The organism is Nitratireductor aestuarii (genome assembly GCF_014641695.1).
In the GTDB taxonomy this organism is placed as follows: Bacteria; Pseudomonadota; Alphaproteobacteria; order Rhizobiales; family Rhizobiaceae; genus Chelativorans; species Chelativorans aestuarii.
Genome location: NZ_BMIF01000005.1, coordinates 171459 through 286801, shown reverse-complemented (window position 1 = coordinate 286801; position 115343 = coordinate 171459). Strand labels below are relative to the sequence as shown.

The window sequence follows — 115343 nt, the reverse complement described above, 5'->3', positions numbered from 1 at the left end:
AAGAAATGCGAGCAGCTTCGACCGCTGCAACTGCTAGTCGATAATTCGAACACGGGAGAATGAAATGAGCCAAACACCGACCCAGGAACGCGTCACCATCGATGGCAAGAACGTTGTGATTCAGCGCGACGTGTCGCCGATGATCAACGGCGGCATCCTCGCGAACGCCGAAATGTTCCGCATGTTCAACATCTTCGACGACAAGTTCACGCCGTCCAACAAGGAAACTGCCGACGGAACCCCGCTGCGCCTCTACAACGGCAAGATCACCAAGGTTGACGTTTCCAAGCGTTCCAAGGTCGACATGGGCTTCTGGCACCGCAACATCGATGCTCACGAGATCATCTTCTGCGTCAAGGGCGCGCTGCGCTGGGAGACGGAGATGGGCACCAAGACCATGCACCCGGGCGACATGCTGTTCATCCCGCGTGGCATCGCGCACCGCTCCATGCTCTGCGAAGATTCCGCCGAGGAGAACGTTCTGATCGAGCTGAAGATCGCCGAAGAACTCCCCTACGTCGGCGAAAACTCGTAAGGGTCGTGGTATCATGATCATCGAAACGAATGGCGTGGCCTTCAACGTCGCGATCGACGGCAAGGAAGGCGCACCCTGGATCGTGTGCTCCCACGCACTCGCCAACAATCTCACGCTCTGGGACGATCTGGTTGCAGAGCTGAAGGATGACTATCGCATCCTGCGTTACGATCATCGCGGTCACGGCAAGAGCCAGGCCGTGCCTGGACCCTACACGTTCCCGATGCTCATCGAGGACGCAATCGGCCTGATGGACGGGGCTGGCATCGACAAGGCTCACTGGATCGGTCTGTCGATCGGCGGCATGATCGGTTACGGCCTTGCGATCGAGCATGGTGACCGTCTGCGCTCGTTGGTCGCCTGCGACTCCCGCCCGGATGCACCGCCAGATTACGCCGCCTACTTCCAGGGCCGTATCGACAAGGCGCGCGCCTACGGAATGGCCGGTCTGGTGGATTCCACCATCGAACGCTGGTTTACGGCGCAGTCGGTCGCTTCCGGTCTGCCCATCATCGAGAAGGTGAAGGCGATGATCGCTTCCACCGATCCGGTAGGTCATGAAGGTTGCTGCGAAGCGCTGAAGACACTTTCCTACGGTCCTCGCTTGCACGAGATCCGCACGCCGACGCTCATCATCGGCGGTGCGATGGACAAGGGTGCGCCCCCGGAAAAGCTCGCCGAAGCGGCTGCCAAGATCGAAGGCGCGGAGCATGTGATCGTGCCCGACGCAGGGCACATCAGCGCTCTCGAAAACCCGCCCGCGTTCACCGCAGCAGTCAAATCGTTCCTGGCGAGGCACTGATGCGCGAGCCGTTGGCACCACTGGAAACCCATGTCGCAGTCATGACCGATGGCGCGGAAATCATTCTGCGCCGTCATGGGAATGTCGACAAACCCCGCCTGATGATCACCAACGGCAATGGCTTCGCCGTTGACGGATATCGGGTGTTCTGGGAGCCGCTGCTCGAAGACTACGAAGTCGTGGCCTTCGACATGCGCAACCACGGGCAGAACAAGCCTGCCGGGGGCGACGGCCATAACTACCTTCAGTTTGCTCGCGACGTGGGCTCCGTTTTCGAGGCGGCAACCAACCGCTGGGGCAAGAAGAAGACCGCCGGCATCTTCCACTCCATGTCCGCGCGCTCCGCGTTGAAGCACGCCGTGCAGATGGGATGGGTCTGGGATGCGCTGGTCCTGTTCGATCCGCCAAGTGTTCCGCCGCGTGGTCACGAGCTCTACGAACCGATGCGGACGTTCGAGCACAAGCTCATCGAGTTTGCCTGCAATCGACCCGACCGCTTCAGCTCGGAAGAAGAGATGCTTGCCCTTTATCGGGAAGGCCGAGCCTCGCAGCACTGGCTACCGGAAGCGCAGGAAGACATGGCGCGAGCCGTGCTGCGCAAGACCGACGAGGGATATGAGCTCAGCTGCCAGCGTGAGCTGGAAGCCACGATCTACCTCGGCGCATTGACGCTGAACCTCTGGCCGCCGGCATCAGAGGCGGGCGGTCCGGTGAAGCTGATCGGTGCTGATCCTGAAATGAAGGGCGGCATCACCGGTCGAGCAAACCAGGCGCTTGGCCTGGAGCAGGGTTACGACTTCGACTACGTGCCAGGCACGGGTCACCTGCTGCAGATCGAGAAGCCCGCGGAATGCCGCGAGGTCATGCTCAGCTTCCTGCACAAGTCACGGGATCGCCTGATCGCGGACCCTAGTTCCTTGCAACATCTGCGCTGCCCATGATGATCTCAGGGCAGCGCAAATCTTTTGTGGTTCTGCTTGATCGGCCGGCGAAGGAGCAGAACTGACTTGTCCAGCCGGCACAGAATGTTTCATATGTGAATTGTTACCACGTATGATTCGAGTCCCTCATGCGAAGCCTTGTATGGCTGGCCTGTACCAGCACAATTTCGCTTTCCAGCGCCATGGCATGGGGTCAGCAGTTGCAGGGCGAACCTGCGCCGTTCCAGATCCTTGCATCTGATATTCAGCCTGCAGCCGTCACGGAAACCGTCTTTGATGGCGATGCTTCCGCAGGATCAGCTCAACTTGAAACCGCACCGGGCGACGCGATCATCTTCAGAGACAACGCCACGGCGTCGTCTGCCAGCATCATCAACAACGGCGGCGAGACGCGTTTCGAGGACAGTTCCACCGCCTCCGTTTCCTCGCTCGTCGCGAACGAGGCCGGCCGCATCGACTTCTCCGGCAGTTCAACGGCACACGATGCCGATATTGTCGTCAACGGAGGCGGAAGTCTTTCGTTTGCTGACGATGCAGATGCAGGCACGTCGCAGGTAGCGATCAACGGGACAGGCCGCTTTGCCGGGCGATCCAATGCCGCACTTGCGGTCATCGTGGTCAACACGTCCGGGGCGCTGGAATTTGACGAAAGCGCAAATGCGGGCAACGCGCAGATCACCAACAATGGCCAGACGACCTTTGCCGGCGCGTCTTCGCTCGATGGCGCACTGATCACGAACAACGAACGCGGCAGCCTTGTCTTTCGGGACGATGCCCAGGGCGGCACTACCAGCCTGATCCAGAACAACGGCACAGTGCTTTTCAGGGACCGTGCATCTCTGGGAGGCGCAAATCTTGTCGTCAACGAGGGCGCCAGCGCCCGGTTTGATGACAGTTCCGACGCCGGCACAAATCTGGTGACGGTCAGTGGCGATCTTGAGTTCGCCGGAAGCAGCTCCGCGAATGAGGCGGAGATCGTCGGCAATGCTGGCGGGTCGATCAATTTCGTCGACGATGCCTCCGCCGGGGACGCCCAGATCACGAGCGCAGCAGATCTGCGCTTTGCAGGCAGGGCCGTGGCTGCCAATGCTTCCATCACGATGGGGGAAGGCGCGACGATCAGCTTCAGCGATGAGGCGGATGGAGGCTCTGCTCAGCTTCATCTTGATGCGGGTTCTGAGCTAAATATCGCGGGGGCGAACGGACAGGTCGGTCTCGGATCTCTTGATGGCGCTGGCGATGTCCAGCTCGGACGCAATGTGCTGGCGGTCGGCAACGACAGCGAGCGCGAGGTTTTCGCGGGCACCATCAACGATGGCGGAAATGGTGGCGGAGTAGTCAAGCGTGGGTCGGGCATCTGGAACCTTGCGGGTAGCAGCAACTACTCCGGCCCGTCCATTGTTGAGAGCGGCACGCTCGAAGGCGGGCGTGAAAATGCCTTCGCGGCAGAATCCGCGTTCGCGATAGAAGATGGCGCCACGCTTGCGCTCGGCGACTTTGACCAACAGATCAGGTCGCTCGCGGGGAGCGGGTCGGTGGACCTTGCCACCGCCACGCTGACGGCTGGCGGAAATGGCGGCTCAACCGAATTTTCAGGCACGATTGACGGGACCGGTTCGCTTGTGAAGACGGGTAGCGGCGAGCTTGCCCTGACGGGAACCAATACCTACTCGGGTGACACCCATGTTGATGAGGGGCGTCTTCGGGTTGATGGCGACATTGGCTCGTCTGCGGTATTTGTGGGTACTCAAGGGACGCTTCTGGGCAGTGGCCGCGTCGGGGCAACGACGGTTGAGGGCCAATTGTTGGCTCGCGCCGAGGGGAGCCCGCTCACGATCGGTGGCGACCTCACCCTGGGCGAAGATGCCGTTACCACTGTTGAAGTTGCGGAGAACCAATCCGGAAGGTTCATCGTTGAAGGTTCAGCACTTCTGGGCGGCGTGTTGATCGTGAACCCTGTTGAAGCGATCTCGGTCGGCACGCCTTACGAGCTTCTCACTGCAACGATGATCGATGGCGAGTTCGCGTCGATTGATGCGTCGTTCGCATTTGTCGATCCGAGCCTCAACTACGGTCAAGCGGCGCTCACCCTCACATTCCTGCGAAACGACACCAGTTTCGAGAGTGTCGCCAACACGCCGAACCAGCGGGCGACGGCCGGGGCAGTCGAAACACTCGGATCAGGAAACGCGGTGTTTAATGCGGTCCTGCCGCTTTCGGCGGACGCCGCGCGGGATGCCTTTGACAACCTTTCGGGCGAGGGGCATGCCAACGCGCTTGAAGCCATGGCGCTGGCAGATGATGGTGCCCGCAGGTCCGTGCTCAGGCGGCTTCGCCCCGACTCCACCGGAGTGGGCGTCTGGACTGACATCAAGACGTCGACGACCGATCGGGACACGGATGGCAATGGAGCTGCAGCTCGCTACAGGGCGCATTCTGCAATTGCGGGCGTCGACTTCCGGCCTGCGGAAAGTGTGCGGGTCGGCCTTGCGGGTCACTACACTCAGACAAACCTCTCGAACGCTGCGCGTGCCACGGAGGGTGACGTGACCAGCATCGGCGCTCTTGCCTATGGCGCCTGGTCTTCAGGATCATGGCGAGCCCGGGCGGGGGCGGGTGTCACATCGCACACGGTGGAACTCGATCGCGCCATTTCCGTGGGCGCGTTGCAGGCAAGAGCCAGCAGCCAGTATTCCGCTCTGTCGGCCAACGTCTTCGGTGAGGTTGGTTATGCATTCGACTACGGCCAGATCAGGATTGAGCCCTTTGCAGGTCTGTCGCACCTCTACCTGCGCACGGACGGTTTCAACGAGACGGGTGCGGGCGACGCCAACCTTTCGTCGAACGGCAATCGGCTATCGAGGACCGACGCAGAGATCGGCGTTCGCGCCTCCACCAACTATGCCCTTGGCAATGGCGTCACCGTGCGACCCAGCATTGCAGTTGGCTATAGACGCAACCTCGACGGTAACATGGCAGAGAGCCAGCATCGGTTCGCCCAGTCCGGCCCGTTCCGGGTCGCGGCTTCCGCGTCTGCAGGGCATGCGGCTACGGTGGAGATGCGCGTGGATGCGCAGATCAATCGCGATATAGACGCCGGACTATTCTATTTCGGATCGTTCAGCGAAAGCGGCAACGCCCATACCATCGGCGCCGCAGTCCGCGTACGTTTCTGAGCACGAATGTGCGCTGATCAGCCACGCGCTCGAAAGCAGCCTTTGTAGTTTTACTTAACATAATACTATTGCAGAACAGTTATATCTCTTCCTACTGTCACAGTTGAAGGTGATTCGGCTGAGGCGGCTTAGGCAGGGATGGTCACAACCAGCTCTACAATTCCCACTGACGTTATGCAATCCGCGGTTTCTCGCATGAGATTCCCGGCGATTGTCGTCGTGGGCGTGCTCCTGGCCGCATGTGGGCAGACCACGAACGTTCAGCGTTCAGCTGTTAACGAGGTGAGGGAACCGACGCAGGCGATGGCGCTGCCGCCGCCCGGAGGCCCCGCTGTCATCAGCGTGATCGAGCGACGTTACTCCAACGCCGTCCAGCAGGACATCATCCTCTCCACCTCGGCAGCAACGCCAGGACATAACACGTTGCGCATCCAGATCTTCGGTTCTGTCGGAGAGGATGGCGGCGACACGGCATTGGTCGAACGGCACCTCTCCAATTCCGAAGTCGCGCGCGAGATGCGCGAGCTGCTGCCCGGCGTTCCCATGCGCCGATCCGATCTCTACGCGCAGAACAGCTATGGTCCCTTCGGTTATGCGATAGGCCGTTCCAGCGCGAACGATCTTTGCATCTTTGCCTGGCAGCGGATCAGGGCGACGCGATCTGATGCAACCTTCATCAACCGTGGGGCGATACAGGTAAGGCTTCGGCTTTGCGAGGCGAAAGCAAGCGAGCAGGACCTGCTTGCCGTGATGTACGGCTATACGATCAACGCATCGATCGGGGGCATCAGCTGGAATCCCTACGGCGTTGTTCCGCCCGCTGACCCACGTCTCGGGAATACCGGGCAACCGATCCACCCACTCACGGCGAGCGGGCCGGCGATGATCACCTCGACAGTACCCGTCGAGGAGGCGCCACGCCCCGCAGTTCGGCCACGCCCAAGAGCAGCGGCGGAACCTGCGCCGGCGGCTCCGACGGTTGTACCGCAGCCTTTGCCTGACAATGCTCCGATCGTCCCGCCGCCGCCATCAGCAGGATTTCCGCCAGCACCGGCAGCAGGCCCAGCGCCGATCGTTCCGTTACCGCCGGCGGAAGCAAACTAGGTGAGTGGAGCCATGCAGAGCGCTCCGTTTCTCAAGAACAACAACAAGAAAAGTCGAGATCCGGCATGGACAGGCCGCGAGGAATTCGCATGACAAATGTAGTGGTCGGCTTGCTTTGGGCTATCCTTGCGGCGGGCATGATGTTTGTCGTTTCGCTCCCCATCAACCTCCAGACCCATCTTGTCGTGGGCGGGGTTGTCCTTGCGCTGATGATCATCATCAAGCTGCTGGGTCTGGGTGGCACCTGGCGCCTCATTGCTCTCGGCCTGGGCACAGCACTTGTGCTGCGTTACGTCTACTGGCGCACGACCAATACCATCCCGCCCATCAACCAGCCCGAGAACTTTATTCCCGGCGTGCTGCTTTATCTGGCCGAAATGTACAGCGTGTTCATGCTGGCGCTCAGCCTTTTCATCGTTGCCAAGCCGTTGCCGTCGCGAAAACCTCCGCTCCTCGACGATGCCGACCTCCCGACAGTTGATGTGTTCATTCCGTCCTATAACGAGGAACCTTCGTTGCTGGCCGATACGATCGCTGCAGCGAAGGCCATGGACTATCCGCAGGACCGCGTGAAGGTCTGGCTGCTTGACGACGGCGGCACGCTTCAGAAAAGGAACTCCGACGACGTGATCGCGGCTCAGGCCGCGCAGAAGCGTCATGTCGAGTTGCAGAAGCTCTGCGAGGACCTCGGCGCGAACTATCTCACCCGCGAGCGCAACGAGCAGGCCAAGGCCGGCAACCTCAACAACGGGCTGGCGCACTCAACGGGCGAATTGGTCGCCGTCTTCGATGCTGACCATGCTCCGACGCGGAACTTCCTGCGCGAGACGGTGGGCTTCTTCCGTCAGGAGCGGAAGCTCTTCCTTGTCCAGACGCCGCACTTCTTCCTCAACCCGGATCCGCTCGAACGCAACCTCAGGACCTTCGAAAAGATGCCGTCCGAGAATGAAATGTTCTACGGCATCATTCAGCGCGGTCTCGATAAATGGGATGCCGCCTTCTTCTGCGGCTCGGCTGCGGTGCTGAGCCGCGCAGCGCTCCAGGAGACCAACGGCTTCTCGGGCGTGTCCATCACCGAAGACTGTGAAACCGCGGTGGAACTGCATTCACGCGGCTGGAGCAGCGTCTATGTCGACAAGCCGCTCATCGCCGGCTTGCAGCCCGCCACCTTTGCCAGCTTCATCGGTCAGCGCAGCCGCTGGGCGCAGGGCATGATGCAGATCCTGCGCTTCCGCTTCCCGCCCCTGAAGCGTGGCCTGAGCATCCCGCAGCGGCTCTGCTACATGTCTTCGACCTTGTTCTGGCTGTTCCCGTTCCCGCGGACGATGTTCCTCATTGCACCGTTGTTCTACCTGTTCTTGGACCTTCAGGTGTTCACGGCTTCGGGCGGCGAATTTCTGGCCTACACCATGAGCTATGTCATGGTGAACCTCATGATGCAGAACTACCTCTACGGCAGATTCCGCTGGCCCTGGATCTCCGAGCTCTACGAATACATTCAGTCCATACACCTGCTGCCCGCCGTGATTTCCGTGATGCTCAATCCGCGCAAGCCAACGTTCAAGGTGACGGCAAAGGACGAGTCGGTGACGGTTGCACGGCTATCCGAGCTCAGTAGCCCGTTCTTCATCATCTTTGGCGTGCTGCTTTTTGCCGTCGGCGTCACCGCCTGGCGTCTATACGCAGAGCCCTGGAAGGCCGATGTGACGTTGGTGGTGGGTGGCTGGAACATCCTCAACCTTATCTTCGCTGGCTGTGCGCTGGGCGTCGTTTCGGAACGGCGCGAATGGACCAGCACCAGGCGCATCAAGGTTCATCGCCGATGCGAATTTGGGGATGGCGAAACATGGCTGCCGGCAACGATCGAAGACGTGTCGGTCAACGGGGCGAGGCTGCGCGTCCATGGGCAGGAGGCTGAAAGGCTGATTGCTGAGGGCAGGAGCGGTTTGCGTTTCAAGCTCCTGTCCAGTGATGCGACGGGAACCCTGCCTGTCGTCATCCGCAACCATGCGAAGGAAGGCGGCATCTATGTCATCGGATGCCAGTATGAGCGTTCCGAACCTGAGCACCACCGCCTGGTGGCTGACCTCGTTTTTGCGAATGAGGAACAGTGGACGAAGTTCCAGACCGCCCGTCGTCGGAACCCCGGTGTCGTGATCGGCACCGTCTGGTTCCTGCGCCTTGCCCTGTTCCAGACCTGGCGTGGGCTCACCTATTTCTTCCGGCAGATGCGCGCCCCCGCAGAGAGTGCCCGGTCATGAGACGGTACGGGCTCGCATTTCTGCTTGCATGCAGTACGGCCGCGGTGGCTCATGCGCAGGTTCCCTTCGACATGTCGCCTGAACGACCGGTGCAGGAAGATCAGACAACCGCACCTGAGCTTCCGACGCCCCCTTCAGCAACGCCGAGGCAACCGTCGTCGCCACGCGCCATGGCGCCGCGCGAATACCGCCGCCTGCTGTTGCCGACCGGCGACCTTACGCTGCGTGGGGAAATGGCCTCGCGCAGCTGGGTTGTTCATCTGACAGAGGCTCAAGCCCAAGCCCCGGCAACCTTCCACCTTGCCTATAGCAATGCGGTTGTGGTTGCCCCGGAGTCTTCCCAGCTTCAATTCCTCATCAACGACGTGGTGGTTGCGGAAACCCCCATTCGGGGATCCGAGGGAGGGGCGCAGCTCACGGCCGACGTCCCCGCTGACTTGCTACGGACAGGGCGCAATCAGGTAACGGTGCGCATTTCGCAACGTCACCGCACCGACTGCACCATTGAATCCACCTATGAGTTGTGGACAGGGATAAGCTCCGAAGGAACGTATCTGTCCTTCGCGGATGAGGCGGCTACACGGCTCTCAGGCCTTGAGGATCTGCGGAGCATTGCTCCCGATGCTTCGGGCAAGGTGAAGATCGCAGTCATCGCGCCGGGGATGGCGCGAGGCGATTTCAGCGCCGACATCATGAAGCTGACGCAGGCGATCGCGCTCTATGCGGCTTTGCCGAACCTGGAGTACGTCATCGATAGCAGCCCGACCGCGGAACAAGAGGACGCCGCGCTGAGGGTGCTGCTTGGAACGAATGCCGAGCTCTCGTCGGTGGCCCAGGAACTCCCCGCAGCAGCAGCTGCCGGACCCTTCACTGCATTTGCCCCGACCGCGGATGGAACTCCGACCCTTGTCGTGAGCGGACGTGATCGGGCCGAGTGGTTGGCGGCGCTTGAGCAACTGGCAGCGCCAGTCAATCGCGAAGCCGGACGTCAGCGGGAATCCATTGTCACCGAGTCATGGCGGCTCCCCAACGCGCCCATGATCTATGGCCGCCGTGACATTCCCTTCAGCGAACTCGGAGTACGCTCCGAACAGTTTTCGGGAAGGGTATTCTCGACCAGCTTCCAGTTTGCCGTTCCGGCTGATTTCTACGCAGCTTCCTACGGAGAGGCCAGGATCCTCCTCGACGCCATCTATAGCGAAGATGTCCTGCCCGGCAGCCTCATCAATATCTACGTCAATGGATCGATTGCCGTATCCATTCCGCTCAGTACGCAAGGCGGCGCGATCATGGAGCAGCTCCCTGTCCCGCTGACCATGCGCCACTTCAAGCCGGGTCTCAACAATGTGGATGTCGTGGCAAACCTGCTGACTGCCGAGGATCAGGCTTGCCCCGTCGTGACCCGCGTCGACGCCAAGCCAAGGTTTGCGCTGTATGGCACCTCGCGGCTCGTGGTGCCTGACTTTGCGCGCATCGCGCAGCGACCCAATCTGAGAGCGCTGGCGGGTACCGGCTATCCGTATGGTCTCAAGAGCGATCCGACACCTATCTTCCTGGAGCGGTCTGACGCTCCCATGCTTTCCGTCGCCGCAGATCTGCTGGGGCGCATGGCGCAGACCGCTGGGCGAACCGTGCCGGTTTCCTTCACCACATCGGTGGACGCCACGGCCCAGCAGGACGCGATCTTCATTGGCGCCATCAACTCCATTCCGCCAAGTGTCCTGTCGCAGGTAAATGTAGCTGAGGAGAGCCGACGGTCCTGGATCCCGGCCAATTCAAACGCTCCCTCAGGAGCCAACCCTGTCCAGGCAGATGCGGAGTCCTGGCGGCAGCAGATGGAGCAGCAGACCTGGTTGAGCCGTCTGGAGGACTGGTTCATCCGCTCGTTTGACCTGAGCTTCAGCGCGCTTCGTTTTACGCCTGAGGAGGAGGCTGCCTACATGCCGCGGCAGTCATCCACGATACTTCTGGCGCAGGGGCAAAATCCGGCCGACAACGGCGTGTGGACACTCGTCAGTGCATCCGATATTGAATCCTTGAGACAAGGAGCGACCGCGCTCACGGCAGTTTCAAACTGGGATCGGATCGCTGGACGGCTTGTGACACTCGAGAGCGACTTGGAAACCATCGACACCATACCGGCGACATCCGTCAGCTTGGTGCAGACCAAAGCCCCATCCTTGAGCAATTTCCGTCTCATCGTGGCCAATTGGCTGTCGAGCAACATCCTTTCCTATGCGCTTCTTCTGGTGGCTGCCTGCGTTGCACTGGGTGTCGTAACCACGGCGCTGCTCTCCCGATTGGGAAGACGGCAATGAGCTGGCGCGGCCTTCTTGCCGGTCTGGCATCCCTGTGCATGGTATCATCCATGGCCAATGCGGCTATTACCCAGCAAGAATGGGCCGAATACTCCGCCCGCTTTGTGTCCGCCGAAGGCCGTGTGGTTGATGACGGAAATGGCGGCATTTCCCACAGCGAGGGGCAGGGCTATGGCTTGCTCCTGTCCTTCCTGGGGGGCAACCGGCCGGATTTCGAACGCATATGGTCGTTCACGCAGCGCGAGCTCCTGCTTCGCGATGACAATCTTGCCGCATGGAGATGGGATCCCAACGAGAAGCCTCACATCACCGACCTGAACAACGCTTCCGACGGTGACATTCTCATCGCCTACTCGCTCGCCCTCGCCGGGGCAGCGTGGAAGGAGGAGCGGTTTACTACCAGCGCAAAATCGATCGCTACCGCGCTGGGGCGCAGTTCTGTGTTCGCGCATCAGGACAAGCTCCTGATCCTGCCCGGCGTCGCTGGGTTCGGAAAGGACGCGCGCCCCGATGGTCCGGTGGTCAATCTGTCCTACTGGGTTTTCGAGGCCTTTCCTGTTCTGGACCAGCTCGGCACAGGCACGGACTGGACGGACCTCTCCCGGAGCGGTGTGAGCTTGCTGGAGGAAGCTTCCTTCGGGAGCAGAAAGCTCCCGGCCGACTGGATATCGGCGGAGGCTTCGCCGCGACCGGCAACGGGCTTTCCGGCCGAGTTCGGCTACAATGCGGTGCGCATCCCGCTCTACCTGATCCGTGCGAACACTGGAGATAAAGAGCTCCTCCGGCGCTTGCGCGACGGGATGACCAAGGAAGACGGATCGATCGTGCTGGTTGATTTCTCCAGTGGGAAGGAAACGGCCGTCTTAAGGGACCCGGGCTACCGCATCATTTCCGGCCTCGCAGCCTGCGTTCTCGATGGCACGCGCTTGCCCAAGGATCTGCAGACTTTTGCGCCAACCCTCTACTATCCTTCGACCCTTCAACTGCTGGCCCTGGCCTACATACGGGAGGAGCGGCGGGAATGTCTGTGAGTTTCGCCAAGTCTGTCAGTGTGATCGCCATGTCGCTGGTGCTTGCAGCACCTATGTCGCTTGGAAGCGATCCTAAGGTCGCAACGGATGACGCGGGGGACTTGATCCTCGCGCAGGCTGAACCTTCGGCACCAGCAGCAACACCGGAGGTCGATGAATCCGCCTTGCGCTATTTCGCCCGGCAAGGCGACACCCGGCGCCTGGAAATCGAAATCGCCCGGTTGCGCGCACTCTATCCCGATTGGGTTCCGCCTACTGACCTCCTGAGTGCCCCACCTCAGACGGATCCGGAACTGGATGCAATCTGGGATCTCTATTCGCAAGGCAGGCTGGCAGAGGTGCGCCAGAAGATTGCCGAGCGTCAATCCGCTGACAGTGGGTGGAGCCCGCCGGCGGATCTCATCGACCGGCTGGAGCTTGCGGAAGCGCGCGAACGCCTGATCAATGCTTCGGATCTCAAGCAGTATGACACCGTCATCAAGGTTGCATCCGAGAAGTCGGAATTGCTCACGTGCAGTGAAGTCGATGTGCTCTGGCGTGTTGCGGAAGCCTTTGCGCAAACCAACCGGGAACAGCGCTCGTTCGACACGTATCGATATGTTCTGACGAATTGCGAGAACCCGAACGAGCGGCTTGCTACAATCCAGAACGCCTCCAAGAACCTCTCCAGGTCCCACATTGACGAACTGCTGAAGCTCGAGCGGAAGACAGCAGGAATCGGCGAGTTTGAACCGTTCCGCGACGATCTGGCGCGTGCCGTCGTGGCGGAGGCGGGTGAAGACGAGAAGGTTGTCGTGCCGGCTGAACAGCTCACCAGGCTCGAGCAGCTGGCTGAACGCGAAAAGAAGGCCTCGGACGCACTGCTTCTTGGCTGGTACTACCTGCGGCGTGAGAATATCGACCCGGCGGAAAAATGGTTCCGTCAGGCGTTCGAAGCCGAACAGACGGCTTCGGCCGCGAGAGGTATCGCGCTCGTCCTGATTGAACGCGAAAAGTTCGCAGACGCCGAAGGCATCATGTACCGGTGGCGCGCTGATGATGACGACAGTCGAAGCGTCTATCTTGCCGCAGTGGCAAACCTTCTTGGCACCGAGCCCCGTCCGGCTCTGAGCCCCGATGTTCTGAGCAGCATCGTGACTGAAGTCGCGGCGGCGAAAGATGTCATCGCCGCCAATCAGCTGGGCTGGTATGCCCGGGCATGGCAGCAGCACGAAACCGCCAAGGCATGGTTCAACCTCGCTCTGCAATGGAAGAGCGATGATGAGGAAGCCGCCTATGGTCTTGGCGTCAGCTATTTCCAGCTGGGTCAGACGGCCGAGCTGGCTGCGATGAAGCAGCGGTGGCAGGGTCGGTCCGAACGCATCCAATTGATCGGAACCGAGGCACAGGCTCCGGCGACCACCGCTCCCATGGTGACGCCGCCGCAGACGGCTACCGCTGCCCCACAAACAGCCGCCCCAGCGCCACAGACGGTTCAAACTGCACCCGATGTCAGGGTTCGAGATACGAGCGCGGCGCCCCCGCGCCCAAGCACAAGTGCACCGCAAGTTGCCACCAGAGCTCCGCAAACGCGCTCTTCTTCGACCTCCTATCGCCGCGGTTGTTCGGATTTCGTCCATCCTGAAACACTAGCGCCCGAAGCTGCTCTTGCGCGCGGCTGGTGCCTGATGGACCTGAACCGTCCGCTGGAAGCCGCCCAGGCTTTTGAAGTGGCGCTCCGCAGCCGGACTGACCGTGTGCGAAGCGATGCGTCCTATGGTCAAAGTCTCGCCTATCTGCGGGCCGGGCTGGTGAACGAGGCGGCAGTCGCTGCAACCAAGGCGCGTCAGGAACCCTCCCGTACGATCGAGTTGCAGACGAGCATACTTGCCGAACGTGCCCTTGGCGCGTTCGAACGCGGACGCTATGCGGAAGCGCTCCTCGCGCTTGACCAGCGCGCGCAGATCGCACCGGAACGAGTGGACCTCATGGTTCTCCGGGGATATGCGTATATGAAGCTCAATCGGCTGGGGGATGCGAGCCGTGTGCTGGAAGCCGCTGCCGGAACCGGCAATCGTGATGCCATCCGAGCGTTGGCCGATCTACGCAACCAGTTGAACGGGCAGTGAGCGTCAAACCTGTTCGACATCTGGTGGTAGCCAGCTTATGGCAGCTAGCATTGAAAGTCTGGTTTCAGTAGATTGACCTTGGCTATGTTTGCGCAGCGTTTAAAGTAGTAGAACGACGTGCCGGCAATGGCTACGCAAGAACCCTGCCAGAGTGTAGCCGCTTGATGTTCAGTCTTTACGAGATCGTAGCCATAGACCACGATTTCCGGTTCGTAGCGCTGGCTATCGGTATCTGTGCTCTGGCGAGCCTGACTGGCGTTGCAATTGCTCAGCACAGCATGAAGCCGCACCCCAGGGCAAGCCGCTTGTTCTGGCTGGTGCTTGCCGGTTCGATCATTGGCCTTGGCATATGGGCTACGGACTTTACAGCGCTCCTCGGGTTCAGAACTGATCTCAACCCCCGCTTTGATCTACTCTTCACGGCACTTTCCTTAGTGATATCCGCCAGTCTGATAATGATCGGTGGCGTTACCGTTCTTTCAAGACGCGACAGGGGGACGTTGGCCGGAGCTTGGGTTGGCGCAGGCATAGCCGTCACGCATTTCATGAACATGAACGCGTTGCGGGTGCCTGGAAGCATCGTTGAGACCAATCTGGTGGTCGTCGTCGTGGCAGCGGCGTGCGGAATAGTGCTGGCCGGATGTGGCGGCAATCTTCTGGTCAGGTTCAGAGATGAGGTCTTTGCCTGGCCTGCCGCCGTGATGCTGTTCTTCGCAGTCCTCGTAACCTATCTCGTGGCCATGAGCGGTGTCACCGTCCTGCCCGGCGATCCTTCGCCGGATCTGGACTGGACCGCGTCCGGTGCGCAGTTGGCCTGGGCGGTGGTTACGGCGTTCCTCATCCTTCTTGCGGCGGTGATCGTCTATACGCTGCAAGCAGAACGGGCGGCTCGCAGGATAGCGAAAGAGCACGCTCAGCTTCAGAAAGCGCTTGCCGAGCTCAAGGAGAGCCAGAGGCACCATCGCGCCTATGTCGAGCTAAGCCCACAAATCGCTTGGGTGGCGGATCCCGATGGGAACATCACCGAGGTTGCTCCCAGATGGGGCGATCTGGTGGGGCAGTCGCCGGAAAGTGCCATAGGCTACCACTGGATGACCTATCTCCATCCTGATGATCTTCCTTCGACAACGCTGATCTGGAGAAGGGCTCTCTTGAGGGGAGGGGATGAGGGCCTCGACGTCCGTTATCGCGTTCGCCTTGCCGAAGGCAATTATCGCTGGTTCCGGGCCAGAGCCCGCCCACGGCGTGATGGGAGCGGAAAGATTCTGGCATGGTACGGCAGTCTGGAAGACGTGCACGACCAGGTCGTTGCCGAGCTTGCTCTGCGCGACAGCGAGGAGCGCTACCGCCTTGCAGCGCTTGCCACCAACGAAGTCATTTGGGAGTGGTCGTTCGATCTCCAGCAAGCCACCTGGAGCGGGGCTTACATGGATGTTCTGGGTTATCCGGAACTTGCCCAACAAACTGGCCTGGAGTGGTGGCTTGAACACATCCATCCGGACGATCTGCCGCGCGTGCTGGCAAGCCAGGAACATGCGCTCAAAAATGGTGCCGATTCCTGGAGCGAGGAATACCGCTTTCTGATTGCATCCGGAGACTGGATCGACGTCCGCACCCGCTGTGTCATCGTCCGCAGTGGTAGCGGAGAGCCGACACGCCTTGTCGGATCCATGCTGGATATAACGCAGCAGAAAAGGGCTGAAGCCGAGCTCAACTGGGCAGCCTTCCATGATCCGCTGACCAAGCTGCCCAATCGCACCCTGTTTCGCATCAGAAAGAAGGCGGCGATTGACGCCGCCCGGGACACGGGCAAGTTCGTTGCACTCATTGTGCTTGATCTCAACGATTTCAAGCAGGTCAATGACACGCTCGGTCATTCTGCAGGCGACTATATTCTTGAGGAAACCGCAAAGCGCCTGCGGGCCTGTGTGGCGCCTGACGTCACCATTGCCCGACTTGGAGGAGACGAATTTGCGATCATCCTCCCCAATCTTTCATCCCCCCAGGACTACACCGAACCCATGGCCAGGATCGGCGCTATCCTGGGGAAGCCAATCTCCTTCCAGAACATGCATGTCCAGATCCGCCACTGCGCTGGGGTGGCCTTTTGGCCACGCGACGGCGAGGAGATTGCCGACCTGCTGATTGCTGCCGACCTTGCGCTCTACGCCGCCAAGAGCGGCGTACCGGGAACGGTGGTCGAATTCGATCCTTCGCTGAGGGACGCTTCGGAACGGCGAGCCGGCATGTTGGCTGCCGCAAAGCTGGCGCTGGAAGAGGATCGGGTGGTTCCCTATTACCAGCCGAAGATCGATCTCCAGACAGGCCACATCATCGGGTGGGAGGCGCTCCTGCGCATTCGCAAGGAGAGCATCCACATATTGCCTCCCTCGGAAATCGCGGCTGCATTTTCCGACGCGGAAATCGGTGTGCAGCTAACCGACAGGATGTTTTCGAAGGTTCTGTCGGACCTTGCAAGTTGGCACGCGCAAGGCATCGACGTCGGGCGGATCGCCATCAACCTGTCGGGCGGCGACTTCAGGCAGCAGGGACTGAGTGAAAGAGTGCGGTCACTGGCGGAGCAGAGCGGGGTGACGCTCGATCACATCGAACTTGAAGTGACCGAAACAGTGCTGATCGGCGACTTCGGACACGAAGTATCACGCGAGCTTCAGGCGCTGCGGGACTGGGGTGCGCTTGTGGCGCTGGATGACTTCGGAACGGGCTATGCTTCCTTGACCCACCTTCAGCAATTGCCTGTAGACGTGATCAAGATCGACAGGTCCTTCATCGAAAAAATCGACTCCACGGACCTCAAGGCCACAACCGTGATCGACGCTGTCGTTCAGATGGCAAAGCGACTTGGGATCCAGACAGTGGCCGAGGGCGTCGAAACCTGGGAACAGGTGCGTTACCTGAAAGCCAGCGGTTGCAGCATTGTTCAGGGGTATCTCTTCAGTCCCCCGATATCGGCAACCAAGGTTCCGGATTTTCTGACATCGACTGAACCAAGGCGAGCTCTGGCTCACTGAGCACGCAAACTTGCAGCCGATCTATTCGCCGCTGATCAAGTTTACTCGCACTGAACACGCGGTCCGCCGCCATAAGGCTGGTACGTGTTGTCTTCAGCGCGGTACGAGTTGTACCGAGCAAAGCACGATGAGACGTGGTCTGCGCTCATGGCGAAAGCTGAAGCATCGTTCCGATAGGGTTCCGCCACGGAAGCTTCCTGGTAGGGGGCATCAGCCTCTACAGACACAATCACGGGCTTCGTATCATAGGGAGATACGCATTCTCTGCTGCGACCGCTGTAGGATCTGTAACTATTGGTTTCCGGACGGTAGGAGCGATAGCGCTTGCTGCACCAGGCCACATGTTCGCGGCTCAACGAAACCTTGGGTGCTTCCTCACGTGTCGTGGAAGCGGTGGTCATCTGATCAGTCACGTCATCTTGCACGAGTTCAGCCACCTGGCTGGCGGACAGAGTATCAGGCGGCAAGATGCTTGCAATCCGTTCGTAATTCTGATCGGCCGGGTTGATCTTTCGCGGAGTGGTCGAGAAGGCCACGGACGATGCCGAACTCAGATTTTGCTCCGCGACCGGTTCAGCGGACAAGTAGGCCACCGCAAATGCTACGCCACCCGCGAACACACCCAGTGTGGCTGCTAATCCGGTCAACATTGCCAAAAAGTATCGCATCTTGAGCCTCCTGCCTGCTGTTTAGGGGCAAACTTCAATCGAGGCGCAGGGTTCCGAAATGTGATCAATCTATGGCTGCAAATGGAAAATGAAATCGAAGCCAGATGGCAAGGCTGGCCTTCTAGGGTGGATCTTTGTATGGCGTGGCTTCGAATTTAACCCTCACCGAAAGAACCAGCACGGCAGCAACCGTGACAGGCTTTCATTCTTGCGACCACGGTGGCGAAAGATGAAAAAGCCTTTTGTATCGCTGCGACCCGAGATCACCCGGACGCATGCCCAGATCCTGATGAACTGGTTGGAAGATGAACGCGTCACTCGCTTCCTGAGCGACTCCCGCAGTGTATCCCGGTTCATCGCGCAGGCTATCGACCGATCTCCAATGCCGATCCTCACCCATCTGTTCAATCAGGGTGGCCGCTTCTTCATGGCCTACGACCGCAATGACGTCCCGGTGGGCTTTGTCCGCCTGGTCAAGGCTGGCGGTCAGTGCGAGATCGTCCTGGTCATTGGCGATCATGACACCTGGGGTCGGGGGCTTGGCGCCAGTACCATCCGCGAAGGTCTGAAATTTGCCTTCCTGGATATGAGAGCCGAGTGCGTCATTGCCAAGATTCACCCCTGCAATGCGCGCTCGCTGAAGAGTTTTCAGCGCTGCGGCTTTATTCTTGGGCCGGAAACGCCAACGCTCAATTCCCTTTCCATGCCGGCCGGCCGGTATCTGCAGCTCCTGCGCGAAGGTGCAATGGCAGATCGTGGGGACATCTACGTGACGGAGATCGATAAGGTCCGGCTTCAAAGCCTGATGGGGCTTGAAGTTGTCACCAGCATGGAACTCGAACACGAAATCGAGAGAGCCATTGTTGTCGGCCCCCGGCAGGTTGCCGAAAATGTTGTGACGATGAACTCGGAGGTCATGCTGCGCCTGGATGATGAGCGGGAGCAGGTGGCACTGGTCTATCCGCAGGATGCCGACGAGCGTTCCGGGAAACTCTCCGTCCTTTCCGATGTCGGCACCGCAATTCTGGGATACCAGGAGGGCGAGGCCATCGAGTGTATGGTTGCCGAGCGTACGCGACGCGTGGTGATCGAGAAGGTGATCTACCAGCCGGAGTCCTCCGGTGATTTTCATCTTTAGGCGCGTTGGACGTAGGCGTCGTCGAAGTGGCAGATTGCATCCAGTGCAACCCGCCACTTTCGATCCCTGGTTCCGCGGATTATTTGGTAACGCGATAATCCAGAGGCGGCTCGCGATCTCCGAGCAGGGCTGAGTAGGAGAAGTTGGCTCCCCGTGCTTCATCGAACTCGGCTTTCGCCTTCTCGATCAGCTCAGGTGACTGCAGGAGTTCCGCCGCGGTATATGCCAGTGTTTCCGCAGCCAGCCGTGTTCCCTTGTATCCAATCGACATGCCGCCGGCTGCAACGGCCTGCCAGCTGTGCGTGGCAGTACCCGGCACCCAGGTGGCCGTCCCAAGACCCACGGTGGGTGCGACCCAGCTCACGTCGCCGACATCTGTCGAGTAAAAGCCTTGTTCGCCAAAGGAATATTCCTCAACCTCTCCGACCTTGCTGAGGGGCGGGGTTGCGCGCAACGTCTTCTGCAGCTCCGTTGCGAACCCGATTTCCTCATCGTTCCATTCGATCTGCCGTGCTGTACGCAGATTGCTGTCCAGGACGCGGCCGAGTGTGTCGTTCGGGAGAACCGAATAGACACCGCTCATGCGTTCGACTGAAAACTCGGTCCCGGTTCCGAGTGCTGCTCCTTCGGCCGCCTTCTCGATGCGTTCCATTACATCCTGCACGACAGCCGGGTTCGGATGACGGACGTAGAGGTAGCTTTCGGCAAAATCCGGCACCACGTTGGGCGCTGCTCCACCGTTCGAGACGATGTAGTGGACGCGGGTCTCCTGAGGGATGTGCTCGCGCATCAGGTTGATCATGTGATGCATGGCTTCGACGCCATCGAGGGCGGAACGTCCTCGCTCGGGATACATTGCCGCGTGAGCCGATTCACCGCGGAACCGGATCTTGGCGCTGACATTCGCCAACGAACGGCCCTGGCTGGCCGAGTTCTGGTCTGAGGGATGCCAATGCAGGACGACGTCGACGTCATCGAACAAACCTTGGCGGACCATGTAGACCTTACCGGATCCGCCTTCCTCAGCCGGGGTTCCGTAGAGACGGACCTGACCCTCGACGTTGTTCTCCTGCATCCATTTGGAGATAGCGATTGCCGCAGCGACGGATCCTGCGCCAAAAAGGTGATGGCCACATGCATGGCCGCTTTCGATACCTTCAACTGCCTGCTGAACCGGAATGGAATCCTGCGAGAAGCCGGGAAGTGCGTCCATCTCTGCAAGGATTGCTATGACCGGGCCGCTCTTTGAGCCAGCCGTGGCGACGAATGCCGTTGGAATATTGCCGACGCCGCGCTCGATCTCAAAGCCGTTCTGCTCGAGTTCGCCGGTAAGTGCATCTACCGTAGCGGTTTCGAGATAGCCGAGCTCGGGGTTGCTCCAGATCTGGTGGGCAACCTCCGTCATTCGCGGCTCATATTTGGCGATGTGACCGGCAAGTTGCGAGCGGGTTCCCTCGGAAAGTCCGGACGCTAGCGCCAGGGACGAACTCGAGATCACGACAGCAGATACAATGGCACCAAACGAGAAAAATTTCATTGCTCTCCCTTTTCAAAACCAGAGGGCAGTGTTGCAGAGAAAAACTGCAGGAACAATGCGCCAAGCGCCTGCCTCGGTCGGATGCGAAAAGTATCGTCTGTGTGCCTGATTTCAGGGCCAATGGAACGGGATCGTGGTCGAACCGTTGTCCACGCAGTCTCAACAACCCCGAAGCAACATGCTGTCTGATCCACAAAGTGCCCTGGAAGAGTTTATCCGGGACCCATCCTATCCTTGCGTCGGCGCCAAGTCCGCGTTGGGAAAGGGACAACTGACCACCTATGTTGCCCGCAGCATCGATAGCGCGTGGAATGATGTCGACATCCATGACCAGCTGCTGCAATTCGCGTGGCGCTATCAACAAGACCCCATGCTTTTCACGAGCTTTGCGGTGATCTTCGAGGGACCAGAAGATCTCGAAGAACCACGTTTCGAACAGCACCTGTGGGATCGGATTCAAAGTTTGACAGAAAAGGACAGTTGGCGTGGACAAACGCCGGACCCGCGCGTCAGCGCTGATCCTGACGATCCGCATTTCTCCCTAAGCTTCGGTGGCGAGGCTTTCTTTGTCGTCGGGCTTCACCCAAAGGCCAGCCGCCCCGCTCGGCGCTTCCTCTATCCGACAATGGTCTTCAACCTCCACGATCAGTTCGAGGCCCTTCGCGCCCAGAACCGATATGAAAAACTGCGTGGTTCGATCCTGCAACGTGATCTCGAATTGGCCGGCAGCATCAACCCGATGCTCGCGCGCCACGGCACGATTTCTGAAGCGCGGCAGTATAGCGGCCGCAAGGTGCCCGATGGCTGGAGCTGTCCCTACCACCGCAAGGACGCACCCACTGCAGCAAATCCGTTGGCACTCGAGGAGCAGCACCCTGATGGGCGATAACATCAAGGAGATACCGCCGCGCTCGGGAACCGCCTTCACGATTGATGCCGGACAGATCCTGACTGTCATCGATCCTTTGGGCGGGCAGGTTGCAGACCTTCTGGCAGTTTCCCGCGTGGATACGGCAGAGATGATATCTTCGGGTCGGACCCTCGACTACGCCGAGAGCATTTATCTCACCACCGGAAATCTGCTCTACTCCAACCGTTCCAACGTGATGCTGGAAATCATCGAGGACACGGTCGGCCGGCATGACTTCTTGCTCACACCCTGCAGCGAGGCGACCTTCCGCCTGTGCTATGATAATGAGCCGCCGCACCAGGGATGCCTCGGCAACCTCCATCATGCTTTGGAGCCCTATGGGATCGCTGAAGATGCAATCCCGGTCGCATTCAACTGTTTCATGAACGTGCCGGTGGATGGCGCGACCGGAAAGCTGAAGGTGCTGCCGCCATTGAGCAAGGCAGGCGACTTCATCCGTTTCCGCGCGCACATGGATCTGATCATCGGCCTCACGGCCTGTTCGGCCCCTGCCAGCAATGGTGGAAGTTTTAAGCCGATCCACTATTCGATCGGTTAGGGTAGGCTTACGTGACGGGCAATTGCTTGAAGGGGTTTGCGAATGGGACACCCAGTGGCTCAAAATGACGTTCGTTGGCCGTCAGTACAGTGAGGCCGTGAGCAGCTGCAGTAGCCGCGATGGCAATGTCTTCGAAGCCCGGATCATGGGCGCGCGCCAAATCAAGCATAACTCCTGCATACCTGGCTTCTTCCACCCCAAATGGCAGGACGCGCCCGGCATAAAAATGCTCTATGGCCATGAGCCATCGGCGTAACCCGGCGGCCTTCGTTGTCGCTGAGATCCTCTCTGCGCGAGCAATCCCCGCTTCGATCTCGGCGATAGTTATAGCGGAAAGATAAAGTCGGTCACTGTTGGCCCGCATCCAGGACGCGAACGTTTCGGCCCCAACCTTGCTCTTGGTGGGCGCGTCTGCCGACACGACATTCGTATCCAGAAGATACAAGATCAGGCACCGCTTTCCCGCAAGGCACGAGCTGGCTTGCGGGAGCGGGCAGGAATATCTGACGCTTCGCCCGGAAAGGCGAGGAGCAAGTCAGCAAACTCTGGCACTTTCGAGATGCGTTGCCATTCCTCGAAGGAAACGAGCACCGCTTCCCTGCGACCATGACGTGTGATCACCGTCGGCTCTCCGGCCACTGCGCGATCAACCACCGCTGACAGCGTGGCTTTGACGTCCTTGAGCTGAATTTCCTTCATGGCGTCGCTCCATATGACTATCGATAGTCATATATGACGCCGCAGTACCGGATCAAGTGTTGTGCGCATATTAGTCGATCTGCGGAACACCTCCGAGGCAAACCTCGGGTGCGTCTCCTGAGTCGTGGATTGTGCCGGGTTCACCGGCACAATCCTTTTCTTAGCCTCTTGTCTGTTCAGTCCATGGCAGCCGCTTTGAAGCGCTCGGGGGTAAACGGCACCTGACGAAGCCGCACACCTGTCGCGTCGAATATGGCGTTGCCGACAGCTGCAGTCACGATGGCCGCCGAAGGCTCGCCACCGCCCATCGGAGGCTCTTCCGGCCTGTCGATCAGCTCGACGATGATCTCCGGCGCCCCCGTCATGGTCAGGACCGGGTAGCTCACCCAGTCCAGACTGGTGATGCTGGAGTTGTCGAACTGTAGCTCCTCATGAAGAGTACGGCTGAGCGTATGGCACACATTGCCTTCGACCTGGTTGATCAGCCCGTCCGGGTTGATCACCTGTCCAAGGTCGTGCGTTACATAGAACCGCGTGGCCTTGATCTCACCGCTTTCCCTGTTCACCTCGACCTCGCAGACTGCGGCCACATAGGCAAACGTGTTGTGATAGTGGCAGTAGGCAACGCCACGACCGCGCGCAATGTTGCCCTCCTGATTGCTGGCAGGAGAGGGCCTAGTCTCCCAGTTAGACAGCTTGCGGAGCCGTTCCATCACTTCACGACCGCGCGGATCTTCCAACATGCTCAGACGCAGATCGAAGGGGTCAACCTTTGCCTCAGCCGCCAGTTCATCGATGAAGCATTCATTTGCAAAGGTGTTCTGCAGCCTTCCAGGCGTTCTGATCCACGAGGCGCGGAACGGGGTGTTCTTCACCCAATGCACGGAGGTTTGGACGTTCGGCAGCTTGTAGCCAAGATCAGCGTTGCCCTGAACGCTGCCGGCACGGCCTCCAGGCTGATGAGACAGTTTCGCCAGGTCGGCCGCGACGAGCGTCACAGCGTTGCCCACGCTTTGGGCGTGATAGAACTGTGAATCCCAGGCGACGATCTTTCCGTCGTCATCGATCGCGCCCTTCAGGTCCGCAAGACTTGGCGGCCCTTTCGGATCCCAACCATGTTCGTCGTGCCGCATCCACTGTACGCGCACCGGCACCTCGAGAAGCTTGGAGAGGAGGGCCGCATCCGCCGTGCAATCCTCAAAACCGTTGCGGCCGTAGCATCCTGCGCCTTCCACATAGACGATGCGAATGTTCTGCGCATCGAGTTGCAGCATCTCCGCCAGCTGCTTTTGCAGCGCATGGTTGCCTTGCGAGGGTGACCAGCAGGTGAGCTTGCCATCCTTGAAGTCAGCCACTGCACAGGAGGGTCCGAGCGAAGCATGGGAGTGGATCGGGAAGGAATAGGTCGCCTCAAGGGTCTTTTTCGCGTTGGCCAAGGCGCCGGCAGCATCGCCCGCAGTGGCGACCACATCGGTCTTGTCGATCTCGCTGTTACGGACATAGTCATAGATTTTCGACTGGTCCGGCAGACCCTTCCAATCGCTCCACTCGACTTCGAGGGCATCGGCAGCCTTGACCGCCGCCCATTCGGTCTTGGCAACGACTGCGAGGAAATTCCCTTCGCGCACGACCTTGATGAGGCCTGGGATATCCTTGACGGAATCTTCATTCACCGAGACGAGATCTGCATGGATTGCCGCTGGCCGTATCACGCGGGCATGCACCATGCCGTCGACGCGGACGTCACCGATGTAGTCGAACGTGCCGGTGACCTTGCCCGGAATGTCGAACCGCTTGATCGACTTGCCAACGAGTTTGTAGGTATCCGGCGACTTGAATTTGGCATCCGGATCGATGGCGAGTTCAAACGTCTTGCCTCCCACCAGCTCTCCGAAGCCAATGCCTTCGCCGCCAGAAGACGGCTTGATGACGCCCGCCTCGATTGTCAGTTCGTCTGCAGCAACGCCCAGCTTTTCACCTGCCATCTTCAAGAGGGCATTGCGAGCGGTGGCCGCCGCCGCACACAGTTGCATGCCGCCCTTCATGATGGAGTTGGAGCCTGAGGTCGTGCCCTGGTCCGGCGTCAGGGCAGTGTCGCCGGTGATCATGTGGATCTGATCCAGGGTCAGATCGAGTTCTTCGGCCACCATCTGTGCAAGTGCCGTTGGAACGCCGGTTCCGAGGTCAACCTTGCCGGAATAAACGGTCACAATTCCGTCTGTGCCGATCGACAGGAAGCCGTCGACGGCTTCGCCCGAGAGACTCTTTCCGGCAGGGCTCAGGCTTTCTGCTGACGCGGCGCTTGCGACGGATGGCATAGCAAAGCTGACAACCAGAGCTCCACCACCACGAAGGATAGAACGGCGGGAAATAAGAATTTGGTTCATGGCAATTCCTCCCTCGGATAATTACGCAGCTTCAGAGGCGCGCTTGACGGCACGGATGATGCGGGTGTGGGTTCCGCACCGGCAGATGTTGTTGTCGAGCGCAGCCCTGATTTCTTCTTCCGTGGGTTTGCTGTTCTCCTTGAGGAAGGATGCCGCCTCCATGATCATGCCGTTGACACAGTAGCCGCATTGCACCGCCTGTTCCTCGATGAAGGCGGCCTGGATCGGATGGGGGTTCTCAGGTGTACCCAAACCTTCGAGGGTGGTGATTTCCGCGGTCGCATCCAGCGCGCCGACGCTGATCGAGCACGAACGGGCCGAACTGCCGTCAATCAGCACCGTGCAGGCGCCGCATTGCCCCATTCCGCAACCGAACCGAGGGCCCTTGAGACCAAGGTCGTTTCTGAGTGCGTATAGAAGGGGCATGTCCGGATCATCGATCTCGATCGAAACGGTTTTCCCATTTACGTTGAGCGTTACTGATTGAGGCATGGCTTCTTCCCTAGAAGTGGCTAAGGCCCCAATGGCAGCAGCTACGATGAATATCGTGCCGGTGCTTGGGGCGCGTTTGAACGCTTTGGCGGCAACCCCACTGCGACAAGCCACCGCACCTAATAGAGGATCAGCTGCAGTCCGTCCTGTAAAGCCGGCTAAGACGGATTATCAAGGATGAGTAGTAAATTTATTTTCAGATTTCACGATGTGAACTCTGGCCTACGCTATGGCTATCGCCTCAGATAGTCGCCCAATCCTGACGCAGGTCTTCGCCCGTCATTGGCGTGATGCCGAGTGTCTTCAACGCGGATGCTGCGGTGGCGACGAGATCGGAATTTCTGGAAGCCGTGCTGCCATCGGGCAGGAACAGGTTGTTCTCGAAGCCGACTCTCAAGCCTCCGCCGAACAGGGCGGCAGCGACCGTGCAGGAGGCTTCGAAGCGACCGAATGCACAGACCATGAAGCGTTTGAATGCAGGCTGTCCGTCGGCGAGAAAGGGCAGGAGGTCTGCAGGCAGTGAGGTTTGGGTTTTCGTATAGCGGCCCAGCACGTAAAGCACCGGCGGTTCATCGAAGGGCACGACCCCGCGCTTGCGCAGATCATCCAGCTTTGTCGCCTCCTCGGGGGAGTAGAGGATAAACTGCGGAACCACATGCTCTGCCTTCAGCCATTGCAGGAATTCAGCGAAAGCGGCTTCACCGGAATCTGATGGCAGGATCTCACGCAGCGCCAGCGACACGGCCTCCGGCCGCACCGCGCGCACAACCTCCATCTGTTCTTCCGGTCCGTACTGCCCCAGGGATTCCGAGGTGATCTGGATCACCATCCGCTGCCCCACTTCGGCGCGGATCGCATCGATTGCCTGCCTGTAGGCATCGGCGTCGAGCAGGTGCTGTTGCTCCTGGTCCCGGACATGGACATGGATCATCGCCGCTCCGGCTTCCAGGCATTCCGCGGCTGTGCGCGCGAGGTCAGCCGGCGTTATGGGAAGAGCCGGATGATCAGCCTTCGTGCGGCGGCCTCCATTGGGCGCTACTGCAATGGGCACCGGGGCAAGTGCGGGGATGATATTCTGCATTGTTATTTCTTCCACGTATCCATTCTCGCAAATTCTTTCTTGTCGAAACAGATGTTGCAATAGCCCAGTCTGAACGCTAGCTTCTACCCTTATGGGAGAATTGGCCATCTACAACAAGCTGATCCCGATTGATGATGGTTCTTGGAGGCTGCAGAGGCAGCCCTCACGTGTTTCGAGCCAACTGTGTGATGCAAGTCGTCCGCACGCATGGACAGGCGAGGGGGACAGCCATTCCTCGACATCTCCTCACGATCCTCTATCTACCAATCCGCTTGAGGCTGTAGCCCGGCTCGAAACTCAACTTTCCCGGCAGCAGCGGGGTCGCTCTGACCCGAACTCCGGGCACAGAAAAATCCTAGGCACACAGAAGGTCTAAGCCGCATGACGCGCTTGATGCATCGTTCTCTTGTTTCCACACCTCCAGTTGCAGCCGCTGCGCGCGGCATAGAGATCTTCGATGCCCAGGGACGTTCCTATATCGATGCTTCCGGTGGAGCTGCCGTCTCCTGCCTCGGTCACGGTCATCCGGCCGTGCTGGAGGCGATGCGCGCGCAGATGGAGACAATTGCCTACGCCCACACCGGCTTCTTCACCACGGACATCGCCGAGAAGCTCGCAGAGATGCTTGTTGAGGATGCGCCGAAGGGGCTGGAGCATGTCTATCTCGTTTCCGGAGGGTCGGAGGCGGTCGAGGCAGCGCTGAAGATGGCGCGCCAGTATTTTGTCGAGATCGGTCAGCCCCAGCGTCGCCACATAATCGCGCGTCGTCAGAGCTATCATGGCAACACCCTCGGCGCGCTGGCAACCGGCGGCAATGAATGGCGGCGCGAGCAGTTCCGCCCGTTGCTCGTCGAGACCCACCACATCGATCCGTGCTTTGCCTATCGCTTCCAGCAGGAAGGTGAGAGCGACGAGGATTATGCAGCCCGCGCGGCCAATGCGCTGGAAGAAAAGCTGCTCGAACTTGGGCCCGAAACCGTCCTCGCATTCGTCGCAGAGACAGTCGTTGGCGCGACAGCAGGAGCGGTGCCCCCGGTGGCGGATTACTTCCGCCGCATCCGCGAAATTTGCGATCGCTATGGCGTTCTGCTCATTCTTGATGAAGTCATGTGCGGCATGGGCCGTACCGGAACGCTTCACGCCTGCGAACAGGAGGGCATCGCGCCCGACCTGATGACCATCGCCAAGGGACTTGGCGGCGGATATCAGCCTATCGGCGCGGTGCTGGTCTCTTCGAAAATTTACGATGCGATGAAGGCCGGTTCCGGATTTTTCCAGCACGGCCACACCTATATGGGCCACCCGATGGCTGCCGCTGCGGCGGTAGCTGTGCAGGAGACCATCCGCCGGGAAAACCTGCTCAGCAACGTGAAGGCCATGGGGTCTCTGCTCGAAGAGCGGCTGAAAGCCCGTTTCGGCAATCATCATCATGTTGGCGACATCCGGGGACGCGGGCTCTTTCAGGCCATTGAACTGGTGGAGGACCGTGCGAGCAAGCGGCCGTTCAATCCCAGCCGCAAGGTCAATGCAGCAATCAAGAAAGAAGCGATGGCGCGTGGTCTGATGGTTTACCCGATGGGCGGCACGATCGATGGCGTTACCGGCGATCATGTGCTCCTCGCACCACCGTTCATCGTTACTCAAGAGGATATCGACCGCATCGTCGACAGGCTCGGTGAAGCAGTCGACGCGGCGGTCGGGTAGCAGGTGATCCGCCGATGCGGGACACTTCTAGTCCGTGATGCTCCACACGTTGGAGCCAACTACCGGAGTTGCCGGGGCGAAGCATGTGAACTGGCAATATCCGGATAATGTTCATGCTAATAAGGGAGAAATACGCATGACAAGACACGTATTCGTCGGAGCAGGACTGGCTGCGGCAATGTTCGGATCTCTGATGACAGGATCCGCTATGGCTCAGGAGCAACGCTTCGTCTCCGTGGGCACAGGCGGTGTAACAGGCGTATACTATCCCGTTGGTGGAGCCATCTGCCGCCTTATGAACCAGACGCGCCGCGAGCACGGCATTCGCTGCTCGGTGGAATCCACCGGCGGTTCCGTGTTCAACGCCAATGCCATCAAGGGCGGCGACCTGGAGTTCGGCATTGTCCAGTCGGACGTCCAGTACAACGCCTATAACGGAGAGGCTGGCTTTGCCGACGGCGGCAAGCACGAGAAGCTTCGCTCGGTCTTCTCGCTTCACGCTGAGCCGCTGACGATCGTCGCTCGCGCAGAAGCCGGCATCACCGACTTCGATACGTTGAAGGGCAAGCGCGTCAACATCGGTAATCCGGGCTCGGGCCAGCGCGCGCTGATGGATCTGCTCATCGCCGAAAAGGGCTGGACGAACTCTGACTTCGCACTGGCTGCCGAGCTGGCGCCGGCCGAGCAGAGCTCGCAGCTTTGCGACAACAACATCGACGCCTTTGCCTATACGGTAGGCCACCCGGCGGGCGCGATCCAGGAAGCAACGACCTCCTGCGATTCCAAGATCATTCCGGTGGAAGGTGACGTCGTCGACAAGCTCGTCGAAGAGCGGCCCTACTACTTCAAGGCAGTGATCCCTGGCGGCATGTACAACGGCAATCCGGATGACGTGAACACCTTCGGTGTTGGTGCTACCGTTGTCACGTCCGCGGACGTGCCCGACGACGTTGTGACCGCATTCGTGGATTCGGTGTTCAAGGACTTCGAGGCGTTCAAGGGTCTTCACCCGGCTCTCGCCAACCTGACGCCGGAAGAAATGGTCAATCAGGGTAATTCCGCGCCGATGCATCCTGCCGCGGAAGCATACTACAAGGAGAAGGGCTGGCTGAAGTAAGCTGCCCCCCTGGTACAGGAGGAGAACCATTGTTGAAGAACAACACAGTGCTTCTGCCTGAACTTCGCTGCGCGGAAAACCGCGCCGCATGACCAATTGAATGGGCATTTCCCATCGGAAGTGCCCATTCATCTTCTGCAGTGTACAAGAAACCGGAGGGGAACCGGCATGGCAGTAGAGAACGGCAAATCGGGCGCCGGGGCGCCACTGAGTGACGCCGAGCTTCAGGATCTTGTGGCAGCAACCGACACCGGGGCAAGAAAGCCTCTCGGGTACGCGGCATGGATCATCTCGGGCATTGCGCTCTGCTGGTCCTTGTTTCAGCTCTACATCGCTTCCCCCTTGCCCTTCACGCTCAGCAGCTTGACCAGATTGCCACTGGTGCTGAACGACACCCAGACGCGCTCCATCCATCTGGCGTTCGGCGTGTTCCTGGCGTTCATGGCCTATCCGGCGTTCTCGAGTAGCCCACGCGACCGTGTGCCGATCCATGACTGGATCTTTGCCCTGCTGGCCGCTGGCACCGCACTCTACATCAGCATTTTCTATCGCGACCTCGCCCGACGTCCCGGTCTCCCGATCACGCAGGATCTCGTCGTTGCCGGCTTGGGTATCGTCTTCCTGCTCGAGGCAACGCGCCGGGCGCTCGGCCCGCCACTTGCGGTCGTCGCCATCATCTTCCTCGGTTACGTCTTCTTTGGGTCATCACCCTGGCTGCCTGACATCATCCGCTGGGGAGGCGCTTCCTTCGGGCGAGCGATGGACCAGATGTGGCTGTCGACGGGTGGCGTGTTCGGCGTGCCGCTCGGCGTTTCAGCCGCCTTCGTGTTCCTCTTCGTGCTGTTTGGCTCGATGCTGGACCGGGCGGGTGCGGGCAATTTCTTCATCAAGCTCGCCTTTGCGCTACTTGGTCATATGCGCGGTGGACCAGCCAAGGCAGCCGTTCTGTCGTCAATGATGACCGGCATGATCTCGGGGTCTTCCATCGCCAACGTCGTGACGACCGGCACCTTCACCATTCCATTGATGAAGCGGGTAGGGTTCACGGCTGAAAAGGCTGGCTCCGTGGAGGTCGCAAGCTCCGTCAATGGGCAGATCATGCCGCCGGTGATGGGCGCCGCAGCCTTCCTCATGGTGGAATACATCGGTATTCCATACATTGAGGTGATCAAGCACGCCTTTCTGCCTGCCGTCATCTCCTACATAGCCCTACTCTACCTGGTGCACCTTGAGGCTGTTCGCGGTGATATGCCGGTGTTGCCCAAGCGCGTGCGCACGACCGGGCTGCGATCGCTTCTGCGCTTTGGTATCTTCGCAGCATCCACCGTAATCCTGGCAGGTGTGATTTATTACATCGTCACTTTCGTGCGCATGCTGTTTCCGGAAGTTTCCGGAACGCTCCTCATCCTGCTGCTGCTGGCCGTTTATGTGGGGCTGATCTGGTATGCCGCTCAGGTGCCTGATCTGGATTTGGACGATCCGAATGCCCCGGTGGTGGAGCTTCCTCTCCTCAAGGACGTCATCAAGACCGGCCTGCATTACCTGCTGCCGCTCTTCGTGCTCGTCTGGTTCCTGATGGTGGAACGCCGCTCACCCGGCCTCTCCGCATTCTACGCGGTGCTGCTGCTGATCGTGGTCGTCATCACCCAGAAGCCGCTGAAGGCAATGTTCCGCAAGGTGCAGTCATCCAATCAGCTGGCATTGTTCCGCGAAGGCTTCGATGATCTGGTGGAGGGCCTGATTTCCGGCGCCCGCAACATGATCGGCATCGCCTGTGCGACCGCTGCGGCCGGTATCATCGTCGGCACCGTCACGCTTACCGGTATCGGCCAGGTGATGGCGGAGTTCGTAGAGTTCCTGTCGGGCGGCAACATCTTCCTGATCCTGGTGTTCACCGCCGTCATCAGCCTCGTGCTGGGAATGGGCCTGCCGACCACGGCGAACTACATCGTGGTGTCATCGCTGATGGCGCCCGTCATCGTCGAGGTGGGAGCGGCCAACGGTGTCCTCATCCCCCTGATCGCCGCCCACATGTTCGTGTTTTACTTCGGCATCATGGCTGACGTTACGCCGCCTGTGGGTCTCGCCTCCTTTGCGGCTGCTGCCGTCTCCGGGGGAGATCCGATCAAGACGGGCTTCGTGGCGTTCTTCTACTCCCTGCGAACCATCCTGCTGCCGTTCATTTTCGTGTTCAACACGGATCTGTTGCTGATCAACGTAGGCTGGCTTGGCGGTATCTGGATCTTCCTGCTGGCGACAGCCGCGATGCTGATCTTTGCCGCGGCAACGCAGGGCTTCTTCATGGCCCGCAACAGGATCTGGGAAACGGCTGCGCTGCTGCTCGTCACCTTCCTCCTGTTGCGCCCGGGCTTCTTCCTGGATCTGGTGCAGCCGCCATTCAATAATGTCGAACCGAGCAGCATTCATGAGGCAATCGAGAGGGAACCGGACGATGCAGAAATCCGCCTGCGGATTGTCGGCCCTTCCTTCGACAATCCCGACCAGATGCGCGAACGGACGATGGCCTTCAATCTCGGCCCGGCGGGTGAACCCGGAGACGTCCGGCTGGAGAAGGCGACCGGGCTGATAGTGCAGATCGACGGCGATGCGGTGGCACTCGAAGAGCCGATGGACATGAACAGTCGCGCCAGTCGCGCGCTTTCAGGTCTCGACTTCTACGCGGACGTTCCGGTGAGAATCGCTGCCGTTGAAGTCACGGCCGAAAGAATGCCGCGCGAGATTTTCTACATACCGGCGCTGCTGCTGTTCGGTCTCGTGTTCTGGTCGCAGAGACGGCGGGGAGGGACCCTCGCCGGCAATCCACAGGCCGCCTAGATCGGTGGGAGCCGGCTCTGCTCGGGAGTCATGGAAAGACAACTTATTGGAGCAGCTCAGCTATCGCTGAACGTCTGAACTGCTCCGAAGGAGCGATGCGATGTACAAGAACATCCTGGTGACCATCGATCTCGGCAAGATGGAGGCCGAAACGAAGGCGATTTCCACGGCCACCGATCTGGCGCGCATGACCGGTGCGAACCTCCATGTGCTCACTGTCGTCCCCGACTTCGGACTCTCTATGGTAGGCGGGTTTTTCCCGAAGGAACACGAGAAGCAGACGATGGAGCGCGCAAACGCCGCGCTCCACGAATTCACGAAAAAGCACATTCCGAAGGAGATCAAGCACCGGCACATCGTCGGGCATGGTTCTATCTACCGGCAGATCCTGCATTACGCCGAAGTGTGCAAGGCGGATCTGATCGTGATGTCCGCCTCAACGCCCGGACCGGAGGACTATTTGCTCGGCCCGAACGCGGCGCGTGTTGCCCGCCACGCCAAGATCTCTGTCCACGTGGTGCGATAGCCTGGCGCCAATGAAGGGCTGGATCCCAGATCATTTCAGTGTTTCCCAGAAACGCTGAGATGATCCAAGCCGTTGTTTTAGCGCAATTCCGGAGGGAAACCGGTTCCCGCTTTTCCTGGAATTGCTCTAGGAGCGTGGCGGATGTGACCGCACGAACGCCTCGTCCACGTCAACGCCCCAACCAGGGCCTTGCGGCACGACGATTTCGCCGCCCTCCACGATCAGCGGCGCCGTCAGGAACTCCGACTTCCAAGGCACGTCCTCGACGTCGAATTCAACGAGCCTGATGTTCGGAATGGCAGCTGCGAAATGGACGCTGATCACGTCGCTCAGGAGACCCCCGCAGAAATTGTGGGTTGAAACGTTCACCTGATGGGTCTCGGCGAGTGCAGCCATCTTGAAAGCCTCAAGGTAGCCGTTCCAGGCGAGGTCTATGATAGCGATGTCCACGGTTCCTTTTTCGAGGAAGGGACGGATGCCGTTCCGCCCGTAAAGCGCCTCCAGCGACGCGATGGGGCAGGGGGCCATCTGTCGGATGTGGGAAAGCGCCTGGCAGTCATAGGTATCGAGTTCCAGCCAATCCAGCCCGAACGGCTCCACCGCCCGCGCCAGCTGCACGTATCCTTCGGTCTTGAAGTGGAAGTTGACGTCGAGCATCAGTGCAACGTCGTCGCCCAAGCCTTCGCGGATTGCTGCAAGCTGTTTTCGCAGGGTGGTGAGCACCGTACGATCAAGATTTAGCTCGGGGTAGCCGGGGGTATAGGCAAAACCGGGGCCGAAATTGGCAAAACCGCCGTTGCCATCTTCCGCAATCAGGCCAGTCTTGACGGCTTTGACGCCGCGTGCGCGGGCTTCTTCACCGAGAGCGGCCCAGGCTTCGTAGCCTTTGAGCGGTGGCACGCCAAGTTGCGCGTGATTGCGCACGCGGTAGGTTCCAAAATGCGACCAGTAGAACGGCACGCGGTCACGCAGCGATCCGCCCAGCAGTGCGTGAACGGGTACGCCGAGCGCCTTTCCCTTGATGTCGAGCAGGGCGTTGAGGATAGCGGCGATGGCGTTCTGGTTGATGCCGCCCTGCGCCTGGATCGTCCGTCCCCTGAGCAGGGCCGCAATGCGCTCGATCTGCAGCGGATCCATGCCGATGACAAGCTCGCCGAGCGCGTGGATCACCCCGGTAACGCCAGCCGTGCCAAAATGCTCGCCATACTCCGACCAGCCGACGATACCCTCATCCGTGACAACCTTGAGGTAGCAGGCAGTCCGCCAGCCAGCATCTGCCATCAGGCTTTCAAGTTTCACTATGCGCATTTTCTACCCGCTTCCTCCCCGTTGTCCTTCCGCATCATGCGAGAGACAGTGCGAAATTCCGACCCGCCCGATGCGGAAGTTTCGATAGACGGAATGATCCAATTCTACGTAGCAAGCCAGATTGACGCGGAACGGCCCACCTGCACACTAGCGATACTGCGTAGCAGACGAAATGCTCTTTAGAGGATGGAGCATTTTCTTGGGAGGAGACTGCATGAGAAAGATGATTTTGACTGCAGCAGCGATCTTACTTGCGGGGATTACTGTAGCCAGTGCGGAATATCCAGAGCGGCCAATCACGATCACTGTCGGAGCCAGCGCCGGCGGCGGCGCGGACATCCAGGCGCGCATTCTGGCCGAAAGGCTGACCGAGAAGCTTGGCCAGCAGGTGCTGGTCGAGAACCAGCCCGGCGCGGGGAGCAACATTGCCTCTCAAAACCTGGCGAAAGCGGCGCCAGACGGCTACACCATAAATGTTGCCGGTGCGGCAATCGCGATCAATCATACGCTCTATGCCGATCCCGGCTTTGACTCCCTGAAAGATTTCATTCCGGTGGCTGGATGGGGAACAACGCCGTTGATCTTCGTCGCGCATCCAAGTGTTGAAGCCAACACGTTGCAGGAGCTCGCGGATCTTTCGAAAGCCAATCCGGGCACGTTGAATTACGGCAATGGCATTGGTTTCCCGAACCATATGGTCATGGAGCTCTTCAAGCTGGAATCCGGTGCGGATATCCAGTTCGTGCCTTACCCGGGCATGGCTCCGGCACGAACTGACGTTATCGGTGGGCAGATCGAGGTGACGGTGGACTCGATCGACAGTGCCGCACCCTTTATCGAGACCGGCCAGCTGAAGGCGCTCGCGGTCACCACGCCGGAACGCCTGGAGAAGTATCCGGATATTCCGACGACGGCTGAGGCGGGTTACCCCAACATCAACAAAGGTGCCTGGTACGCCATCATGGCGCCTGCCGGAACGCCAAAGGAGATCGTTGACAAGTTGGCTTCAGCCATCGCCGACGTTCAGCGCGATCCCGTGGCGGTAGAGAAAATGCAGGCAGGCGGCTCGACGCCCATGATCTCTAGTTCGGAAGAATTCGCGAAGTGGTTCGCTGACCAGGTCAATACCTGGGCGAATGTCATCAACGAGGCAAAGCTCGAAAAGGTGCAGTAACCTCGAGGGGCCCCACTGTGGGCCCCCACTTCTCACTCTCCTGAATAATTCCATCGGGATCGCAAGGGTATCTGCGGGTGAATGTACATATGATCCGTGCGCCGAAGTTTGTTATTGTCGGTTGTATCTTCGTAGCGTTGGCCCTCCTGTTTTTCACGGGTTCGTTGTCGCTGAACCTTGGCACCGCAGGAAGAATGGGGCCGGGATATTTCCCTCTCATGTTGTCAGTTGTGCTGGGCGCGTTGGGCTTGAGCGTTCTGGCTATCGGCTTCTTTCATGACGGTGACCTGCCGAGTGCGCCCAACATCCGCGCCTTGATCTTTGTCGGGCTCGGCGTCGGCTTCTTTGCCTACGCGGTACGTCCGCTGGGGATCGTTCCTGCGGTGGCCGTCAGTTCCCTGCTGTTTTCCCTCGCTGGACGGGAGTTCAAGCTGCTGACAGCGGTGATTGCCGCGCTTGTCCTTTCGCTTGGCTCATGGGCCCTGTTCGTGGTCGGGCTCAGCATGCCCTGGCCAGCGTTCGGGCCTCTTATCTGGTGACGTGAAGATGGAACTGTTCGAGCATCTTGCACTCGGGTTCTCCGTGGCGCTTCAGGGCCAGAACCTGCTATACTGTTTCATCGGCGTACTTCTGGGCACGCTGATCGGCGTCCTTCCGGGGCTCGGGCCGATGGCGACCATCTCGATGTTGCTGCCGGTTACGTTCGGCCTGCCTCCCGCGTCAGCACTCATCATGCTCGCCGGCATCTTTTACGGTTCGCAATATGGTGGATCCACGACCGCGATCCTGCTGAACCTGCCGGGTGAATCTTCTTCGGTGGTTACCGCGCTGGACGGTCACCAGATGGCGAGACAGGGGCGCGCCGGATCAGCTCTCGCCACCGCAGCACTTGGTTCGTTCTTTGCGGGCACGGTGGGAACGATCCTCATCGTGCTGCTGGCGCCGCCGCTGGCGAGCATTGCACTGAAATTCGGTGCAGCGGAATATTTCTCGCTGATGCTTCTTGGCCTCGTCGTCGCCGTCGTGCTGGCTTCCGGGTCGCTCTTGATGGCGCTTGCCATGGTCGTGCTCGGCATATTGCTTGGCCTCGCCGGTCAGGACATGAATACCGGCGCGTTTCGCTTGACCTTCGGCTTTCGCGAACTCGCCAATGGGTTCGACTTCCTGGCACTCTCCATGGGCATTTTCGGACTCGGCGAGATCATCCGCAATCTCGAGTCAACGGGGCCGCGCGTGCTGACGACGAGCAAGGTAGGCAGCCTGATGCCAACGCGGGAGGACTTCAAGCGCATGGCCTGGCCGGTCCTGCGCGGGACAGGGCTTGGCTCGCTCCTCGGCATTCTGCCGGGCGGTGGCGCAGTTCTTGCCTCGTTTGTCTCCTATACGGTGGAGAAGAAGGTTTCATCGACACCTGAGAATTTCGGCAAGGGAATGATTGAAGGCGTTGCCGGGCCTGAGAGCGCCAACAATGCGGGCGCGCAGACCTCCTTCATCCCGATGCTGACCTTGGGAATTCCTTCGAACCCGGTCATGGCGCTCATGATCGCCGCGCTGATCCTGCAGGGAATCCAGCCCGGCCCCAACGTGATGACTGCGCGCCCCGACCTGTTCTGGGGCGTCATAGCCTCAATGTGGATCGGCAACGTTCTGCTGGTCATCCTCAATTTGCCGCTGATCGGCATATGGGTGAAGATCCTGACGATCCCCTATGACTACATCATGCCGGCGATCGGCGTCATCTGCTGCATCGGTGTTTACAGCATCTCGAACAGTCCAACCGATGTCTTGATGATGGGTGTATTCGGCCTCGCAGGTTACGTCTTGCTGAAGCTGGACTGCGAGCCCGCGCCACTCTTGCTTGGTTTCATCATCGGACCTCTGCTGGAGGAAAACCTGCGCCGAGCCATGCTCATAGCGCGAGGGGATTGGACCACTTTCGTAACGCGCCCGATCTCTGCCGTCCTCCTGCTGATATGCGCGCTTGCACTGATGGCGGTGATGATGCCGCACCTTCGAAACAAGCGGGAAGAGGCATTTCAGGAGTGAGCCGGAGGCGGCTGCGCTCTGACACCTTGCGAATTCTTGGAGGATTGAATGAACGTCCTACAGACCAATCGTCCGTCACATCCATTTCTTGACGGCAAACCGAAAGAGCTGCTGATCGATGGCGCGTGGGTGGAGGCAAGCACCGGCAAGACCTTCCCTTCAATTTCGCCGATCGACGGAAGTGTTCTGGCCGAGGTGGCGGAAGGCGATGCCCGGGATATTGATCTCGCCGTAGCTGCTGCTCGCCGAACTTTCGAAGGCCCATGGAGCAAGGTGAAGCCGTTCGAGCGCCAGGCCATGCTGCTGCGGCTGGCCGACCTCCTGGACCGGGATTTCTCCGATATTGCCACCCTCGAGACTTTGGACATGGGTGCGCCGATTACCATGTCGAGCGGCCGAAGGGTGCGCAACGTCAGTCTGATCCGGCATTTTGCCAGCCTGATCATGGCGATGCACGGTGATACGAATGAGAATTCGCTGCCGGGCGATTTCTTCACCTACACGCTGAAGGAGCCGATCGGCGTTGTCGCCGGGATAATACCTTGGAACTCACCGCTTTCTGCGGCCATCTGGAAGATCTGCCCGGCAATCGCGACCGGCTGTACTGTCGTTTTGAAGCCGGCCGAGGAGGCTTCGCTGTCAGTGCTGAAGCTGGGTGAGCTGGTGATGGAGGCCGGCGTACCGGCTGGCGTCGTCAATATCGTCACCGGTATGGGCGAAACGGCGGGTGCCGCACTCGCTGAACATCATGGCGTGGACAAGCTCGCCTTCACCGGCTCAGATGCCACGGGGCGCAGGATCGTGCAGGCATCCGCCGGCAATCTGAAGCGTCTCACGCTGGAACTTGGCGGGAAGTCTCCTGATGTCGTTTTTGCCGATGCCGATCTCGAAGCCGCCGTGGCGGGGGCGGCCATGGGCGTGTTCTTCAATTCGGGCCAGATCTGCAGCGCTGGCTCCCGCCTCTATGTGGAGCGCGCGATCTACGACGAATTCATTGAGAGGGTTGCGGACTTCGCCAGGGCCTTGCGCGTGGGCCAGCCCATGAACCCCGATACGCAGATAGGGCCGATCGTTTCTTCGACACAGCTTGAGCGCGTGACCGGCTATTTCGAGCTTGGCCGAAACGAAGGTGCGCGACCGATCGTCGGCGCTCAGCGTCTGACCGATGGAGATCTCGCCAAGGGTTACTTCGTCAGCCCCACAGTCTTTGTGGACGTGAAGGATGACATGCGCATTGCCCGCGAGGAAATCTTCGGGCCGGTGATCTCGGCCTTCCCCTTCGATGATTTCGATGACCTGGTCCAGCGTGCGAACAATACGATTTTTGGCCTGGGTAGTGGTGTCTGGACGCGCGACCTTGCCAAGGCGCACCGGATGGCGCGGGCACTGCGGGCAGGCAATGTCTGGATAAACAACTACGGCGCAATGGATGCCCAGATGCCTTTCGGTGGCTATAAGATGAGTGGCTATGGCAGGGAATCCGGTCGCGAGGCACTTGAGCCATATCTGCAGACAAAGTCCGTCTACGTGAAGCTCGGCAATTAGGCTGAGAAGCGGACCGGCAACGGAGACCTTATGAGTTCTGACCTCGTCATCGCCTCCGCAGCGGCGTTCCACCTTGCAATACCGTCTGTTTATGGCGGGCCGCAGCCAAGGGACGCGCAGTGGCCGTTCATCAATCTGGTTCTCGTCAAGGTCGAGACCGCCGGGGGCATCGTCGGCTGGGGCGAGGCCTTTGGCCACAATGCCTCCGCTACCAGCAAGGCGGCATTTGATACGATGGTGGCTCCGCTTGTCATCGGAACCGACGCATCGGACATCGCTGGCCTCGGCGCAAAGCTGCGGCGCATGATGTTTACCTATGGTCTTGAAGGCCCGCTGGGTTTCGCCCTGTCTGGGCTCGACATCGCGCTATGGGACATCCGCGGCAAGGCTGAAGGAAAGCCGGTCCACCAGCTGCTGGAACCATCTTCGCAGCCTGGTTCAGTTCCTGCTTACGCCAGCCTGTTGCGCTACGGAGATCCCGGGATGGCGGGTGAGGCGGTAGCCGATGCGGTGGCAAGAGGTCATGGCGCGGTAAAGCTGCACGAGGCGACGGTCGAAGCGGTTGCAGCCGCACGCGAGGCGGTTGGTCCTGACCTGCCGCTGACGCTGGACGTCAATTGCCGCTGGTCCGTGGAAGAATCGATCGCCAATGCAAGGGCCCTGCGGGCGCACAATCTCGATTGGCTCGAGGAGCCGTGCTGGCCTGCGCAGCCCGAACATCTGGCTCGGATTGCCAGGGAAACGGGAGTGCCCATGGCCGCCGGTGAGAATGCCGGGTCGCTCGCAGGTCTGAAGCAGTTGGCATCGGTCGGAAAGGTGGCCTACATCCAGCCGAGTGCCGCCAAGATCGGCGGGCTTTCTGGTCTGCTTGAGGCAAAGAGAATTGCAGAGCGCAATCGTGTCAGGCTTGCCACGCACTCTGCCTATTTCGGCCCGGCGCTCGCTGCCACATTGCAATTCTGCGCCGCGAACCACTCCGAATGTGAGTGGTATGATTGCCGGTTGGAAGCCTGGCCTGCTGGTATCGCGCCCAGCGACGGAATGCTGGAAGTGCCCAACACTCCGGGGTTGGGCGTCGTGATTGATGAGGCCCTCATTCGCACCTATCAGGTGAAATGATCTAGCTCGTCCTCATCCGATCCTGCCGGATCATCTCGGCGCCCTTTTCGGCGATCATGATCACCGGCGCATTGGTGTTGCCCGAGGTAATTGTTGGCATGACCGATGCGTCCACTATTCTCAGTCCCTCAAATCCGCGAACGCGCAGTCGCTCGTCTGTGACGGCCATGGTATCCTGCCCCATGCGGCAGGTGCCCACGGGATGGAAGACGGAGCCGATGTTGTTGCGGGCATAGTCGAGCAACTCTTCGTCGCTCGCCACCCTGGCGGTCGGCATTATTTCTTCCGGCTCATGGGGCTGGAACGCCGGCTGCGACAGGATGCGCCTGACGATGCGCATGCCGGAGAGGGCGATCCGCTGATCTTCCTCGGTTGCGAGATAGTTGTGCAGGATCGCCGGTCGTGCCGTCGGGTCAGGGCTCTGCAACCGCAGCCAGCCGCGGCTGGTAGGCCGCGCGATGCATACGGACGTGCCGATCCCCGGCCAGGGATGTGTCGGTCCGCCCACCTTCTCGTAGCTGGCGATCGAGATCTGGAGCTGGATGTCAGGCGTTTCCACGGCCCGGTCAGACCTGACAAAGCCGGTCAGCAGGGAGACCGGTGCGCCCATGGGGCTCTTCAAGCCCAAGAGATAGCCGGCGCCCATTGCGGCCTTGTGCAATGGCGTCTTCAGGAAGCTGTTAAGGGTGCGCGCGTTCTTCACGCGGTGCAACACCCGCAGCATCCAGTGGTCGTGCAGGTTTTCGCCCACGCCGGGCAAATCGGCCACAACATCGATCCCGACATCTGACAGCAAGCCTGCCGGGCCGACACCGGAAAGCTGGAGCAGGTGAGGCGAGCCATAGGCACCCGCAGAAAGGATAACTTCGCCTCGCGTCTTGGCTTGTTCAGGCTTGCCATCCCGGCGATAGGCGATGCCGCAGGCGCGGCGTCCATCGAAGATGATCCTCTCGACGGTGGCATCCGTCACCACCGTCAGGTTGGAGCGGTGCATCACAGGCTCGAGAAAGGCCCTGTAGGTGGACCAGCGCTTGCCGTTTGCGACCGTCAGTTCGAACAGACCAAAACCTTCGCGCCCGCCGCCGGAATTGTAATCCTGCAAACGCGAATAGCCGGCCTGCTTGGCCGCATCCATGTACACGTCAAGGATCGGCCACCGGTAGGGTGCAACGCCGATCTTCAGTTCGCCGCCAGCTTCGCCCTGTTCTCTGTTCTCGTAGCGCCGGAAATAGGGCAGCACATCGTCCCACCCCCAGCCAACGTTGCCCATCTGCCGCCACTGGTCGAAGTCGGAGGCATGTCCGCGGACATAAACCATGCCGTTGATGGCGGATGATCCACCCAGGCCGCGCCCGCGCGGAAGCGGCAATGTGCGCCCGTTGAGGTGCGGCTCCGGCTGGGATTGATAGCACCAGTCGAAGCGGGGATTGCCGTGGAGGAATGGAATACCAAGCGGAACATCCACCCAGAAGTTCTTGTTGGTTCCGCCAGCTTCTATGAGTAGTACCCGGGTATTTGGATCCGCCGACAGGCGATTGGCCAGCAAACAACCGGCCGATCCTGCACCGACAATGACATAGTCGAACAGGTCGTCCTGAAAATCCTGCATACCCGCATCCTCCGCACCAAAAACCTCAGTTTGAAGCGGTACTTACAAGGACAAGAGATATCGCAGAAGACGCGATCTTCGGGAATTTCGTTTGGCGGAGCGCAGGTGGCAAACAGGCTATTGCATGCGCAGGCGCGAGCCGAAATTCTGCAGGACGAACTGGCCCACATAGGCGGCAATTCCGGCCTTGATCAGGTCTCCCGGCACGAAGATCAGGTCGCCGACCAACGCGTCCCGAGGCGACAGCCCGACATAGGTAATCAGCCATGCGACGCCGAAGACGTGGGTTACGATCACGCCAACCACGGCCGCTGCGAGAAGCCCTGCGAAGGTCTTCCATCCGCCTCCGGCCTTGAGTGCTACCCTCTCCGACAACCATCCGGTTGCCCATGCGGTGGGCAGATAGCCGACCAGGTAGCCTGCCGTCGGGCTCAGGAACACGGCCAGACCGCCACGCCCTCCAGAAAGAACCGGCAGGCCGATGGCCACGAGCACGATCAGGAGCAGGGCAGAAAGCGCACCACCGCGTGCGCCCAGCACTATCCCTGCCATCAGTACGCCCAGGCTCTGGGCGTGAATGGGCACGGGGATGAACGCCACCATGATCGGCGGGATCAATCCCAGAACCACGATGATGGCGGTAAACAGTGCGATCAAGACCAGCGATTTACTATGCATTTTCAGCCCGTTTCTGAGGGTGACTGTTGGTGCGGATGCCGCGTGCGTCAATGGCGTCGGCAATGTCGTCGGCGCTTTTCAACGTTCCGATGACCATGGGTGCGATGAGGGTGGTGGGCCGCAGCGGAAGACCGCGCGCGCGGTGGGCGTCAACGACGGCGAGGTAGCGCTGCCGCACATCCGGCACGAAGCGCATGACAAGGCCGATGGCAAGCCCGATGTCGCGCGCATTGGCGATTCCGAGCCTTTCCAGAGGAATGGCCGCCCTGGTCACCGTCTCGATGAATTCCCCGATGGACGTGGTGACGGTGACCACGGTTGCCACCAGGCTCAGCGTACCCAGGCGCAGGAGCAGCACAAGGGCTTCCTGATAGCCATCGTTGTAGGCTGTCCACAACGCCACGGCGGCGATTGTCAGCAAGAGCGGCCATGCCTTCAGCCATTGCAGAACCGCGAAGCGGCAGAAGAGAAGGCAGAGGACGAGCACCGTTCCGGCGGCGCTACCCAGAAGTGTCAGAGAACCCGTCAGGAACAGCAGCACGCTGATGGAGAAGAGTGCGGCGAGCTTCACCGCCGGTGGAACGCACTCAAGAATGGAGCCGGTCGGCGTTCTCATCCGACAAGCTCCTGATACCTTGCGATGACAACCTCCGCGGGGCCATCCTCGACGATCCGGCCCTCGTGGAACAGCAGAACGCGCTCAAATCCTGACAGCAGCTCCAGGTCGTGGGTAATCACGATGATATCTTCGGGCAGGCTGCGGATTGTTCTGCTGACCATGTTCCTGTTCCGGAGGTCGAGCTGGTTGGTCGGCTCGTCCATGATCACGATCTCGGGCGCGCCGACGAGCACTGATGCGAGCGCCGCAAGCTGGACCTCGCCGCCCGAAAGTTCATGGGCGCGGCGCTCCAGCAGATGGCTGATGCCCAGCCGGGCCGCGACGTCAGAGACCGCACGCTCTTCCTCCTGCCGTGTCAGGCGGAGCCTCTTCAGTCCGAGCGCCATGTCGTCCTTGATAAGGGGCAGAACGATCTGATTTGCCGGGTGCTGGAAGACATATCCTACACGGGCGCGCACCTCATGTGCCTGCTGTCGCGCGTCGAAGCCGTTCGTGGTGACCGTGCCTGTATCGGGCAGGACCAGACCGTTGATCATCTTCGAGAACGTCGACTTTCCCGAGCCGTTCAGACCGATGATGCCGATCCGGCGTTCGGTCAGCCTCAGCGAAAATGGCTGCAGGACCACGCGCCCGGCATAGGTGACCGATACATCGTTGAAAACGACTTGCAAATTACTGTCCCCATTCGACCGGGGTTGCTTCCATGATCAGGAGCGAAAGGTCAAGGGGCAGTTCTGTGAGCCGCGGCCCGAGACATCTGACCAGTATTTCGCACCGACTTCTTCGGAAGATGCGTGCACGCCTTGCACTTCTCGGCGGTTCAGCACATTTCGACGGTTCGTCGAACGTGGCTTCCGTCAGTCCACCACTCGCGCAGCCCCAAAGTTCCCCCGGGAAATAAGCAACTCCCGTTGACAGCACCAAGCAACAGTGCAAGATGAGCAAGCGCTTAGTTAGCGCGTCGGGCTGTAGGAGGCCGGTCATGGCGGAGTCAGGGGAGGTGTACTGATGCTCGCGCAATTGGTGTTCAGTGGGCTGGCCATGGGCAGTCTCTATGCGTTGGTCGCATTGGGATTGGTTCTGGTGTTCAAATCCACCAACCTGATCAACTTTGCCTATGGCCAGATGGCCATGCTTTCCACATTCTTCGGCTACACGTTGCTGGACCGCTTTGGGCTTTCCTATGGCGTCGCCTTCGTGGGAGCGCTGGCCTTCTCGGCGGTTCTTTCCATCGCCGTTCAGCAGATCCTGCGACCGGCCAAGAGCGGATCGGCGGTGATCGTCGCAACGCTTGCCCTCTATATGATTTTCTCGGCAGTCGCGGGGATGATCTGGGGCTGGGATGCGCACTCATTCCCGAGCGTCTTCACGGGTGAGCCGCTGATCGTCTTCGACATCGTGGCAAGCCAGTCGAACCTGTTCAACCTGTCGGTCACCATCGGCCTGATGGTGCTCATGTACGTGTTCTTCCGGTTCACCAAGACCGGCGTGGCCATGCGCGCGCTCTCGCAGAATGATACGGCGGCACGGTTGATGGGCATCAGCGTCGACAGGATGTTCATCCTGACCTGGGCCTTCAGCGGCATCTTGGGTGCCGTTGCAGGCTTCCTCGTCGCGCCCACCACCTTCCTCGACACCAACATGATGTCGGTGCTGCTGCTCAAGGCCTTTGCTGCAGCGGTTCTCGGTGGCTTCACGAGCTATCCGGGTGTGGTGATCGGCGGACTGACGCTGGGCGTCATGGAAAATCTGGTCGCCGGCTACATCTCGATGGACCTGAAGGATACTTTTGCCTTCATCCTGCTGATCGCCGTGCTCTACGTGCGTCCGGAAGGCATTATGGGCAAGCCAATCCGCATTCTCGGACGCAAGCAGCAGGAAGAGCATCTGCCCTTCGATTCCAGCGCACCGGGCCTGTCCAATATCCGCAAGCTGCTTCTGATCGCGGCTGCGATCCTGTTCCCCATCATCTTCAAGGACAATACTTACGTCCTGTACTTCGCCTGCTTGGTCGGCATCTACATGATCGTGGCAATCGGGCTGAATTTCCTGATCGGCTACACCGGCCAGATCTCACTTGGTCATGCCGCACTCTTTGCGATAGGCGCCTATTCTTCCGCACTCCTGACGCTGAACGTTGGAATGCCGTTCTGGTTGGCGCTGGTTGCGTCAGGCTTTATTGCGGGTCTTGCCGGACTTCTTCTTGGACTGGCTGCACTCAGGCTTTCGGGCCTTTATCTGGCGATCGCCACGCTCGGCCTTGGCGAAGCCATGCCCCAGATCCTGCTCAAGTGGGATTCGGTGACGAACGGATATAACGGCCTGAAGCCGGCACGTCCCTCGTTCGGTCCTCTGGTTCTGGATAACGAGTTCAAGTTCTACTTCCTGGTCGCCGCCGTCCTCCTGATCGTCATCATGGTGACGAACAACCTTCTGCGCTCACGCGTCGGAAGAGCTCTCATCGCCACGCGCGACAGCGATGCGGGTGCAGAGGCGATGGGCATTCCGCTCGCCCGCTACCGGACGCTGGCATTCGTTATCAGTGCCTTTTTCACCGGCATTGCAGGCAGCCTCTATGCGCATATCGTGGGCTTCATCAGCCCGTCAGACTTCAACTCCTGGATGTCGTTGATCTTCCTCTGCATGGTTTTCGTAGGCGGCGTCGCCAGCCTGCCGGGTGCCATGCTGGGCGCGGCATTCATGACGGCTGCTCCCCAGCTCTTCGTCGGCAGCAAGAGCATGTCAGGCATCCTGTTCGGCGGCGTGCTGCTCATCATCATCCTTTTCTTCCCGAAGGGACTGGCAGGTATCTACCAGGTCGTCGCTGACGCGCTGGCCCGCCTCTTCCGCGTTCCTTCCGCAAGCAAGCAAGTCAAGGGAGCGCGGACATGAGTACGCCTGCATTGCTTGAAATAGAAAACATGTCGATCAGTTTTGGTGGTGTCAAAGCAGTCGACGGCCTCAGCCTGAAGGTTGAACAGGGCACGATCGCAGGTCTGATCGGTCCGAACGGTGCAGGCAAGACGACGGTCTTCAACTGTGTCGCGCGCTATTACCACCCGCAGGAAGGCAGAATCCGTTTCGACGGCAAGGATCTGCTTGCTGCCCGGCCCCACCAGGTTTTGCCGCACGGCATTGCACGGACGTTCCAGAACATGGAGCTGTTCCGCAGCATGACGGTACAGGACAACCTGCTGATTGGCCAGCACACACAGATCCCGGTCGGGTTCTGGAGTGCCGCCTTCAGCCTGCCGGGCGCCCGCGCCCAGGAAGCGGAAGCGCGCCGCCGGGCAAGCGAGGTCATGGAGCGTTTCGGTCTCGCACAGTTCGCGCACGCCCAGGTCTCCTCTCTGCCCTACGGAACTCAGAAGATGGTCGAGTTTGGCCGCGCGTTGGTCTCCCGGCCGCGCCTGATCCTGCTTGATGAGCCCGCCGCAGGCCTCAATCCCAGTGAGACCAAGGGACTGACGGAACTGATCCGCGACCTGCGCGACAGGGACGGGATCACCGTTCTTCTCGTCGAGCATGACATGGGCCTTGTCCGGCGCACCTGCGATGAAATCTACGTCATGGATTTTGGGCGGCGGATCGCCCACGGCACCCCGGATGAAATCAGCCGCAACCCGCGCGTCATCGAAGCCTATCTCGGGAAGCAGGAGGAAGAGCATGCTGCAGCTTGAGGATGTTCACGCCAGCTACGGCAATGTTCATGCGTTGCGCGGCATTTCCCTGCGGGTCGAGAAGGACAGCGTTGTCTCGCTGCTGGGCGCCAATGGCGCGGGCAAGTCGACTGTCCTCAAGGCCTTGAGCGGTCTGCTGCGCCCCAAGTCCGGCAGCATCGTCTTCGGCGGCGAGCGCATCGACCGCTCCAAGCCCGAACACATCGTTCGCCGCGGCATCGTGATGGTGCCCGAGGGCCGGCAGGTTTTCCCGGAGTTAACGGTTCGCGAGAACCTAATGCTCGGAGCCTATAGCCGTGGTGATCGTGCGCAGATCAAGCAGGATTACGAGGGGGTCCTGGAAACTTTTCCGATCCTCAAAGTAAAGGCAAAGAACTTTGCGGGTACTTTGAGTGGTGGTCAGCAGCAGATGCTTGCAATTGGTCGCGGATTGATGGCGCGACCAAAGCTTCTTCTTCTGGACGAGCCATCGCTCGGGCTGGCGCCCATCATCGTGCAGGAAATCTTCTCGGTCATCCGCGACATCAGCAAACGGGGCACGACAATCCTGCTCGTTGAGCAGAACGCCAACATGGCGCTTGATGTCTCGGACTACGCATATGTCCTCGAGACCGGTCAGATCTCCGGTCAGGGCAATTCTCAACAAATGCGGGAAAACGACGAGGTGCGCCGGGCCTATCTCGGCGGGTGAGTTACGCGCTGGCTTCCGGCGGGAATGCGGCGCCAGCGGATTGTTGCATGGACAAGGAGGAGAACGAATGTCCAATCTGAAAAAGAGGCTTTCAGCGGTCGTTCGGACGCTGGCGGCGACTGTCGTCCTGGGCTTTGCCGCACAGGCATCGGCTGCGGATCTGCCGCAGGGTGTCACCGATAGCGAGATCCTGATTGGCGCCAATGCGCCGCTGACCGGACCGCTCGCTGCTGCCGGTGGCGTTGTTTACCCGACCATCGATGCATACTTCAAGAAAGTGAACGATGAGGGCGGCGTCCACGGGCGCAAGCTCAAGTTCATCTACTATGATGACGCCTATGATCCGTCCAAGACCGTTGGTGTTGCCAAGCGTCTGGTCGAGGGCGACAAGGTGTTCATGATGAATACGCTTGGTGCAGGCACCACGGCGGCCATCGCGGACTACCTCAAGGAACACAATATTCCTGTGATTCCGGCCATGACGGGCAGCAAGCGCCTTCTATCCTACCAGAACATCTTCCAGATGTATCCGGACTACTCGACGGACGGAACGCTGCTTGCGAAGTATGCCGTCGACAAGCTGAACGCCAAGACTGTTGCCATGTGGTACCAGAATGACGACTTCGGCAAGGATGAGCTGGAGGCCGTCCAGAAGGAACTGGAAGACCGCGGCATGAAGCTTGTCGCCGCGCTTCCCTACAACCCGACGGACCTGGATTTCAGCTCTGCTGTCCTTCAGTTGCGCAGCGCAAATCCTGATGTGGTGATCCTGGCTCCGGCTCCGAAGCCGCTCTCGCAGTTCCTCAAGGACGCGATGAACCTTGGCCTCAAGTCCCAGCTTCTGGTGAGCTACGCCGCTGCTGATATTTCCGTGAGCCGCCTGGCGGGACGTGGTGCCGAGGGCGTGATGTTCTCGTCCTACCAGACTTCGCTGACGGCCAGCCCGGAAGATCCGAAGATGAAGGAACTTCTCGACTTCGGTGCCAAGTACATGCCGGGCGTCGAGCCGACCAACTACATGTTCCTGGGCACGTTCATGGCTCAGCTCGCCGTTGAGGCTCTCGAACGCGCTGGTCCTGACCTCACCGCTGAGAAGGTCATCGAGGTCATGGAAAGCATGCAGGACTGGGACGGTGCGTGGGTCGTCGACAACGTCTCCTACGGTCCGGATCAGCACGGCCTTGGTGCAAGCGCCATGTACTTCATGAAGATCGAAGACGGCAAGTTTGTAAGGCTGCAGTGATTGCTGCGTATTTCAGCCAGATTTTCTGAACAGGTGTAAAATGACAAAGCTCGTCAATGGCCAGCTGACGCCCAACAAGTTCGGCTTTACCATGCCGGCAAGTAATCCGCCCATCGACCGGCCGCCGTATCACTTCCGCAATATCGAGTCGATGACCATCACCTACGAAACGCCAACCGAGGCAGCAGCTGCTTTGTTGCCCGAGGGGCTTATGCTGCCGGAGAAGACCAGCCTGGCGCAGGTGACGTTCAACAAGTTCCACTTCAGCACCGTTGGCTGCTACAACGAGGCAATCTTCGGCATCAACTGTTTCTGGGAGGGGGAGCCTGTCGTTTACTACGACACGATCCTCGTCGACAACGAAGTGGGCCTGATCACCGGCCGCGAGCCGTACGGTTTCGCAAAGCTGTTCGGCAACATCACGTTCGAACGCGAAAACAACCTGATTGTGGCCACGGCTGAACGCCCGGCAGGCAAGCGGCTGGTCACGGGCGTTGTGCGCCCGCGTGATGTCATCGAGCCCGGCCCGAGCGTCCCTGCAGTCGCGCTGAAGGTGATCCCGAGCCCGGAAGAGGGTGCGCCGCCAGAGGTATGCGAACTCGTCATGCTGCGCACCATCAAGAACGTGGTGCAGGGCTCGGATGGTCAGTACGAGGCGTTCACGGGTCCGGGCAACATCTCGTTTGACTCCGAGTCCGTTATCAATCCGTGCTTCCGTCTGCCGGTGCTCCGCACGGTGCGCGCTTCATGGGGCTACTACAACTTCACGCTGCCCTACGGAAAGATCCTGAAGCGCTACACGCCCACGGTTGCTGCCGTCACCAATTTCAACGGCGAGCTGGAACCCTCGGCCTAAGGTACTGCAGAAGGCGGGCTCTCATTTCATGGGGACCCGCCAGACCATTTCCCGCGGAGGAGGGGAGCATGATCGATCTGACGGGTCGGACCGCCATCATTACCGGTGGGGCCAACGGAATTGGGTTTGAGGCCGCCAAGACTTTTGCCAAGGCTGGTACGCGTCTCGTCCTGGTGGATATCTCTGCCGATGCAGGGAGTAACGCCGTAAACGAGCTTTCTTCGGTCGGCCACGAGGCAATCTTCGTTCAGGCCGATGTTTCCAACCCGGAAGACGTCAGCAGGTACGTCAGCGCAGCACTGGAAAAATTCGGCAGCATCGACATTCTCGTCAACAACGCCGGATGGGAAGGCGTAGTCCGGCCTCTGCACGAATATCCGGACGATGTGTTCGACAAAGTCCTCGCGATAAACGTCCGTGGCGTTTACCTCGGATTGAAGCACGTTTTGCCTGTCATGTACCGGCAGGGCGGCGGCGTGATCATCAACACCTCCTCGCTTGCGGGTCACATCGGTTCGCCCGGGATTGTTGCCTATACTGCAAGCAAGCACGCAGTTCTGGGCATGACGAAAACCGCCGCCATTGAAGGCGCGAAACATGGCGTGCGGGTAAACGCCGTCTCGCCCGGAGCTGTAGACACCCGCATGTTGCGGTCGCTGGCTCAGCTCAATAATCCGGAAAATTCGGAAGTGGTGATGGAAAAATACACGTCCGATTCACCGAACGGACGCCTCGCGACGGTGCAGGATATTGCCAACGTCATGCTTTTTCTCGCGTCCGATCTTTCAAACCACATTTCGGGCCAGAGCTTCCGCGTCGACGGCGGCCGCATCATGTACTGAGGGTCCGGCCGTGACGGTGCGAATGAGCATATTCCGGAAGCTGCCGCACCTCGACCAGCGGGCTTTCGAGACCTACTGGCGAGACGAGCATGCGCCAATCGCCCTGAAGATCCCGCTTCTTGAGCGGTATGAGCAGAATTGTGCTACAGGTTCGTTCCAGTCCGGTGATCCAGCCCTGTTCCGTACGATCGATGGCGTCTGCAAGCTGTTCTTTGGGAGTGCGGAGGCCATGCAGGGCGTCATGTCCCCCGAGATGGCCCAGATGCTTCGCGAAGACGAAGCCAGGTTCCTGCACGATCTCAAGACCTTTGTCGTGTCGTCCCGGACGGTGGTGCCGCCGAGTGAAGATGCTGGCATCAAATGCATTTCCTTTGTCACCCGCCGCACGGATCTCGACGAGACCGGGTTTGAAGGGGGTTGGACCGGAGCGCACGCGCGTTGGCTTGCCTCGCAGCCTGAAGTCTGCGGCTATGTACAGAACTTCGTAGTTTCCCGCACTGCCGAGCGGGTGCCGGCCGATTACGAAGCCATCCCGATAGATTGCGTCGATGAGATCTGGTTAACGCCTGAGCTGGAGGCGCTGGAGCGCTTTGTCCAGTCGGTGCACGAGCACGCGGCAAGCCATGCGGCGGCGCTCAACACATTTCCCGTAAACGTCAACGTGCCAACGATGCCGGAGCGCTGACCGGCGCGTTCAAAGGAGCATTCATGACAGTTTCCGTTCAGGACCCCAAACGACCACTTTCAGGCAAGACCGCACTGGTAACAGGTGCATCCCGAGGTATTGGGCAGGGCATTGTCCTTGAACTGGCGCGGCTCGGTGCCGACGTTGCCGTCAACTATGCTCGCGATGCGAAAGGTGCGGCTGAAACGGTGGCCGCAGCGGAAGCGCTTGGCGTACGCGCGGCTGCTTTCCAGTGCGATGTTACTTCTCGCGATGAACTCTTCCGCATGGTCGAGCGCATCGACGCCGAGTTGGGCGGACCGGACATCGTGGTGTCGAACTCGGTCGAGCCGATCACCAAGCCTCTCATGGAGGTCTCGCAGACCGAGTGGCTGCGCGCCATGGATATCACCTGTTCGGCCTTCCTCTACCTGGCACAGGCAGCTACGCCGGTCATGCGCAGGCGCGGTGCAGGCTGGCTGATCGGTGTGTCTTCCCTTGGCGCAGAGCGCGTCATCACGGACTACGCCCTGATGGGCGTGCCCAAAGCCGCGCTAGAACACCTCATGCACTATCTGGCTGCTGAACTTCGCCCGCAGGGCATCCGCGTCAATGCCGTCGCGCCGGGAGCGGTTCTGACCTCTGCCATGCGGGCCGTTCGTGGCGACGCGCTCGCGGAAGAACGCATGCAGATGTTCCAATCCATGGCGCCCGCGCGTCAGACGGCCCAGCCCTCCGACGTTGGCAAGCTCGTCGGCTTCCTCTGCTCTCCGGAGGCGGATCTGATCGTTGGTCAGACCCTCACCATCGATGGCGGCATGAGTCTGTACTGAGAGCGTTCCGACGGGGGAAGGCGCACATGAGCAAGAATAGAATGGCCGTGATCAAACAACGGCCGCTTGACGTCCCGAGCCAGGACGACTTTGCCGTCGTTGCCGCACCCATGCCCACGCCTGAACCCGGCCAGGTTCTGCTGGAAACGGTGTATGTCTCAGTCGACCCTTACGTCCGCGTTGCAATCGATGATCGTACCACCACCCTGTTTGGTGCGGCGCAGCCGCTCGATACACCTTTGATGGGAAAGACGATCTCACGTGTCGTGGAGTCACGCAGCGAGCTGTTCCACCCGGGCGAACATGTCATGGCTCTGAGCGGGTGGCAGAAGTTTGCGGTCGCTGACGCTGAGAGCCTTCAGAAACTCGACCCTGACGTCGCACCACTAAGCTGGTGGTTGGGTGTGCTGGGGACGACTGGCTTCGCCGCCTATGTAGGGACTACACAGGTCGCGCCACCGGCCGCGGGACAAACCTATGTCGTAACCTCGGCGGCGGGTGCCACGGGTTCCATCGCGGGTCAGATTGCGGGGCAAAGGGGCGCGCGCGTCATCGGCATCGCCGGCGCCAAAGAGAAATGCGACTATGTAGTCAATGACCTCGGCTTTGCTGGATGCGTCTCGCATCACGCGGAAGACCTTGTGGCAGCCCTGGCTGAGCAGTGCCCTGACGGCGTCGATCATTCATTCGAGAATGTTGGGGGCAAGCCACTGGAGGCGGTGCTCGAACTGATCAAGCCCGGTGGTATCGTCGCGCTTTGTGGGGTGATCGGCAGCTATAACCAAGCCAACCGGACGCCCGGGCCTAATCTTTGGCCGCTGGTCCGTATCGGGGCGAGTATCCGCGGTTTCCGCCTTCCGGATTACCAGCACGTTCGTGAGCAGTTTATCCATGACATGCTGGGGTGGCTGAACGCAGGCAAGATCAAGCACCGGGAAGAGGTCATGACTGGCATCGAATGCGCCGGCGAAGCCTACAACCGGCTCATGACCAGCAACAGTGCCGGAAAGATCGTCGTAAAACTCTGAACGCGCTGCTCGCCTGAACGGCAAGTAGCTGAAGCGGTGGCGCGTCAGATTGCGCTGTAGCCGCCGTCCACCGCGAGGGTCTGGCCGGTAATGTGTGCGCCGGCATCGGAGGCGAAGAGCAGGATCGGGCCGATCAGATCCGTTTCGCCGCCAAGCTTGCCGCGCGGCGTATAGGCGACCAGTGCTTCCTCGTGTTTGTCGATGGTGCCTTGGGTCATCTTTGACGGGAAGTAGCCGGGCGCGATGGCGTTCACGGTAATCCCGCGCGTGCCCCATTCGGCTGCCAGTGCACGCGTCAGGCTGATGACGCCGCCCTTCGACGTGTTGTAGGCCACCGTTCCTTCCATGCCAGGAAGATTTCCGGTGAGACCGGTGATCGATGCGATGTTGATGATGCGGCCATAGCCTTGCGGCAGCATCGCCCGCTTCGCCACTTCGCGAGACAGCTGGAAGACGGCATCGAGGTTGAGATCCATCACCTTGCGCCATGCTGCGTCCGGATAATCCTCGGCAGGCGCGCCCCAGGCCGTGCCCGCATTGTTGACGAGGATGTCGATGCGGCCGTTGATGGCGAGCGCCGCATCAACGATCTGTCCAGCCGCTTCGGGCTGTGATTGATCGCAGACGACGATCTCGGCACGGACTCCCCTGGCTGCCAGCTCGGCCTGCGCGGTCAGAAGTTCTGCCTCCTTGCGGGCGGTGAGCACGAGAATTGCGCCCTGCTCACCCAGCGCTCTCGCCATCTGCAAGCCGATGCCACGCGAGGCGCCGGTGACGATGGCGACCCGTCCGGTCAGGTCAAAGAGAGAAATCGCACTCATCATTGCACCTCGTTCAGGCTCGAGAGAGGCTTTCCTTCTTCTACCAGCTTCACGAGCAGGGGAGCAGCTTCCCATGCCCAGCCCTGATGTCCCTTGGCGAAGTCGTTGATCTTCGCCACGACATCGGGCAGGCCACAGAGGTCAGCGTAAAACATCGGGCCACCGCGGAATTTCGGAAAACCGTAGCCGTTCATCCAGACGGTGTCGACGTCGAGCGGACGGGCGGCAATGCCTTCGGCCAGTAGCTTTGCGCCTTCGTTGACCAGTGCGAAGAGGCAGCGCTCTACGATTTCCTGGTCGGAAATCTCCCGGCGCGTGATGCCAAGGCGGGCCGACTCTTCCAGCACGATCGCCTCGACTTCCGGGTCGACGGCAGGCTTCGCGCCACGCTCACCATAGATGTAATAGCCGCGCCCCGTTTTCTGGCCGAACCAGCCGCGCTCGCAGATGAGGTCCGGAATGCGCGAGTACGGACGGTCCGGCTGTTCCACAGCACGCCGCTTGCGGATGTTCCAGCCGATGTCCTGGCCGGCGAGATCCATAGTCCGGAGTGGTCCCATGGCCATGCCCCAACGCTCCATGGCGCTGTCGACCTGCTGCGGCAGGGCGCCCTCTTCGAGCAGGAAATACGCCTCACGCAGGTATTCCTCGAACATGCGGTTGCCGATGAAACCATCGCAGACGCCGGACACCACGCCAACCTTGCGGATTTTCTTGGCAAAGCTCATCGCGCTGGCAAGGGTCGCGTCCGAGGTCTTGTCGCCGCGGATTACTTCCAGCAGCTTCATGATGTTGGCCGGGCTGAAGAAGTGCAGGCCGACCACATCGTGAGGCCGTGACGTGAACGCCGCGATCTGGTTCAGATCGAGCGTGGACGTGTTGGAGGCGAGGATCGTGCCCTTGTCGGCAATCCAGTCTAGCTGCTCGAATACCTGCTTCTTGACGCCCATATCCTCGAAGACAGCTTCGATGATCAGGTCGTGACCTGCAGCCTTGATGAGTTCGTTGCCGAAGAACAGCCGCGAAAGCAGTTCCTCTGCCTTCGCCTGGTTCAAGCGGCCCTTGTCGACATCGCGCTGGACCGTCGAACGGATCTGTTTCTCAGCCCGCTCGAGCGCTTCCGGCTTCAGGTCGATGACCGTTGCCTTGAGGCCGGCCTGCGCGATGGCAAGAGAAATGCCGATGCCCATCGTGCCCGCGCCAATAACGGCGACCGATCGAATCTCCTTCGGTTCGGTCGCCAGGTTCAGGCCCGGAACACGGCCAACGGCGCGCTCCGAGATGAAGGCATGGCGCAGTGCGCGGGAAACGGGGGACGACAGGAGGCCGTCGAAAAGCGCGTACTCCCTCTCAAGGCCCGCACTGATCCCGTACGTGGCGCCATGTTCGATGGCATCCAGCGCCGCTGACGGCGCTTCGCCGCGCCCATCCTCCGGCAGGCTGGCGCGCAGCTCAGCCAATGTTGCCTCGAGGTCATCGCCAGGTAGCGGAAGATCACGGCTCCGGCGACGATGCTTGGCAGCGATCTCGCGGGCGAAGTCCACAGCTGCCGACAGAAGGTCATCTGAGGCGAGGCGGTCAGCAAGACCTATGTTCAGGGCTCCTTGCGCAGGAATGATGCGACCGGATGCGATCAAGCGTGCAGCCGCGCTACCACCAACGAGGCGCGGCAGGCGCTGTGTGCCGCCGGCTCCGGGGATCACACCGAGCGTTGCTTCCGGCAGGCCAAGACGCGCGTCAGCGGCCACGACGCGATAGTCGCAGCCAAGCGCGACCTCGAGACCGCCGCCGAGCGCGGAACCCTGGATGGCTGCAACCAACGGAACGCGGGCTCCGTCAAGCTTCTCGATCAGCGCGCGGACGGGTGGCCCCACCTCGGACGGATCATTGTTGAACTCGGTGATGTCCGCGCCCGCCGAGAAGGTCTTGCCCTCCGAAGCGAGCACGATCGCCTTGATCGAGGGGTTCGCGCCCAGTTTCTCCAGCTCCGCGGCGATCCCTTGCGGGATACCGGCCGTGTTGGAGATCGTGTTCAGCGGCGGGTTCGAGAAGATGATGACGCCAATGTCATCGCGAACATGGCTGGTAACAGTCATGGCAGGTCCTGCTTGGGGATTTGGGAGCGGGGGTAGTCGAGCGCGTCAGACGCGCTCGAAGATTGCAGCGATACCCTGTCCGCCGCCGATGCACATGGTGACGAGCGCGTAGCGGCCGTTGACACGCTTCAGCTCATGCAGCGCCTTCACGGTGATGATGGCGCCGGTTGCACCAATCGGGTGGCCGAGCGAAATGCCGGAGCCATTCGGGTTGACGCGTTCCGGATCGAAGTTCAGCTCCTTGGCAACGGCGCAGGCCTGAGCAGCGAAGGCTTCGTTGGCTTCGATGACGTCGATGTCGCTGATGCTGAGGCCTGCACGCTCGAGCGCCTTCCGCGAAGCCGGGACCGGGCCGATGCCCATGTACTCCGGGTCAACGCCCGCGTGCGCGTAGGATACGAGGCGAGCCATCGGGGTGAGGTTCCCGGCCTTGATGACCTGCTCCGTCGCCAGAACCACAGCGCCTGCGCCGTCATTGATGCCGGAAGCATTGGCGGCCGTCACCGTGCCGTCCTTCTTGAACACCGGGCGCATGCCGGCCAGCGTCTCGAGGGTGGTGTCCGGGCGAACGTGCTCGTCGACCTTGAATTCGGTTACGCCCTTGCGGGTCTTGAGCTCCACCGGCACGATCTGCTCGGCAAAGCGACCTTCCTCGATGGCGCGGGCCGCGCGGCGGTGGCTTTCCACGGCGAGCGCATCCTGCTGATCACGCGTAATGCTGTAGCGCTCGGCAACGTTCTCGGCGGTCACGCCCATATGGATGTCGTGCAGCGGGTCGTGCAGGGCGGCGAGCATGTAGTCGATCAGCTTGGCCTCGCCCATGCGCTGGCCCCAACGCATCGAGGTGGAGACGAACGGAGCGCGGCTCATGGATTCCGCACCACCGGCAACCGCAGCCTCGCAATCGCCAAGACGAAGGGCTTGGGCTGCCGAGATGATTGCCTGCAGACCGGAACCACAAAGGCGGTTCACGTTGAAGGCCGGCGTCGACTGGGGAAGCCCTGCCTTGAGGCCTGCAACGCGGCTCAGATAGGCGTCCTTCGGTTCGGTCGGAATCACATGGCCCAGGACGACGTGGCCGATTCGCTCAAAGTCGACGCTGGAACGGGACAGCGCGGCGGCAACGGCGGTGTGAGCGAGATCCGACAGCGCAACGTCCTTCAGGGCTCCACCAAAGGAACCGATCGCGGTACGTGCAGCGCCAACAACATAGACTTCTGGTAGCATAGAAAACCTCTCCCACTGCTGTGCCCGCCGGGGACCGTTAGGTCTCCTACCCCGGGGCTCAAGAATGCCTAAAGGCGTAACGGACGTTTTGGTATCGAACAAGAGTGCCAGGCAGCCATGTCTTCACATACGTGCGGAAATGGAGGCTTTACCAGCCTGTTGTGGTCAATGCACGGTTCCCGCCCACAAGGCGGTCGTGTAACGGGGACAGCCGAATACAAACGCAACATCAATAACTTGACCGTTGATGCTTAACATCATAAGCGAAACGGCAAGGTCTCGCGAAACGGATTACACACCGGCTAATTTCACATATGTGAAAGAATATCTCAGATATGAATTCCATCTGGGCTTAAAGGCGTTTCCCCTGCAATGTTCAGGGCAGCGATCGATGCAGTGCCGGTGATGAGGACCGGCACGGGAGAGTTTTCGGTCGACTGAACCACCTTTGGACGTGCGGGAGGAAGCAATGAACCACGTGGCATCTCAGCTCAGGACTGGCGGTGAACCAGACGTTCTGGACGTGATCATCGTCGGCGGTGGCTTTGGTGGCATGTATGCTACCTACAAGTTCCGCGAGATGGGTTTCCGCATCCAGTCCTTCGAAGCCGGTGATGGTCTTGGCGGCGTCTGGTACTGGAACAGATATCCAGGTGCGCGCGTCGATCTTCCGAGTGTGGATTATTCGTTTTCATTCTCGAAAGAAGTCGAACAGGAATGGACCTGGTCCGAAGAATTTGCAGCACAGCCGGAACTGCTGGAATACATTAATTTTGTCGCCGAGCGCCTCGATCTTCGCAAACACTTCAAGTTCAATACACGCATAGTCTCTGCCAAGTGGCATGAGGCGCGGCAGATCTGGGAGTTGAAGACTGACGCAGGCGAGACCTGGTACAGCCGTTACTGCATCATGGCGACCGGTCCGCTTTCGGTTCAGAAGACGCCGGACATCAAGGGCTGGGACACCTTCAAGGGTGAATCCTACATGTCGGGCAAGTGGCCGCATCAGCCTGTTTCCTATGAGGGCAAGCGCGTAGGCGTCATCGGTGTGGGCTCCACCGGGATCCAGATCGTGCAGGAAGTCGGCCCCCAGGCTGGCGAGCTTTACGTCTTCCAGCGCACGCCGAGCTTCACCATGCCCATGCGCAACCAGAAGCTCACGCCGGAATATGTTGCCGAAGTGAAGCGCAACTATGAGGGCCTGCGTGCAGCTGCCCGCGCCTCCCACGTCGGCGGCCTGCGTCCGCAGTCCACCCGTGCATTCTTCTCGGTTACGCCAAGGGTTCGCGATATCCTGCTCGAGGACGCCTACAAGCTCGGCGGCCTGACGATGCTCGGCACCTTCTCCGACCTGCTCACCAACGAGGAAGCGAACGAGTACGTCGCCAACTTCCTGCGCAGCAAGATTGACACGATCGTCAAGGATCCAAAGGTTGCGGAGAAGCTGAAGCCCCAGGGCTACCCGGTCTTTGCGCGGCGTCCGTGCCTCGACTCCAGCTACTACGAGACCTACAATCTGCCGAACGTTCATCTCGTGGACTGCGTTGAAGACCCAATCGTTGAGATCACAGAGAAGGGCGTTCGCGTTGAATCCGGCGAGATCGAGCTCGACATGATCATCTTCGCCACGGGTTATGACGGCCTCACCGGCGCGCTGCTCGCCTTCGATGTGGAGGGCCGCGACGGCCAGAAACTGCGTGAAACCTGGAAGGACGGTCCGCGCTCTTTCCTCGGCGTCGGCGTCGAAGGGTTCCCGAACTTCTTCATGACGGTTGGCCCGAACGGTCCGTCGGCTTTGGCCAACATCATCCGCATCAATGAAAACGATGTCGACTTTATCGCTCGCGCCATTACCTACATGGAAGAAAATGACCTGACCGGTATGGAGCCGACGGAGGAATCCGTCGATCGCTGGATGGAAGAGGTCCAGAGGCTTGCCAGCCGTTCACTGCTGAACAAGGCAAAGACCTGGTACGTTGGCGCCAACGTTGAGGGCAAGGCCAAGGGCCTCACCATGTTTACGGGCGGTTTTGCCAAGTACGCCGAGGCCTGTGAGGCTGCCACCAAGAACAACTTCGCCGCTTTCTCGTTTGAAAAACGCAGGGAAGTAGTTCCGGCATAGACTTCCAAACTACAGCAGCCCTGGCAGGCAGGGCTGCTGTAGATCTGCTTGAATAGTCCGCAGCAGGGGGCTCCGGAAAATTCGGGCAGGCCTGAACCATATCAGGGACCTTAAAGTACAATTCTTGTCGTTCAATCAGAAACGGACCGCCGATCAAAGTAATGATCGCAAAGTGCGGTGCCTAACTCCTGGGGAGGAGAAACAATGTTTGGTTTGATGCAGGACCACGAACTGCTGATCTCGTCCTTGCTGGATCATGCAGAGCGCTATCACCCGAAGACCGAGATTGTCAGCAGGACCTGTGAAGGCGATATTGTCAGGACAGACTATGCCACTCTCGGGCAGCGCGTGCGCAAGCTCGCAGAAGCTCTGCGGGAACTAGGCGTAAAGCAGGGCGACATCGTCGCCACGATGGCGTGGAATACACACCGTCACCTTGAGCTCTACTTCGCTGTTTCTGGCATGGGAGCGATCCTCCACACGGTCAATCCGCGCCTCTACCACGAACAGATCAACTATATCATGAACCATGCCGAAGGCTCGGTTCTGCTGTTCGACATCAGTTTCTCCCAGATCGTAGGCCAGCTGCGTGGCAGCTTCCCCAAGGTAAGGCATTTCATCGCCATGACGGACGAGGCGCACATGCCGACGGACGCAGGCGAGGTTCTCTGCTACGAAACTCTGCTTGAGCAGATGCCGGGCGAGTTCGTCTGGCCGAAGTTGGATGAGCGCACCGCCTCGTCTCTCTGCTACACGTCGGGAACCACCGGTAACCCGAAGGGCGTGCTCTACAGCCACCGCTCCAGCATCCTGCATTCGTTCCTGGTCTGCCAGGCCGACGGCTTTGGCCTGTCGGCGCAGGATTCCACCCTGCTGGTGGTCCCGCTTTTCCATGTCAACGCCTGGGGCGTGCCTTACGCCGCAGCGATGTCCGGCGCGAAGCTCGTGCTGCCGGGCCCGAACCTTGACGGCAAGAGCCTGTTTGAACTCGCCGTGGCGGAAAAGTGCACGATGACGCTGGGTGTGCCGACCGTCTGGCTCGGCCTCCTGCAGTATATCGAAAGCACGCCCGGCCTCAGCGTTTCAGACCTGCCGTTCAACCGCCTCTACATCGGAGGTTCGGCTGCGCCACGCGCCCTGATCCAGAAGCTGGAGAGGGGCGGCGTGCGCGCCATCCATGCCTGGGGCATGACCGAGACGAGCCCGGTTGCAGCAGTTTGCAACTTCCTGCCCCATCACTACGATCTCGAGGAAGAGGCCCGGCTCGACATTCAGGTCAAGCAGGGCAGGGCGGTTTTTGGCGTCGAGTGGCGGATCAAGGACGAGGACGGCAACGTGCTGCCGCATGACGGGCAGGTCTCCGGCAATCTCTATGTGCGCGGCCCCTGGATCGCCTCCGGCTATTTCAAGATGGACAGCGCCGAGAGCCTGGATGAGGAAGGCTGGTTCCCAACCGGCGACGTGGCGAAGATCGACCCCGAAGGCTATGTCCAGCTCACCGATCGTTCCAAGGATGTGATCAAGTCGGGCGGCGAGTGGATCAGCTCGATCGAGCTGGAAAACGCAGCCGTTGGACACCCGGACGTGCAGGAGGCAGCCGTCATCGGTGTCGCGCATCCTAAATGGCAGGAACGTCCTCTGCTGATCGTGGTCCGCAAACCCGGTACCGATCCGAAGCCAGAAGACATCATCGCCTATCTGGCCGAGCGCGTGGTCAAGTGGTGGCTGCCGGACGACGTCATCTTCGTGGATGAGATCCCCCACACTGCAACCGGAAAACTCCACAAGCAGAAGCTGCGCGAGCAGTTCCGCGATTACGTCCTGCCGACCTCTTAGCGGCAGGACACGGATTAGGGCAGGCGAAAGCCTCGCCATTATCGAAGACGAATAGGAAAGACCCCATGCCACAGATGATATTCGACGATACGGATGGCACGCTTGGGCTGCTCCGCGACAGCGTAGCGACCTTCGCCACCAGATTTCCGGGTGCCCAGCGCCTGCGCCAGCGCAGGGCGGCGGGTACAGACCTGGACCGTGAAGTATGGGCAGGCATGGCAGAGGCTGGCTGGCTGGGTCTGACCATCCCTGAAGAGCTGGGCGGCGCTGGCCTGGGTGCGCGTGAACAGTCGGTCCTGAGCGAGGCTCTTGGCCGTGAACTGATCTCCGAGCCGCTGGCTTTCCTCGCCGTCTTCTCCGGGGCGCTGCTCTCCGAAGCTGAAGCGACGGTCGAGCGCGAACGCCTCATCAATGGTCTGATCGACGGATCGCTGATCGTTTCGCCGGCTGTACAGGCTGCCAACGGCTCCATCGCTCCGATCGAGGCTTCCGCTAGCGGCGATGGCATCAAGCTCAGCGGTGAAGCTCACTACGTAAACGCAGCTGCTTCGGCAGACGAGTTCCTGGTGCTGGCGGCGATCAACGATGAGCAGGCGCTCGTCTCCGTTCCGGCTGCCTCCGCTGAGATTTCGCAGCGTCCGACGCTCGATGGTTCGCAGCTTGGCAAGGTTTCCTTCTCCGGTGTTTCCGTTGGCGCAGACCGCGTTCTTGCCAAGGGTGCAGCCGTTGATGCGGCGATCGAGAAGGCCGTTGCATCCACCCGTCTGGCGCTCGCCGCCGAAATGGCAGGTATTGCCTCGCGCGAGCTCGAAATCACCGTCGAATACACGTCGCAGCGCGTGCAGTTCGGCAAGCCGATCGCAAGCTTCCAGGTGCTACAGCACAAGATGGTGGACATGTGGGCGGATGCAGAATTCGCCTGTGCCGCCGTCGTCAATGCCTGCGAGCGACTGGAGGAAGACGATCCGAAGGCCGCAACGCTTGCAATCCTTGCCGCCAAGGCACGCGCCGGCGACGCATCCGTCACCGTTGGCCGCCGCGCCATCCATCTTCATGGCGCCATGGGTTTCACCGATGAATGCGACATCGGCCATTTCATGAAGCGCGCCGTCGCCCTCAACAGTGCACTCGGCCAGCCCGAAGCACTCCGTCTCGAATTTGTCGCGCTTGAGCGCGCAGCCTGAGAGGTCCTTCCCCAATGAAAAACGAACTGATCAAGGTAACGATCGAAAATCACGTGGCGCTTGTCCAGATGGACAGCCCTCCCGTCAACGCGTGGTCGCTGGCCTTCACGGAAGAGTTCCTCGAAGCCTTCGACGAGCTCTATGAAGCCAAGAGTGTCCGCGCGATCGTCATCACCGGCCGCGAGAAGATGTTCTCGGCCGGCGCCGACATCAAGCAGCGCGCGAACGTCAACTCCGTTCCTGGCAACCTGACCCGCCACATGCGCCGCATGCGCGAGGTCGGCAATACGATCATGGAGATGAACAAGCCGGTGATCGCTGCTGTCAACGGCCCGGCGCTCGGCGTCGGCATGGCTCCGATCGTCAACGCTGACATCATCCTCGCTTCCGAGAACGCCTTCTTCGCTATGCCGGAGATCGACATTGGTCTCATGGGCGGCGCCGCCCACACCATGAGCCTGTTCCCGCATTCGCTGGCGCGCCGCATGGTGCTGACCGGCTACAGGCTGCCGGCCGCTGAAGCCTACCGCCGCGGCATCATCGAGGCCTGCCTGCCGCTTGAAGAGCTGCTGCCGGCTGCAATGGAAATCGCCAACAACATTGCTTCGAAGAGCCCCAAGGCCATGTCGCTGGCGAAGCTCGCGATCAATACCGTTCGCACGATGCCGCTGCGCGATGGCTACCGCTTCGAGCAGAATCTCACCAACGAGATGACCCGCCATGATGACTCGAAGGAAGCCATGCGCGCCTTCCTCGAGAAGCGTAAGCCAGTATTCAAGGACATCGACTAATGGCCGTGCAGCAGCGAGATTGGAATGCCATGCCGGATGAGGAATTCCGGCGCTTCTTCCGCAACTGGCTGATTGAAAACTGCCCGCAGGAACTCCTCTTCATGCGCAAGCAGCGGCCGCACTATGAGGAAGTGAAGGTCTTCTATCATAACCTTGCAAGGGATGGATTCCTAGCGCCGCTCTGGCCGCAGGAATATGGCGGCATGGCGCTGAACCCGACCAAGCACATGATCTATGTGGAGGAATGGGCGCGCCTCGGATGCCCCCGCATTCCCGACCACGGCATCGGCCTCACTGGTCCGCTCCTGCTCCACTACGGTACCGAGGAGCAGAAGCAGTACTTCCTGCCGAAGATCATTTCGGGCGAACACGTCTGGTGCCAGGGCTATTCGGAGCCGGGTTCGGGCTCTGACCTTGCGTCGATGCGTACGTCGGCTGTTCGCGACGGTGACGACTATGTCATCAATGGCCAGAAGATCTGGACCACGTTGGCCCACTGCGCCAACTGGATCCTGCTTTTGGTCCGCACCGACAAGGAAGCCAAGAAGCCTCAGCAGGGCATTTCGGTTCTGCTCGTGCCGCTCGAGCTTCCGGGCGTGACCGTGCGGCCGATCCCTAACCTGCGTCAGGAAGCGGACTTCTGCGAAGTCTTCTTCGACAACGTTCGTGTCCCGGTTTCCGCACTCGTTGGCGAGGAAAACCAGGGCTGGACGCTGGCCAAGGCCGTGCTCGGCCACGAGCGCATCTTCCTCGGTGCACCGACGCGCCCGGAATACGCGCTCTCCCGCCTGCAGGTGCTGGCGGAAGCACGCGGCGCGTTCAACGATCCGGCCTTCGTCTCCCGCTTCGCCAAGCTGCGGCTCGACGTCTATGATCTTGGCTCTGCCTTCGAACGCTTCGCCAAGGTGCTGCGTGATGGTGGGGAGCTCGGTCCGGACGTCTCGGTGCTAAAACTGTTCAACACAGAGCTCTATCAGCGGATCACCGAGGAAATGCTTGCGATCGTTGGCGAGGAAGCGCGGTTCAACGACGACCTCGAAGCGGGTGACACCATGATCGATGCGATGAATCTCTATCTCGATTCACGTGCACCGGCGATCTTCGGCGGATCCAACGAGATCCAGCGAAACATCATGGCGAAAGCAGTCCTGCGTCTTCCAGGTTAGAAAAAAAGCCTGCATGGGAGGAAAGATGACCACACTGCACGAAGGGTCCAGCATGCATGCCGGGCCCACCACCACCGGGGATAGCGTGCTAGTTGCGCGGGGGCTGAGCAAGAGGTTTGGCGGCTTCATGGCCGTCAACAACGTCGATCTGTCGATCAGGCGGGGTTCCATCCATGCGCTGATCGGGCCGAACGGTGCCGGCAAGACCACCTGCTTCAATCTGCTGACCAAGACGCTGTCGCCGACGTCGGGAACCATCGATTTCGATGGTCACGACATCACGCAGATGCGGGCGGCAGATGTTGCGCGCATGGGGCTGGTGCGGTCATTCCAGATTTCCGCGACCTTCCCGCACATGACGGCGCTCGAAAATGTGCGGGTGGCGCTCCAGTCCAGTTACGGCAGCACCTACCGGTTCTGGAATTCGCTGAAGCGGGTCGAACCTCTCAACGAACGCGCCATGCACCTGCTTGAGCGCGTCGGGCTCGCCAACATGGCGAAGGTGGAAGCCGCAGACCTTTCCTACGGCAAGAAGCGTGCGCTTGAGATCGCCACCACGCTTGCCATGGAACCGAAGGTCATGCTCCTTGATGAGCCGACCGCCGGCATGGGCCATGAGGACATCGAACCGATCACCGAACTGATCCGCGAAACGGCCAAGGGTCGCACGGTGGTGATCGTCGAGCACAACCTGTCGATCGTCGCCACACTCTGCGATCGCATTACGGTTCTGCAGCACGGCGAAGTGCTCACTGAGGGAACCTACGCGGAAGTCTCGTCCGACGAGCGGGTCATCTCTGCTTACATGGGAGGTGTGGATGAAGATTGACGTCCACCCGAATACCAGCCTGGTCGTCCGCGACCTGCAGGGCTGGTACGCCGAGTCGAAGGTCATCCACGGGATGAACTTCGAGGTTCACGAAGGCGAAATCCTGACGCTGCTCGGCCGCAATGGTGCGGGCAAGACCTCCACGCTGCGCGCCATCATGGGCATCATGCGCAAGCGTACGGGGTCCATCAATTTCAGGAGCGAAGAGCTCATCAACAAGCGGATCTACGAGATCGCACGCAAGGGCATCGCCTACTGCCCGGAAGAGCGTGCGATCTTTGCGTCGCTTGACGTGCGTGAGAACCTGACCCTGCCGCCGGTGCTCCAATCTGGCGGCATGACCGATGCGGAGCTTTTCCAGGCATTCCCCAACCTGCAGCGCCGCGCATCGAGCCGCGGCACCAGGCTTTCGGGCGGCGAGCAGCAGATGCTGGCAATCGCCCGCATCCTGCGCACCGGGTCGCGTTTCCTCCTGCTGGATGAGCCGAGCGAAGGCCTCGCTCCGGTCATCGTCAAGGAGATCGGCGAACTGCTCAAGAAACTGAAGCAGAGGGGCTACACCATCATCCTGGTTGAACAGAACTGGCGTTTTGCCCGCAGCGTTGCGGATCGCCACGTCGTGGTCGAGCACGGGCAGGTGGTCGACACATTCACGGCCGACGTGAGCAACACCGATGTTTCCCGTGTTCAGCGCTATCTGGGGGTCTAAGCCGAATGTTTGACATGATCTCTCCGCAGTTGCTGTTCGGGCAATTGCTCATCGGCCTGATCAACGGGTCCTTCTACGCCATGCTGAGCATGGGGCTTGCCATCATCTTCGGCCTCATGAACGTGGTGAACTTCGCCCACGGCGTTCAGTACATGCTAGGCGCATTCTGTGCCTGGCTCCTGCTTAACTACCTCGGCGTTCCCTACTGGGGTGCGCTGATCATCGCGCCGCTGGCAGTGGGTGCCTTCGGCATGCTTATGGAGCGCCTGGTGCTGCGGCCTCTCCAGCATCTGGACCACCTCTATGCGCTGCTCGCAACTTACGCGATCGCGCTCATCGTTGAAGGTCTTGTTCGCCAGGAATACGGTTCCACGGGTCTGCCCTATGCCGCGCCCATCAGCGGCGGCATAAACCTGGGCTTCATGTTCCTGCCGTACTACCGCCTGTGGGTTGTGGTGTTCTCCATCGTCACCTGCGCCGGCACCTGGTTGCTGATCGAATACTCCAAGCTTGGCGCTTATCTGCGTGCGGCAAACGAGAACCCGAACATCGTCGAAAGCTTCGGCATCAACGTGCCGCGCATGATCACGCTGACCTATGGTCTGGGCGTTGGTCTGGCGGCGTTGAGCGGCGTCCTCGCAGCACCGATCTACCAGGTTTCTCCGTCCATGGGCTCAGGCCTGATGATCACGGTCTTCGCGGTCGTGGTGATCGGCGGCATCGGCTCGATCTCGGGCGCGATCGTCACGGGCTACATCCTCGGCCTTGCCGAGGCGATCACCAAGGTCTTCTACCCGGAAGCTGCGACCACGGTCGCCTTCGTCGTCATGATCGTCGTCCTGCTCCTGAAGCCGAATGGCATCTTTTCCTCGGAGAAAGCGTGATGTCCAAGACTTCCGTTATTGCGATCGCGCTCTTGGCTGTGGCGCTGGTTGCACCGCTCTTCGTCTATCCCGTCACGCTGATGACGATCCTGTGCTTCATCGTCTTCGCCTGTTCCTTCAACCTTCTGCTCGGCTACACGGGACTTCTCTGCTTCGGTCACGCGATGTTCTTCGGTAGTGCGGCCTATGTGGCCGGCTGGCTGATGAAGACCTACGGGCTGACGCCCGAAATGGGCATCCTCGCAGGTGGCCTGTTCTCGGCAGCTTTGGGCTTGCTCGTCGGCATCATTGCGGTGCGCAAAAGCGGCATCACCTTTGCGATGATCACCTTCGCGATTGCGCAGTTCGTCTACTTCATCCTGCTGCGCTCGCCGTTCACCGGGGGTGAGGATGGGCTGCAGAAGATCCCGCGCGAGCCGGTGCTTGGACTGATCGATGTGACCCGCAACTTCAACTACTACTATGTGGTTCTTGCGATCACAGTGCTTGCGGTCTTCTTCTTCTACCGCATCGTTCACTCGCCCTTCGGCGAAATCCTCAAGGCCATCCGTGACAACGACGCCCGCGTGGAATCGCTCGGCATGAAGCCGGAACGCTACAAGCTGATGGCGCTGGTGCTCTCGGCCGGACTGGCAGGTGTTGCGGGTGCAATGAAGGCTTCCGTCTTCCAGTTCGCCACGCTGACCGACGTTTCGTTCCCGATCTCGACGGAAGTCATCATCATGACCCTGCTTGGTGGCCTCGGCACCCTGTTTGGACCGATGGTGGGCGCCGGCTTCATCATCTACCTGAACGAATATCTCGCAAGCTTCGGCGAATGGGCGCTCATCTCGCAGGGGATCATCCTGCTGCTGGTGATCCTGTTTCTGCGCCGCGGTATCGTGGGTGAGTTCAACGCCTGGATGAAGCGCCGTCAGGCAAGCTGAATTTCCTTCCACATCACAAGAAAAGCCGCAGAATCGTCTGCGGCTTTTCTGTTTCTGCGGAAGTTTGTGCTCAGATCTCGATCTTGATTGGCGTGAGGAAGACCTCGGTCTCCCTTATGGAGGCGACGGCGCTCCGCAGCGCATCCAGATAAGCGTCGAAATTGTCGTTGATGCGCTGTGTCACGCCGCCGATGGCAAGGCACGCTGGCTGGCCCTGAATGCGGACGGGAAGGGGGAGGACGATCGTTGCGCCGCCCTCGAGCGGTACGCCCTCGGCATAGGCGTAGCCCTTCTTCTTGATCTCGGCGATTCTCGCTTCCATCTCCTCCAGCGTCACGCGTTCATGTGGCTTGCAGGCGATGTTGGCGCGGCGGACAAGATTCTCCACGCGCTTGCGCGGCAGGTGCGATAGCAACATCCATCCCGCTGCAGATCGCGTCAACGGGACGATGGAGCCCTCATCGATATGGAAACGCAGGGCGTGGATCGATTCGATCGTGCGGGTGTATTGGAGATAGATCTCGCTGATCGTGCCGATGAAGGTGCCTTCACCCGTTGCGTTGTGGACATCGCGCATTGCGTCCAGAACCTTGCCGCTGCCGAACAACGCCATCGGAATCCAGTCGCCCAGTGCCGTCACCTTTGGCGTAGGAAAATAGGCCCGTTCCTGACGATCGTAGCTGAGATAGGACAAAGTAACTAACGTCTTAAGCAACACTGTCGCACTGGACTGCGGATAGCCCAGATCGTTGGCAATCTCGGACATCGAACGCCTCTGCTGATTGAGACGGAAATACTCCAGGATCTCGAGTGCCCGGACAGCTGACTTGACCTGCTGTGACTGCATGAATGGCGGTCCTCCCACGCGATTCTTCACATACGTGAAACTCTTTCACACATAGCAATAAGAGTAGCAGTTCTTTTTTGCACATGACATCTTCGTTTTTGTAACACCTCACGATTTTCGTGACAGAAGATCTACACATCATGGGAGGCAGCCGCATGGGAGGCAGGCTCGAGGGTAAGGTCGCACTGGTGACGGGTGGCGGTCGTGGAATTGGCCGCGCGATATCCGAAGTCTATGCCCGGGAAGGCGCTTTCGTCGGCGTTCTGGATCTCAAGCTTGAGGTTGCAGAAGAGGCTGCCGCAGCGATCCGCGCAGCAGGCGGCCAGGCCATTGCCCTGCAAGGCAATGTCGCCAAGCGCGATGACGTTTTCAATGCCGCCGCGGCTTTGAAGGAAGCTGCCGGTCCGGTGACAATCCTAGTCAACAATGCGATGTGGAACCGCTACGGCCCACTCGAAGATCAGACCGAAGAGATGATCGACCGGATGATCGACGTCGGCTTCAAGGGCGTCATCTGGGGCTATCAGGCAGCCGTTCCGCAGATGCGCGAGGCAGGTGGTGGCGCGATAGTTAACATCGCATCTCCTTCGGCGGTTCTCGCGATGAAGCACGGCATCATGTACAGTGCGATCAAGGGCGCTGTCGCGTCCTCGACGCGGTCGGCAGCTGCGGAATTCGGACCCGACAACATCCGGGTCGCGGCAATCGCACCCGGTTCCACGCGAACCGATGGCGCCAATCTGGTGGTATCCGAAGAGGCATGGGAGCGTCGCCGTCAGCGTGTGCCGCTGCAGCGCCTCGGCGAGCCGCAGGATATCGCCAATGCGGCCCTTTTCCTGGCTTCCGACGAAGCAAGCTGGATCAGTGGCGACATGCTGTTCGTCGACGGAGCGATGACGTTCGCATTTTCGTAAACATATGAATTAATCAGCAGAAAGTATGGATTAGCTGCATTCGGTGGAGCGAGGCAGCATGTTGGGAGGTAGTACCTAGATGGTAAGCAATAATTCCATTCGTTTCGTATCCATGGCTGTACTCAGCTGTGCGACGGCGCTGACCGGTTATGCCGGTGCGGCAAACGCCGCATCCATGACGGACAATGTCATCCGCATCGGCGTCATGAACGACCAGTCGGGCGTCTATTCCGACAACTGCGGCCCCGGCTCGACGGCTGTCGTGAAGCTTGTCGCAGAAGATTTCGGCAACGAGATCGGCGGCGCCAAGATCGAGGTTGTCGTTGCCGACGACCAGAACAAGCCTGACGTCGGTGTTGCCACGGCACGCAAGTGGGTAGAGCAGGAAGGCGTGGACGTCATCGTCGGCTGCTCCGCATCCTCCATCGCTCTGGCCGTGCATGAGATCATGCGCACCAACGAGAAGCCTTATCTCATCGCAGGCACCGCCACGCCGGACCTGACGCGCGAGGCATGCTCGCCCTACACCATCCAGTGGGTGCACGACACCTATGCGCTGCCCAAGGGTACGGTTACCCCGCTTCTGGCTGACGGCAAGGACAGCTGGTACTTCATCACCGTCGACTACACGTTCGGCAAGCAGTACCAGGATGACGCGACCCGCTTCATCGAGGGGGCAGGCGGCAAGGTTGTGGGGTCGGTCCTGCATCCGCTCGGCACCACCGACTTTTCCTCGCAGCTCCTGCAGGCCCAGGCTTCCGGCGCGCAGGTCATCGGCATCGCAAACTCGGGTACCGACTTTGGCAATCTGATCAAGCAGGCGAAGGAATTCGGCATCGCTGAAGCCGGTCAGGTTCTGGCGCCGCTCGGCATCCAGATCAACATGATCCACTCCATCGGTCTCGATGCCGCACAGGGCCTGCGCTTCGGTACGGCCATGTACTGGGACGCCAACGACGAGACCCGCGCCTTCACCAAGCGCTTCCAGGAATCCTTCAAGGCAGACCGAGTGCCCAACGAGGCGCACCTCGGCACCTTCACGGCAGTCAAGCACTACCTGAAGGCCGTTCAGGCTCTGGGTACGGACGACGGCAAGGCCGTGTCGGAATGGATGCATGAAAATCCTGTCGAGGATTTCATCCACAAAGACATCAAGATCCGCGCCGATGGTCAGCTGATGCGCCCGGTCCTCTCCGCCCGCATCAAGTCGCCGGACGAGTCGAAGTATCCGTGGGACTACTACGAAATCACGGGCGAGCTTCCGGGTGAGGAAGCCTGGACTCCGGTTTCGGAGAACAAGTGCCCGGCCCTCAAGGGATAAGTTGATCCCCGGCGTAGCCATCATGGCTACGCCACCTCTTCCTTTGACTACAGGATGTGAACAATGCTGCTCAGCGCGCGGAGAATTTCGCCGCAACCGTCTCTTCTGGGTGAAAGCCCGGTCTGGGATTCCCTCCACGAGTGCCTCTATTGGGTCGACAGCGTTGCCTGCAAGATCCATTGCTACGACACGCGGGCCGAGCGCTTCCAGGAATGGACGCTGCCCTCCATGGTGGGCTCCGTCGGTCTTTCGCAGGGCCGCCGCCTGGTTGCCGGCCTTCAGGATGGAATTTACGAGTTCGATCTCGAGACATCCGAGCTGCGCACGCTCTTCAGGTTCGCCGAACCCGACAAGCTGGTCCGCTTCAACGATGGCAAGGTCGACCGCCAGGGACGCTTCCTGTGCGGAACCATGGGTGTCAATGCAGATCCGCGCGGTGAACTCTACCGTGTGAGCGCGTCCGGAAAGACCGAGATCCTCGCCAACGGGCTGCGCATCACCAATGCCATCTGTTTCAGCCCGGATGGCGGGACGTTCTACTTCGCCGACAGCCTCGACCGAGCGGTGCGCGCTTATAGCTACAGCCCCGAAGAGCGTGGGCTGGAAGCGCCGCGCATCCATGTGGACACCAAGCCCTACAATTCCGGTCCTGACGGCGCGACCGTCGATTCTGAAGGCTATATCTGGGTCGCACTGGTGCAGGTCGGCAAGATCGGCCGCTATGCCCCGGACGGCCAGCTCGACCGCATCATCGATGCGCCCACGGATATGCCATCCTGTCTCGCCTTCGGCGGACCCGACATGTCCACCCTCTATGTTACCTCGATCAAGGATTCCGGCACGGGACGCGCTGTCTCCCGCCATCCTGCAGGCGGCCATGTGTTCGCCATCGAAGGACTTGGAGTTACCGGCATCCCCGAGACCCGTTTTGGGGATCAGCAAGGAAACATTTGATGTCTGAGCATTTTTCAGCCCTGTTCTCACCCCGGTCCGTCGCCATCATTGGGGCGTCGGAAGATGTCACCCGCATCGGCGGCAGACCCCTGCGCTACCTGAATGAAGCGGGCTATGAGGGCACGGTCTATCCCGTCAATCCGAACCGCGAAACAGTTCAGGGATACAAGGCCTACGCATCGGTCGCGGATCTGCCGGAAAGCCCGGACATCGCGCTTCTCGCTGTGCCTGCCAAGGCGACTGTCGAAGCGGTCCGCAGCTGCGCCGAAAAAGGCGTGAAGGCTGCAATCGTGTTTTCTGCCGGTTTCGCGGAAGCCGATGAGGCGGGTGCCGCTGCGCAGAAGGAGATGGTCGCCATCGCCCGTGCGGCAGGCATGCGCCTGCTCGGGCCAAACTGCCTCGGCGTCTTCAACTCCTCTGCCAAGTTCTACGGCACCTTCTCGGTCGTATTGGACGAGGAATTCATCCAGCCCGGACCGGTCGCCATAGTTTCCCAGAGCGGCGCATACGGCGCGGCACTTGCCGATCTTGCCCGCAATCGGGGCATGGGCATCAGCCAGTGGCTGACGTCGGGCAACGAATGCGACATCGACATTGCCGAAGCACTGAAATACGTCGTGCAGCAGCCGGAAACACGTGTGGTGATGGCCTACGCCGAGGGCGTGCGCAACCGCGACAGCTTCATTGAGGCACTCGACACCGCCCGCAAGCTCGGCAAGGCGATCGTCTTCATGAAGACAGGCCGCTCCTCGGTCGGCGCGGAAGCTGCCGCCTCGCACACGGCCGCCCTTGCAGGGTCGGACGCGGTCTTTGATGCGGTGCTCCGCCAGTATGGCGCATACCGCGCCCGTACCACTGCAGAGCAGCTCGACATCGCCTATGCCGCCTCGTTCGGGATTTACCCCAAGGGCAACAAGATCGGCATCTTCACGTTCTCGGGCGGCTTCGGCATCCAGATGGCGGATGACGCCGAGGAGAATGGCCTGAAGGTTGCACCCATGCCAGCCGACGTTCAGGCGGAGCTGAAGGCACTTCTTCCTTATGCGTCGCCCAAGAACCCGGTTGATGCGACGGCTCAGGCCGTCACCGATCTGCCGCTCATGACCCAGTACATGCGCTCCATGATCGAGCGCGGCGGCTATGACATCTTTTCGGCCGTTCTGCAGAGCGGCCCGAACTCGAAAACCTACGGACCGCGTCTTATCGAGGCGCTCGATGCTGCGACCGCTGGCGCGAAGGATCTCGTCAAGGCTGCCACCATGTCGGTGCCACGCGAGGTGGAGAAGCAGTTCGAGGACCGCGGCTTCATCGTCCATGAGGATGGCTCGGCGCTGATGAAGGCTATTGGCGCCCTCAACCAGTTCCGCGAGAGCTTCGAACAGGCCAAGGTGCGCAAGGCGCTTGAGCCCATGCAGAAGATCGCCATTCCGCGCGAAGAGGTGAGCGAGCATGCCGCCAAGAAGCTGCTGTCGCATGCGGGCATCGAGTTTCCGCATGAGGAACTCGTCGCACCTGATGGAGATGTTGGCGCTGCCGCTGCGCGGGTCGGTTTCCCTGTCGTTCTCAAGATTTCGTCGCCGGATATTGCGCACAAGACGGAAGTCGGTGGCGTTGTCGTCAACGTTCGCTCCGAGGATGAGGCGCGTGAGGCTGCCGCCGGCATCCTGGCGCGTGCGCAGGACAAGGTTCCCGGCGCGCGGATCGAAGGCATCGTGGTAACGCCCATGATCGGGCAGGGGGTCGAGACCATTGCGGGTGTGTCACGCGATCCGGTGCTCGGACCAGTGGTCATGTTCGGTCTGGGCGGCGTGTTCGTCGAAGTGCTGAAGGACGTGACCTTCCGTGCTGCGCCCTTTGATGTGGATGAGGCGCACCGCATGATCCGTGAGATCCGCGGTTACTCGATGCTGGAAGGCGTGCGCGGTGCGGAACCTTCCGACGTCAACGCGCTCGCCGAGCTCCTGTCGAAGCTGTCTCGCTTTGCAGCGGCGCACGCTGAAGAAATCGAGGGCATTGACCTGAACCCGGTTCGCGTGATGCCGAAGGGGCAGGGCGTGAAGGTGCTCGACGCACTTATCATTCCGCGCAAGGAGGTGTGAGATGAAAGGATTTCGCAATCCTGACCGTTTGACTGAACTGCTCGACCGTGAGGCTATCCGCGACTGTATTTATACCTACTGTCGCGGTGTGGACCGGTGCGATGAGGCTTCCCTGAGAGCCTCATACTGGCCCGATGCAACCGATCGTCACGGTGCGATGGCGGATGGACCAGTTGAGACGTTCATTTCCAAGTGCGTTGAAGTCTTCAAGACGAACCCGCGCAATATCCATCAGGTCAGCAATATTCTGATCGAGTTTCAAAGTGAAACCCGCGCCGCAGTGGAAACCTATTTCTCTGCGCATCAGAGAGCAGGCCAGACGCAGGTTTACCTTGCCGGACGCTATTGCGACCTGTTCGAGAAGCGTGGCGAGGAGTGGCGTGTACTGGATCGCGTCGTCGTATACGATTGGGTTGCCCCGGGAGAGGCTCCTGCGGAGGATGAAGTTACCCGCTTCGGCCCGCGCTCTCCAATTGGCTGTGCTTATCCGCACGATCCCGTGTATCGGATAGGAACCAAGTAAGAGTTCAAGATTGCTGTCGATCGTCTCCGCTATGGGAGCGTATGGCAATTTGGCCGAGATTGAGAGGAAGGCCTGTTGGATCAGATTGCTGAACACCCGAGCGAAAATGATCATCGAGACGTAGCCAGCGCGGAATTCCGGGCTGCGCTTCAGAAGATTACTTCTGCCGTGATCATCATTGCCTCGGCGAGCGAAGGGAAGAGCTTCGGCCAGACACTGACGTCCTCGGCGATTGCTGTCGCTTCCGCTGAACCGCCGACGCTGGTCATCAGCCTGAATGCGACGGCGCCGATCACGCAGAAGCTTCGAAGCGCCGGCTGTCTTTCCGTCAACTATGTTTCGGAGGATCAGCATGAGATCGTCCGCGAGTTGCTGGACCCGAACCTTACGTCCGCGCGACCGTTCGAGCGAAAGGGGCTCTGGCAACGCCAGGAAACCGGCTCGCCGGTGCTCTCGAACTCAGTGGTTTCGATGGACTGCAGTGTGCTGGATACGCTGGAAAGCGGCGCAAACGTTCTGTTTATCGTGCGCGTCCGCTCGATCATGACGTCGGACCGGGAAAGTCTGCTCTATCGCGATGGGTTACTCAGACGTCTGGATACAGATTTCTAAGTATCGTGGAAGAAGAGGCGCATTTTCCGGCCGCAATAACAAAGACCGAGATGCTGGAGTGGCAGGCGTTTCATTGACGCCGGCACTCTTCGCACCAAAATCCGGGAGGATCCAATGGATCAGCGTAAACTTGCAATCGTAACAGGTGCTGCGGGCGGTATCGGCCAGGCATTGCTGGCGGAGTTTGCTCGCCGTGGCCACCGCCTCTTCGCGGTGGACCTTCCAGGCAGTGACCTAGCGGCCATCGTTGCCCGTTTCGGAGAGGGGCACCTCTGGCACGAGTGCAATCTCGGCAACGAGGGTGAGATCGTTGCCATGTACGAGCGTATCGACCGGGAGGTCGGCCGAGTTGACATCCTTGCCAATAACGCTGCGGTCGGACCAACGATGGCAACGACGGTCAACACCGACCTCGCACAGTTCCGCCTGACAATGCAGGTGAATTTTTACGGCGCATTCGTAATGGCGCGCGAAGCAGCAAAGCGCATGCAGAAGGGTGGTGCAATCGTCAATACGGCCTCGCAGGCAGGCGTGCTCGGTAATCCTACGCGCAATGCCTATGCGGCCTCCAAGGCTGCCGTGATCTCGATGACAAAATCGCTGGCGGCAGAGTGGGCGTCGAAGGGTATCCGCGTCACCGCCGTCGCACCTGGCTATGTACGCACGCCGATGGTGGCTGAGCTTGAGTCGAGCGGCAAGGTGGACATGTCGATCACCCGCCGTCGCATCCCCGTCGGACGCATTGGCCGTCCGGATGAAATCGCATCCGCCATCGGCTTTCTGTCCTCTCCGGAGGCCCGTTACGTCACCGGCTCCTGCCTTGCTGTCGATGGCGCCTGGGCGGCATTCAACCAGCCGGGACATGCACATCCGGAAGTGATCGGAATTCCAGCGGCAGAGCTTGAAGCGCCTGCTGCAACCGAGAGCGGCCGTGTCGTCGTTGTCACCGGTGGCGGTCGTGGCATAGGCGCAGCCATCGTTCGTCAGTTTGCGAGCCAGGGCGACAAGGTTGTCGTGCTCGATCGCGAAGGCGCGGAGGAGGCTGCAGCCGAACTCGGTCCCGACAGCCTCGGCATTGCGCTCGACATCACCGATGACGAAGCCGTATCCGCAGCATTCGAGCAGATCAAACAGCGGTACGGTCACGTCGATGTGCTGGTAAACGACGCCGCCATCGCTGACGTCTTCAAGCCCGCCGTTGAACAAACCTTCGAAGACCTGGCCAGGGTGATGGAAGTCAACGTGACCGGGGCCTTCAACTGCGTGAAGCAGACCCTGGCATTGATGCCGGACGGCGCCGGCGTGATCGTCAATCTTGGATCGATCAACACGTTCCTCCCCTTTGCGCCGCGCCATGCTTATGGTGCTTCAAAGGCCGCCATCGATATCCTGACGCGTTGCCTTGCCGCCGAGCTCGGCCCGCAGGGCAAGCGCGTGGTCACGGTCGCGCCGGGTTACATCCGCACGCCGGGCGTCGAGGATCTGGAGCGCAACAACCGCATCGATACGGGCGCCATCTGCCGTCGCATTCCGATGGGCGACATGGGCAAGCCGCAGGACATAGCGAACGCGGTGTATTTCGTCGCTTCTCCCGCCGCCTCTTACATCAGCGGCTCGATCCTCTATGTGGATGGAGGGTGGACGTCCTTCGGCAATGCCGGAGACGCGAGCACCGGCGACTTCGAGCCGTGAGAGACTAGGCATCGCACAAGGCAGTTGGCGCAATGACGCGCCGGCGTTCCTTCCTCAATCCACCAAGGCGAGGGAAATTCCATGACATCCAATCTCTTGAACCGGCAGGTCGCATTCGCAGCCCGGCCGGACGGTGAGCCGACAGCCGAGACCTTCTTCATCAGGGAAGTTCCCGTTACCGCGCTGGAAAGCGGCCAGATCCTTTGCCGGAACCTGATGGTTTCTGTCGATCCCTATCTCCGTCTCAAGATGTACGATCGTGAGAGCTACACACCTCCACTCGAATTTGGCGAGACGATCCCGGGGCGTTCGGTCGCTCAGGTCGTGGAGAGCGCCGCACCCGAATTCAAGGCTGGCGATCTGGTGGCCATCCAGGGCGGCTGGCAGGAATATGAGATCGTCAAGGCTCGTCACGCCGAACGTGTCGATCCGGCCCTCGCCAATCCCGTGAGCTGGCTCGGAGCCTTGGGCATGACCGGCTTCACCGCCTATGGCGGGCTTCTGAGTGTCGGCCAGCCGAAAGAGGGAGAAACGGTGGTTGTCTCCGCTGCCGCTGGAGCTGTTGGTCTGCTCGTCGGACAGGTTGCGCGCCAGGTGGGTTGTCGCGTCGTCGGCATCGCCGGCGGGTCGGAAAAGTGCGCGCGCGTCGTCTCGGAGTTCGGCTTCGATGCCTGCGTGGATTATCGTGCCGCGGATTTCGAGCAGCAGCTGACGGAAGCCACGCCTGAGGGCGTTGACGTCTACTTTGACAATGTCGGCGGCGAGATCGCGGCGGCTGTCACCAGGCGTCTCAATACCTTCGCCCGCGTGGCGATCTGCGGGCTGATCTCTCAGTACAATGGCCAGAGCGACTCCGATCCGAAGGCCATGGAAGAATATCTGCGCTGGATCCTTGTCCGCCGACTGACGATCCGGGGCTTCATCGTCTATGACCTCCACAAGAATCATCCCGAATTTACGGAGGTCATGTCCGGGTGGCTACGGGAAGGAAAGGTGCGCGAGGTCTTCCAGCGCTATGATGGTTTCGAGCAGATCGTCCCGGCGTTCCTCGGAATGCTGAGCGGAAAGAACTTCGGCAAGAGCATCGTCAGGATCGCGGAACCTTCCTGACCTGTTTATAATGGTATGCCGCGGTGGCGGCAGGCGGATTGGCGTACGGGTTTTTTTTAGGAGTCGGACATGAGCAAGGTCGCTTTGGTATCGGGCGGCACGAGCGGCATTGGCGCAGCCGTCGCGCTGGCACTGCGTGACGCTGGCTATCGCGTAGCTGTGACCCATGTGGATCAGGCCGAAGAGCACCAGGACTTTGCACAGAAGAACGACCTTTCCGCCTTTTGCTGGTCGGTCAATGACTATGAAGCCTGCGTTGCGGGTGTTGCAAAGGTGGAAGCGGAACTTGGTCCCGTCTCGGTGCTCGTGAACAATGCCGGCATCACGCGCGACATGATGTTCCACAAGATGACGCCGTCGGCCTGGGGTGATGTTCTGCAGACAAATCTCACGGGCGTCTTCAACATGACCCATCCCGTATGGCTAGGCATGCGCGAGCGCCGTTATGGCCGCATCGTCAATATCTCGTCCGTCAATGGCCAGAAGGGCCAGGCCGGGCAGGCAAACTACTCTGCGGCGAAGGCCGGAGTTCTGGGCCTCACAAAGGCTCTGGCACAGGAAGGCGCTCGGTTCGGCATCACCGTCAATGCAATCTGCCCAGGCTATATCGGCACTGAAATGGTGAAGGCGATCCCGGACCATGTGCGCGGCAGGATCGTCGAGGAAATCCCTGTCGGACGGCTGGGCGAGCCTGAGGAAATTGCCCGCTGCGTCACCTTCTTGGCGTCGGATGCTGCAGGCTTCATCACCGGCTCCACGCTCTCCGTCAACGGCGGCCAGTATTTCGCTGCTTAGAGCGGTTCCAGGGAAAGTGGAAACCGGTTTTCCGTCCGGAACCGCGAGAAAATAAAGACTTGAGCAGTTCAGAGTAGAGCGTGTCTAACTCCGAAGCATGGCGATGACCAACTGCGCGTATTCTGCACCGAGTTCCTCCGGGGCAGGGGACTTGCCGGGCACATACCATCTTGCCACATCGATGCTGAGCGAAAGGCAGGCGACCGTCCGCATCCGGAGCTTGGAGGTGTCGCTTACCAGATGCCGGAACTCCTCCGCGGCAAAGTCTGCGGTGCGGCGGCGGATGGCGGCGATTTCCTTCAGATGATCAGGCTGCAGCGAATGCAGTTCGTACTGGATGACGCGGGCGAGCAGATGATTGACCGCGTGCCAGGCGGTGAAGGTTCGCACGAACGACAGGACCCGTTCATGGTGGTCCGAAATGCCTTCAACTGCGGCAAGGCTTTCATTGAGAACTGCTTCGTGACCGATCTTCGCGATCGTGAAAAGAAGATCAGCCTTGGACGGGTAGTGGATATAAAGGGCGGCGGGTGACATCCCAATCCGCTCTGCAATGTGCCGCGTCGTGGTGGCGTGGAAACCGCGCTTGCCGAATTCATCAACAGCTGCCTGGGCAAGCGTCCGCCTCGGCCCCTGCTGCAGCATTTCCCAGAGATCAGATATTGCGGTCGTTTCCGAAGTTTCCATTGACAATTCCTGTACGAGTGGCAAGGTAAGCAAGCGCTTAGTTAGCTGTTCCTGTCAAGAGCCGGCGGTACCGTCGCGGCAGATGAGGAGCTGGCAGGCTGAGCAAGCGGTTCGCGGATGCACGGTGCTGGACGGCCTCGTTGATAAAAACAGCAATGAATACCGTCGGCGTTGAACAAGCAAGAGTAAGACGAAGGCAGATATCAGGTAAACAAAAGTTCTGCCGACTGACTTCGAGCACAAGAATATAAGGGAATTGGTCATGCGGGTTGTCAATCGTAGGGAGCTGGATTTTCTCCTGTATGAAATGTTCGATGTGGAGAAGCTGCTCTTCTCCGAACGCTTCGCCGCCTACGACAGAGAGTCCGTCAAGCAATTCCTGGACACTGCGGAAAGCATTGCAGAGGATATTTTCCTGCCGATTGCTGCACTCGTCGACAAGGAGGAGCCGGCATTCGTCGATGGCAGGGCCATCGTTCCGGAGGAAACGAAGACAGCGCTTCAGGCCTTCGCCGATGCCGGATTCTTCGCGTTGACCTTTGATGAGGATGCAGGCGGTCTGCAGGCTCCGTGGTTTCTGTATACCGCCATTTCGGGCATGTTTACATGCGCCAATGTCGGCGTCACCAACTACGCTTTTCTGACGATCGCGGCAGCAAATCTTCTGAATGCGTTCGGGACCGAGGACCTGAAGCGCCGCTTTCTGGCGCAGATGCTGGCGGGATCCTGGTTTGGAACCATGTGCCTATCTGAGCCGCAGGCAGGCTCCTCGCTTGCGGACATCCGCACCACTGCCACGGAAGTGGGCGATGGCATCTACAGCATCCGCGGCAGCAAGATGTGGATCTCCGGCGGCGATCACGAGCTGACCGACAACATCGTGCATATGGTGCTGGCGAAAATTCCGGGCGGTCCTGCGGGCACCAAGGGCATTTCCCTGTTTCTGGTTCCGAAGCGTCGGGTCGATCAGGACGGTAACCTGGGCGAGCTGAACCATGTCCAGCTCGCGGGGCTCAACCACAAGATGGGTCAGCGCGCGACCACCAATTGCCTGCTGAATTTCGGCGAGGGTGGCGAGACGCTGGGCTACCTGATCGGCGAGCCTCACCGTGGCATCGAGTACATGTTCCACATGATGAATGAGGCGCGTCTTGGCGTCGGCCATGCGTCCGTTATGGCGGCGCAGGCGGGATACTTCGCTTCCGCCGAATATGCCGCAACGCGCCCTCAGGGGCGGCCGATCGACCAGCGCGATCCGCAGAGCCCGCAGGTGGCAATCGTGGAGCACGCGGACGTTCGGCGCATGCTGCTTGCCCAGAAGGCTGCCGTGGAAGGTGCACAGGCTCTCTGCTTCTACTGCGCCACGCTGATCGACCAGCTTCGGATCGAGACGGATGCCGAGAAGCGCAGGCAGCTCAGCAATCTGCTCGGGCTGCTCACGCCCGTGGTCAAGTCCTGGCCGTCGGAACATTGTCTCGAAGCCAACAAGTGGGCGATCCAGGTTCTGGGCGGCTATGGCTACACGCGGGATTACCCCGTCGAGCGGCTTTACCGGGACAACCGCCTCAACCACATCCACGAAGGAACCTTCGGCATCCAGGGGATGGACCTGCTCAACCGCAAGGTTGCCGGTGACCGCGGGGCAACCCTCGATCTGCTGATTTCAAAGATGAAGCAGACCGTGGAGGAGGCGAGCACTCTTCCCCGCACCGCAGAGCTCGTCGGCAGCATGCAGGCGGCGCTCGGAGAGCTCGAGCGCGCGGCTGAAACGCTCATCGATTGCCAGGATGTGAAGCTGCGGTCGGCAAACGCAACGGTCTTCCTGGATGCCTTCGGCCACGTGGTGATCGGCTGGTTCTGGCTTCGCCAGTCCATCCTGGCCGAGCGGGCTCTCGATGGCGACGTTCCGGAAACCGACCGAAGCTTCTACCAGGCCAAGGTTGTGGCGGCTCGCTACTTCATCCGGCACGAGCTTCCGCTCGCGGTGACGAAGCTTTCCCTCTGCGCGTCCTTGGATGACACCGCTCTCGTCGCAGATCCTGCATTGTTTGCGGTGGCATAGGCATGGCCGGAGCTCTCAGCTCCGGCATCAAACACCTCAGACTGATCGCATCATGCCTCCGTCGACGCGGATGTTCTGTCTGGTGATGTAGCCCGCACCGTCCGAGACCAGGAAAGCCACGGTCGCGGCAATCTCGGCAGCGGTGCCTTAGCGCTTCATGGGCACGGCTTCCCGACGTTCTTCGAGGGCTGGGAGACTGTCGATCCATCCCGGCAGAACGTTGTTCATCCGGATGTTGTCGGCTGCATAAGTGTCGGCGAAGAGCTTGGTGAAGGAGGCAAGTCCCGCACGCGCAACCGCCGAGGTCGGGAACATGGCCGAGGGTTCGAAGGCCCAGGCGGTCGAGATGTTCACGATGACGCCCGACTTCTGCTTCTGCATGATCGGCGTCACCAGTCTCGTCGGCCGTACGACGTTGAGGAAGTAGACGTCAAAGCCGGTGTGCCAGTCTTCGTCGGTGATCTCCAGGAGCTGCTTGCGAGGACCATGACCCGCGCTGTTCACCAGTGCATCGATCCGCCCCCACCTGTCCACCGTCGCATCGACCAGCCGCTTCAGGTCTTCCGGCGACTGGTTCGAGCCGGTGATGCCTATCCCGCCAAGCTCCTGTGCCAGTGCCTCGCCCTTGCCGGATGACGACAGCAGAGCCACCTTGAAACCGTCGGCCGCAAGGCGGCGAGCTGCTGCTGCACCCATGCCGCTGCCGGCAGCCGTCACGATCGCCACTTTGTCTTCAGCCATTTTTCCTCCCATACGCGCTGCTCGCAATTGTCGAATCCATAGGTACCGAACCAGCCTGCACGTGTACAAGGGGAGCGTTCAAAATTGCGTGGCGCATTGTTGCACCGAGCGCCTTGCCTTGGTCCCGCTCTGCATCTTATGATCGACCGACCGCGCTGAGCAGCGCGGTCATCAAGAGCCGATTTCCTACCGGTCGCCTCAGCTTGTTTCAATTTGAGCCTTTCTGGAGGAGTCGAGCATGCAGCCCGAAAATTTCACTTGCGAACCGCTTGGCCCCAAATGCGCTGTGGGCGAGGGGCCAGTCTGGGATGTTCAATCCCAGCGCCTTGCCTGGGTTGATTGCGATCAGCGCAAGCTGTTCCTTCACACGCCCAGGACGGGGGAGGTTCGGGAACTGTTGCTCCCGGGTCAGCCGGGATCCTATGCCTTCATTCGCGACAATCAGCTCCTGGTCGCCTATCGAACTGAGCTTTGCCTTGTCGACCTCGAAACAGGCGAGCAGACTTCGGTCGACGTCAAGGGGATCGACTTTTCCAGCGCTCGGTTCAACGACGGGGCCTGCGACAGGGCAGGGCGCTTCTGGGTCGGCACCATGCACAAGGCGTTGCGAGAGCCGGTTGGCGGGCTCTACCGCGTCGATCCGGACCTTTCGGTCCACTCAATGGCCGATGGCTATGTCGTGGCGAACGGCTTGGCCTTCAGCCCTGACAATCGCATCATGTATCACACGGACTCCCGTCCGGCTCTCATTTACGCCTACGACTATGATCTGGAGCGCGGCGAGATTTCGAACCGCCGCGTCTTTGCAGATTATGCTGGGAGGCGTGAACGGCCGGACGGCTGCACCGTCGATGCGGAAGGAAATGTCTGGGCGGCGATGCTGGGTGGAAGCCGCATTGCCGTGATCGATCCGCAGGGCAAGGAAATCCGCTCGATTTCACTGCCCGTGAGCAGGCCTTCGAGCCTGTGTTTCGGCGGTGCTGAACTCGACACGCTCTATGTAACGAGCATGCCCTTCGGGCTCTCGGAAGAAGAGCTTCAGGCGCAGCCGTTGGCCGGCGTTACCTTGGCGCTGCCGGGGGCAGGACGGGGGCTGCCTGAACCCCGCTTCCGCAGGGCCTAAAGCAATTCCAGGAAAAGTGGGAACCGGTTTTCCGTCCGGAATTGCGCTAAAACAAAGGCTTGGATCATCTCAGCGTTCCTGTGAAACACTGAGATGATCTAAAGCTCCAGTTATACTGGAAGCCGCGTCAGAATGACGGGCTGAAAGCTCGCATAGTAAGCTTGTCGATGCACGAGCCTGTCTGGGCGCGTGTGCAGGTTTTGCCGTTTCTCACCGCTCTTGCCGCCACCTCAACACCCCAACTTTCCACCGATTGCGAGAAGCCCATTCAGCCGCGTTGACACCAATCGGTATAACATTATAATGATATAGAAAATGAAGGCCGGTTGGCTCGTGGGTAGGACGCGGGGCTCTCGGCTCGGGAGGGAATATGCCAGCAGTATACTTGCGGCCTCGCGCCGCCGTGACCAGTCGCACTATCGGGACTCGAGCACCGAGGGCTGTTGCCTCGCTTTGCACGGGCGGTGGCTGCGTTGGCGCGGTGGCGCCCAAGCTCTCCCTTCATTGCTAACGCCCTGACCTTGGAGATCTCAATATGCCCGTTTCACCCTCAATAACGCCGGGAGCCTTGCAGGGCGTTCGCGTCATCGACATGAGCGATGAAAGCTGCGTCTACGGGGCCAAGGTCCTGGCCGACCTCGGTGCGGATGTGGTGCGCATCGAGTCGCTCCGTGGCGACAAGATGCGTTCCATGCCGCCGTTCGATCCGAAGTCCGGCGAGAGCATGTTCTATTGCTTCATGAACGCCAACAAGCGTGTGGTCACGGTCGATCTGGAGCAGGAAAGCGGCCGCAAGCTTTTTGCAGCACTTGTCCGCTCCGCAGACATCGTCTTTGAAAGCGCGGAACCCGGTTACCTGGCTGGGCTGGGTCTCGCCCCTGAAACGTTCAGACAAGAAAAGCCGGGTCTGATCTGGACGTCGGTGACGCCTTTCGGCTCCAGCGGGCCTTACGCCAACTGGAAGGCAAACGATCTGATCAGCCAGGCGATGGGCGGCCTGATGACGCTGACCGGGCTTCCCGAGCGCGCGCCGCTCAAGCTGCATGGCGAGCAGACCTGCTACATCGCAGGCCTGCATGCCGTATCGGGAACGCTGGTTGCCTACTGGCACAAGGTGCGAACGGGCGATGGCCAGTTCGTAGATGTCTCCGTGCATGAGTGCATCGCGCACACACTTGAAAGCGCGATCCAAGCCTATACCGCTGAAGGCGACGTCCGCTCCCGCCAGCCGCGTGCGTCGGAAGCGGGCGTCGGTATGTACCCCTGCAAGGACGGCGAAGTCTTCATCTTTGCTACCTCCGGCATGATCGCCAGCAGCTGGCGCAATCTCGTCGCCTGGCTGCGTGCGGAAGGGATCTCCGGAGCCGATGAGCTCGCCGAGGAGAAGTGGACGGAAAACAGGTTCCGCCGCAGCGCCGAGGCCCGTGCTCGCTCGTTCGAGATCATCAGCCAGTTCACCCAGCGCTTCAACAAGCAGCAGCTTTACGCACAGCTGCAGCAGCGCGGCATTCTCTCCGCACCGAAGTGCGAGATCGGTGACCTCTTCGACAACACCCAGCTCAAATACCTGAACTGGTTTACCGAACAGCGCTTTGACGAAGAACGCACGATCAGCTGGCCGGGCCCAGCCTTCCGCATGTCCGAGACGCCGCGGCGCGATCCGCTACCGGTCGTTGAGGTTAGCGATCCATCAGGTCTGGTTGAAACGAATACGGCCGCCGCAGAGCAGGGGAAGGTACTGGCATGAGCAGTTCGAGCAACATTGAAAAGCGCCCCGGCAAGCTGGCGCTTGAAGGCATCCGTGTCCTCGATTTTACCATTGGTGGCGCTGGCCCCTTTGCGACGAAGCTTCTTGCCGACAATGGCGCCGAGGTGATCAAGGTGGAAACGAGCACCCACTATGACTTCCCGAGGACGATGGGTCCCTATGCCGGCGGCGTCAAAGGCGTCAACCGCAGCGCCTATTTCACTAACCGCAACTCGGGCAAGCGCAGCATCGCGATCAACCTGAAGAAGAAGGAAGCGGCCGAGGCACTGAAGCGTATCATCCCGACGGTGGACATCGTCGCGAACAATTTTCGCGCCGGTGTGCTGGAAAAGCTCGGCTTTGGCTATCAGCAACTCGCGGCCATGCGCCCCGACCTCATCTATATCAGCATGCCGCTTCAGGGCAGCGCCGGACCGCAGGCTGAGTTCAGTGGCGTCGGGCACACGCTGAACGTGCTGGCGGGTATCTTCGGCCTCACCACCTACGAGGATGGAACGCTGGTTGGACCGGGTACCAACTTCCCCGATCATTCCGTAAACCCGGGCCATGCCGTGTCGGCCATCATGGCAGCGCTGATCCATCGCGAGCGAACGGGCCTCGGACAATATCTCGAAGTATCGCAGCTTGAATCGACCATGAACCTGCTGGGTCCTGACATCCTGGGCTACAGCCTGTCGCGGCAGAACCCGAAGCCGCTCGGCAACGGCAGCGCGGTCCATGCTCCCTATGGCGTTTATCCAGCTGCCAACAACGAATGGCTTGCGCTTGCCGTCGAGTCCGATGACGAATGGCAGAGGCTTGCTTCTTATGCCTCGGATCAATCCTGGGCGAAGGATGCGAAGCTCGCGACACGGGAAGGGCGTCTGGCTGACGTAGCCACATTGAACGCCGCCATGGAGGCGTGGACGCGCGACCAGGACGCCCGAGAACTGGCCGCAGCCCTGCAGCAGAACGGCGTTCGCGCAGGCCTGGTGCAGAATGCGCGCGATCTGGTCGATCTCGACCCGCAGATTGCGGCACGCGAGGCTTTCGTCACCGTCGACCATCCGGAGATGGGCCCGGTTGTCTATAACGCCGCGCCCTACAAGCTTTCCGCCACTCCGCCGCAGATCCGCTCGGCGCCCATGCTCGGGCAGCACAATGACGAAGTCTTCCGCGAATGGCTTGGCCTTCCGGACGAGGAAATGGAACGTCTGGAAAAGCTGGAGGCCTTCGTCTGATGAGCTCCATCCGCAGTGCAAACAACATTGCGTCCGTGGTCGGCGTCGGCAACACCGACTGGCCGCAGGACCAGAAGGCGGTGCGGGCAGGCGTCCGTCCCACGGACGCCTACGGATACGGCGCGATCGCGCTTCAGCGCGCGCTGAAGGATGCCGGCATCGACAAGAGCGAGGTCGACGGGCTGATCACCGCGCCTTATACGCCCGTTGAACGAGCGGCCGAGCTCTATGGCATCAATCCGCGCTGGGCGTCCGTGTCAGATGCCATGCAGTCGGTGCTGACCGCCGTTATGGCGATCGAGGCCGGTCTTTGCGAAGTGGTCGCTCTGGTGCTGGGCTTTAATCAGCGTTCTGCCGGGTTCAAGTATGGCGGCACGGGAACGCTCGGTGCGGCCAGCAATCTCTCCTACGTTTATCATGAGCCTTGGGGGCTGACGTCGCAGGGTGCGCTCTATGCGCTCATGTACCGGCGCTACATGGAGCTTCACGGCACGACGGAGGCCGATCTCGGCCAGGTCGCGGTGGCGCAGCGCCAATGGGCTTCCGGCAATCCCCATGCCGTGATGCGCAAGCCGATCACGATCGACGACTATCTCTCCTCGATCTATGTCGCGGAGCCCCTGCACATCTTCGACTATTGCCTGATCAACGATGGCGGCGTGGCGCTGATCATCGCCGAGAAGGAGCGCGCCAAGCGCATCACCGATCGCCCGGTGCACATCCGCGCCATCGGTCGCGCCGACATGCACGACCAGTCAACGACGCTGAAGCCCCGTCTCCTCGACTTCTACCATCCGGGTCACACGCTCGTTTCCAAGCAGGTCTACGACGCGGTCGGCATGGGCCCGCGCGACATGGATGCCGTGCAGATCTACGACAGCTTCAGTCCGCATATTCCGGTGGCGCTCGAAGGCTTTGGCTTCTGCGAGATCGGCGAAGGCTGCCGGTATATCGCCGAGACCGGCATCGGTCCGGGTGGCGGGATGCCGGTCAACACCTCGGGCGGGCACCTCTCCGAGAGCTACATGCAGGGCTGGAATCACCAAATCGAGGCGGTCCGTCAGGCCCGCGGCGACGCTGCCACCCAGGTCCCGAACTGCCGCAACGTCCAGTATATTTCCGACGTTGTCGGCAAGGTCTTCTCGATCATCTATGGAGTTGATTGATGGCTTCTCAACCCACCCATTTCTCCATGTTTGACGAGCCCTTCTGGGAATCCGCCCAGGCTGGCGAACTGCGGATGCAATGCTGCTCCGCCTGCTCCACCTACCGTTATCCGCCCGGCGCATGCTGTCCCAACTGCCTGTCTATCCAGGCCGAGTGGAAGGCAATCTCCGGCAAGGGAAAGGTGCTTTCCTGGACGACGATCCATCGCCAGTATCTGGAAGCCTATCCGGCTCCATACAGCGTTGTTGTCGTGCAGCTTGACGAGGGCCCGATCCTGATCACGCACTTCGACAATGAGGATGTCGGAAAGCTCAAGCTTGATACGAAGCTGACCCTTTCCTACGCCACGCATCCTGACGGCTATCGGCTGCCGAAGTTCGTGTTGCCGGAAAAGGCGGCCTAGCATGCCTGAGAATGGCGAGCGGATTGGCTTCATCGGGCTTGGCATGATGGGGGCTGGCATGGCGGAGTGCATCCGCAACGCCGGCTTTCCGCTCATCGTCCACGACATTTCGGAAGAGAGATGCGCACCGTTCCGGGCAGCGGGCGTGGAGATCGCGTCTTCGGCAAAGGACCTTGCCGACAGGGCGACGATCGTCATCTCCTGCCTGCCTACGATCGAGATGGCGCAAGATGTCGCCTGTGGAGCAGGTGGGCTGATCGAGGGCGAGGCGATCCAGATCTACGTCGAAACCGGCACAGTGGGGACGGCAGCGATACGCGATATCGCGGACCGGCTGATGGAGCGCGGCATTGCGACAATCGATGGCCCGATCAGTGGCGGACAGGCCGGCGCTCAGAAGGGCACGCTTTCGACCATCCTGGCTGGAGCGGATGATGCAATCGCCAGGTTCAAGCCGGTGGCGGAAGCCTATTCCAGCCATCTCTTCGTCGTTGCCGACCATCCTGGTCCCGCCCAAACGGCCAAGATCATCAACAACATGCTGTCCATGACCGGTTTGATCGCCGCCCTGGAAGGCATGGTGTTGGGCGCCAAGGCTGGTCTTGATCCAAAACAGCTGCTCGACATCATCAATGTCAGCACCGGGCGCAATTCGGCGACGCTTGAAAAGATCCCCCAACGGGTGCTGCCGCGGACCTTCGGCGGTCATATCGAGACAGGCGTCAAGGACCTCAGCCTCTACATCGAGGAGTCGCAGGGGCTTCAGACGCCTATCTGGATGGCCAAGGAAGCGCTCGGCGTGTTCCGCGAGGCGATCGAAAACGGCTATGATCGCGAACTCCTGCGGGTGATCGAGTATATGGAAGCGCTGGCCGGTGGCGTGCAGGTCAAGCAGCGATAGACGACAGGGGGAGAGCTGATGCAGGTGCAGGAAGATCCGCGGATCGATGAGGTTCAGGCTGCACTTGTGGAGTTCGCCACGAGCTTCAGCTTCGATGATCTGGGCCACGCCCACATCGAGCGCTGCACGCTCCATGTCATCGATACCTTCGCGTCTTTCATGGCGGGATACGAGTCGGAAGCGAGCCAGAGGGCGCTGAGCGTCGTGCAGGGGCTCGCTGTATCATCCGGTGCATCGCTGCTCGGCACGCGCCTCAAGGCGCAGCCGGATCTTGCAGCCTTCTTCAATGCCACGACTTCGCGTGAGGCGGAGCAGAACGACGTCTATTTCCCGCCTATCGGCGGCGGCAACCATCCGAGCGATGTTCTGCTGCCGCTCTTCAACGTTGCGGAACATGCCGGTGCATCGGGCGCGGAATTTCTGACTGCGATCATCGTGGCCTACCAGGTGTTCCTGCACATCGCGGATCGGGCAAGGATCAACGGTTTCGACCAGTCCGCAATCGCAGGCATTGCCGTAGCCGTCGGTGCCGGAAAGCTTCTGCGGCTGTCGCCTGAAGAACTGGCTAACGCCATTTCGATCGTGACCGTGGCAAGCAATCCGCTCAACCAGTCCCGCCGAGACACGCTCACCATGTGGAAGGCGGCAGCAGCGGGCGAGGCTGGCCGCGCTGGCATATTTGCTGCACTTCTCGCCAAGGGCGGGATGCAGGGCCCAAGCCTTCCTTTCGTGGGCCAGCTGGGCTGGACAAAGGTGATCGCCAAGGGCGAGCTGGACATGTCGACGCTCGATCCGCGAAAGGGCGGAAGGCTTCGTCTCTACGACGTGATGATCAAGCCCCGCGCCGCCTGCGCGTCTGCCATCTCGTCGATCCTCGCCGCCGAAAAGGCCTATCGTGAAATTGGCGATCCGGAGACAATCACCAAGGTGACGGTGACCACCTACGAATCCGCGCGCTCGTTCATTGGCCATCTTCCGATCCACTGGAATCCGACCACGCGCGAAAGTGCGGACCACAGCATTCCCTATGCGGTGGCTGCTGCGCTCGTGGATGGAACGGCTGGCGTGGCGCAGTTCATGCCTGATCGTCTGTTCGATCCGGTAATCCGCAGCGTGCTGTCGAAGGTGGAGGTGGTCTCCAGCGATGAGTTCACCGCCGCCTACAAGAAATACCCTTCCGAGCACCATACGACCGTCGAGGTCGAGCTTGCCGACGGCCGCCGTGTCGTCGGCGAGGCGGGCGGCGCCAAGGGCGACATGGCGAACTCGGCGACGGAAGAGACGGTCACGGCCAAGTTTCGCGAGCTGTGCGAGCCTTTGCTCGGTCAATCCGGCGCGGCACGGGCGCACGACCTGCTGTCAGGCATCGTCCAGCTGAAGCGGCTGGACGATGTGGCAAATGCCTTCGTGGTCCCGTCGAAAAGCGAATAGCCGACCTACTGGAAGTAGAGCCTTGTCGGATTATCGATCAGCACCTTCTGCAGCTGCGCCTGATCGCAGATGCTGACCAGCCGGTCCACGAGCTGGCCATCATCGGGTGAATGGGTCGTCATGTTCGGATGCGGCCAGTCTGTGCCGAACAGGGTGCGGTCCGGCGCGATGCGCAGCAGCTCACGCGCGATCTCATCAACGTCTGTGTAGGGCGGACCAGCGCGTGTCAGGCGCTCGGCTCCGCTGATCTTCACCCAGAACTTGTCGTCCTGAAGCAGCTCGGCCAGACGCCCGAAAGATTCTCCGTTGATGCCTTCCTCGACAGGCATCAAACCCATGTGGTCGATCGCCACGGGAACGGGGACCTCCTTCAGGAAAGGCGTTATGCCGGGGAGTGCGTCAGGCTCGAAATAGACCACCATGTGCCAGCCGAACTTCTTCACGCGGTCGAGGATGGCGCGGCACTCGTCTAACGGTTGGGCAGCCTTGAGACGCGGCACGAAATTGAACCGCACGCCGCGCACGCCGACCTCGTTCATCTCGGCAAGCTGATCGTCCGTCTCCTGACCACTGAGAATAGCGATGCCCTTCCAATGATCGCGCGTGCGCAGCGCGTCGACCATGGCCGAATTGTCCGTACCGTGGCAGCTCGCCTGCACCAGTACGGCGCGCTCGAAGCCCAGATGGGCATGCAGCGCTTCCAGGGCCTCGGCAGGTGCGTCGGGCGGGATGTAGCTCGACTTCGGGGAGTAAGGGTACCGGTCTCCGGGGCCGAAGATGTGGCAATGGCTGTCGCAGCTGCCTGCCGGCAACTGGGCCTTCGGCCTGGAAGGAGAGGGATGCGGTGGAATATAACCCGGCGTGACCATTCGTTTCCCCTATTAGCGGATGGCCGAGATGCCGGTCAGTTCGCGGCCCTCGATCAGTGTGAGGATCTGGTTGGTGCCGTCCGGAATCGGCAGCATGCGAACGTCCCGGTAAAGCTCTTCCAGACCGAGTTCCGTGCTGATGCCCATGGCGCCATGCACCTCCATGGCCAGTGAAATGGCCTTCTGGCAGGCGGCGATAGAGTAACGTTTTGCCATTGCGCTCAGCTGGTTGGCGTTGATGTCCTTGTCGATGCAATCAAGTGCATAGTAGCAGAGCAGGCGGCTCGTCGTCACCGCTGTGGAGATTTCCGACAGCAGCTGCTGCACCAGCTGGAAGCCGCCGATCTTGCGCCCGAACATCACGCGCTCACGGGAATACTGAACCGCGGAGTCGAGCGCCTTCTGCGCCATGTTGACGGCAAGCAGGCCCATCATGGGGCGCTGGACAAGCCACGTCTGGTGCATCACCTTCTGGGCGCTTGCGTCGTCCTCTCCGCCAACAACATTGCGGATGGGCGCACGATAGTTGTCGAAGAATGCCTCGCCAAGATTGCCCTGCTTGAAGCCCAGCGTCGGCGTCTTGCGGGTAACGAACGGCGCATCCTCCTTGTCGGCAATGATACGGATGAGCTTGCTCGGGCCCTTCGGATCTTCGCTCGCATTGGCGATCACCAGCATGAAATCGCAGATGGCTGCATTCGACGCCCAGACCTTCTGGCCGTTGATGACCATATGGTCGCCGTCCCGGATCGCACGGGTGCGGATGGCACGCGGGTCTGAACCGGAATTGGGTTCCGTCGAACCAGTGCTGCCGAGCTTGTCGCCCTTGAGGATCGCAGGGATGTAGCGCTCCCGCTGTTCCGGTGTGCCGCCATAGTAAATGCGGACGGCGGTCGTCTCCTGCCCGCCGCAGATGAACGACACAACCGGCGGAAGCATCTCCTTCATCAGGCCGAAGGTCAGTGCGTTGACGCCCACGCCGCCTGCCTCCTCCGGCAGTCTCAGCCCGGTGAAGCCAAAGGGCTGGCAGATATCCAGTATCTGTCTGGTCGCTTCCCGCGTGAGCGGCTTGTCGGGATCATGGGCCCTGAGGATGGGATTGATATCCCGATCGACCATCTTCTTGATCGACTCCTGGAGCATCTTCTGCTCGTGCGTCAGCTGGAAATCCATCCTCTCTCCTCCCGGTGCGTGGCGGCTCAAGCCATATGAGGCTCAGGCAAGCTATCCATCAAATGAAATATCATTATAACATTATATCTACGCATTTTGAGCATGCGTCAAGCGGGCCGTCTCGCAAGGCCGGGCCGTGGATGGCGCATGTTCAAGGTGAATCCGCAGGACACGTGGTCTGCCGATTGGCGGCAGGGTCTACGTCTGCATGGGTGCGCTGCAGTGCCCGCTCACTGTTGAAATGTGGGGGCGAATAAGCGCCGCCGCTGGCTACCGCATGTCGGGCGGCGTGATGTTGCTTTCGAACATCGGCTGGCCGCTGCCGGGCTGCAAATCCACCAGGAAGCGGTAGTTTTCCGGATGGTAGCGCGAATAGAGGTAGCGCACGCGTTCATTGCCGGCCGTGTAGTAGGTCCGCCGGGCCGCAAGCATCGGCGTTCCGACGGCAAGTCCGAGGCATTCGAATACGGTCTCGTCGGCGAGTTCGGCGGTAATTTCCTGCTCAGCCCGCTCGATGCGATGGCCCAGCGACCAGTTCTTGGAATCGCCGCGCGAATAGATCTCGGCGAGCGTGAAACGCTTCTTGTCGAGGTGGGTCACCACACGGCGGTGAACGACGGGTGTGCCGACGGGACAATCGAAAATCTTCGCCAGATTCTCATCCGCCTCGATGGTCTTCTCGAAATGCAGGTCGTGCTGGAAGAGCGAGTTGTTCTCAAAGAAGCCGGACAGCCGGAACACGCGGCGGTTGGAACTGCGAAAGGTGACTTCCGTGCCAACGCCCCTGCGCCGCACGACGATGAACTGTGCCGCAAGCTCGGAAACCGCCCGGCGCACCGTGATCCGGCTCACGCCATAGTATTGGCAAAGCTCGTCTTCCGGCGGCAACCGGTCGCCGTAACGATACTCCCCGGCGAGGATGCGGTCGAGCAGATCCTGCCGAACCTGTTCGTGTAAACTGCCATATGCGGAGAAGCGTGTTTTCTTTGCCATGTGAGACGATGGGCCAGTCTTCATAAAGTTATTACAAAACCGAGAGCAGGTTGCCTTATTAACATAATAAGGAATCTGGTGCCCGCCCGTTCTGGCCTGCCCCCAGCCTCCAGATGTTTACATATGGGCCGCTCGGCGGACTGTCAATCCAGGATGGCCCAAGCGCTGGAGCGGCTTTGCCGTAGCTAGTCTACGGACCCGCGTGAGAACGATCCTGCTCGCTCCGCTGTGAAAATCCGAGCCAGGTCCACCATGAACACTCAGGGAAAAATTCCGTCTTTTCCTAAAAGAGATATTGTTATAACATTTGGTCAAAGTGGTTGAGGGAGGTGCAATGTGTCTGACGAGCGTGGCGTTCGAAATCTGCGGTGGCAACCCCATTTCCGCCACTCCGCCGGAAAGCTTGGCAGCCATTTCATCCGGGCAGTGCGCGAAGGCAAGCTCGTGGGATGGAAGACGCAGAGCCTTGGCGTGACGGTTCCGCCAATCGATACGGGGGAAGCTGGCGAGTGGGTGGAGGTCGGACCCCGTGCCGCGCTTGTGACCTATGCACCGAACGACAATGCGGGGGGCAGCATCCCGGCAGGCAAGTTCTTCGCAACCGTCAGGATCGATGGTGCAGATGTGGTGACAGCCGCGCTGGTCAAATGCGACGAACCGGCCGGGCTCACGCCGGGCGCCGCGCTGACCGCAAAGTTTGTGACATCGGATGATGCTGCAACGCTTCCCATCTTTGAGCTGGTGGCAAATCCATGAGGGCCGGCATTTCAGGAGCAGCATACACGCTGGATAGGCAGATCGCTGGCGGAATGGATGCAGTCGTCCAGGATGTCATCCAGCGCGCTCTCGCCGACGCAGCCATTCAACTCGCTGACGTCGACATGGTGATCACGGTGGCGAGCGACGCGCTCGACGGGATGATGGTCCCGGTTCGATCCGACATGGCTGGCGGATTCGGAAAATCGTATCTCAACATTCCCTCGTCTGCCGGTCACGCGCTGATGGCAGCAGCGTCATCCATCGAAGCGGGTGATGCGGAGACCGTTCTGCTTGTCGGCTGGGGCGCTGCCTCGAAGCTGGCGGAGTTCGACAGCCGGACCAATCAGTTCGATCCATTCTATCTAAGGCCGCTCGGTGCTTCCGTGGCGACACTCCAGGCGATGCAGGAGCAATCGCTGATCGATCAGGGCCTGATTTCCCGAGAAGATGTCGGACTACTTGCGTCGCGCATGAGCGAAATCACTTGGGGCAAGAGCGAACCGGCCACCTTCTGCGATGGCGCGGCCGCGATTGTATTGCAGCAAAATGCTGCGGGTCTCATCTTTGATCACATCGGCTTTGCTTCGCGTGCCCAGATCCCGCTCGATGGCAATCTTGATCCCGCAATCTGGGTGGAGGAAGTCACTAAAAAGCTGGAAGATCCGGGTTTCATTGAGATCTGCGGGCAAAGTCCGTCGTTCGAACTGCGCGCGCTAGCAGCAATCCCGGGAGCCAAGCGCACGAACGCCCATGGCGGAAGCTCGCAAGGCTGGTTCGGTCCGGCATCGCCGCTGCGTAACCTTGCTGCCCTGCATGCAGCGGCGGGGGAAAGTGGGCGGCAATCCGGGCTGCTGATCGATCTCGCTGGACCGCTTGGGCAGCATGTGACGGCAATCCAGTTTCGTGCGGGAGGGAGCCATGCGGCATAAAGACGATATGGCTGCGATCCTTGGCGTGGCGCAGGTTCCCATGCGCACCCGCATCCCGGAAATGACCTACCCGGACTTGCTCGCTACCGTCGCGGCGCGTGCGGTAGAGGACGCCGGGCTCGCCCGGGACGAAATCGACGGGCTCATTCTGGCGCAGGCGCCTACCGCGACCCTTGGTGTTGACGAACCCCAATATTGGGGCATCGCCGGTTTGCCCGGAGCCCACGCCTTCCTCGGCCGCGTGCATGTTGCGGCGGCTTCGGGCCTTTCGGCGGTCCGGCTCGCCGCTTCTTACGTCGCCTCCGGCCGCGCCAAACATGTTCTCGTGGTCGCAGCCGATCTGGCTGACGAAGGCGACAGCCTGCGCGGCGCGCTCGCCCAGATGCACGATCCGTTCACCAGCGGGCAGGCGCCCATCAACGCTATCACAGCGGCGGCTTTACAGAGCACGCACTACATGGCCACCCATGGCGTCAGCGAGCGGATCTTTGCTGCTCCAATCGTCAAGAACAGGCTGAACGGCGTCGGCAATCCCTATGCTCAGCTGCGCAAACCTGTGACTGCGGAAGAAGTGCTGGATTCCCCCGTACTTTCCTGGCCGATCAAGCGCCTGGAAAGTTCGCCGCGCACCAGCGGTGCGGCTGCCGTGGTGATCGGCAAGGCGAATTCCAAGCGGTCCGTGCGGATCGAAGGGTTCGGCAATTTTGCGGGTGCGAAATCCATTGGCGCCCAGATGGTGCCCGGATGGACAAGCTATCTCGACGGGTCCGATGTCACGCAGGCCGCGCAACGCGCCTATTCAGCCGCTGGAATTTCAAACCCGCAGCAGGAACTCGACTTCGCGGAGGTCTACACGTCCTTCAGCATCTTCGAGCTGTTGAGCATTGAGGGTCTGGGGCTCTGCGCGAAGGGTGAGGCGGCCCGGCGCATTGATGCAGGCGAGTTTCATCGCGGCTCGAGGCTCCCGGTCAATGCAACGGGCGGCGCGACATGCGGCAACCCGATCAGCGCCGGTGCACTTGTCCGCATCGCAGACGCGACGGCGCAGCTGCGCGGTGAGGCTGGAGATTGCCAGGTAGAGATCAGGCACGGCCGCGCGGTAGTCACGGCCATCGGTGGTCTGTTCCAGACCCATGAAGTGGGAGTGCTTGCGATATGAGCGGGGCCAGGGAACAGGTTCGCAAGGACCCGGAAGGAATAGAGTTCGTCCAGGCGAGCTGGGACGTTCCGCAGAAGTATCATGCCGATCCCCTGCTGCTGAAATTCTTCGAGGCATTGAAGGAAAAGCAGCTGCTGGCCGCCCGGGCATCGGGTGAAAAGGGGAGGGTGATTTTTCCGCCCACAAGCTTTTGCGAGGTGACGTTCTCAGCCGTCACGGAGCTGGTGCCGATCGGCCCGAAGGGCAGGATCGTAACCTTCACCATCCTGCCCGGCACCACGCCGAAGCTCATCGTATTCGTCCAGCTGGAAGGCGCAGACACTGCATCCGCCGGTTACCTGCGCGGCGTTCCCGAAGGTGAGATGACGTCGCTGTCGCTGGTTGGCGCACCTTGCACCGTCGTTTTCGCCGACGAGCCGAAAGGCGACTGGTCCGACTTCTGGTTTGAACTCATCGACTGAAACGCGCGCCCCTTGCCGCGCCTGCCACGTGGATTTTCGAATGACTGAACAAGCTCTTTCCGGACTGCTCGTTGTTGAACTTGGCACGCGGCTCGCCGCCGCCATTTCCGGCAACCTGCTGATGCAGCTCGGCGCAACCGTGGTGTCGATCGAAACGGATGGAGATGCCGCACGCTACGATCTGAAGGGCTCCCATCGGCCAGTAATGGCGGCAGGCAAGCTGAGCTTTGCTCCACGTGCAGGCGTAATCGAAGATGAGCGCATGCTGGCCGGGCTGATCGAGCGCAGCGATCTCGTCCTCACTTCAAGCGACGTGGATACCCCATTGTTTCGCAAGGTGCTTGAGGCGGCGAAGAACACGATCGTCTGCGATATTACCGCCTTCGGCAAGGTCGGGCCGCTGGCCGGAGAACCCGCGACCGAGTTCGAGATCCAGGCGCTGACAGGCGTTTCCGACACGACCGGCCTCGCCGACGGACCGCCGACGCCGATCCTCCTGCTGATCGTCAGCTATCTGACAGGCGTCTACTCGACAATTGGCGCGCTTTCCGCGCTTTATGCACGGGAGCAGCAGGGCGTTGTGCAGAACCTCGATGTCTCCCTGTTCGATTGCGGATTCATCTCGCTCAATACGTTCCTGGCCTCCACTTTGACGGACCCGATGGCGAAGAAGACGCGGCTCGGCAATCGCCACCCGACGGTTGCTCCCTGGAATACCTACGAGACATCCGACGGATGGGTGCTCATCTGCGCCGGAAATCAGGCTCAATGGGAACGCCTCTGCCAGACGATGGGTCGCCCGGATCTCGCCGAGACCTACCGCACCCAGGGCGAGCGCATTCGCAACATCGTGGAAATCGATGAAGCCATCGAAACCTGGACGAAGACGCTGACAACCGCCGAATGCGTTGACGAAATGATCCGCGCCGTGGTCGCCTGTGGCCCCATTGCGCCTGTCGAGGGCTATCCGCGCGAGGAAAATCTGGACCATCGCCGCATGATCCACGAACTGCTTGATCCGCAGTCGGGCAGGGCGGTCTTTGTTCCCGGATCGCCTATGCGCCTATCGGAAACGCCGTGGCAGGCACCGACGCAGATCCCTGCTCGAGACGGCAGTCGGGACGCGATCACGAAGCTTATTGATCAGCTTCGGCCACAACCCGCACGTACAGCTCCCGCCGTGCTGAAGCGGCCGCTTTCCGGCATCAAGGTGATCGAGCTTGGCCAGTACACGACCGCGCCGCTCTGCGCGAAGCATCTGGCCCATCTCGGGGCCGAGGTGATCAAGATAGAACGTCCGGGCGGCGATGAATCACGCACCTGGCCGCCCCATATTGACGGCCGCTCCATCACCTTCCGGTTGAACAACGCGGACAAGCGTTCGCTGACGCTCGACCTGACAAAGGAAGCGGATCGCGGCGTCCTGCGCGAACTGGTGTGCCAGGCCGATGTACTGGTGGAAAACATGAAGCCCGGCGCGCTCACCAAGTTCGGTCTGCCGCCCGCGCGCGTTCTCGAGCTAAACCCCAGGATCGTCTATTGCTCGATCAGCGGGTTCGGCGCGGACTCACTCTACCCAACAAGGCCGGCGTTCGACACGGTGATCCAGGCCATGTCCGGCTTCATGGCAACCCTGAGCGACTCTCGCATCCCCCTGAAAACGGGAATTTCCTCGTCTGATACCACCGGCGGCATCATGGCCGCTGTAGCGATCCTTGGCGCACTCAATCACCGGGAGCGAACCGGACGTGGCCAGCATATCGACATGTCCATGCAGGATGTCACCGCATGGCTGACGCAGACCGCCTGGAACGGCAGCAAGGTCAAGGCTCCGGCAGTCATCGAGTGCAGCGACGGTTATGTCTTCGCCGAGGACTTTGAGGGCTCCACCGAACCAAGCTCCCTTGCCAAGCATAAGCTTGCCGACCGGCTTCGGCAGGAGGGCGTGAAGGCTTTTCCTGTGCTGAGCCTGAAAGAGGCGACGCAGCTTCCGCAGTCGCTGGAGCGCAAGATCTGGTTTTACCTGCATAGTTCCGGCTTTGAATGGCCGATGCTGGACAGCCCGCTGCGGCTTGAGAAAACGCCACCTACGGTTTCTCATATTGCACCGGAGCCGAACAGCGACGCCGCCGCTATACTGCAGGAGCACGGGATCGCATTTGAACCCGAAGCTTGATCGTTCCAGGCAGGAGCTGCGATGACACAGTTTGAAACCCTGATGGTGGAGACGGTCGAGAAGGCGTTGGTCGTCCGGCTCAACCGGCCCGAAAACCGGAACGCCATCAGCATCCGCATGATGGCCGAACTGGTCGAGGTGCTGACGGAGGCGAACCAGCTGAAGGGCGTTTCCGCCGTCATCGTCACTGGGAACGAGAGCGTCTTTTCTTCCGGGCGCGACCTGAAGGAGGCAGCCGCCAGCGGCGATCCAAGCGCAGCCATTGCGGCCTGGCACCGGGTCACCGACAGCATGGAGCAATGTGCAAAGCCGGTCATCGCCGCGATTGAGGGCCATTGCCTGACGGGTGGTCTGGAGCTTGCCCTTGCCTGCGATATTCGCGTTGCGGGGGAGGGCGCTCAGTTCGGGATCACCAGTTCACGCCTTGGCACATTGCCGGGCTTCGGCGCCTCGCAGCGCCTGCCGCGTCTCATCGGCGCCTCCCGCGCGCTCGAACTGCTCTTCATGGCCGATGTGATCGGCACGGCCGAAGCCTATCGGATCGGCCTCATCAACCGCCAGACGGAGCAGGGCAGGGCACTCCAGGAATGCCTGAGCATGGCACGCACTCTTGGCGAACGCGCTCCCTTGAGCCTCGCCGCAATGAAGAAAGCCGTCTATGGCGGCATCGAAATGCCGCTGGCCGAAGCCATCCAGTGGGAGTTGCCCATAGCGGCTTCGCTCAGCCAGTCGCGGGACCGCAAGGAAGGCATGGCGGCCTTCGCCGAAAAGCGAAAGCCCAATTTCACAGGGGAATAGAGCGGTTCCAGGAAAAGTGGGAACCGGTTTTCCGTCCGGAACCCCGAGCAACAAAGAGTTAAAGCAGTTCAGAGTTTCTGTGAAAGTCTGAACCGGTCTATCGGTCGCGCGAAATCAGTCGTCAGGCAAGGATGTAGGTCTCGTTCTCCAGTTCCCGCACGCGGCCCTCCATCACGAGTTTTGCAAGATGGGACAAGACGTTGCGGTAAGCTGCATTGACGAGGACCGGGTTCGTCTTCTTGCTGTAGAGCGCACTGCGGATGTCGTCAGGCCTCGTTAGCCCGCGTCCAAGCGCCTCCAGTATCTCCTGCTCACGCGCCAGCCGCCGGTCGAGAAGTTCCTGCACGAAAGGCTTCGGCTCATGGAGTAGCGGGCCGTGTCCCGGCGCATAGACCCGGTCAGGTCTGTCGATCAGCCGCTGCAGGCTGCGGAAATATCCCAGCATGTCGCCATTGGGCGGAGGCCCGACCACGGTGCTGCACCAAGCCATGACATGGTCGCCACTGAAGAGGACGCCGTCGCCGCGCGCAAAGCACAGGTGATCGGCAGCATGTCCCGGCGTGTGGATTGCGGTCAAGGAGCCAACACGTGATCCATCCTCCAGTGCAATATCCGGCACGCGATCTGAGCTTGTGCTTTTGTAAAAGGCGGCGAGCGGTGCGCCGGTTCTCTTCTGGAGACTGCGGATGCCCTCCGCATGATCGACATGGCCATGGGTGAGCAGGATCAGGCTGATGCGCCCGGCTGCATCCACGATCGTATCCAGATGCTTTCCATCATCCGGCCCGGGATCGATCACGACTACGTCTGCACCATCATCAAGAATGTAGGCGTTCGTTCCGTGGTACCGCATCGGTCCCGGGTTCTCCGCCGTGATACGAAGAACGCCAGGCAATACTTCGATGGCCTTGCCGCGTGAAGGTTCCGGTTCAGTCTGGAAGGCCATTACAGCTCCGATTTGCTCGATCTAAAAATATAATATGACATTATAATCTATTCAGCAACACACGGAATTTGCCACGAAATTCCGGCGAGCTGGGCATTGGTGATCCTACCTCGTTTGGCCGTTTGAGATTGGTGGTATCGGCGTTTCGCGCAGGGAAACGGTCCATGTTCCTGCAAGCCCGGGGAGCATTCACGAGCTAATTTTATCCCGCCACGCTTGTCGGCAAAGAGATAATGTTATAATGATATCTCAAGAGGAAATTTTCACAAGAGTTTAGGGAGGAAGACGTGAGACTAGATTTTCTTTGCGTGGCTGCTGCGGTAGCCACTTCAGTTACGGCCTTTGCCCTGCCGGCTACGGCAGCTGACTGGCCGAACCAGCCAATCACGATGATCGTTCCTTTCCCTGCCGGTGGCGGATCCGATCCGGTTGCCCGCATGGTTGCTGACGGGCTCAGCAAGAAGTTCAACCAGCCGGTGCTGGTGGATTTCCGCCCGGGCGGTTCGGCGACGGTCGGAACCAATCTTGTCGCCAAGGCCAAGGCGGACGGCTACACCATCATGCTGTCCCCCAACACGCCGGTGGTCAACGTCAAGTACACGATCCAGGACCTTCCCTATGACGTGGAAGACCTCGTCGCGGTAACCCAGCTGACCGATGCGTCGATCATGCTTGTGGCCAACAAGAATTTTGAACCGAACAACTTCGCCGAGCTGGTGGAATACGCCAAGGCGAACCCGGGCAAGATCAACCTGGCAGTGCAGGGTACGGGCGGCGTCAGCCACTTCGCTGCATCGCTGATCCAGTCCGAGCTTGGCCTCGACTTCAACATGGTGCCTTACAAGGGCGCTGGTGACATGATCAGCGACATGATGAGCGGCGTGGTCGACATCGGCTTCGGCTTCCCCACGGGCTTCTTCTCCGGCGTGGAAGCAGGCAAGCTAAAGTTCGTCACATCTCTTGCCGACGCCCGCTCCAAGGCATTGCCTGATATCGCAACGACTGCCGAAGAAGGCTTCCCGCAGATCCGCGCCAGCGCCTGGCTGATGCTCTTTGCACCGAAAGGCACCCCTGCGGAGGTTCTGGAAAAGCTTTCCACCTCGACCAACGAGGTTCTGGCCGATCCGGACATCACCAAGCGTCTGGAAGACCTCGGCTACGCGGTAACGGCTGAAAGCTCGCCGGAAAAGGCGCAGGCCCTTCTCGAACAGGACCGGACGGACTTCGCCAAGGTCATTGAATCGGGCGCAATGAAGTTGGGGGCAGAGTAGTGGCAATGGGTGGTGCTGCCTTGGCAGCGCCACCCTGCCTCTCGTCCACGCCGCATCTTTTCTCCTCCTGAGACCATGTCGCGCGGGTGGGCGCTGAACAGCTGCCACTTCTGTTTGCCCGCTGCACAAAGGGAAGCTTGATGAACCTTTCCATCAATCGCGATGCGGTTGCCGGTGTTGTCCTTGGGGCACTGGGCGCCTTCGTCGCGATCTACGCATATCTCTCCTATCCGATAGGCAACATGGCGAGGATGGGGCCGGGAATGTTCCCGCTTCTCCTTGGTGTTACCCTTCTGCTGATCGCCATCGCGATCTTCCTTCTATCCTTCCTGCGGCAGCGACATTCGATCGAGGTCAACCTGCGTGCTGGCGGGCTGGTCCTGCTGGCGCTGGCGATCTTTGCGGCCACGGTTGATCCGTTCGGCGTCGTGCCGAGCATGATGGTCCTGATGGTCATCTCATATTTTGCGGTTCCAGGCCGAAACATTCTCACTACGATCATCCTGTCCGCAGCAGTCACCGCGCTGATGGTGATCATCTTCGTCTACATCATGAACCTGCATCTGAAGCTGTTTGCGTGGCCGCTATGAACGCTCTTGCCGAACTCTATGATCATGTTGCCATCGGCCTGAGCGTTGCTGTCAGTCCAACCAATCTCTGGTACTGCCTGCTCGGCGTCTTCCTTGGCCAGCTCCTGGGCGCGCTGCCGGGCATCGGCGCTCTCGTCGCCATTACGCTCCTGTTCCCGATCACCTATCATCTGGAGCCGACCACGGCGCTGATCATGCTCGCCGGCATCTACTACGGCAGCGCCTATGGCGGTTCGACAGCGTCAATCCTCCTGAACCTGCCCGGCACGCCCTCAAGCGCCGTCGCATGTCTGGACGGCTATCCGCTCGCCCGCCAGGGCAGGGCAGGCGCTGCTCTTTCCATGACCACGATCGGTTCGTTCGTTGGTGGCAGCATCGGCATCATCCTGATGATGCTGTTTGCCCCCACCATTGCGGAATGGGCGCTGGAATTCGGTCCCTGGGAATACGTGGCCCTGATCATCGTCGGCCTTGTCTCCGCCTCGACTGTCGGCAGTGAATCGCCGCTCAAGGGTATCGCCATGGTCATCATCGGCATCATGGTGGGCCTGGTCGGCCAGGATATCGGCAGTGGCATCCCGCGCTTTACCTTCGGTTCAAACGAGCTGTTGGATGGCGTGGGGCTCGTGGCGGTAGCCATCGGCCTCTTCGGTGTCGCCGAGGTCATTTCGACCCTGAAGAGCGGCTTCGCCGACGAGGTGAACCAGTTCAAGGTAACGCTCCGCTCCATGATCCCGACCCGTGACGATGCGCGAAGGTCGTGGAAACCGATCCTGCGCGGCTCCGCGGTTGGCTCCTTCTTCGGAATCCTGCCCGGCACCGGGGCGCTGATCGCTTCCTTCATCTCCTACGCTGTCGAGCGCAAGCTGGCTGACGATCCGTCTCGTTTCGGCAAGGGCGCCATGGAAGGGCTGGTTGCGCCGGAGACAGCCAACAACGCCGCCGACCAGACCGCCTTCATCCCGACCATGACGCTGGGCATTCCCGGCAGCGCTACGATGGCGATCATGCTGGGCGTGCTCATCATGAACGGCATCACCCCAGGGCCTGCGGTTATCGCTGAAAAGCCTGAACTCTTCTGGGGGCTCATCATGAGCTTCTGGATCGGCAACGTCATCCTGGTGATCCTCAACATCCCGATGATCGGCATCTGGACGCGGATTCTCACCGTTCCATACCGCGCGCTCTATCCGTTCATCCTGGCCTTCGTATGCATGGGCATCTACAGCATCGCGCAGTCGAGCTTCGATATATGGATCGTGTTCGTCGCAGGGGCGCTCGGCTATTTCTTCCGCATCCTGGACCTTCCGCTGGCTCCCTTGATCCTCGGCGTCGTGCTGGGCCCCATGTTCGAGGAACATTTCCTCCGTTCGCAGGTGCTTTCGCGCGGCGATTTCATGATGTTCCTGCAGCGACCGGTCAGCCTTGTCCTGCTGCTCATCGCCCTCGCCATCGTTGTGACGTCTGCCTACTCGGCACTCTTTCCCCGCAAAGTTCAGGAGCCCGTGATCGATGGAAGCACAAATGCCTGAGAGTAGCCTGCAAACAGCCGAAAGCCGCCTGCGGGAGCTGATCGACCGCGAAGAACTCTTCGACCTGGTGCGGCGCGAGCGGCTCGCCCGCGACAGACGTCGCTTCGAGCAGATGCGGGAGTGCTTCCATGACGACGCCTACGTCAGCACCACCTGGTATCATGGGACGGGTGCGGAGGCCTATGTCGAGGCGACGCGCAAGTGGATGGGTGACCGTCAGCCAGGCACGCACTGGGTGTTTCCCGCCTATGCCGACATTTGCGGGGATCGTGCCACGGTGGAAAGTTCGGCAATGATTGCAAGCCGGCCGAAACTCATGGACATTGAGGTCGATGTCGAGGTGATCTGCCGCTTCTTCTCCCGGGCCGTCAGGCAGGATGGGCGCTGGAAACTGCTTACCTTCCGGGTGATCTTCGAGCGAGACATCATGCGCCCGGTCGACCATTCCCAGACCTTGCCGATCGACAAGGACGTTCTGGCGACGCTGCGTCCCTCCTACAAGTTCATCGGCTACCTCCAGACCAGCCGCGGTGTGAAGCTGAACCCGGATCATCTGGGAGACGACCGTCCGCAGGAACTGGAAGCATTCTACGCTGGCGAGCGAGCCTGGGTGCGCGGCGGCGAATAGCCTGCGCTCCCGCCGGCCCAACAACGAACCATGTGAGACTGATCATGCAAGCATTTCCGGCGCTTTATATCGATGGATCCTTCTGCACCGCTGCCGGCGGAGCGGAGGGTGACATCTTCAATCCCGCGACTGGAGAGGTGATCGGCCGTCTGCCGCACGCCAAGCAGGAGGACATGGACCGCGCCCTTGAGGCTGCGCAAAAGGGTTTTGACAAGTGGCGGAAAATGACGGCGCACGAGCGGGCGGGCATCATGCGCCGCGCCGCGCAGCTCATCCGCGAACGCCTGGATCTCCTGGCGGAGGCCATGACGCGCGAACAGGGCAAGCCGCTTGCAGAAGCGCGGATGGAGGTGATGCTTGCGCCTGAGCACATCGAATGGTGTGCGGAAGAGGGCAAGCGCGCATATGGCCGCGTTATCCCATCGCGAACGCCAGCCGTGCGTCAGCAAACGATCCGTGAGCCGGTTGGTCCGGTGGCTGCCTTCGCGCCATGGAATTTCCCGATCAACCAGAGCATCCGCAAGATCGCGGGTGCGCTTGCGGCAGGCTGCTCCATCATCATCAAGGGGCCGGAAGAGTCTCCCACCTGTGTCGTCGAGATGGTTAGGTGCTTCCATGATGCCGGTCTGCCGGCGGGTGTCCTGAACCTTCTTTTCGGCGTACCTGCCGAAATCTCGGCTTATCTCATTCCATCGCCCATCATCCGCAAGATCTCGTTTACGGGTTCCGTTTCCGTCGGCAAGCATCTGGCGGCGCTCGCGGGCCAGCACATGAAGCGCTCAACGATGGAGCTTGGCGGCCACGCGCCGGTGCTGGTCTTCGACGACTCCGACATCGATCTGGCGGCGAAGGTCACGGCTGCGAACAAGTTCCGCAACGCGGGCCAAGTCTGCGTTGCACCGACGCGTTTCTACGTCCATGACCGCGTCTTCGACCCCTTCGTATCGCGTTTCCAGGAAATCACCGAAACGCTCAAGGTTGGCAACGGCATGGAGCAGGGCACCCAGATGGGGCCGCTCGCCGCCAGCCGGCGCGTGGGCGCCATGGAAACTTTCGTCTCCGATGCGGTGGAGCGCGGTGCAAGACTTGCGGTGGGTGGAAACCGCATCGGCAACCAGGGCAATTTCTTCGCGCCTACGGTCCTGACCGATGTTCCGGATGATGCCATGATCATGACGGAAGAACCCTTCGGGCCGCTCGCCCCGATCGTGCGCTTTTCAGATCGCGACGAGGTGATCCAGCGCGCCAACAGCCTGCCCTTCGGCCTCGCCGCCTATGTCTTCACGCGGTCACTCAACACTGCCAACGTGGCGATGGAGGAACTGGGATCGGGCATGGTCTCGCTCAATGGCGCGCCATTGAACTCGCCGGAAACACCTTTCGGGGGTGTTAAGGACAGCGGCTATGGCAGTGAAGGCGGCATCGAAGGTCTCGACGCGTATCTGACGACCAAGTTCTTCGCCCAGACGGTGTGAATGGCGGCGGACCTACGCTCGCTTCGCTGTCGTGCACCCCTGCATGTAAAATGGCCGACGAAGCAACGATTGCAATTGACGGCGGCAGCTGGATGGCGAATGGAGGCAACTGACGCTCCTATCGCAACCGCTCTGCGCTTGACTGGCGGCGGATGCGTCGGGAAATTGGGGCAACAGCAGGGGCAAGGCTGCCCGTCATCCTATGGGCGCCATGAAGGTTTGATCGGTGGACACGAAGCTTGAGCTCCAGCCCTTCCTCACAGGCGAGGCGGTACCAGCGCCTGCCTGGTTCGAGCGCGTCATCGCCGTCCGGCCGGAGCGGAGCTTTGTTCCTGTCGATGGCGTGGACATCGAGCTTCTGACATGGGGCAAGGTTGGCAATCCCGGGTTGCTCTTTCTCCACGGGAAGGGCGCGCACGCCGACTGGTGGAGTTTTATCGCGCCCTTCTTCAGTGAAAACTACCGCGTTGCCGCTACATCCTGGTCGGGCATGGGGCGGTCAGGCTGGCGGAATTCCTACCCGATTTCTGTACTGGCGGAAGAGGCCTTGGCTGCACTCGATGCAGGCGGGCTCAACGCGGGAAATGAGCGCCCGATCCTGGTCGCTCATTCGTTCGGATCCCGTGTCGCGGCACGGCTCTGCGAAATGTTTCCGGATCGTTTTCGCGCGGTCGTGCTGGTTGATCCACCCATCTTCAAGGAAGAAGCACTGGCTCTGAGACGCAGCCGCTGGATGCAGGAATCGGGAAGGCCGCACCGGATCTATCCGTCTTTGGAAGAGGCGCTTCGGCGGTTCCGCTTCTCGCCCGAGCAGCCCTGCGATAACCTCTATATCGCTGATTATATCGCCCGTCGGTCGGTGACCGAAATAGCGGCAGATGGTCAGCGGGGATGGCGGTGGTGCTTTGATCCTCAACATCGAAACGCGCATCGCCAGGACGCCCTTGAGGACCTGCCGCACAAGAAGGACATTGCCTACACCATCGTTCTCGGCGATCAGTCGTCACTCTACCGGCCGGAGGACGTCGACTACATCAAGAGCGTGTGCGGCTGTGATGTTCCTCTGATCTCTGTTCCTGGGGCCGCTCACCACGTGATGGTCGACCAGCCGCTCGCTTTGGTCTCCGTGCTGCGCACCATCTTCGCGTGCCCAGACGGCGGTCTGTAGCGCCGGCTGCGCGCACTCGGCAGGGATGGGTACCAACCAGGCGTGCCCTACAGGTGAAGCCGAAATTCTGGGCTACCCAGGGCGGATCTAGTCCAGTTCAGACTTCCACAGAAACCTGAACTGCTACGTCTTTGTTTTCTCGCCGTTCTGGCGGAAAGCCGCTTTGCACTTTTCCTGGAGCCGCTCTAGGACACATACCCATAAAAGGGATTCCCAAATTGGAGCTGTTGTGATTCCCTTCTTGCAACTTGCAGGAGGTTGTTATGGCGCGTTTCGATCTGACGGATTTCGAGTGGTCTGTGATTCAGCCGCTGCTTCCAACGAAGGTGCGCGGGGTGCCGCGCGCCGATGACCGCAAGGTTCTCAACGGCATCTTCTGGCGGTTGCGCACAGGTGCGCCGTGGGCCGACATTCCGGCGCGCTACGGTCCGCACACGACTTGCGTCAATCGCTTCAATCGGTGGCGCAGGGCAGGCTACTGGGGGCGTATTCTCAAAGCTATATCAGTTGCTTACGACGGTGACGTGCAGATAATCGACTCGTCCTCGATCCGCGTTCACCAGCACGCCGCCAACGACCAAAAAAAGACGAGCGATCCCGTTGCATGGGTCGCTCGCGCGGCGGCCTGACCACAAAGATCCATGCGCTTGTCGATGCCGAGGGGCGTCCGATCCGCCTCAAGCTTACCGAGGGCCAGGCCCATGACGGTCGCTCGGCCGCCGACATGTTCGAAACCGTAGAGGCCGGGCACATCCTGCTCGCCGACCGCGCCTATGACAGCGACGGCCTGCGCGCCACAATGGCCGAGTGCGGCGCATGGGCCAACATCCGCGCCATGCCGAACCGCGTCAAAACCTTCCCGTTCAGCCAATGGGTCTACCGACAGCGCAACGTGATCGAGCGCTTTTTTAATAAACTCAAACACTTCAGGGCAATCGCAACCAGATATGACAAGCGCGACGACAACTTCCTCGCTTCTGTCCAACTCGCGTCAATACGCATCTGGTTGCGGAGTTATGAGTCGGTCACCTAGTCCGAATTGTCGTTGTCTCCCGGTTCGAGTCCACATACCCACTCACATCTATTGCCGGTTCTCCCACCCGCGGGAGAATGTCGGGCGCGCGAGGGAGGAGCGTTGCATGGATATACAAAAGAACCGCCGCTACATCCGGACGATTCCTGCCATGTTCGGGAGCCCGCGGCCTGATTGGCTGGCCCTCCACGAGGAAGAACCGATCGACCCGTCACTGCCCATCGTGGACGCGCACCACCATCTCTGGGAGTACGCAGGCAACCGCTACCTGCTCGACGATTTCGCCGAAGATCTCGCTGGCGGGCACAACGTCGTCGCGAGTGTCTATGTGGAATGCGGCTCGCGCTATCGCAAGGGCGGACCTGAAGAGCTTCGGCCGATCGGCGAGGTGGAGTTTGCGGCGAAAGCGGCTGAGGCTGGCAAGGCATATGGAAAGACTGACATCTGCAGCGCCATCGTCGGCACGGTCGATCTGTCGCTCGGAAGCAAGGTAGAGGAGGTGCTCGCCGCAGCTATCGAAGCCGGCCGTGGGCGGCTGCGCGGTATTCGCCGGATGACGGGATGGGATGCAGACGAAGAGCTGATGGCGAAACTTGTCAAGCGTCGTCCTGGCATGCTGGCGGAGCCCTCTTTCCGCGAAGGCTTTGCGTGCCTGGCTTCCTTCCGCCTGTCCTTCGATGCCTTCGTTTTCCAACGTCAATTGCCCGAAGTGCTGGATCTCGCCCGTAGCTTTCCAGAGACCATGATCGTCGTCGACCATTGCGGCGGTCCGATTGGGGTGGCCTCCTACGGCCGTGATCTGTCCGAAAGCTTTCGCGAATGGCGCACCAACATTGAAGCGTTGGCGCGCCTCGACAATGTCTACATGAAACTTGGAGGCCTGGGCATGCGCCTTGCCGGATTCGACTTCGAAGCTTGCGCAACGCCGCCATCATCGACCGAGCTTGCTGCTGCCTGGCATCCCTACATCGACGCGCTCATTCAGGCATTTGGCCCGTCTCGCTGCATGTTCGAAAGCAACTTCCCTGCGGATAAGGGGACGTGCAGCTACACGGTTCTGTGGAATGCCTTCAAGCTTCTCGCAGAACCATACTCGTCCAGCGAAAAAGCCGACCTTTTCTGCGGTTCAGCTTCACGCTTCTACCGGCTGACCTAGCTCAATCCGGGAAAGTGGAGCTGGTTTTCCATCCGAATTGCATCAAAATCATCGAGCGCCTTGCGGGGCCAAAGGCAGATTACAGCCCCCGGATCATCCGGTGGCGGGCGGAATACCCCCTGCTGAGCCTCCCGTGCTTGCCGAAGCGAAGCACATGGAATCCGGACTGCAGCTTCTCGACCCGCCGAGCGACAAGCTCACGGTGACAAGCATGGTGCGACCAACACACCCGCAAGCGGAAGAAGCTGGCAGACACACAGCGACAATGCTCTCGGGCCGCTCGACATGCACTGTCGTATGGCCGGTACGCAGTGACATTGGCGATATGCCGCCTTCGCCTGGAGCGATGCGAGCACGGATTGGGCACCCATTCTTGCCCGCAACTGCTGCCAGACAAGGCTTGGATCATTTCAACATGTAGGGTCAGGCTGAAATGATCCAGTTCTGCGGTTCGTATCTGCTTAAAGCAAGCTTCCTTTAGATGTGCGGTTGATCAGGATACCTCATCTGAAGTGGTAAGACAGGCGCAGGAATACGCTGTTGAACTTGAGATTGTCGTTATCCTTCTCAAGATCAGTATGGAGATATTCGGCACCAATGCTGAAGTTATCCGCAGCAAGGAATTCCAGGCCGCCACCGATAGTATAGCCAAACCGCGTATCACGATCCGAGCTCAGGACAGTGTTGTTCTGGAACGCTTTGCTTTCCACTCCGCCAACAGCAAGGCCACCGGTTGCGTAGAACAGTACCCGGTCTGCAGCGAAGCCGGCTCGTGCCCGCAACGTTCCAAGGAAGTTCACGGATTGGCTGACCCCCAAGATATTGTCGCCGTCCGTGATACCCATTCTCCGTTCCCAATCGAGGAAGTTTACGTCCGCGAGCGCGCCAAGAACGAAATTGTTCTGGAACTGGTGATTGTAGCCGACGTGGACACCACCGATGATGGTGCTTCTCTTCTCGTCGTAGAAGAAGGAAAGATCCGATGCGGTAACTCCGTCTTGATCTCCCAGATCGAAGCGCTCGTTCCAGTCTTCGACAGCCAACGCTGCGGCCTCTGTATTCGGCGTTTCACCGATAGCGAAGGCGGCGCATGGCAATGCGAGCGCGGTGGCACTCGTGTTGGGCGTCGATGCATGCGCAAATGCAAAGAGGTCGAAATCATCGCATTCCGCGGTTGTGCCCGGACCGCCAGGGTTTGTCGGGACAGTCGGTACCCTGGGGAATTTAGGCCCCCTGAGCCAGCCCACCTGTCCGCCGATAAAGACGCCCGTCCAGTTGGCGGTATAGGCCGCCGGTTCGATGATTGGATCGAGCATCACCGGATCGGCTGCATGGGCAGCAGTTGCGACAGATAGAAACCCGAGAATTGTAATAGCACGCTTCATAGCAGATACCCCCCAAGTACCGCGTAGCAGGCTGCAAGTCTCGAACGGGGGATCGAAAGATTGCAGCCTGCTATCAGCGGCGTTTAGTAATTAGTCGCCGCCGTTGATGGCGCTGTTCAGGGCAGCCCCATCAAACCCGAACGAAATCGAACCTGTGTTCAGAGCACCAGCAGCAAGAGTGGAAATACCTGCTAGTGCAGTGCCGTTGCTGATGATGTCTACGCTACCGTTGATCGTGGCGTTGTTGAACGCTTCGTTAACAGCGTACACGCCCGTGGCCGGACCACTGGACGCCTCCGCGAACGCTCCACTCGCACTCGCGCTAAGACCACCCAGCGAGGCGTATTGCCCCTTTCCGGAGAACGCTTCCGCTGACGTGTTTGTGGTTGCTGCTGCGGCGGATGATGCCTCACCATTAAGGTAAGTAAGATCGCTGAGGCTGCCCCCCATTGCAAAATTGCCCTGGCTAGAACCTGCAGAGGCCACTGACGCTATATGTCCGGTGTTGATTGCACCTGCGGCAACGGTCTTGATCTCTTCTGTGGATGCTACGATGGCATTGCCAAAGGAGAAATTATTCTCAGCCGAAACATCTGCCAGAAGGTGCCCGTTGCCAACAAAGCCGGTTATCCCAGCCCCGGAAAGGAGAGTTCCGCTCCCCTCGGCATCAATGTTAACGGCAATCCCGATGTTGACAGCACTCTCGAATGAGTTGCTGCTTTCAATATTTGGGAATGCGTTGATATTCACGCTAGCGTCGATCGCATTGGCATTGACGGCGCGGTTGATCCAGTTCCCTGTTTCAAAGGCCTCCATCTGGTCGATGATAGGGTTTCCGATCGTTTGCGAAAGGCTGTCTGCCGCAGCAGGCGAAACGGCGCCCAATGCAAGCACAGCCGCTGTTGTAAGGTATATTGATCTGATTTTCATGACGTCCTCCAAAAGGATGACAGCTCCCCGACACTGTCGTTGTTCTCACGAGACGGCGAGCGGGGTCTCACCGTTTTGTGAGGCGGAACATGCCCCCCCACCTCAAAGTTGTTCGCCAGCCTCGCCGCTACGCTTCGGTACCCACCCACCCCGTGCGGGATCCCACTGCTGCTGTTGGAGCGGTGGGTTTCCGTTTGCTACGGGGAGTGCGTTCTGTTGTACCGGAACCGGTTCTTGCGCCGGGGCGCCGTTGTTGCCGGTTGGTATCGGTTCTTCTGCGACCGTCGTGGCCTTGGCCTTGGATTCAAGTTCGGCAATTGCCTTGGCCGTAGATGTTTCATTTATCTTGCCATGCCCTTCATCAATGAAGGCGCGGCATTCAGCATAGGCCTCGGCCTTCATCACCTGCGTCAGCAGTTCGAACGTGGCCAGGTAAAGCATCTGGCGCAGCGCAAAATGCAGCGCTTCACGTTCTCTGCCACCGATGTCTCCGGACGCCAGGGTCGACCCAAAGAACCGTCCCAATCCCAGCCCATATTCATTTGCATAGATCTGCTTGTGCAGCGGCACATTGGCGACAATTCTTCCGGAATGCGCCTCGGTAAGAGCAAGGTCTATGCCGACCAGCATGCGGTGGGCGCGGTAGCGTCCGCCAATACCCGCCACTTCCGCCTGAACACCTCCGCCAGGAATGAAATCAAGGCTGTTGATGCTCCCTGTGATATAGAAGTTGGATGGAATGATGCGGCTGGCGTCGCGGATGCGCCATTCCATCTCTGTTGTTGTAACGCGCGGATCGCGTCTGTTCACCACGGTGGCGCCCGCCTTGAATAGTGCGGACTGCACCATGTCGCCGGCACCCTGCGTTACGAACTTGCCAACACCTCCGTCAGTAAAACTTTCCTTTCCGGTCTGATCAAGAATAGCGCCAACTGAGAAGACGACCCTCTTTGAAACTTTTCCGTCGAGACAAGTCAGCGCCTGGTCGAAGGGGGTGACAACATCCGAGATCGGAGGTCCTTCAATGAGCCGAGCGTCAACTTTAGGCGGTGTTATTGCCGTGGCTGTGCATCCAGACGCTAGTGCAGCAGCAGTAAGTGCTGCTATAATTCGACTCTTCACCTTGCTATCCATCCACTCAATATTGGCATCCGGAAGATCCGATGGCGGACGTACCTTCGCCAATGTTCACGCTACCGTCCTGACAGCCGGTTGAATCGGCAAGATTGCTGATGTCGATGTTGTTGTTGTTCCCGTTCAGGTTGATGTTGTTGGTTGAATTGTTCACCGCGCCAATGGCGTTCGTATTTTGACCAATTGTCGTGGTCGTATTGTTGGTAACGTTCTGCGTTATTGAGGTTTTACCAAGAGATTCGTAGTATCCCTGCTCCTTCTTCTCGATCAGATCCGCTTGAAGAAGACGAAGATTCCGGTCTGCTGTGGATGTGAAAGTATAGTTGCCGTTCCAGTCAACGGCCGGCGACACCACGTTCTGCGCCCAGACTCCGGTGCTGCCTGTCAGAAAAAACAAGCAAGCAATGCACATTTGTGCCGAGTAATTCTTCAATAAGCGCAAAGTTTTGCCCTCCATCCACTTCATTTTTCATGTGTGGAGCCCCAACTATGGGCGCCGTCCCCCGAAGACGGCGTAGATTGCCCATAGAGCTAAATCGAAGTGAGCAGGTATCATAGGCAATTTGTACAGTCAATCTTAGTGCTGTGACTCAAAAATACTGCGAACGATGATGTTTATACTGCAATTGAGGTAATCAAGCGTGCGCAAATGGGTGAGGCGCGCGGCATAACTTCTGGTGCAATCTTGCAGCAGCCGGATGTAAGCCCTTATAAATAGTAAATTTTCTCTTTCAGCGCAGGTGGGTCATTGTGGAAGAGTCCACAGCTACGATGATCGGTCGGAATAGGCCCGATTTCAGTCGCTATCTTTCCACAATTCCTTAACTGTTGCCTGGAAAGCACGCTGTTTTTCGAGTGCTGTGTTGCAGATGCTGGCAAGAAAAAGGGAATATCGAAACAACTCGCAGAGGCTTAATCACCCAATTAGAGTATAATTATCGAGAGTATGCCGTGTAATCAAAATGATTCATGGCAAAAAAATATTTATATTGTTATTTGGTTTTCTGGCTGCGTTCCGCGGCACGAGGTGCTCTTGAGAACGCGCTGCAGCGGCCAGGCTCTTGGTATGCGTCCGGCCGCCCTGATGCTCGGCCGTTTCAGGCCGAGGCCATGCTCCACGGTGTTCCGCTGCGCGCGTCGACCGGCACGTATTCTTCCCGTCCATCTTCGAGGAAGCATAGGTGCGAGGCGAGGTTGGCAACGCTGCAGGAATGGTTTGGAAGGATGAGGAGGCGCGCGCCGCGTTTCAGCGGCTTGCCTTCCTGCACGACAAAACCATGCTCTTCCGACAGTTTCTGGATTTGCCGCGCCTTGCCATCGCCGCCGATCTCATAGGCTTCACCGAAACCTGCTACACCCTTCGTGCCGTGGGGTCCTAGATCGGAGCTGAGCGTCTTCGACCCAGCGTCAACAATGGCATAGTCATCGTTGGCACTGATCACGGTCGCGACGACAGCGAGCGAGAGATCGCGACGCTCGACGATACCGAGACGCACCGCCGATAGATCGAGGAAGGCGTAGTTTCCGGGTCGCACTTCCTGAATCCCTTCGAATCCGCCATGGGCGAAGAGCGTCGGCGTGCTGCCGACCGAGATGCGCCGGGCGTCGATGCCCTCAGCGGCCAGCCGTTCGCGCAGTTCAGTCATCTGCTCGCGCTCGCGCACGGCCACCTCGCGGATGCCTTCTGGCGTGCCAGCCCCGTAAGCATGTCCAGCATGAGAGAGCAGGCCGACCAGATCGAGCTTGGGAGCATCCGCGAGGGCGCGGGCGACCTCGACAGCCTTCTGTGAGACCGGATCTACGCCGCAGCGATGCAGCCCAACGTCGACTTTCAGGAACACGTCGACTGTTTCGGCGCTATTGCTGGCGGCGGAGGCAAGCGTTGCCGCACCTTCCGCTGAATCGCAGATGAAGCGGATCCTGCTGCCGTGTTCTCGCGCGATCTCCATGAGCCGTGCAGCTGTGGCCTTGTCCACGATCGGATAGGCTATGGTGACGGTGCCGAAACCTTGGCGCAGAAAAGCGGCAGCCTCCGCCGGACGCGAAACAGTGAGGCCGGAGGCGCCGGCCTCCATCTGCATCCGGGCAATGCGGAAAGACTTGTGCGTCTTCACATGCGGGTGCAGTTCAACGCCGGCAGGGAGGATAGCGGCGGGGCGGGCAATGTTCTTCTTCAGCCGCTCGACGTCGACGACCACCTGCGGTGTCACCACCCGCTCAGCTCCGGCGAAGGCGCCGGAGACAGCCTGACTTTCTTCCTGCATGGCAGTCTGTCCTCTTACCAAACGACCGGATGGGTCGCGCCGTTCTGCACATTGACGAGCCCCTCCGGCGCCTCGGGCGTCGGTGCAACCAGTACCCAACGCCAAGGCGCGCAGGTGAGTGTCGCGAAGGCGAGCCGCTCGGGGAAGCCGGGATGCCAGCGCGGCTGGAAGGTAGGTTCGTACATCCAGTCGACAAGCGCTCCTTCCGCGTAGAGCTTCTCCATGTCGGCATGGAGATCTTCGGCGGAACGGCAGCTCATCAGGCCGCCGACTTCATAAGCGACGGTTGCGACGAGTTTGCCTTCCCGCACGAGCGCCCAGCCGCCACCGCTTTCGGCGAGCGCGTTGACCGCCGTGGCCATCGCCTCATCCGACGAGCCTACCACCCAGATATTGTGCTTGTCATGGGCGACGGAGCAGGCGAGCGCGGTGTCAGGCGTGCGCGGGCCGCAGCCCAGCCAGAACATGCGCGAAACACCCGCGTTGCCCGAGAAACGGTCGACGATGGCGAACTTGGTTACGTTGTGATCGGGGTCGCGGGCGACCTGACCGTCAACTACCGGCAGTTCGCGCGTGATGAACTCATCCGTCCAGTGGAAGGGCCGAAGAAGCGCGGCGTTCATCGTGCTGCGACCCGCTTCTGCGCGGATCGCGAAA

99 protein-coding genes and 1 pseudogene (2 of these 100 cut by a window edge) are annotated in these 115343 nt (G+C 60.2%); 72 read left to right on the top strand and 28 right to left on the bottom strand.

Annotated elements, in window-relative coordinates:
* From IEX27_RS10655 to IEX27_RS10605, 11 genes are all read left to right on the top strand, one after another.
* Positions 1-44, top strand: the final stretch of a protein-coding gene (locus IEX27_RS10655; RefSeq protein WP_188721027.1) for a (2Fe-2S)-binding protein. Its footprint begins 481 nt before the window's first position; only the last 44 of its 525 coding nucleotides appear in the window; its start codon lies beyond the left edge, outside the window; it ends in the stop codon at positions 42-44.
* A 20-nt stretch (positions 45-64) separates the two neighbouring features.
* Positions 65-535: a cupin domain-containing protein gene (locus IEX27_RS10650; RefSeq protein ID WP_188721026.1), complete on the top strand. Its 471-nt coding sequence runs from the start codon at positions 65-67 to the stop codon at positions 533-535.
* Positions 536-548: 13 nt separating this feature from the next.
* A complete protein-coding gene (locus IEX27_RS10645) occupies positions 549-1337 on the top strand; it encodes an alpha/beta fold hydrolase (protein ID WP_188721025.1) in 789 nt (262 codons plus the stop codon).
* Positions 1337-2278 (top strand): alpha/beta fold hydrolase, encoded by a 942-nt coding sequence (locus IEX27_RS10640; protein WP_188721024.1) that lies wholly within the window; start codon positions 1337-1339, stop codon positions 2276-2278. The genes IEX27_RS10645 and IEX27_RS10640 overlap by 1 nt, the downstream gene beginning before the upstream one ends.
* Before the next feature lie 128 nt (positions 2279-2406).
* Positions 2407-5454, top strand: a complete 3048-nt coding sequence (locus IEX27_RS10635; RefSeq protein WP_188721023.1) for an autotransporter outer membrane beta-barrel domain-containing protein — start codon at positions 2407-2409, stop codon at positions 5452-5454.
* A gap of 195 nt (positions 5455-5649) precedes the next feature.
* On the top strand, positions 5650-6558 hold the full coding sequence (gene bcsN, locus IEX27_RS10630) for a cellulose biosynthesis protein BcsN (protein WP_188721022.1): 909 nt from the start codon (positions 5650-5652) through the stop codon (positions 6556-6558).
* 137 nt (positions 6559-6695) lie between these two features.
* Entirely contained in the window at positions 6696-8819 is a 2124-nt protein-coding gene (gene bcsA / locus IEX27_RS10625) for a UDP-forming cellulose synthase catalytic subunit (RefSeq protein WP_373869878.1), read from the top strand.
* Positions 8816-11137 (top strand): cellulose biosynthesis cyclic di-GMP-binding regulatory protein BcsB, encoded by a 2322-nt coding sequence (locus IEX27_RS10620; RefSeq protein WP_188721020.1) that lies wholly within the window; start codon positions 8816-8818, stop codon positions 11135-11137. The genes bcsA and IEX27_RS10620 overlap by 4 nt, the downstream gene beginning before the upstream one ends.
* The gene (locus IEX27_RS10615) at positions 11134-12168 is read left to right on the top strand and encodes a family 8 glycosyl hydrolase (protein WP_188721019.1); all 1035 of its coding nucleotides are present in this window, start codon (positions 11134-11136) and stop codon (positions 12166-12168) included. Before IEX27_RS10620 ends, IEX27_RS10615 begins: the two co-directional genes overlap by 4 nt.
* Entirely contained in the window at positions 12159-14276 is a 2118-nt protein-coding gene (locus tag IEX27_RS10610; RefSeq protein WP_188721018.1) for a tetratricopeptide repeat protein, read from the top strand. Before IEX27_RS10615 ends, IEX27_RS10610 begins: the two co-directional genes overlap by 10 nt.
* Positions 14277-14440: 164 nt before the next feature.
* Positions 14441-17308 (top strand): bifunctional diguanylate cyclase/phosphodiesterase, encoded by a 2868-nt coding sequence (locus IEX27_RS10605; protein ID WP_244630322.1) that lies wholly within the window; start codon positions 14441-14443, stop codon positions 17306-17308.
* A 41-nt stretch (positions 17309-17349) separates the two neighbouring features.
* Here IEX27_RS10605 and IEX27_RS10600 read toward each other — a convergent pair whose 3' ends face one another.
* Positions 17350-17976, bottom strand: a complete 627-nt coding sequence (locus IEX27_RS10600) for a BA14K family protein (protein WP_188721053.1) — start codon at positions 17974-17976, stop codon at positions 17350-17352.
* A gap of 229 nt (positions 17977-18205) precedes the next feature.
* On the opposite strand from IEX27_RS10600, the gene IEX27_RS10595 reads away from it, so the two are divergent.
* Positions 18206-19114, top strand: coding sequence for a bifunctional GNAT family N-acetyltransferase/nucleoside diphosphate kinase regulator (locus tag IEX27_RS10595; protein ID WP_188721016.1), 909 nt, complete (start codon positions 18206-18208; stop codon positions 19112-19114).
* Positions 19115-19193: 79 nt separating this feature from the next.
* On the opposite strand, the gene IEX27_RS10590 is transcribed toward IEX27_RS10595, so the two are convergent.
* Positions 19194-20651: an amidohydrolase gene (locus IEX27_RS10590; RefSeq protein ID WP_188721015.1), complete on the bottom strand. Its 1458-nt coding sequence runs from the start codon at positions 20649-20651 to the stop codon at positions 19194-19196.
* 178 nt (positions 20652-20829) lie between these two features.
* Here IEX27_RS10590 and gntA point away from each other — a divergent pair, with 178 nt between their 5' ends.
* Both gntA and IEX27_RS10580 read left to right on the top strand, forming a co-directional pair.
* Positions 20830-21540 (top strand): guanitoxin biosynthesis heme-dependent pre-guanitoxin N-hydroxylase GntA, encoded by a 711-nt coding sequence (gene gntA / locus IEX27_RS10585; RefSeq protein ID WP_188721052.1) that lies wholly within the window; start codon positions 20830-20832, stop codon positions 21538-21540.
* Positions 21530-22120, top strand: a complete 591-nt coding sequence (locus tag IEX27_RS10580) for a DUF1989 domain-containing protein (RefSeq protein ID WP_188721014.1) — start codon at positions 21530-21532, stop codon at positions 22118-22120. Before gntA ends, IEX27_RS10580 begins: the two co-directional genes overlap by 11 nt.
* A 7-nt stretch (positions 22121-22127) precedes the next feature.
* Here the strand turns inward: IEX27_RS10580 and IEX27_RS10575 are convergent, their stop codons facing one another.
* The 5 genes from IEX27_RS10575 to IEX27_RS10555 form a co-directional block, all read right to left on the bottom strand.
* On the bottom strand, positions 22128-22565 hold the full coding sequence (locus IEX27_RS10575; protein WP_188721013.1) for a PIN domain-containing protein: 438 nt from the start codon (positions 22563-22565) through the stop codon (positions 22128-22130).
* A 2-nt stretch (positions 22566-22567) separates the two neighbouring features.
* A complete protein-coding gene (locus IEX27_RS10570; protein WP_188721012.1) occupies positions 22568-22819 on the bottom strand; it encodes a type II toxin-antitoxin system Phd/YefM family antitoxin in 252 nt (83 codons plus the stop codon).
* A gap of 176 nt (positions 22820-22995) precedes the next feature.
* A complete protein-coding gene (locus IEX27_RS10565) occupies positions 22996-25206 on the bottom strand; it encodes a xanthine dehydrogenase family protein molybdopterin-binding subunit (RefSeq protein WP_188721011.1) in 2211 nt (736 codons plus the stop codon).
* 21 nt (positions 25207-25227) lie between these two features.
* Positions 25228-25698 (bottom strand): (2Fe-2S)-binding protein, encoded by a 471-nt coding sequence (locus IEX27_RS10560; RefSeq protein ID WP_188721010.1) that lies wholly within the window; start codon positions 25696-25698, stop codon positions 25228-25230.
* A 241-nt stretch (positions 25699-25939) separates the two neighbouring features.
* A complete protein-coding gene (locus tag IEX27_RS10555; protein WP_188721009.1) occupies positions 25940-26779 on the bottom strand; it encodes a beta-keto acid cleavage family enzyme in 840 nt (279 codons plus the stop codon).
* Between the two features lie 381 nt (positions 26780-27160).
* Between IEX27_RS10555 and IEX27_RS10550 the strand changes: the two genes are divergently transcribed.
* From IEX27_RS10550 to IEX27_RS10535, 4 genes are all read left to right on the top strand, one after another.
* Positions 27161-28483: an aspartate aminotransferase family protein gene (locus tag IEX27_RS10550; RefSeq protein WP_188721008.1), complete on the top strand. Its 1323-nt coding sequence runs from the start codon at positions 27161-27163 to the stop codon at positions 28481-28483.
* A gap of 130 nt (positions 28484-28613) precedes the next feature.
* Positions 28614-29600, top strand: coding sequence for a TAXI family TRAP transporter solute-binding subunit (locus IEX27_RS10545; RefSeq protein WP_373869877.1), 987 nt, complete (start codon positions 28614-28616; stop codon positions 29598-29600).
* A gap of 168 nt (positions 29601-29768) precedes the next feature.
* Positions 29769-32435, top strand: coding sequence for a TRAP transporter permease (locus tag IEX27_RS10540; RefSeq protein WP_188721006.1), 2667 nt, complete (start codon positions 29769-29771; stop codon positions 32433-32435).
* Between the two features lie 100 nt (positions 32436-32535).
* On the top strand, positions 32536-32961 hold the full coding sequence (locus IEX27_RS10535; RefSeq protein ID WP_188721005.1) for a universal stress protein: 426 nt from the start codon (positions 32536-32538) through the stop codon (positions 32959-32961).
* 126 nt (positions 32962-33087) lie between these two features.
* Here IEX27_RS10535 and IEX27_RS10530 read toward each other — a convergent pair whose 3' ends face one another.
* A complete protein-coding gene (locus tag IEX27_RS10530) occupies positions 33088-34269 on the bottom strand; it encodes a mandelate racemase/muconate lactonizing enzyme family protein (protein ID WP_188721004.1) in 1182 nt (393 codons plus the stop codon).
* A 214-nt stretch (positions 34270-34483) separates the two neighbouring features.
* On the opposite strand from IEX27_RS10530, the gene IEX27_RS10525 reads away from it, so the two are divergent.
* The 5 genes from IEX27_RS10525 to IEX27_RS10505 all read left to right on the top strand — a co-directional run bounded on the left by IEX27_RS10525 (position 34484) and on the right by IEX27_RS10505 (position 40153).
* Positions 34484-35443, top strand: a complete 960-nt coding sequence (locus tag IEX27_RS10525) for a Bug family tripartite tricarboxylate transporter substrate binding protein (RefSeq protein ID WP_188721003.1) — start codon at positions 34484-34486, stop codon at positions 35441-35443.
* Positions 35444-35532: 89 nt separating this feature from the next.
* Positions 35533-35982 (top strand): tripartite tricarboxylate transporter TctB family protein, encoded by a 450-nt coding sequence (locus IEX27_RS10520; protein ID WP_188721002.1) that lies wholly within the window; start codon positions 35533-35535, stop codon positions 35980-35982.
* Positions 35983-35989: 7 nt separating this feature from the next.
* On the top strand, positions 35990-37489 hold the full coding sequence (locus IEX27_RS10515) for a tripartite tricarboxylate transporter permease (RefSeq protein ID WP_188721001.1): 1500 nt from the start codon (positions 35990-35992) through the stop codon (positions 37487-37489).
* A gap of 48 nt (positions 37490-37537) precedes the next feature.
* Positions 37538-39034 carry an aldehyde dehydrogenase family protein gene (locus IEX27_RS10510; protein ID WP_188721000.1) on the top strand — a complete coding sequence of 499 codons (1497 nt, stop codon included), beginning with the start codon at positions 37538-37540 and terminating at the stop codon, positions 39032-39034.
* A gap of 30 nt (positions 39035-39064) precedes the next feature.
* The gene (locus tag IEX27_RS10505; protein WP_188720999.1) at positions 39065-40153 is read left to right on the top strand and encodes a mandelate racemase/muconate lactonizing enzyme family protein; all 1089 of its coding nucleotides are present in this window, start codon (positions 39065-39067) and stop codon (positions 40151-40153) included.
* 1 nt (position 40154) lies between these two features.
* Here IEX27_RS10505 and IEX27_RS10500 read toward each other — a convergent pair whose 3' ends face one another.
* The 4 genes from IEX27_RS10500 to IEX27_RS10485 all read right to left on the bottom strand — a co-directional run bounded on the left by IEX27_RS10500 (position 40155) and on the right by IEX27_RS10485 (position 43730).
* Positions 40155-41762, bottom strand: a complete 1608-nt coding sequence (locus IEX27_RS10500; protein ID WP_188720998.1) for a GMC family oxidoreductase — start codon at positions 41760-41762, stop codon at positions 40155-40157.
* A 117-nt stretch (positions 41763-41879) separates the two neighbouring features.
* Positions 41880-42440: a biotin transporter BioY gene (locus IEX27_RS10495; RefSeq protein WP_188720997.1), complete on the bottom strand. Its 561-nt coding sequence runs from the start codon at positions 42438-42440 to the stop codon at positions 41880-41882.
* A complete protein-coding gene (locus tag IEX27_RS10490) occupies positions 42433-43056 on the bottom strand; it encodes a CbiQ family ECF transporter T component (RefSeq protein WP_188720996.1) in 624 nt (207 codons plus the stop codon). Before IEX27_RS10490 ends, IEX27_RS10495 begins: the two co-directional genes overlap by 8 nt.
* Entirely contained in the window at positions 43053-43730 is a 678-nt protein-coding gene (locus IEX27_RS10485) for an energy-coupling factor ABC transporter ATP-binding protein (RefSeq protein ID WP_188720995.1), read from the bottom strand. Before IEX27_RS10485 ends, IEX27_RS10490 begins: the two co-directional genes overlap by 4 nt.
* A 337-nt stretch (positions 43731-44067) precedes the next feature.
* Here IEX27_RS10485 and IEX27_RS10480 point away from each other — a divergent pair, with 337 nt between their 5' ends.
* From IEX27_RS10480 to IEX27_RS10440, 9 genes are all read left to right on the top strand, one after another.
* Positions 44068-45951: an ABC transporter permease gene (locus IEX27_RS10480; RefSeq protein WP_188720994.1), complete on the top strand. Its 1884-nt coding sequence runs from the start codon at positions 44068-44070 to the stop codon at positions 45949-45951.
* Positions 45948-46739 carry an ABC transporter ATP-binding protein gene (locus IEX27_RS10475; RefSeq protein ID WP_188720993.1) on the top strand — a complete coding sequence of 264 codons (792 nt, stop codon included), beginning with the start codon at positions 45948-45950 and terminating at the stop codon, positions 46737-46739. Before IEX27_RS10480 ends, IEX27_RS10475 begins: the two co-directional genes overlap by 4 nt.
* Positions 46726-47430, top strand: coding sequence for an ABC transporter ATP-binding protein (locus tag IEX27_RS10470; protein WP_188720992.1), 705 nt, complete (start codon positions 46726-46728; stop codon positions 47428-47430). Before IEX27_RS10475 ends, IEX27_RS10470 begins: the two co-directional genes overlap by 14 nt.
* Before the next feature lie 67 nt (positions 47431-47497).
* On the top strand, positions 47498-48673 hold the full coding sequence (locus IEX27_RS10465) for an ABC transporter substrate-binding protein (protein ID WP_188720991.1): 1176 nt from the start codon (positions 47498-47500) through the stop codon (positions 48671-48673).
* Positions 48674-48713: 40 nt separating this feature from the next.
* Complete coding sequence (locus IEX27_RS10460; protein ID WP_188720990.1) at positions 48714-49529, top strand: acetoacetate decarboxylase family protein; 816 nt, start codon at positions 48714-48716, stop codon at positions 49527-49529.
* Between the two features lie 68 nt (positions 49530-49597).
* The gene (locus tag IEX27_RS10455) at positions 49598-50371 is read left to right on the top strand and encodes an SDR family NAD(P)-dependent oxidoreductase (protein ID WP_188720989.1); all 774 of its coding nucleotides are present in this window, start codon (positions 49598-49600) and stop codon (positions 50369-50371) included.
* A gap of 22 nt (positions 50372-50393) precedes the next feature.
* Positions 50394-51056 (top strand): EthD family reductase, encoded by a 663-nt coding sequence (locus IEX27_RS10450; protein ID WP_188720988.1) that lies wholly within the window; start codon positions 50394-50396, stop codon positions 51054-51056.
* 23 nt (positions 51057-51079) lie between these two features.
* Positions 51080-51868, top strand: a complete 789-nt coding sequence (locus IEX27_RS10445) for an SDR family oxidoreductase (protein ID WP_188720987.1) — start codon at positions 51080-51082, stop codon at positions 51866-51868.
* Between the two features lie 26 nt (positions 51869-51894).
* Positions 51895-52896 carry an NADP-dependent oxidoreductase gene (locus tag IEX27_RS10440; RefSeq protein ID WP_188720986.1) on the top strand — a complete coding sequence of 334 codons (1002 nt, stop codon included), beginning with the start codon at positions 51895-51897 and terminating at the stop codon, positions 52894-52896.
* Positions 52897-52940: 44 nt separating this feature from the next.
* Here the strand turns inward: IEX27_RS10440 and IEX27_RS10435 are convergent, their stop codons facing one another.
* Genes IEX27_RS10435 through IEX27_RS10425 form a run of 3 tightly spaced genes read right to left on the bottom strand, consistent with a single transcriptional unit; the run spans position 52941 to position 57040 of the window.
* Positions 52941-53717 (bottom strand): SDR family oxidoreductase, encoded by a 777-nt coding sequence (locus IEX27_RS10435; protein ID WP_210315520.1) that lies wholly within the window; start codon positions 53715-53717, stop codon positions 52941-52943.
* Positions 53717-55813 carry a 3-hydroxyacyl-CoA dehydrogenase NAD-binding domain-containing protein gene (locus tag IEX27_RS10430; RefSeq protein ID WP_188720984.1) on the bottom strand — a complete coding sequence of 699 codons (2097 nt, stop codon included), beginning with the start codon at positions 55811-55813 and terminating at the stop codon, positions 53717-53719. The genes IEX27_RS10435 and IEX27_RS10430 overlap by 1 nt, the downstream gene beginning before the upstream one ends.
* 45 nt (positions 55814-55858) lie before the next feature.
* The gene (locus IEX27_RS10425; RefSeq protein ID WP_188720983.1) at positions 55859-57040 is read right to left on the bottom strand and encodes an acetyl-CoA C-acyltransferase family protein; all 1182 of its coding nucleotides are present in this window, start codon (positions 57038-57040) and stop codon (positions 55859-55861) included.
* Between the two features lie 469 nt (positions 57041-57509).
* On the opposite strand from IEX27_RS10425, the gene IEX27_RS10420 reads away from it, so the two are divergent.
* The 9 genes from IEX27_RS10420 to IEX27_RS10380 all read left to right on the top strand — a co-directional run bounded on the left by IEX27_RS10420 (position 57510) and on the right by IEX27_RS10380 (position 67487).
* Entirely contained in the window at positions 57510-59162 is a 1653-nt protein-coding gene (locus IEX27_RS10420; RefSeq protein WP_188720982.1) for a flavin-containing monooxygenase, read from the top strand.
* Positions 59163-59366: 204 nt separating this feature from the next.
* Positions 59367-60998, top strand: coding sequence for a long-chain fatty acid--CoA ligase (locus tag IEX27_RS10415; protein WP_188720981.1), 1632 nt, complete (start codon positions 59367-59369; stop codon positions 60996-60998).
* Between the two features lie 65 nt (positions 60999-61063).
* Positions 61064-62182: an acyl-CoA dehydrogenase family protein gene (locus IEX27_RS10410; RefSeq protein WP_188720980.1), complete on the top strand. Its 1119-nt coding sequence runs from the start codon at positions 61064-61066 to the stop codon at positions 62180-62182.
* A gap of 14 nt (positions 62183-62196) precedes the next feature.
* Complete coding sequence (locus tag IEX27_RS10405) at positions 62197-62973, top strand: enoyl-CoA hydratase/isomerase family protein (protein WP_188720979.1); 777 nt, start codon at positions 62197-62199, stop codon at positions 62971-62973.
* A complete protein-coding gene (locus IEX27_RS10400; protein ID WP_188720978.1) occupies positions 62973-64139 on the top strand; it encodes an acyl-CoA dehydrogenase family protein in 1167 nt (388 codons plus the stop codon). The genes IEX27_RS10405 and IEX27_RS10400 overlap by 1 nt, the downstream gene beginning before the upstream one ends.
* A gap of 13 nt (positions 64140-64152) precedes the next feature.
* Positions 64153-64968 carry an ABC transporter ATP-binding protein gene (locus tag IEX27_RS10395; protein ID WP_444980168.1) on the top strand — a complete coding sequence of 272 codons (816 nt, stop codon included), beginning with the start codon at positions 64153-64155 and terminating at the stop codon, positions 64966-64968.
* The gene (locus IEX27_RS10390) at positions 64958-65677 is read left to right on the top strand and encodes an ABC transporter ATP-binding protein (protein ID WP_188720977.1); all 720 of its coding nucleotides are present in this window, start codon (positions 64958-64960) and stop codon (positions 65675-65677) included. Before IEX27_RS10395 ends, IEX27_RS10390 begins: the two co-directional genes overlap by 11 nt.
* Positions 65678-65682: 5 nt before the next feature.
* Entirely contained in the window at positions 65683-66561 is an 879-nt protein-coding gene (locus IEX27_RS10385) for a branched-chain amino acid ABC transporter permease (protein WP_188720976.1), read from the top strand.
* Positions 66561-67487 carry a branched-chain amino acid ABC transporter permease gene (locus tag IEX27_RS10380; RefSeq protein ID WP_188720975.1) on the top strand — a complete coding sequence of 309 codons (927 nt, stop codon included), beginning with the start codon at positions 66561-66563 and terminating at the stop codon, positions 67485-67487. Before IEX27_RS10385 ends, IEX27_RS10380 begins: the two co-directional genes overlap by 1 nt.
* A 70-nt stretch (positions 67488-67557) precedes the next feature.
* On the opposite strand, the gene IEX27_RS10375 is transcribed toward IEX27_RS10380, so the two are convergent.
* On the bottom strand, positions 67558-68334 hold the full coding sequence (locus IEX27_RS10375; RefSeq protein ID WP_188720974.1) for an IclR family transcriptional regulator: 777 nt from the start codon (positions 68332-68334) through the stop codon (positions 67558-67560).
* 155 nt (positions 68335-68489) lie between these two features.
* On the opposite strand from IEX27_RS10375, the gene IEX27_RS10370 reads away from it, so the two are divergent.
* The 9 genes from IEX27_RS10370 (at position 68490) to phbB (ending at position 78354) form a co-directional block, all read left to right on the top strand.
* Entirely contained in the window at positions 68490-69248 is a 759-nt protein-coding gene (locus IEX27_RS10370) for an SDR family NAD(P)-dependent oxidoreductase (RefSeq protein WP_188720973.1), read from the top strand.
* A gap of 79 nt (positions 69249-69327) precedes the next feature.
* Positions 69328-70569 carry an ABC transporter substrate-binding protein gene (locus IEX27_RS10365; RefSeq protein ID WP_244630320.1) on the top strand — a complete coding sequence of 414 codons (1242 nt, stop codon included), beginning with the start codon at positions 69328-69330 and terminating at the stop codon, positions 70567-70569.
* A gap of 63 nt (positions 70570-70632) precedes the next feature.
* On the top strand, positions 70633-71523 hold the full coding sequence (locus IEX27_RS10360) for an SMP-30/gluconolactonase/LRE family protein (protein ID WP_188720972.1): 891 nt from the start codon (positions 70633-70635) through the stop codon (positions 71521-71523).
* The gene (locus IEX27_RS10355; protein ID WP_188720971.1) at positions 71523-73622 is read left to right on the top strand and encodes an acetate--CoA ligase family protein; all 2100 of its coding nucleotides are present in this window, start codon (positions 71523-71525) and stop codon (positions 73620-73622) included. The genes IEX27_RS10360 and IEX27_RS10355 overlap by 1 nt, the downstream gene beginning before the upstream one ends.
* Before the next feature lies 1 nt (position 73623).
* Positions 73624-74145, top strand: coding sequence for a nuclear transport factor 2 family protein (locus tag IEX27_RS10350; protein WP_188720970.1), 522 nt, complete (start codon positions 73624-73626; stop codon positions 74143-74145).
* A 75-nt stretch (positions 74146-74220) separates the two neighbouring features.
* The gene (locus IEX27_RS10345; protein WP_188720969.1) at positions 74221-74757 is read left to right on the top strand and encodes a flavin reductase family protein; all 537 of its coding nucleotides are present in this window, start codon (positions 74221-74223) and stop codon (positions 74755-74757) included.
* 114 nt (positions 74758-74871) lie between these two features.
* Entirely contained in the window at positions 74872-76449 is a 1578-nt protein-coding gene (locus tag IEX27_RS10340; RefSeq protein WP_188720968.1) for an SDR family oxidoreductase, read from the top strand.
* Positions 76450-76530: 81 nt separating this feature from the next.
* Entirely contained in the window at positions 76531-77559 is a 1029-nt protein-coding gene (locus tag IEX27_RS10335; protein ID WP_188720967.1) for an NADP-dependent oxidoreductase, read from the top strand.
* A 69-nt stretch (positions 77560-77628) separates the two neighbouring features.
* Positions 77629-78354 carry an acetoacetyl-CoA reductase gene (phbB, locus tag IEX27_RS10330; RefSeq protein WP_188720966.1) on the top strand — a complete coding sequence of 242 codons (726 nt, stop codon included), beginning with the start codon at positions 77629-77631 and terminating at the stop codon, positions 78352-78354.
* A gap of 84 nt (positions 78355-78438) precedes the next feature.
* Here phbB and IEX27_RS10325 read toward each other — a convergent pair whose 3' ends face one another.
* Entirely contained in the window at positions 78439-79041 is a 603-nt protein-coding gene (locus tag IEX27_RS10325; protein WP_188720965.1) for a TetR/AcrR family transcriptional regulator, read from the bottom strand.
* 262 nt (positions 79042-79303) lie between these two features.
* Between IEX27_RS10325 and IEX27_RS10320 the strand changes: the two genes are divergently transcribed.
* A complete protein-coding gene (locus tag IEX27_RS10320) occupies positions 79304-81103 on the top strand; it encodes an acyl-CoA dehydrogenase (protein ID WP_188720964.1) in 1800 nt (599 codons plus the stop codon).
* Positions 81104-81139: 36 nt separating this feature from the next.
* On the opposite strand, the pseudogene IEX27_RS10315 reads toward IEX27_RS10320, so the two are convergent.
* Positions 81140-81844 (bottom strand): annotated as a pseudogene (locus IEX27_RS10315) (SDR family oxidoreductase).
* Positions 81845-82082: 238 nt separating this feature from the next.
* On the opposite strand from IEX27_RS10315, the gene IEX27_RS10310 reads away from it, so the two are divergent.
* The 7 genes from IEX27_RS10310 (at position 82083) to IEX27_RS10280 (ending at position 89857) form a co-directional block, all read left to right on the top strand.
* The gene (locus IEX27_RS10310; RefSeq protein WP_188720963.1) at positions 82083-82967 is read left to right on the top strand and encodes an SMP-30/gluconolactonase/LRE family protein; all 885 of its coding nucleotides are present in this window, start codon (positions 82083-82085) and stop codon (positions 82965-82967) included.
* A gap of 535 nt (positions 82968-83502) precedes the next feature.
* On the top strand, positions 83503-84714 hold the full coding sequence (locus IEX27_RS10305) for a CaiB/BaiF CoA transferase family protein (protein WP_188720962.1): 1212 nt from the start codon (positions 83503-83505) through the stop codon (positions 84712-84714).
* Positions 84711-85955 carry a CaiB/BaiF CoA transferase family protein gene (locus tag IEX27_RS10300; protein ID WP_188720961.1) on the top strand — a complete coding sequence of 415 codons (1245 nt, stop codon included), beginning with the start codon at positions 84711-84713 and terminating at the stop codon, positions 85953-85955. The genes IEX27_RS10305 and IEX27_RS10300 overlap by 4 nt, the downstream gene beginning before the upstream one ends.
* Positions 85955-87121: a thiolase family protein gene (locus tag IEX27_RS10295; protein WP_188720960.1), complete on the top strand. Its 1167-nt coding sequence runs from the start codon at positions 85955-85957 to the stop codon at positions 87119-87121. The genes IEX27_RS10300 and IEX27_RS10295 overlap by 1 nt, the downstream gene beginning before the upstream one ends.
* Entirely contained in the window at positions 87121-87525 is a 405-nt protein-coding gene (locus IEX27_RS10290) for a Zn-ribbon domain-containing OB-fold protein (RefSeq protein ID WP_188720959.1), read from the top strand. Before IEX27_RS10295 ends, IEX27_RS10290 begins: the two co-directional genes overlap by 1 nt.
* Position 87526: 1 nt before the next feature.
* The gene (locus IEX27_RS10285; protein WP_188720958.1) at positions 87527-88426 is read left to right on the top strand and encodes an NAD(P)-dependent oxidoreductase; all 900 of its coding nucleotides are present in this window, start codon (positions 87527-87529) and stop codon (positions 88424-88426) included.
* 18 nt (positions 88427-88444) lie between these two features.
* Positions 88445-89857, top strand: coding sequence for an MmgE/PrpD family protein (locus tag IEX27_RS10280; protein ID WP_188720957.1), 1413 nt, complete (start codon positions 88445-88447; stop codon positions 89855-89857).
* Between the two features lie 5 nt (positions 89858-89862).
* On the opposite strand, the gene IEX27_RS10275 is transcribed toward IEX27_RS10280, so the two are convergent.
* From IEX27_RS10275 to IEX27_RS10265, 3 genes are all read right to left on the bottom strand, one after another.
* On the bottom strand, positions 89863-90726 hold the full coding sequence (locus tag IEX27_RS10275) for an amidohydrolase family protein (protein ID WP_188720956.1): 864 nt from the start codon (positions 90724-90726) through the stop codon (positions 89863-89865).
* 12 nt (positions 90727-90738) lie between these two features.
* A complete protein-coding gene (locus tag IEX27_RS10270; RefSeq protein ID WP_188720955.1) occupies positions 90739-91899 on the bottom strand; it encodes an acyl-CoA dehydrogenase family protein in 1161 nt (386 codons plus the stop codon).
* A gap of 270 nt (positions 91900-92169) precedes the next feature.
* Positions 92170-92892 carry a GntR family transcriptional regulator gene (locus IEX27_RS10265; RefSeq protein ID WP_188720954.1) on the bottom strand — a complete coding sequence of 241 codons (723 nt, stop codon included), beginning with the start codon at positions 92890-92892 and terminating at the stop codon, positions 92170-92172.
* Positions 92893-93228: 336 nt separating this feature from the next.
* Here IEX27_RS10265 and IEX27_RS10260 point away from each other — a divergent pair, with 336 nt between their 5' ends.
* Genes IEX27_RS10260 through IEX27_RS10235 form a run of 6 tightly spaced genes read left to right on the top strand, consistent with a single transcriptional unit; the run spans position 93229 to position 99174 of the window.
* On the top strand, positions 93229-93648 hold the full coding sequence (locus tag IEX27_RS10260) for a hypothetical protein (protein ID WP_188720953.1): 420 nt from the start codon (positions 93229-93231) through the stop codon (positions 93646-93648).
* Positions 93645-94580 carry a beta-ketoacyl-[acyl-carrier-protein] synthase family protein gene (locus tag IEX27_RS10255; protein ID WP_188720952.1) on the top strand — a complete coding sequence of 312 codons (936 nt, stop codon included), beginning with the start codon at positions 93645-93647 and terminating at the stop codon, positions 94578-94580. The genes IEX27_RS10260 and IEX27_RS10255 overlap by 4 nt, the downstream gene beginning before the upstream one ends.
* A complete protein-coding gene (locus IEX27_RS10250; protein WP_188720951.1) occupies positions 94570-95739 on the top strand; it encodes a thiolase family protein in 1170 nt (389 codons plus the stop codon). The genes IEX27_RS10255 and IEX27_RS10250 overlap by 11 nt, the downstream gene beginning before the upstream one ends.
* Positions 95736-96200 carry a Zn-ribbon domain-containing OB-fold protein gene (locus IEX27_RS10245; RefSeq protein ID WP_188720950.1) on the top strand — a complete coding sequence of 155 codons (465 nt, stop codon included), beginning with the start codon at positions 95736-95738 and terminating at the stop codon, positions 96198-96200. Before IEX27_RS10250 ends, IEX27_RS10245 begins: the two co-directional genes overlap by 4 nt.
* 40 nt (positions 96201-96240) lie before the next feature.
* Complete coding sequence (locus tag IEX27_RS10240; protein ID WP_188720949.1) at positions 96241-98376, top strand: CaiB/BaiF CoA transferase family protein; 2136 nt, start codon at positions 96241-96243, stop codon at positions 98374-98376.
* Between the two features lie 21 nt (positions 98377-98397).
* A complete protein-coding gene (locus IEX27_RS10235) occupies positions 98398-99174 on the top strand; it encodes an enoyl-CoA hydratase/isomerase family protein (RefSeq protein ID WP_188720948.1) in 777 nt (258 codons plus the stop codon).
* 121 nt (positions 99175-99295) lie between these two features.
* On the opposite strand, the gene IEX27_RS10230 is transcribed toward IEX27_RS10235, so the two are convergent.
* Positions 99296-100120, bottom strand: a complete 825-nt coding sequence (locus IEX27_RS10230; protein ID WP_188720947.1) for an MBL fold metallo-hydrolase — start codon at positions 100118-100120, stop codon at positions 99296-99298.
* Between the two features lie 287 nt (positions 100121-100407).
* Here IEX27_RS10230 and IEX27_RS10225 point away from each other — a divergent pair, with 287 nt between their 5' ends.
* The 8 genes from IEX27_RS10225 (at position 100408) to IEX27_RS10190 (ending at position 108973) form a co-directional block, all read left to right on the top strand.
* Positions 100408-101391 (top strand): Bug family tripartite tricarboxylate transporter substrate binding protein, encoded by a 984-nt coding sequence (locus IEX27_RS10225; RefSeq protein ID WP_188720946.1) that lies wholly within the window; start codon positions 100408-100410, stop codon positions 101389-101391.
* 140 nt (positions 101392-101531) lie between these two features.
* Positions 101532-101981, top strand: coding sequence for a tripartite tricarboxylate transporter TctB family protein (locus IEX27_RS10220; RefSeq protein ID WP_188720945.1), 450 nt, complete (start codon positions 101532-101534; stop codon positions 101979-101981).
* Positions 101978-103513: a tripartite tricarboxylate transporter permease gene (locus tag IEX27_RS10215; protein ID WP_188721049.1), complete on the top strand. Its 1536-nt coding sequence runs from the start codon at positions 101978-101980 to the stop codon at positions 103511-103513. The genes IEX27_RS10220 and IEX27_RS10215 overlap by 4 nt, the downstream gene beginning before the upstream one ends.
* Positions 103506-104141 carry a nuclear transport factor 2 family protein gene (locus IEX27_RS10210; protein WP_188720944.1) on the top strand — a complete coding sequence of 212 codons (636 nt, stop codon included), beginning with the start codon at positions 103506-103508 and terminating at the stop codon, positions 104139-104141. The genes IEX27_RS10215 and IEX27_RS10210 overlap by 8 nt, the downstream gene beginning before the upstream one ends.
* 44 nt (positions 104142-104185) lie before the next feature.
* A complete protein-coding gene (locus tag IEX27_RS10205) occupies positions 104186-105616 on the top strand; it encodes an NAD-dependent succinate-semialdehyde dehydrogenase (RefSeq protein ID WP_188720943.1) in 1431 nt (476 codons plus the stop codon).
* Between the two features lie 226 nt (positions 105617-105842).
* A complete protein-coding gene (locus tag IEX27_RS10200; RefSeq protein WP_188720942.1) occupies positions 105843-106784 on the top strand; it encodes an alpha/beta fold hydrolase in 942 nt (313 codons plus the stop codon).
* A gap of 263 nt (positions 106785-107047) precedes the next feature.
* A protein-coding gene (locus IEX27_RS10195) for an IS5 family transposase (RefSeq protein WP_188720941.1) occupies positions 107048-107817 on the top strand; the annotation gives its coding sequence in 2 pieces (ribosomal slippage) (positions 107048-107359 and positions 107362-107817; 768 coding nt in all).
* A 106-nt stretch (positions 107818-107923) separates the two neighbouring features.
* Positions 107924-108973, top strand: a complete 1050-nt coding sequence (locus tag IEX27_RS10190) for an amidohydrolase family protein (RefSeq protein ID WP_188720940.1) — start codon at positions 107924-107926, stop codon at positions 108971-108973.
* 503 nt (positions 108974-109476) lie between these two features.
* On the opposite strand, the gene IEX27_RS10185 is transcribed toward IEX27_RS10190, so the two are convergent.
* The 6 genes from IEX27_RS10185 to IEX27_RS10160 all read right to left on the bottom strand — a co-directional run.
* On the bottom strand, positions 109477-110358 hold the full coding sequence (locus IEX27_RS10185; protein WP_188720939.1) for an outer membrane protein: 882 nt from the start codon (positions 110356-110358) through the stop codon (positions 109477-109479).
* Positions 110359-110448: 90 nt separating this feature from the next.
* On the bottom strand, positions 110449-111288 hold the full coding sequence (locus IEX27_RS10180; RefSeq protein WP_188720938.1) for a hypothetical protein: 840 nt from the start codon (positions 111286-111288) through the stop codon (positions 110449-110451).
* Positions 111289-111390: 102 nt separating this feature from the next.
* Complete coding sequence (locus IEX27_RS10175; RefSeq protein ID WP_188720937.1) at positions 111391-112410, bottom strand: CsgG/HfaB family protein; 1020 nt, start codon at positions 112408-112410, stop codon at positions 111391-111393.
* Positions 112411-112426: 16 nt separating this feature from the next.
* On the bottom strand, positions 112427-112879 hold the full coding sequence (locus IEX27_RS10170) for a hypothetical protein (protein WP_188720936.1): 453 nt from the start codon (positions 112877-112879) through the stop codon (positions 112427-112429).
* Positions 112880-113519: 640 nt separating this feature from the next.
* A complete protein-coding gene (locus tag IEX27_RS10165; protein ID WP_188720935.1) occupies positions 113520-114686 on the bottom strand; it encodes an alanine racemase in 1167 nt (388 codons plus the stop codon).
* A gap of 14 nt (positions 114687-114700) precedes the next feature.
* On the bottom strand, positions 114701-115343 hold the 3' portion of the coding sequence (locus tag IEX27_RS10160) for an adenine deaminase (protein ID WP_188720934.1). The gene runs 1235 nt beyond the window's last position; only the last 643 of its 1878 coding nucleotides appear in the window; the start codon falls outside the window, past its right edge; the stop codon is at positions 114701-114703.

Excerpts from the sequence above, each read along its gene's own strand:
- IEX27_RS10650 (WP_188721026.1), top strand. The coding sequence starts at position 65 with ATGAGCCAAACACCGACCCAGGAACGCGTCACCATCGATGGCAAGAAC.
- IEX27_RS10645 (WP_188721025.1), top strand. The coding sequence starts at position 549 with ATGATCATCGAAACGAATGGCGTGGCCTTCAACGTCGCGATCGACGGC.
- IEX27_RS10640 (WP_188721024.1), top strand. The coding sequence starts at position 1,337 with ATGCGCGAGCCGTTGGCACCACTGGAAACCCATGTCGCAGTCATGACC.
- IEX27_RS10635 (WP_188721023.1), top strand. The coding sequence starts at position 2,407 with ATGCGAAGCCTTGTATGGCTGGCCTGTACCAGCACAATTTCGCTTTCC.
- bcsN (WP_188721022.1), top strand. The coding sequence starts at position 5,650 with ATGAGATTCCCGGCGATTGTCGTCGTGGGCGTGCTCCTGGCCGCATGT.
- bcsA (WP_373869878.1), top strand. The coding sequence starts at position 6,696 with ATGATGTTTGTCGTTTCGCTCCCCATCAACCTCCAGACCCATCTTGTC.
- IEX27_RS10620 (WP_188721020.1), top strand. The coding sequence starts at position 8,816 with ATGAGACGGTACGGGCTCGCATTTCTGCTTGCATGCAGTACGGCCGCG.
- IEX27_RS10615 (WP_188721019.1), top strand. The coding sequence starts at position 11,134 with ATGAGCTGGCGCGGCCTTCTTGCCGGTCTGGCATCCCTGTGCATGGTA.
- IEX27_RS10610 (WP_188721018.1), top strand. The coding sequence starts at position 12,159 with ATGTCTGTGAGTTTCGCCAAGTCTGTCAGTGTGATCGCCATGTCGCTG.
- IEX27_RS10605 (WP_244630322.1), top strand. The coding sequence starts at position 14,441 with ATGTTCAGTCTTTACGAGATCGTAGCCATAGACCACGATTTCCGGTTC.
- IEX27_RS10600 (WP_188721053.1), bottom strand. The coding sequence starts at position 17,976 with ATGCGATACTTTTTGGCAATGTTGACCGGATTAGCAGCCACACTGGGT.
- IEX27_RS10595 (WP_188721016.1), top strand. The coding sequence starts at position 18,206 with ATGAAAAAGCCTTTTGTATCGCTGCGACCCGAGATCACCCGGACGCAT.
- IEX27_RS10590 (WP_188721015.1), bottom strand. The coding sequence starts at position 20,651 with ATGAAATTTTTCTCGTTTGGTGCCATTGTATCTGCTGTCGTGATCTCG.
- gntA (WP_188721052.1), top strand. The coding sequence starts at position 20,830 with ATGCTGTCTGATCCACAAAGTGCCCTGGAAGAGTTTATCCGGGACCCA.
- IEX27_RS10580 (WP_188721014.1), top strand. The coding sequence starts at position 21,530 with ATGGGCGATAACATCAAGGAGATACCGCCGCGCTCGGGAACCGCCTTC.
- IEX27_RS10570 (WP_188721012.1), bottom strand. The coding sequence starts at position 22,819 with ATGAAGGAAATTCAGCTCAAGGACGTCAAAGCCACGCTGTCAGCGGTG.
- IEX27_RS10565 (WP_188721011.1), bottom strand. The coding sequence starts at position 25,206 with ATGAACCAAATTCTTATTTCCCGCCGTTCTATCCTTCGTGGTGGTGGA.
- IEX27_RS10560 (WP_188721010.1), bottom strand. The coding sequence starts at position 25,698 with ATGCCTCAATCAGTAACGCTCAACGTAAATGGGAAAACCGTTTCGATC.
- IEX27_RS10555 (WP_188721009.1), bottom strand. The coding sequence starts at position 26,779 with ATGCAGAATATCATCCCCGCACTTGCCCCGGTGCCCATTGCAGTAGCG.
- IEX27_RS10550 (WP_188721008.1), top strand. The coding sequence starts at position 27,161 with ATGACGCGCTTGATGCATCGTTCTCTTGTTTCCACACCTCCAGTTGCA.
- IEX27_RS10540 (WP_188721006.1), top strand. The coding sequence starts at position 29,769 with ATGGCAGTAGAGAACGGCAAATCGGGCGCCGGGGCGCCACTGAGTGAC.
- IEX27_RS10535 (WP_188721005.1), top strand. The coding sequence starts at position 32,536 with ATGTACAAGAACATCCTGGTGACCATCGATCTCGGCAAGATGGAGGCC.
- IEX27_RS10530 (WP_188721004.1), bottom strand. The coding sequence starts at position 34,269 with ATGCGCATAGTGAAACTTGAAAGCCTGATGGCAGATGCTGGCTGGCGG.
- IEX27_RS10525 (WP_188721003.1), top strand. The coding sequence starts at position 34,484 with ATGAGAAAGATGATTTTGACTGCAGCAGCGATCTTACTTGCGGGGATT.
- IEX27_RS10520 (WP_188721002.1), top strand. The coding sequence starts at position 35,533 with ATGATCCGTGCGCCGAAGTTTGTTATTGTCGGTTGTATCTTCGTAGCG.
- IEX27_RS10515 (WP_188721001.1), top strand. The coding sequence starts at position 35,990 with ATGGAACTGTTCGAGCATCTTGCACTCGGGTTCTCCGTGGCGCTTCAG.
- IEX27_RS10510 (WP_188721000.1), top strand. The coding sequence starts at position 37,538 with ATGAACGTCCTACAGACCAATCGTCCGTCACATCCATTTCTTGACGGC.
- IEX27_RS10505 (WP_188720999.1), top strand. The coding sequence starts at position 39,065 with ATGAGTTCTGACCTCGTCATCGCCTCCGCAGCGGCGTTCCACCTTGCA.
- IEX27_RS10500 (WP_188720998.1), bottom strand. The coding sequence starts at position 41,762 with ATGCAGGATTTTCAGGACGACCTGTTCGACTATGTCATTGTCGGTGCA.
- IEX27_RS10495 (WP_188720997.1), bottom strand. The coding sequence starts at position 42,440 with ATGCATAGTAAATCGCTGGTCTTGATCGCACTGTTTACCGCCATCATC.
- IEX27_RS10490 (WP_188720996.1), bottom strand. The coding sequence starts at position 43,056 with ATGAGAACGCCGACCGGCTCCATTCTTGAGTGCGTTCCACCGGCGGTG.
- IEX27_RS10480 (WP_188720994.1), top strand. The coding sequence starts at position 44,068 with ATGCTCGCGCAATTGGTGTTCAGTGGGCTGGCCATGGGCAGTCTCTAT.
- IEX27_RS10475 (WP_188720993.1), top strand. The coding sequence starts at position 45,948 with ATGAGTACGCCTGCATTGCTTGAAATAGAAAACATGTCGATCAGTTTT.
- IEX27_RS10470 (WP_188720992.1), top strand. The coding sequence starts at position 46,726 with ATGCTGCAGCTTGAGGATGTTCACGCCAGCTACGGCAATGTTCATGCG.
- IEX27_RS10465 (WP_188720991.1), top strand. The coding sequence starts at position 47,498 with ATGTCCAATCTGAAAAAGAGGCTTTCAGCGGTCGTTCGGACGCTGGCG.
- IEX27_RS10460 (WP_188720990.1), top strand. The coding sequence starts at position 48,714 with ATGACAAAGCTCGTCAATGGCCAGCTGACGCCCAACAAGTTCGGCTTT.
- IEX27_RS10455 (WP_188720989.1), top strand. The coding sequence starts at position 49,598 with ATGATCGATCTGACGGGTCGGACCGCCATCATTACCGGTGGGGCCAAC.
- IEX27_RS10450 (WP_188720988.1), top strand. The coding sequence starts at position 50,394 with ATGAGCATATTCCGGAAGCTGCCGCACCTCGACCAGCGGGCTTTCGAG.
- IEX27_RS10445 (WP_188720987.1), top strand. The coding sequence starts at position 51,080 with ATGACAGTTTCCGTTCAGGACCCCAAACGACCACTTTCAGGCAAGACC.
- IEX27_RS10440 (WP_188720986.1), top strand. The coding sequence starts at position 51,895 with ATGAGCAAGAATAGAATGGCCGTGATCAAACAACGGCCGCTTGACGTC.
- IEX27_RS10435 (WP_210315520.1), bottom strand. The coding sequence starts at position 53,717 with ATGAGTGCGATTTCTCTCTTTGACCTGACCGGACGGGTCGCCATCGTC.
- IEX27_RS10430 (WP_188720984.1), bottom strand. The coding sequence starts at position 55,813 with ATGACTGTTACCAGCCATGTTCGCGATGACATTGGCGTCATCATCTTC.
- IEX27_RS10425 (WP_188720983.1), bottom strand. The coding sequence starts at position 57,040 with ATGCTACCAGAAGTCTATGTTGTTGGCGCTGCACGTACCGCGATCGGT.
- IEX27_RS10420 (WP_188720982.1), top strand. The coding sequence starts at position 57,510 with ATGAACCACGTGGCATCTCAGCTCAGGACTGGCGGTGAACCAGACGTT.
- IEX27_RS10415 (WP_188720981.1), top strand. The coding sequence starts at position 59,367 with ATGTTTGGTTTGATGCAGGACCACGAACTGCTGATCTCGTCCTTGCTG.
- IEX27_RS10410 (WP_188720980.1), top strand. The coding sequence starts at position 61,064 with ATGCCACAGATGATATTCGACGATACGGATGGCACGCTTGGGCTGCTC.
- IEX27_RS10405 (WP_188720979.1), top strand. The coding sequence starts at position 62,197 with ATGAAAAACGAACTGATCAAGGTAACGATCGAAAATCACGTGGCGCTT.
- IEX27_RS10400 (WP_188720978.1), top strand. The coding sequence starts at position 62,973 with ATGGCCGTGCAGCAGCGAGATTGGAATGCCATGCCGGATGAGGAATTC.
- IEX27_RS10395 (WP_444980168.1), top strand. The coding sequence starts at position 64,153 with ATGGGAGGAAAGATGACCACACTGCACGAAGGGTCCAGCATGCATGCC.
- IEX27_RS10390 (WP_188720977.1), top strand. The coding sequence starts at position 64,958 with ATGAAGATTGACGTCCACCCGAATACCAGCCTGGTCGTCCGCGACCTG.
- IEX27_RS10385 (WP_188720976.1), top strand. The coding sequence starts at position 65,683 with ATGTTTGACATGATCTCTCCGCAGTTGCTGTTCGGGCAATTGCTCATC.
- IEX27_RS10380 (WP_188720975.1), top strand. The coding sequence starts at position 66,561 with ATGTCCAAGACTTCCGTTATTGCGATCGCGCTCTTGGCTGTGGCGCTG.
- IEX27_RS10375 (WP_188720974.1), bottom strand. The coding sequence starts at position 68,334 with ATGCAGTCACAGCAGGTCAAGTCAGCTGTCCGGGCACTCGAGATCCTG.
- IEX27_RS10370 (WP_188720973.1), top strand. The coding sequence starts at position 68,490 with ATGGGAGGCAGGCTCGAGGGTAAGGTCGCACTGGTGACGGGTGGCGGT.
- IEX27_RS10365 (WP_244630320.1), top strand. The coding sequence starts at position 69,328 with ATGGTAAGCAATAATTCCATTCGTTTCGTATCCATGGCTGTACTCAGC.
- IEX27_RS10360 (WP_188720972.1), top strand. The coding sequence starts at position 70,633 with ATGCTGCTCAGCGCGCGGAGAATTTCGCCGCAACCGTCTCTTCTGGGT.
- IEX27_RS10355 (WP_188720971.1), top strand. The coding sequence starts at position 71,523 with ATGTCTGAGCATTTTTCAGCCCTGTTCTCACCCCGGTCCGTCGCCATC.
- IEX27_RS10350 (WP_188720970.1), top strand. The coding sequence starts at position 73,624 with ATGAAAGGATTTCGCAATCCTGACCGTTTGACTGAACTGCTCGACCGT.
- IEX27_RS10340 (WP_188720968.1), top strand. The coding sequence starts at position 74,872 with ATGGATCAGCGTAAACTTGCAATCGTAACAGGTGCTGCGGGCGGTATC.
- IEX27_RS10335 (WP_188720967.1), top strand. The coding sequence starts at position 76,531 with ATGACATCCAATCTCTTGAACCGGCAGGTCGCATTCGCAGCCCGGCCG.
- phbB (WP_188720966.1), top strand. The coding sequence starts at position 77,629 with ATGAGCAAGGTCGCTTTGGTATCGGGCGGCACGAGCGGCATTGGCGCA.
- IEX27_RS10325 (WP_188720965.1), bottom strand. The coding sequence starts at position 79,041 with ATGGAAACTTCGGAAACGACCGCAATATCTGATCTCTGGGAAATGCTG.
- IEX27_RS10320 (WP_188720964.1), top strand. The coding sequence starts at position 79,304 with ATGCGGGTTGTCAATCGTAGGGAGCTGGATTTTCTCCTGTATGAAATG.
- IEX27_RS10310 (WP_188720963.1), top strand. The coding sequence starts at position 82,083 with ATGCAGCCCGAAAATTTCACTTGCGAACCGCTTGGCCCCAAATGCGCT.
- IEX27_RS10305 (WP_188720962.1), top strand. The coding sequence starts at position 83,503 with ATGCCCGTTTCACCCTCAATAACGCCGGGAGCCTTGCAGGGCGTTCGC.
- IEX27_RS10300 (WP_188720961.1), top strand. The coding sequence starts at position 84,711 with ATGAGCAGTTCGAGCAACATTGAAAAGCGCCCCGGCAAGCTGGCGCTT.
- IEX27_RS10295 (WP_188720960.1), top strand. The coding sequence starts at position 85,955 with ATGAGCTCCATCCGCAGTGCAAACAACATTGCGTCCGTGGTCGGCGTC.
- IEX27_RS10290 (WP_188720959.1), top strand. The coding sequence starts at position 87,121 with ATGGCTTCTCAACCCACCCATTTCTCCATGTTTGACGAGCCCTTCTGG.
- IEX27_RS10285 (WP_188720958.1), top strand. The coding sequence starts at position 87,527 with ATGCCTGAGAATGGCGAGCGGATTGGCTTCATCGGGCTTGGCATGATG.
- IEX27_RS10280 (WP_188720957.1), top strand. The coding sequence starts at position 88,445 with ATGCAGGTGCAGGAAGATCCGCGGATCGATGAGGTTCAGGCTGCACTT.
- IEX27_RS10275 (WP_188720956.1), bottom strand. The coding sequence starts at position 90,726 with ATGGTCACGCCGGGTTATATTCCACCGCATCCCTCTCCTTCCAGGCCG.
- IEX27_RS10270 (WP_188720955.1), bottom strand. The coding sequence starts at position 91,899 with ATGGATTTCCAGCTGACGCACGAGCAGAAGATGCTCCAGGAGTCGATC.
- IEX27_RS10265 (WP_188720954.1), bottom strand. The coding sequence starts at position 92,892 with ATGGCAAAGAAAACACGCTTCTCCGCATATGGCAGTTTACACGAACAG.
- IEX27_RS10255 (WP_188720952.1), top strand. The coding sequence starts at position 93,645 with ATGAGGGCCGGCATTTCAGGAGCAGCATACACGCTGGATAGGCAGATC.
- IEX27_RS10250 (WP_188720951.1), top strand. The coding sequence starts at position 94,570 with ATGCGGCATAAAGACGATATGGCTGCGATCCTTGGCGTGGCGCAGGTT.
- IEX27_RS10245 (WP_188720950.1), top strand. The coding sequence starts at position 95,736 with ATGAGCGGGGCCAGGGAACAGGTTCGCAAGGACCCGGAAGGAATAGAG.
- IEX27_RS10240 (WP_188720949.1), top strand. The coding sequence starts at position 96,241 with ATGACTGAACAAGCTCTTTCCGGACTGCTCGTTGTTGAACTTGGCACG.
- IEX27_RS10235 (WP_188720948.1), top strand. The coding sequence starts at position 98,398 with ATGACACAGTTTGAAACCCTGATGGTGGAGACGGTCGAGAAGGCGTTG.
- IEX27_RS10230 (WP_188720947.1), bottom strand. The coding sequence starts at position 100,120 with ATGGCCTTCCAGACTGAACCGGAACCTTCACGCGGCAAGGCCATCGAA.
- IEX27_RS10220 (WP_188720945.1), top strand. The coding sequence starts at position 101,532 with ATGAACCTTTCCATCAATCGCGATGCGGTTGCCGGTGTTGTCCTTGGG.
- IEX27_RS10215 (WP_188721049.1), top strand. The coding sequence starts at position 101,978 with ATGAACGCTCTTGCCGAACTCTATGATCATGTTGCCATCGGCCTGAGC.
- IEX27_RS10210 (WP_188720944.1), top strand. The coding sequence starts at position 103,506 with ATGCCTGAGAGTAGCCTGCAAACAGCCGAAAGCCGCCTGCGGGAGCTG.
- IEX27_RS10205 (WP_188720943.1), top strand. The coding sequence starts at position 104,186 with ATGCAAGCATTTCCGGCGCTTTATATCGATGGATCCTTCTGCACCGCT.
- IEX27_RS10190 (WP_188720940.1), top strand. The coding sequence starts at position 107,924 with ATGGATATACAAAAGAACCGCCGCTACATCCGGACGATTCCTGCCATG.
- IEX27_RS10185 (WP_188720939.1), bottom strand. The coding sequence starts at position 110,358 with ATGAAGCGTGCTATTACAATTCTCGGGTTTCTATCTGTCGCAACTGCT.
- IEX27_RS10180 (WP_188720938.1), bottom strand. The coding sequence starts at position 111,288 with ATGAAAATCAGATCAATATACCTTACAACAGCGGCTGTGCTTGCATTG.
- IEX27_RS10170 (WP_188720936.1), bottom strand. The coding sequence starts at position 112,879 with ATGGAGGGCAAAACTTTGCGCTTATTGAAGAATTACTCGGCACAAATG.
- IEX27_RS10165 (WP_188720935.1), bottom strand. The coding sequence starts at position 114,686 with ATGCAGGAAGAAAGTCAGGCTGTCTCCGGCGCCTTCGCCGGAGCTGAG.